The sequence below is a fragment of the Kitasatospora sp. NPDC001683 genome (genome assembly GCF_053596495.1).
The window spans coordinates 1-94664 of the sequence record NZ_JBSFGK010000027.1; the positions used below are offsets into that span (position 1 = coordinate 1).

General features: G+C 70.9%; 98 protein-coding genes. 83 read left to right on the plus strand and 15 right to left on the minus strand.

Annotation, left to right across the window (positions count from 1 at the left end; all coding sequences use genetic code 11):
* Window positions 1-225: 225 nt before the first annotated feature.
* The 12 genes from ACWCYO_RS16725 (at window position 226) to ACWCYO_RS16780 (ending at window position 17223) form a co-directional block, all read left to right on the plus strand.
* Entirely contained in the window at window positions 226-1008 is a 783-nt protein-coding gene (locus ACWCYO_RS16725; protein ID WP_449784629.1) for a hypothetical protein, read from the plus strand.
* Window positions 1009-1111: 103 nt separating this feature from the next.
* A complete protein-coding gene (locus ACWCYO_RS16730) occupies window positions 1112-1954 on the plus strand; it encodes a hypothetical protein (RefSeq protein WP_449784630.1) in 843 nt (280 codons plus the stop codon).
* 73 nt (window positions 1955-2027) lie between these two features.
* Window positions 2028-2972 (plus strand): hypothetical protein, encoded by a 945-nt coding sequence (locus ACWCYO_RS16735; RefSeq protein WP_449784631.1) that lies wholly within the window; start codon window positions 2028-2030, stop codon window positions 2970-2972.
* A gap of 132 nt (window positions 2973-3104) precedes the next feature.
* Window positions 3105-3980 (plus strand): hypothetical protein, encoded by an 876-nt coding sequence (locus ACWCYO_RS16740; protein ID WP_270146442.1) that lies wholly within the window; start codon window positions 3105-3107, stop codon window positions 3978-3980.
* A gap of 383 nt (window positions 3981-4363) precedes the next feature.
* A complete protein-coding gene (gene rplJ / locus ACWCYO_RS16745; protein ID WP_030290437.1) occupies window positions 4364-4927 on the plus strand; it encodes a 50S ribosomal protein L10 in 564 nt (187 codons plus the stop codon).
* A gap of 90 nt (window positions 4928-5017) precedes the next feature.
* On the plus strand, window positions 5018-5404 hold the full coding sequence (rplL, locus tag ACWCYO_RS16750) for a 50S ribosomal protein L7/L12 (RefSeq protein ID WP_270146443.1): 387 nt from the start codon (window positions 5018-5020) through the stop codon (window positions 5402-5404).
* Window positions 5405-6078: 674 nt separating this feature from the next.
* Window positions 6079-9555 carry a DNA-directed RNA polymerase subunit beta gene (rpoB, locus tag ACWCYO_RS16755; protein ID WP_270146444.1) on the plus strand — a complete coding sequence of 1159 codons (3477 nt, stop codon included), beginning with the start codon at window positions 6079-6081 and terminating at the stop codon, window positions 9553-9555.
* Between the two features lie 98 nt (window positions 9556-9653).
* Window positions 9654-13547, plus strand: coding sequence for a DNA-directed RNA polymerase subunit beta' (locus ACWCYO_RS16760; protein WP_270146445.1), 3894 nt, complete (start codon window positions 9654-9656; stop codon window positions 13545-13547).
* A 324-nt stretch (window positions 13548-13871) separates the two neighbouring features.
* Window positions 13872-14546: a DUF4097 family beta strand repeat-containing protein gene (locus tag ACWCYO_RS16765; RefSeq protein ID WP_270146447.1), complete on the plus strand. Its 675-nt coding sequence runs from the start codon at window positions 13872-13874 to the stop codon at window positions 14544-14546.
* A gap of 82 nt (window positions 14547-14628) precedes the next feature.
* Complete coding sequence (locus ACWCYO_RS16770; protein ID WP_270146448.1) at window positions 14629-15816, plus strand: sensor histidine kinase; 1188 nt, start codon at window positions 14629-14631, stop codon at window positions 15814-15816.
* Entirely contained in the window at window positions 15813-16493 is a 681-nt protein-coding gene (locus ACWCYO_RS16775) for a response regulator (RefSeq protein WP_270146449.1), read from the plus strand. Before ACWCYO_RS16770 ends, ACWCYO_RS16775 begins: the two co-directional genes overlap by 4 nt.
* A gap of 115 nt (window positions 16494-16608) precedes the next feature.
* Complete coding sequence (locus tag ACWCYO_RS16780; RefSeq protein ID WP_449784632.1) at window positions 16609-17223, plus strand: hypothetical protein; 615 nt, start codon at window positions 16609-16611, stop codon at window positions 17221-17223.
* A 142-nt stretch (window positions 17224-17365) separates the two neighbouring features.
* Here the strand turns inward: ACWCYO_RS16780 and ACWCYO_RS16785 are convergent, their stop codons facing one another.
* The gene (locus tag ACWCYO_RS16785) at window positions 17366-19174 is read right to left on the minus strand and encodes a vWA domain-containing protein (protein ID WP_449784633.1); all 1809 of its coding nucleotides are present in this window, start codon (window positions 19172-19174) and stop codon (window positions 17366-17368) included.
* Window positions 19171-20235, minus strand: a complete 1065-nt coding sequence (locus ACWCYO_RS16790) for an ATP-binding protein (protein ID WP_270146452.1) — start codon at window positions 20233-20235, stop codon at window positions 19171-19173. The genes ACWCYO_RS16785 and ACWCYO_RS16790 overlap by 4 nt, the downstream gene beginning before the upstream one ends.
* 112 nt (window positions 20236-20347) lie before the next feature.
* Here ACWCYO_RS16790 and ACWCYO_RS16795 point away from each other — a divergent pair, with 112 nt between their 5' ends.
* The 4 genes from ACWCYO_RS16795 (at window position 20348) to ACWCYO_RS16810 (ending at window position 24758) form a co-directional block, all read left to right on the plus strand.
* Window positions 20348-21088, plus strand: a complete 741-nt coding sequence (locus tag ACWCYO_RS16795; protein ID WP_270146453.1) for an SIR2 family NAD-dependent protein deacylase — start codon at window positions 20348-20350, stop codon at window positions 21086-21088.
* 74 nt (window positions 21089-21162) lie between these two features.
* Entirely contained in the window at window positions 21163-22377 is a 1215-nt protein-coding gene (locus tag ACWCYO_RS16800) for a cytochrome P450 (protein ID WP_270146454.1), read from the plus strand.
* Window positions 22378-22398: 21 nt separating this feature from the next.
* Window positions 22399-23397, plus strand: coding sequence for an ADP-ribosylglycohydrolase family protein (locus tag ACWCYO_RS16805; RefSeq protein WP_449784634.1), 999 nt, complete (start codon window positions 22399-22401; stop codon window positions 23395-23397).
* A 35-nt stretch (window positions 23398-23432) separates the two neighbouring features.
* Window positions 23433-24758: a serpin family protein gene (locus ACWCYO_RS16810; RefSeq protein ID WP_270146456.1), complete on the plus strand. Its 1326-nt coding sequence runs from the start codon at window positions 23433-23435 to the stop codon at window positions 24756-24758.
* A gap of 13 nt (window positions 24759-24771) precedes the next feature.
* Here ACWCYO_RS16810 and ACWCYO_RS16815 read toward each other — a convergent pair whose 3' ends face one another.
* Both ACWCYO_RS16815 and ACWCYO_RS16820 read right to left on the minus strand, forming a co-directional pair.
* A complete protein-coding gene (locus ACWCYO_RS16815; RefSeq protein WP_270146457.1) occupies window positions 24772-25884 on the minus strand; it encodes an ADP-ribosylglycohydrolase family protein in 1113 nt (370 codons plus the stop codon).
* Window positions 25885-25932: 48 nt separating this feature from the next.
* A complete protein-coding gene (locus ACWCYO_RS16820) occupies window positions 25933-27210 on the minus strand; it encodes a DUF2786 domain-containing protein (protein WP_270146458.1) in 1278 nt (425 codons plus the stop codon).
* A gap of 197 nt (window positions 27211-27407) precedes the next feature.
* Between ACWCYO_RS16820 and ACWCYO_RS16825 the strand changes: the two genes are divergently transcribed.
* From ACWCYO_RS16825 to ACWCYO_RS16870, 10 genes are all read left to right on the plus strand, one after another.
* A complete protein-coding gene (locus ACWCYO_RS16825; protein ID WP_270146459.1) occupies window positions 27408-27947 on the plus strand; it encodes a DUF1707 and DUF4190 domain-containing protein in 540 nt (179 codons plus the stop codon).
* A 420-nt stretch (window positions 27948-28367) separates the two neighbouring features.
* Window positions 28368-28739: a 30S ribosomal protein S12 gene (gene rpsL, locus ACWCYO_RS16830; RefSeq protein WP_014144289.1), complete on the plus strand. Its 372-nt coding sequence runs from the start codon at window positions 28368-28370 to the stop codon at window positions 28737-28739.
* 2 nt (window positions 28740-28741) lie between these two features.
* Entirely contained in the window at window positions 28742-29212 is a 471-nt protein-coding gene (rpsG, locus tag ACWCYO_RS16835) for a 30S ribosomal protein S7 (protein ID WP_030055803.1), read from the plus strand.
* Window positions 29213-29251: 39 nt separating this feature from the next.
* On the plus strand, window positions 29252-31357 hold the full coding sequence (fusA, locus tag ACWCYO_RS16840) for an elongation factor G (RefSeq protein ID WP_270146460.1): 2106 nt from the start codon (window positions 29252-29254) through the stop codon (window positions 31355-31357).
* A 220-nt stretch (window positions 31358-31577) separates the two neighbouring features.
* Window positions 31578-32771 (plus strand): elongation factor Tu, encoded by a 1194-nt coding sequence (tuf, locus tag ACWCYO_RS16845; protein WP_030280743.1) that lies wholly within the window; start codon window positions 31578-31580, stop codon window positions 32769-32771.
* A 190-nt stretch (window positions 32772-32961) separates the two neighbouring features.
* A complete protein-coding gene (locus ACWCYO_RS16850) occupies window positions 32962-33921 on the plus strand; it encodes a glycosyltransferase family 2 protein (RefSeq protein WP_270146461.1) in 960 nt (319 codons plus the stop codon).
* Entirely contained in the window at window positions 33918-34364 is a 447-nt protein-coding gene (locus ACWCYO_RS16855) for a GtrA family protein (protein WP_270146462.1), read from the plus strand. Before ACWCYO_RS16850 ends, ACWCYO_RS16855 begins: the two co-directional genes overlap by 4 nt.
* A gap of 681 nt (window positions 34365-35045) precedes the next feature.
* Window positions 35046-36368, plus strand: coding sequence for a hypothetical protein (locus tag ACWCYO_RS16860; RefSeq protein WP_270146463.1), 1323 nt, complete (start codon window positions 35046-35048; stop codon window positions 36366-36368).
* Window positions 36369-36464: 96 nt separating this feature from the next.
* A complete protein-coding gene (locus tag ACWCYO_RS16865; RefSeq protein ID WP_270146464.1) occupies window positions 36465-37154 on the plus strand; it encodes a glycosyltransferase family 2 protein in 690 nt (229 codons plus the stop codon).
* The gene (locus tag ACWCYO_RS16870; RefSeq protein WP_270146465.1) at window positions 37151-37528 is read left to right on the plus strand and encodes a DUF2304 domain-containing protein; all 378 of its coding nucleotides are present in this window, start codon (window positions 37151-37153) and stop codon (window positions 37526-37528) included. Before ACWCYO_RS16865 ends, ACWCYO_RS16870 begins: the two co-directional genes overlap by 4 nt.
* Window positions 37529-37613: 85 nt before the next feature.
* Here the strand turns inward: ACWCYO_RS16870 and ACWCYO_RS16875 are convergent, their stop codons facing one another.
* From ACWCYO_RS16875 to ACWCYO_RS16885, 3 genes are read right to left on the minus strand one after another with little or no spacing between them, the layout of a single operon-like run.
* Window positions 37614-38048, minus strand: coding sequence for a GtrA family protein (locus tag ACWCYO_RS16875; RefSeq protein WP_270146466.1), 435 nt, complete (start codon window positions 38046-38048; stop codon window positions 37614-37616).
* A gap of 1 nt (window position 38049) precedes the next feature.
* Window positions 38050-39066, minus strand: a complete 1017-nt coding sequence (locus tag ACWCYO_RS16880; RefSeq protein WP_449784635.1) for a decaprenyl-phosphate phosphoribosyltransferase — start codon at window positions 39064-39066, stop codon at window positions 38050-38052.
* Window positions 39059-39595: a phosphatase PAP2 family protein gene (locus ACWCYO_RS16885; RefSeq protein ID WP_270146468.1), complete on the minus strand. Its 537-nt coding sequence runs from the start codon at window positions 39593-39595 to the stop codon at window positions 39059-39061. Before ACWCYO_RS16885 ends, ACWCYO_RS16880 begins: the two co-directional genes overlap by 8 nt.
* A gap of 449 nt (window positions 39596-40044) precedes the next feature.
* Here ACWCYO_RS16885 and ACWCYO_RS16890 point away from each other — a divergent pair, with 449 nt between their 5' ends.
* The gene (locus ACWCYO_RS16890) at window positions 40045-41934 is read left to right on the plus strand and encodes a hypothetical protein (RefSeq protein ID WP_449784636.1); all 1890 of its coding nucleotides are present in this window, start codon (window positions 40045-40047) and stop codon (window positions 41932-41934) included.
* Between the two features lie 89 nt (window positions 41935-42023).
* On the opposite strand, the gene ACWCYO_RS16895 is transcribed toward ACWCYO_RS16890, so the two are convergent.
* The gene (locus ACWCYO_RS16895; RefSeq protein WP_449784637.1) at window positions 42024-43856 is read right to left on the minus strand and encodes a hypothetical protein; all 1833 of its coding nucleotides are present in this window, start codon (window positions 43854-43856) and stop codon (window positions 42024-42026) included.
* A 365-nt stretch (window positions 43857-44221) separates the two neighbouring features.
* Here ACWCYO_RS16895 and ACWCYO_RS16900 point away from each other — a divergent pair, with 365 nt between their 5' ends.
* From ACWCYO_RS16900 to glmM, 38 genes are all read left to right on the plus strand, one after another.
* Complete coding sequence (locus ACWCYO_RS16900) at window positions 44222-45115, plus strand: glycosyltransferase family 2 protein (protein WP_270146471.1); 894 nt, start codon at window positions 44222-44224, stop codon at window positions 45113-45115.
* 182 nt (window positions 45116-45297) lie between these two features.
* Complete coding sequence (locus ACWCYO_RS16905; protein WP_270146472.1) at window positions 45298-47193, plus strand: hypothetical protein; 1896 nt, start codon at window positions 45298-45300, stop codon at window positions 47191-47193.
* Between the two features lie 394 nt (window positions 47194-47587).
* Window positions 47588-47896 carry a 30S ribosomal protein S10 gene (rpsJ, locus tag ACWCYO_RS16910; RefSeq protein WP_012785157.1) on the plus strand — a complete coding sequence of 103 codons (309 nt, stop codon included), beginning with the start codon at window positions 47588-47590 and terminating at the stop codon, window positions 47894-47896.
* A gap of 14 nt (window positions 47897-47910) precedes the next feature.
* On the plus strand, window positions 47911-48558 hold the full coding sequence (rplC, locus tag ACWCYO_RS16915) for a 50S ribosomal protein L3 (protein WP_270146473.1): 648 nt from the start codon (window positions 47911-47913) through the stop codon (window positions 48556-48558).
* A gap of 4 nt (window positions 48559-48562) precedes the next feature.
* A complete protein-coding gene (gene rplD / locus ACWCYO_RS16920; RefSeq protein ID WP_270146474.1) occupies window positions 48563-49240 on the plus strand; it encodes a 50S ribosomal protein L4 in 678 nt (225 codons plus the stop codon).
* On the plus strand, window positions 49240-49557 hold the full coding sequence (gene rplW / locus ACWCYO_RS16925) for a 50S ribosomal protein L23 (protein WP_030280768.1): 318 nt from the start codon (window positions 49240-49242) through the stop codon (window positions 49555-49557). Before rplD ends, rplW begins: the two co-directional genes overlap by 1 nt.
* A gap of 46 nt (window positions 49558-49603) precedes the next feature.
* Window positions 49604-50440, plus strand: a complete 837-nt coding sequence (rplB, locus tag ACWCYO_RS16930; RefSeq protein ID WP_207810337.1) for a 50S ribosomal protein L2 — start codon at window positions 49604-49606, stop codon at window positions 50438-50440.
* Window positions 50441-50451: 11 nt separating this feature from the next.
* Window positions 50452-50733, plus strand: a complete 282-nt coding sequence (gene rpsS, locus ACWCYO_RS16935; protein WP_030280772.1) for a 30S ribosomal protein S19 — start codon at window positions 50452-50454, stop codon at window positions 50731-50733.
* Window positions 50734-50815: 82 nt separating this feature from the next.
* Complete coding sequence (rplV, locus tag ACWCYO_RS16940) at window positions 50816-51163, plus strand: 50S ribosomal protein L22 (RefSeq protein WP_030280773.1); 348 nt, start codon at window positions 50816-50818, stop codon at window positions 51161-51163.
* Window positions 51163-51987 (plus strand): 30S ribosomal protein S3, encoded by an 825-nt coding sequence (rpsC, locus tag ACWCYO_RS16945; RefSeq protein ID WP_270146475.1) that lies wholly within the window; start codon window positions 51163-51165, stop codon window positions 51985-51987. Before rplV ends, rpsC begins: the two co-directional genes overlap by 1 nt.
* 5 nt (window positions 51988-51992) lie before the next feature.
* Window positions 51993-52412: a 50S ribosomal protein L16 gene (rplP, locus tag ACWCYO_RS16950; RefSeq protein WP_030300385.1), complete on the plus strand. Its 420-nt coding sequence runs from the start codon at window positions 51993-51995 to the stop codon at window positions 52410-52412.
* Window positions 52412-52636, plus strand: a complete 225-nt coding sequence (rpmC, locus tag ACWCYO_RS16955; protein ID WP_030232478.1) for a 50S ribosomal protein L29 — start codon at window positions 52412-52414, stop codon at window positions 52634-52636. The genes rplP and rpmC overlap by 1 nt, the downstream gene beginning before the upstream one ends.
* On the plus strand, window positions 52636-52908 hold the full coding sequence (gene rpsQ / locus ACWCYO_RS16960; RefSeq protein ID WP_030280777.1) for a 30S ribosomal protein S17: 273 nt from the start codon (window positions 52636-52638) through the stop codon (window positions 52906-52908). Before rpmC ends, rpsQ begins: the two co-directional genes overlap by 1 nt.
* 99 nt (window positions 52909-53007) lie before the next feature.
* Window positions 53008-53379, plus strand: coding sequence for a 50S ribosomal protein L14 (rplN, locus tag ACWCYO_RS16965; protein WP_030232481.1), 372 nt, complete (start codon window positions 53008-53010; stop codon window positions 53377-53379).
* Between the two features lie 15 nt (window positions 53380-53394).
* Window positions 53395-53706 (plus strand): 50S ribosomal protein L24, encoded by a 312-nt coding sequence (rplX, locus tag ACWCYO_RS16970; RefSeq protein ID WP_270151185.1) that lies wholly within the window; start codon window positions 53395-53397, stop codon window positions 53704-53706.
* Window positions 53706-54275 carry a 50S ribosomal protein L5 gene (gene rplE, locus ACWCYO_RS16975; RefSeq protein WP_030280779.1) on the plus strand — a complete coding sequence of 190 codons (570 nt, stop codon included), beginning with the start codon at window positions 53706-53708 and terminating at the stop codon, window positions 54273-54275. Before rplX ends, rplE begins: the two co-directional genes overlap by 1 nt.
* Before the next feature lie 4 nt (window positions 54276-54279).
* Window positions 54280-54465, plus strand: a complete 186-nt coding sequence (locus tag ACWCYO_RS16980; RefSeq protein ID WP_030055830.1) for a type Z 30S ribosomal protein S14 — start codon at window positions 54280-54282, stop codon at window positions 54463-54465.
* Window positions 54466-54735: 270 nt separating this feature from the next.
* A complete protein-coding gene (rpsH, locus tag ACWCYO_RS16985) occupies window positions 54736-55143 on the plus strand; it encodes a 30S ribosomal protein S8 (protein ID WP_207810340.1) in 408 nt (135 codons plus the stop codon).
* 22 nt (window positions 55144-55165) lie between these two features.
* The gene (gene rplF / locus ACWCYO_RS16990; protein ID WP_270146476.1) at window positions 55166-55705 is read left to right on the plus strand and encodes a 50S ribosomal protein L6; all 540 of its coding nucleotides are present in this window, start codon (window positions 55166-55168) and stop codon (window positions 55703-55705) included.
* A 3-nt stretch (window positions 55706-55708) separates the two neighbouring features.
* The gene (gene rplR, locus ACWCYO_RS16995) at window positions 55709-56092 is read left to right on the plus strand and encodes a 50S ribosomal protein L18 (RefSeq protein ID WP_031063032.1); all 384 of its coding nucleotides are present in this window, start codon (window positions 55709-55711) and stop codon (window positions 56090-56092) included.
* 48 nt (window positions 56093-56140) lie between these two features.
* Window positions 56141-56761: a 30S ribosomal protein S5 gene (gene rpsE, locus ACWCYO_RS17000; protein WP_207810342.1), complete on the plus strand. Its 621-nt coding sequence runs from the start codon at window positions 56141-56143 to the stop codon at window positions 56759-56761.
* Window positions 56761-56943, plus strand: a complete 183-nt coding sequence (gene rpmD, locus ACWCYO_RS17005) for a 50S ribosomal protein L30 (RefSeq protein WP_109451325.1) — start codon at window positions 56761-56763, stop codon at window positions 56941-56943. The genes rpsE and rpmD overlap by 1 nt, the downstream gene beginning before the upstream one ends.
* Before the next feature lie 2 nt (window positions 56944-56945).
* Window positions 56946-57398 carry a 50S ribosomal protein L15 gene (gene rplO, locus ACWCYO_RS17010; protein WP_030280790.1) on the plus strand — a complete coding sequence of 151 codons (453 nt, stop codon included), beginning with the start codon at window positions 56946-56948 and terminating at the stop codon, window positions 57396-57398.
* 338 nt (window positions 57399-57736) lie between these two features.
* Window positions 57737-59047, plus strand: coding sequence for a preprotein translocase subunit SecY (gene secY, locus ACWCYO_RS17015; RefSeq protein ID WP_270146477.1), 1311 nt, complete (start codon window positions 57737-57739; stop codon window positions 59045-59047).
* Window positions 59047-59700 carry an adenylate kinase gene (locus ACWCYO_RS17020; protein ID WP_270146478.1) on the plus strand — a complete coding sequence of 218 codons (654 nt, stop codon included), beginning with the start codon at window positions 59047-59049 and terminating at the stop codon, window positions 59698-59700. Before secY ends, ACWCYO_RS17020 begins: the two co-directional genes overlap by 1 nt.
* A 116-nt stretch (window positions 59701-59816) precedes the next feature.
* Window positions 59817-60656, plus strand: coding sequence for a type I methionyl aminopeptidase (gene map, locus ACWCYO_RS17025; protein WP_270151187.1), 840 nt, complete (start codon window positions 59817-59819; stop codon window positions 60654-60656).
* Window positions 60657-60790: 134 nt separating this feature from the next.
* Window positions 60791-61216, plus strand: coding sequence for a large conductance mechanosensitive channel protein MscL (gene mscL, locus ACWCYO_RS17030; RefSeq protein ID WP_270146479.1), 426 nt, complete (start codon window positions 60791-60793; stop codon window positions 61214-61216).
* A gap of 194 nt (window positions 61217-61410) precedes the next feature.
* Window positions 61411-61632 carry a translation initiation factor IF-1 gene (gene infA, locus ACWCYO_RS17035; RefSeq protein WP_003956442.1) on the plus strand — a complete coding sequence of 74 codons (222 nt, stop codon included), beginning with the start codon at window positions 61411-61413 and terminating at the stop codon, window positions 61630-61632.
* Window positions 61633-61665: 33 nt separating this feature from the next.
* Window positions 61666-61779 (plus strand): 50S ribosomal protein L36, encoded by a 114-nt coding sequence (gene rpmJ / locus ACWCYO_RS17040; RefSeq protein WP_003956441.1) that lies wholly within the window; start codon window positions 61666-61668, stop codon window positions 61777-61779.
* Window positions 61780-61956: 177 nt separating this feature from the next.
* Entirely contained in the window at window positions 61957-62337 is a 381-nt protein-coding gene (rpsM, locus tag ACWCYO_RS17045) for a 30S ribosomal protein S13 (protein ID WP_097237495.1), read from the plus strand.
* Between the two features lie 72 nt (window positions 62338-62409).
* Window positions 62410-62817, plus strand: coding sequence for a 30S ribosomal protein S11 (gene rpsK / locus ACWCYO_RS17050; protein ID WP_014136257.1), 408 nt, complete (start codon window positions 62410-62412; stop codon window positions 62815-62817).
* Window positions 62818-62969: 152 nt separating this feature from the next.
* Entirely contained in the window at window positions 62970-63992 is a 1023-nt protein-coding gene (locus tag ACWCYO_RS17055) for a DNA-directed RNA polymerase subunit alpha (protein WP_030055844.1), read from the plus strand.
* Between the two features lie 127 nt (window positions 63993-64119).
* Window positions 64120-64602 (plus strand): 50S ribosomal protein L17, encoded by a 483-nt coding sequence (gene rplQ, locus ACWCYO_RS17060; protein WP_270146480.1) that lies wholly within the window; start codon window positions 64120-64122, stop codon window positions 64600-64602.
* Window positions 64603-64691: 89 nt separating this feature from the next.
* The gene (gene truA / locus ACWCYO_RS17065) at window positions 64692-65603 is read left to right on the plus strand and encodes a tRNA pseudouridine(38-40) synthase TruA (protein WP_051746692.1); all 912 of its coding nucleotides are present in this window, start codon (window positions 64692-64694) and stop codon (window positions 65601-65603) included.
* A gap of 41 nt (window positions 65604-65644) precedes the next feature.
* Window positions 65645-67303, plus strand: a complete 1659-nt coding sequence (locus tag ACWCYO_RS17070) for an ABC-F family ATP-binding cassette domain-containing protein (protein WP_449784638.1) — start codon at window positions 65645-65647, stop codon at window positions 67301-67303.
* Window positions 67304-67535: 232 nt separating this feature from the next.
* The gene (rplM, locus tag ACWCYO_RS17075; protein WP_035848207.1) at window positions 67536-67979 is read left to right on the plus strand and encodes a 50S ribosomal protein L13; all 444 of its coding nucleotides are present in this window, start codon (window positions 67536-67538) and stop codon (window positions 67977-67979) included.
* Between the two features lie 46 nt (window positions 67980-68025).
* Complete coding sequence (gene rpsI / locus ACWCYO_RS17080; RefSeq protein WP_270146482.1) at window positions 68026-68526, plus strand: 30S ribosomal protein S9; 501 nt, start codon at window positions 68026-68028, stop codon at window positions 68524-68526.
* A gap of 162 nt (window positions 68527-68688) precedes the next feature.
* The gene (glmM, locus tag ACWCYO_RS17085; RefSeq protein WP_270146483.1) at window positions 68689-70053 is read left to right on the plus strand and encodes a phosphoglucosamine mutase; all 1365 of its coding nucleotides are present in this window, start codon (window positions 68689-68691) and stop codon (window positions 70051-70053) included.
* 61 nt (window positions 70054-70114) lie between these two features.
* On the opposite strand, the gene coaA is transcribed toward glmM, so the two are convergent.
* Complete coding sequence (gene coaA / locus ACWCYO_RS17090; RefSeq protein ID WP_270146484.1) at window positions 70115-71110, minus strand: type I pantothenate kinase; 996 nt, start codon at window positions 71108-71110, stop codon at window positions 70115-70117.
* Window positions 71111-71209: 99 nt separating this feature from the next.
* Here coaA and glmS point away from each other — a divergent pair, with 99 nt between their 5' ends.
* Entirely contained in the window at window positions 71210-73066 is a 1857-nt protein-coding gene (gene glmS / locus ACWCYO_RS17095) for a glutamine--fructose-6-phosphate transaminase (isomerizing) (RefSeq protein ID WP_270146485.1), read from the plus strand.
* 33 nt (window positions 73067-73099) lie between these two features.
* On the opposite strand, the gene ACWCYO_RS17100 is transcribed toward glmS, so the two are convergent.
* Window positions 73100-73657 carry a Uma2 family endonuclease gene (locus ACWCYO_RS17100; protein WP_333493489.1) on the minus strand — a complete coding sequence of 186 codons (558 nt, stop codon included), beginning with the start codon at window positions 73655-73657 and terminating at the stop codon, window positions 73100-73102.
* A 172-nt stretch (window positions 73658-73829) separates the two neighbouring features.
* Here ACWCYO_RS17100 and ACWCYO_RS17105 point away from each other — a divergent pair, with 172 nt between their 5' ends.
* The 5 genes from ACWCYO_RS17105 to ACWCYO_RS17125 all read left to right on the plus strand — a co-directional run bounded on the left by ACWCYO_RS17105 (window position 73830) and on the right by ACWCYO_RS17125 (window position 79408).
* Window positions 73830-75305: an NAD(P)H-hydrate dehydratase gene (locus tag ACWCYO_RS17105; RefSeq protein WP_449784639.1), complete on the plus strand. Its 1476-nt coding sequence runs from the start codon at window positions 73830-73832 to the stop codon at window positions 75303-75305.
* Between the two features lie 582 nt (window positions 75306-75887).
* Window positions 75888-77087, plus strand: coding sequence for an alanine racemase (gene alr, locus ACWCYO_RS17110; protein WP_270146487.1), 1200 nt, complete (start codon window positions 75888-75890; stop codon window positions 77085-77087).
* A complete protein-coding gene (locus ACWCYO_RS17115; RefSeq protein ID WP_449784640.1) occupies window positions 77084-78490 on the plus strand; it encodes an alpha/beta fold hydrolase in 1407 nt (468 codons plus the stop codon). Before alr ends, ACWCYO_RS17115 begins: the two co-directional genes overlap by 4 nt.
* A 98-nt stretch (window positions 78491-78588) precedes the next feature.
* Entirely contained in the window at window positions 78589-79083 is a 495-nt protein-coding gene (gene tsaE, locus ACWCYO_RS17120) for a tRNA (adenosine(37)-N6)-threonylcarbamoyltransferase complex ATPase subunit type 1 TsaE (RefSeq protein WP_270146489.1), read from the plus strand.
* Between the two features lie 130 nt (window positions 79084-79213).
* On the plus strand, window positions 79214-79408 hold the full coding sequence (locus ACWCYO_RS17125; protein ID WP_270146490.1) for a hypothetical protein: 195 nt from the start codon (window positions 79214-79216) through the stop codon (window positions 79406-79408).
* Between the two features lie 40 nt (window positions 79409-79448).
* Here the strand turns inward: ACWCYO_RS17125 and ACWCYO_RS17130 are convergent, their stop codons facing one another.
* A complete protein-coding gene (locus ACWCYO_RS17130; protein ID WP_270151190.1) occupies window positions 79449-80015 on the minus strand; it encodes a hypothetical protein in 567 nt (188 codons plus the stop codon).
* A 157-nt stretch (window positions 80016-80172) separates the two neighbouring features.
* On the opposite strand from ACWCYO_RS17130, the gene tsaB reads away from it, so the two are divergent.
* The 5 genes from tsaB to ACWCYO_RS17155 all read left to right on the plus strand — a co-directional run bounded on the left by tsaB (window position 80173) and on the right by ACWCYO_RS17155 (window position 83718).
* Window positions 80173-80847 carry a tRNA (adenosine(37)-N6)-threonylcarbamoyltransferase complex dimerization subunit type 1 TsaB gene (gene tsaB / locus ACWCYO_RS17135; protein WP_449784641.1) on the plus strand — a complete coding sequence of 225 codons (675 nt, stop codon included), beginning with the start codon at window positions 80173-80175 and terminating at the stop codon, window positions 80845-80847.
* A 23-nt stretch (window positions 80848-80870) separates the two neighbouring features.
* A complete protein-coding gene (gene rimI / locus ACWCYO_RS17140) occupies window positions 80871-81359 on the plus strand; it encodes a ribosomal protein S18-alanine N-acetyltransferase (RefSeq protein ID WP_270151192.1) in 489 nt (162 codons plus the stop codon).
* Window positions 81352-82458, plus strand: a complete 1107-nt coding sequence (gene tsaD, locus ACWCYO_RS17145) for a tRNA (adenosine(37)-N6)-threonylcarbamoyltransferase complex transferase subunit TsaD (protein ID WP_270146492.1) — start codon at window positions 81352-81354, stop codon at window positions 82456-82458. The genes rimI and tsaD overlap by 8 nt, the downstream gene beginning before the upstream one ends.
* A complete protein-coding gene (locus tag ACWCYO_RS17150; RefSeq protein WP_270146493.1) occupies window positions 82455-82733 on the plus strand; it encodes a hypothetical protein in 279 nt (92 codons plus the stop codon). The genes tsaD and ACWCYO_RS17150 overlap by 4 nt, the downstream gene beginning before the upstream one ends.
* Before the next feature lie 79 nt (window positions 82734-82812).
* A complete protein-coding gene (locus ACWCYO_RS17155; RefSeq protein WP_270146494.1) occupies window positions 82813-83718 on the plus strand; it encodes a polysaccharide deacetylase family protein in 906 nt (301 codons plus the stop codon).
* On the opposite strand, the gene ACWCYO_RS17160 is transcribed toward ACWCYO_RS17155, so the two are convergent.
* Entirely contained in the window at window positions 83715-84890 is a 1176-nt protein-coding gene (locus ACWCYO_RS17160) for a THUMP-like domain-containing protein (protein ID WP_449784642.1), read from the minus strand. The genes ACWCYO_RS17155 and ACWCYO_RS17160 overlap by 4 nt on opposite strands.
* A gap of 64 nt (window positions 84891-84954) precedes the next feature.
* A complete protein-coding gene (locus ACWCYO_RS17165; RefSeq protein ID WP_270146496.1) occupies window positions 84955-85287 on the minus strand; it encodes a hypothetical protein in 333 nt (110 codons plus the stop codon).
* A gap of 248 nt (window positions 85288-85535) precedes the next feature.
* On the opposite strand from ACWCYO_RS17165, the gene groES reads away from it, so the two are divergent.
* The 3 genes from groES to ACWCYO_RS17180 all read left to right on the plus strand — a co-directional run bounded on the left by groES (window position 85536) and on the right by ACWCYO_RS17180 (window position 88817).
* Complete coding sequence (groES, locus tag ACWCYO_RS17170) at window positions 85536-85841, plus strand: co-chaperone GroES (RefSeq protein ID WP_014136232.1); 306 nt, start codon at window positions 85536-85538, stop codon at window positions 85839-85841.
* A gap of 134 nt (window positions 85842-85975) precedes the next feature.
* Complete coding sequence (gene groL, locus ACWCYO_RS17175) at window positions 85976-87604, plus strand: chaperonin GroEL (RefSeq protein ID WP_270146497.1); 1629 nt, start codon at window positions 85976-85978, stop codon at window positions 87602-87604.
* A gap of 214 nt (window positions 87605-87818) precedes the next feature.
* Complete coding sequence (locus tag ACWCYO_RS17180) at window positions 87819-88817, plus strand: LysR family transcriptional regulator (RefSeq protein ID WP_270146498.1); 999 nt, start codon at window positions 87819-87821, stop codon at window positions 88815-88817.
* A gap of 97 nt (window positions 88818-88914) precedes the next feature.
* Here the strand turns inward: ACWCYO_RS17180 and ACWCYO_RS17185 are convergent, their stop codons facing one another.
* Window positions 88915-89241, minus strand: a complete 327-nt coding sequence (locus tag ACWCYO_RS17185) for a WhiB family transcriptional regulator (RefSeq protein WP_270146499.1) — start codon at window positions 89239-89241, stop codon at window positions 88915-88917.
* Between the two features lie 561 nt (window positions 89242-89802).
* Here ACWCYO_RS17185 and ACWCYO_RS17190 point away from each other — a divergent pair.
* The 4 genes from ACWCYO_RS17190 to ACWCYO_RS17205 all read left to right on the plus strand — a co-directional run bounded on the left by ACWCYO_RS17190 (window position 89803) and on the right by ACWCYO_RS17205 (window position 94490).
* Complete coding sequence (locus ACWCYO_RS17190) at window positions 89803-90414, plus strand: response regulator transcription factor (RefSeq protein WP_014136228.1); 612 nt, start codon at window positions 89803-89805, stop codon at window positions 90412-90414.
* Between the two features lie 308 nt (window positions 90415-90722).
* Window positions 90723-91439, plus strand: coding sequence for an RNA polymerase sigma factor ShbA (gene shbA / locus ACWCYO_RS17195; RefSeq protein ID WP_333493490.1), 717 nt, complete (start codon window positions 90723-90725; stop codon window positions 91437-91439).
* Window positions 91440-91698: 259 nt separating this feature from the next.
* Window positions 91699-93201, plus strand: a complete 1503-nt coding sequence (gene guaB, locus ACWCYO_RS17200; RefSeq protein WP_270146501.1) for an IMP dehydrogenase — start codon at window positions 91699-91701, stop codon at window positions 93199-93201.
* Window positions 93202-93362: 161 nt separating this feature from the next.
* On the plus strand, window positions 93363-94490 hold the full coding sequence (locus tag ACWCYO_RS17205) for a GuaB3 family IMP dehydrogenase-related protein (protein WP_270146502.1): 1128 nt from the start codon (window positions 93363-93365) through the stop codon (window positions 94488-94490).
* On the opposite strand, the gene ACWCYO_RS17210 is transcribed toward ACWCYO_RS17205, so the two are convergent.
* Window positions 94481-94663: a (2Fe-2S)-binding protein gene (locus ACWCYO_RS17210; protein WP_449784643.1), complete on the minus strand. Its 183-nt coding sequence runs from the start codon at window positions 94661-94663 to the stop codon at window positions 94481-94483. The genes ACWCYO_RS17205 and ACWCYO_RS17210 overlap by 10 nt on opposite strands.
* Window position 94664 lies beyond the last annotated feature (1 nt).

Here is a 94664-nt window from a genome sequence, read left to right on the forward strand (position 1 = left end):
CACACATAGAGTTAGGTAGTTTACGCCGCGGTCTTCCCCCCCCCCCCGCCCCCCCGCCCCCCCCCCGCCCCGCCCCCCCCCCCCCCGCCGGGGGGGGGGGGGGGCCCCGCCGTCGTCGCGTTTCCGGGGACCCCGGGGACGAGGGCGGATGGGAACGGGTGACCGAGCCGTCGTACGCTCTGCCGGTCAGATCATGTGGAGAACCCGTGACCGCCGGAGTGTGCCGTGCCGCCCGCCCCTCGCCCCGCCGCGCTCGCGGCGGCCCTGCTGCTGCTCGGCGCCACCACCGGGTGCAGCGTGCTGGCCGCCCCCGACGCCCGCGTCCCCGGTGACCCGGCGCCGGTGCCGCCCAAGCAGGTGGTGCTCACCGCCGCCCAGGGGCTGGACGACACCGGCGGCGCCCGGATCGACGTGGTGCGGGAGGGCCCGGACGGCCGGCGCACCGCGAGCGGCACGCTGGTCTGGGGGGACCGGGACGAGGCCGCGCTGACCGTCACCGACGAACTGGGCACCGGGCAGCTGACCCTCCACGACGGCGCGATCGACCTCGCCTACCAGGGCGGCGCGGCCAAGCACGCGGACCGCACCACCGCGGAGTCGCTCGACCCGGAGGCCGGGCCCGACCCGGCCGGCTACGCGGGCGGCTGGATGACCACGCTGGTCACCGACCCGGGCAGCCGGGCGTACGCGATGGCCCAGGCGAACCGGCTCGGCTCGCTCGGCGGCGAGCAGCTGGCCGGGGCGACCGTCGCGCACTACCAGGGCGCCGCCCCGGTGGCCGACTACTTCGGCGCGGACGGGGAGTTGAGCCCCCAGCGGCTCGCCGTGGTGGTCGACTGGTACCGGCAGCGCGGGGTCGCGCAGATCGGCTACGACGTCTGGGTCGGGCCCGGGCGGCAGCTGTTGAGGCTGCGTGAGACCGCCCGGGGGAGCGCCGGAACCACGGTGACCACGACGGACGTCTCCTCGGCCGGGCCGGGCGACGCGTCACCCACCGCGGCCGGATGACGGGAGGGGATATCCGGTGCGGATCGGTCCTGCCGATCCGTTAGAGTCCGCGTGAGAAGAAGCTGAGCATCGGCTCTTCCGATGAACCTACGGGGGTACTTCCATGCGTGCCGTGCGTCTCGCCGCCACCGTCGTGACCGCCACCGTCCTGCTGGCCGGCGCCACCGCCTGCGGCAGCAAGGGGGGCGGCGACAGCAAGGCGGCCGCTGACACCAAGGACGCCGGGTCGGGCCCGGCCGGGCTGACCGCGGACCCCAAGGCCGCGCTCACCGCCGCCGCCCTGGTGATGCAGAAGGCCGGGAGCGGCAAGGTCGCCATGATCTCCCCGGACCCCACCAGCCCGGGCGGCAGCGGCACCGTCGACTGGAAGGACCCGGGCAAGGTCTCCCTGGACGTCTCCAGCGACATGGAAGGCAAGAAGCTCAAGATCCGGGTGATCGGGACGGACGCCTACGTCGGCGGCGACGACACCACGGCCACGGCGGCCCTGCAGGGGAAGCACTGGGTGAAGGTGCCCGCCTCGGAGGAGATGGGCGGTGCGTTCGTGGTGATGGGTCAGATGACGAACCCGGTCGCCCAGCTCACCATCGCGGCCGCGAGCGGCAAGCTGAGCAAGGTCGGCCAGGAGAGCGTGGACGGCGTCCAGACCACCCACCTGCGGGCGGTCGAGGAGACCGCCACCCTGGTGGCCGGGATGACCGCGCTCACGCCGGAGCAGCGCCAGTCCGTCCAGAAGACGCTGGAGGAGGACGGGAAGACCCTCACCATCGACTTCTGGCTGAACGACAAGCAGGAGCTCGTCAAGTACCAGGAGTACGGCGACACCAACGGCGAGTCGAAGGCCGTCACCGTCAAGTACTCCGACCTCGGCCAGGGCGGCAAGGTCGAGGCGCCCGCCGCCGGCGACCTCGGCTCCCAGGCCGACCTGCTCAAGCTGTTCGGCTGATCCGACCCGCACCACCACCGGCTACCGCCCCCGGGCGCACCGCGCGCCCGGGGGTTCTCAAGGGGGGAACACCATGGCTGGAACCCGCAAGGCCGCCGTCGCCGTCGTCCTCGCCGCCCTGGCGCTGACCGCGACCGCCTGCAACGACAACAGTGCCTCCGACGGCAAGAACGCCGCCCCGGCCGCGCCGACCACCGCCGCTGCCGCCACGACCGCCCCGGCGAACCCGCCGGTCAAGGTGAGCCCGGCGGTCTTCCTGGAGCAGGTCACCAAGAAGACCGACGCGGCCAAGTCGGCCAAGGTCACCGAGTCGATCACGATGGGCAGCGTCACCATGAAGGCCGACGGTGCCATGGCCTGGGGCGGCGGTCTCCAGGGCGACATGACGATGGACATGTCCGGCACGCCGGGTGCCGAGAAGATGACCGACGCCATCGGCGGCACGGCCTTCGTGTACCGGTTCACCCCGGACGGCATGTACATGAAGCTCGGCGGCCAGGCCCTGCAGGCGTCCGACGGGCGGCACTGGGTGCACATCGGCTACGGCGACGTGGCCAAGCTGCAGGGCGGCGCCGGAGCCGGTGGTGCGAGCAGCGCCGACCAGTTCAAGAAGGCCGACCCCGTGGAGGGGGTGCGGACCCTGATCGCCTCCGGCACCGTGACCGAGGTCGGGAAGGAGACGGTGAACGGCAAGCCGGCCACCCACTACACCGGCGTGCTGAACGTGGCCGGCATGGCGAAGGCCAACGGTGGCCTGACCCCCGAGCAGTTCGACCGGATGAAGCAGTCGCTGGCCACCCTGGGCATCTCCAGCGAGACCATCGACGTCTGGGTGGACGCCGACCAGCTCGTGGTGAAGCGGACCGAGCAGGCCGACACCAAGGCCGGCGCGATGAAGGTCACCGTCACCTACTCGGACTACGGCACCCCGGTCAACACGACCGCGCCGGACCAGGGCGACACGATCGAGATCACCGAGCTGGCGAAGCTCGGCAAGAGCGCCGCGTCCGACAGCTGACCCCGCTCCCCGCTCCGGGCCCGACTCGTCCGACCGGTGGACGGACCGGGGCCGGCTCGGCCCGACCAGGGGGCCGCCACCGGCGGATCCGGGTCCGGGTGGCAAGGTGGCCCGGTGAGAGAGGAACGGACGATGGCGGGACGGCAGCGGCTGGCGGCACTGGCCGTCGTCGCCGCGCTCGCGAGCGGCCTGACCGGCTGCGGCGGGGGCGACGCGCCCGCCGCGCCCTCCGCCGGGGCGAGCGCGAGCAGTGCCTCCCCGACCAGCGCCACCCCGACCGGGCCGGCCAAGCCGACCGACCGGTCGCCGCACGGGGTGCTGCTCTCCGCCGAGCTGGCCATGCAGACCGCCCGCCGGGCCAAGGTCAGTTACCGGCTGGGGTCGGACGCCGGGTCCGGTCCGCTGTTCTGGGCGCCCAAGACGGCGCTGCAGATCAAGCGCTCCACCCCGGGGGACGCCGAGCAGCTGATCGTCGTGGACACCGTCGCCTACCAGGGCGGCGACGCCGCCACCGCGTCCGGGCACGGCGGCAAGCACTGGGAGCGGTTCACCGTCCCGCCCGGCCCGGACGGCCACAAGGAGATCCCGTACGCGGGGTTGATCGACCTGCTGAACCCGGTCGAGGCGCTGACCGCGGCCACCGCCGACGGCGCGGACGCGAGCTTCGTCGGCGAGGAGAAGTACGAGGACTCGACCGTCGAGCACTACCGGGTGACCACCACCGCCGAGAAGTACGCGGCCGCCCAGACCGGGCTGACCCAGGCCCGCCGGGACGGCCTGCGGGCGGCGCTGGCCCCCGGCGGCTCGCTCTCGCTCACCCTGGACCTCTGGCTGAACGACAAGGACCAGCTGGTCCGGCTCCAGCGCACCGGCAACGGGGACGGCGGCCGGGCGGACGACACGGTGCTCTACTCCGACCTCGCCGGCCCGCTGCTCTCGGCCCAGGCCCCGGCCGAGACGGACACCGTGGACACCGGCGTCCGGACCGTCTCCCCACTGGCCCGCTGAGCCGCTGGCCCGCTGGCCCGCCGAGCCGCTCCGGGCCCGCCCCGGTTCACCCGTCCGAGGGCGATTTGCCTCGTGCGGTCGGGTCCGGTTACTGTTGCCGAAGCCAAAGACCGCTGGTTGTCGCCTCGCGCCCGTCAGGGAGCGGGTGGCCGAAGGATCTGCGCTCCGTCGCAGGCAGCCCGCGCAGGTGTGTCTGGAGCTTCGACTTCCGGGTTCCGCGTCCGCGCGGCCGCCCGTCGAGGTCGTTCCGAGCCCCGTGCGCCTGCGCACCGGGGCTCATTGCATTTCGCAAGGGCTTTCCTTCCGTCCGGTCGGTTCGAGGCGTGAATGGTCGACTTTCGCGGTCGGCCGGACTTCGACATCACGGAAGGAGGCGTAAGCCTATGGCCAGGCCCGACAAGGCTGCTGCCGTCGCCGAGATCACGGACAAGTTCCGTGGCTCCTCCGCGGCGCTGCTCACCGAGTACCGCGGTCTCTCGGTGAAGCAGGTCAAGACCCTGCGTCGCTCGCTCGGCGACAACGCCGAGTACGCCGTGGTGAAGAACACGCTGACCAAGATCGCGGCCAATGAGGCCGGGATCTCCGAGCTCGACGACCTGTTCAACGGTCCGACGGCTGTCGCCTTCGTCACCGGTGACCCGGTGGAGTCGGCGAAGGCTCTGCGTGACTTCGCCAAGGAGAACCCCGCTCTCATCATCAAGGGCGGTGTCCTTGACGGCAAGGCGCTGTCCGCCGATGAGATCAAGAAGCTCGCGGACCTCGAGTCCCGCGAGGTGCTGCTCGCCAAGCTGGCGGGTGCCCTGAAGGCCAAGCAGTCCCAGGCTGCCGCGCTCTTCCAGGCCCTGCCGTCGAAGCTCGTCCGCACCGTGGACGCGCTGCGCGACAAGGTCGAGCAGGGCGGTGCCGGTACGCCGGCTCCCGCCGCCGAGGACGAGGCCGCGGAGTAATTCCGCAGGCTCACGCCTCGCTGCGGGCCCGTACGCCCGCCAACCCGTACATCCGGCACCACCTGCCGATTTAGTGGAAGGACGCCAATCATGGCGAAGCTGTCCCAGGACGAGCTGCTCGCGCAGTTCGAGGAGCTCACCCTCATCGAGCTCGCTGCCTTCGTGAAGGCCTTCGAGGAGAAGTTCGACGTCACCGCCGCCGCCCCGGTCGCCGTTGCCGCCGTTGGTGGCGCCACCGGTGGCACCGAGGCCGCTGTCGAGGAGCAGGACGAGTTCGACGTCATCCTCGAGTCGGCCGGCGACAAGAAGATCCAGGTCATCAAGGAGGTGCGCACCCTGACCTCCCTCGGCCTGAAGGAGGCCAAGGACCTCGTTGACACCGCTGGTGCCAAGGTCCTGGAGAAGGTTGCCAAGGACGTTGCCGAGAAGGCCAAGGCTGCCCTCGAGGGCGCCGGCGCCAAGGTCACCGTCAAGTGACTTCTCGCCCCCTCTGAGGGGGCCTGAGGCCGGGCCGATCACCCTTACGGGTGGTCGGCCCGGTCTTTTTGCGTTCCCGGCGGGAGGCCGGCCGAGCGTCCGAGAACCACCGGTGTGGCCGATCGCGCACTCGGCACTGTCGGCGACGAGGAGTATGGTGATCACCATCGTCGACGGTGGCCCCGACCACGGCTTCTGTAACGCCGGAGGGGTTCGGGCCGATAGACGGGTCGAGGTCCGCGCCGCCGGCGGGCCCTTGACGAACCTGGCGAGGCGCGCGATTCTCAAGGCGCGAGTCCGCCCGGTTGGTTCGCCGCTGGATGCATAACCAGTGGCTCCGGCGGGAAATGACTCCACGTGAGTTAGAGCAGTACCCGGTGGGCGCCCGCGCCCCCGGCTACCGGGAGGAGTCTCCGATTCGGTCTCCGAATCAGAGCTGGACAGCAGTGTGGCCTTTGGCTACACTGTCCCTTTGCGCTGCCTGTTAGCTGCTCCGTGACTCGTCGCCCGGAGTTTGCGTTGCCCTGATGGGGCCTGGCACTGCCTCCGCAAAGCGGCTCTGACCTGGGATTTCGACCCCGGCAGAGGCCAGTGGCGAGGGAGGCGGCACCAGCCCGACCAGGCCCGGCTGGTACGCGCGTAGTGAGCTCCGAGCCCTCGGAAGGACCCCCCTCTTGGCCGCGCCGCGCAACGCCTCGAACAATTCCGCCGCATCCACCGCCCCGCTCCGCGTCTCCTTCGCGAAGATCAAGGAGCCCCTCGAGGTCCCGAACCTCCTGGCCCTGCAGACCGAGAGCTTTGACTGGCTGCTCGGCAACGCGGCCTGGAAGTCCCGGGTCGAGCAGGCGCTGGAGTCCGGTCAGGACGTCCCCACCAAGTCCGGTCTGGAGGAGATCTTCGAGGAGATCTCGCCGATCGAGGACTTCAGCGGGTCGATGTCCCTGACCTTCCGCGACCACCGTTTCGAGCCGCCGAAGAACTCCATTGACGAGTGCAAGGACCGCGACTTCACGTACGCGGCTCCGCTCTTCGTCACGGCCGAGTTCACCAACAACGAGACCGGTGAGATCAAGTCTCAGACGGTCTTCATGGGCGACTTCCCGCTCATGACCCACAAGGGCACGTTCGTGATCAACGGCACCGAGCGTGTCGTCGTGTCGCAGCTGGTCCGCTCCCCGGGTGTGTACTTCGACTCCACCCTGGACAAGGTGTCCGACAAGGACATCTACTCCTGCAAGGTCATCCCCTCGCGTGGTGCCTGGCTGGAGATGGAGATCGACAAGCGCGACATGGTCGGCGTCCGCATCGACCGCAAGCGCAAGCAGTCCGTCACCGTGCTGCTGAAGGCTCTCGGCTGGACCAACGAGATGATTCTCGAGGAGTTCGGCGAGTACGAGTCGATGCGCAACACCCTGGAGAAGGACCACACCCAGGGCCAGGACGACGCGCTGCTGGACATCTACCGCAAGCTGCGTCCGGGCGAGCCGCCGACGCGCGAGGCCGCGCAGACGCTGCTGGAGAACCTGTACTTCAACCCGAAGCGCTACGACCTGGCCAAGGTCGGTCGCTACAAGCTCAACCGCAAGCTGGGCAACGCCGAGTCGCTGGACTCCGGCGTGCTCACCGAGCCCGACATCATCGGTGCGATCAAGTACCTGGTGAAGCTGCACGCCGGTGAGACCGAGTGGCGCGACGAGACCGGCCGCGACATCGTGGTCGAGGTCGACGACATCGACCACTTCGGCAACCGCCGCCTGCGCAACGTCGGCGAGCTCATCCAGAACCAGGTCCGTACGGGTCTCGCCCGCATGGAGCGCGTCGTGCGCGAGCGCATGACCACCCAGGACGTCGAGGCGATCACGCCGCAGACCCTGATCAACATCCGGCCGGTCGTCGCCTCCATCAAGGAGTTCTTCGGCACCAGCCAGCTGTCGCAGTTCATGGACCAGACGAACCCGCTGTCGGGCCTGACCCACAAGCGCCGTCTGTCCGCCCTCGGCCCCGGCGGTCTCTCCCGTGAGCGCGCCGGCTTCGAGGTCCGTGACGTGCACCCCTCGCACTACGGCCGCATGTGTCCGATCGAGACCCCGGAAGGCCCGAACATCGGTCTGATCGGGTCGCTGGCCTCGTACGGCCGGGTCAACGCCTTCGGCTTCATCGAGACCCCGTACCGCAAGGTCGTCGACGGTGTCGTCACCGAGAAGGTGGACTACCTCACCGCCGACGAGGAGGACCGCTACGTCATCGCCCAGGCGAACGCCCCGCTGACCGCGGACCTGCACTTCGCCGAGCCGCGCGTCCTGGTCCGCCGCCGTGGTGGCGAGATCGACTACATCCCCGGCACCGAGATCGACTACATGGACGTCTCGCCGCGCCAGATGGTGTCGGTCGCGACCGCCATGATCCCGTTCCTCGAGCACGACGACGCCAACCGCGCGCTCATGGGCTCGAACATGATGCGCCAGGCGGTGCCGCTGCTGAAGAGCGAGGCCCCGCTGGTCGGCACCGGCATGGAGTACCGCTGCGCCGTCGACGCCGCCGACGTCATCACCGCCGAGAAGGCCGGTGTGGTGCAGGAGGTCTCGGCCGACTACGTCACCGTGGCCAACGACGACGGCACGTACACCACGTACCGCGCCGCCAAGTTCACCCGCTCCAACCAGGGCACCGCCTTCAACCAGAAGGTGCTCGTGGACGAGGGCGCCCGGGTCGAGGTCAACCAGGTGCTGGCCGACGGTCCGTGCACCGACGAGGGCGAGATGGCCCTCGGCAAGAACCTGCTCGTGGCGTTCATGTCGTGGGAGGGTCACAACTACGAGGACGCGATCATCCTGTCGCAGCGCCTCGTGCAGGACGACGTCCTCTCCTCGATCCACATCGAGGAGCACGAGGTCGACGCCCGTGACACCAAGCTCGGCCCCGAGGAGATCACCCGGGACATCCCGAACGTCTCCGAGGAGGTCCTCGCCGACCTCGACGAGCGCGGCATCATCCGGATCGGCGCCGACGTCGTCACCGGTGACATCCTCGTCGGCAAGGTCACCCCGAAGGGCGAGACCGAGCTGACCCCCGAGGAGCGCCTGCTCCGCGCGATCTTCGGTGAGAAGGCCCGTGAGGTCCGTGACACCTCGCTGAAGGTCCCGCACGGTGAGTCCGGCAAGGTCATCGGCGTCCGCGTGTTCGACCGCGAGGAGGGCGACGAGCTTCCCCCGGGTGTGAACCAGCTGGTCCGCGTCTACGTGGCCCAGAAGCGCAAGATCACCAACGGTGACAAGCTCGCCGGCCGCCACGGCAACAAGGGTGTCATCTCCAAGATCCTCCCGGTCGAGGACATGCCCTTCCTCGAGGACGGCACCCCGGTCGACATCATCCTCAACCCGCTGGGTGTCCCGTCCCGAATGAACCCGGGACAGGTCCTGGAGATCCACCTCGGGTGGCTCGCCAAGCAGGGCTGGGACGTCTCCGGTCTCGCCGACGAGTGGGCCCAGCGCCTGCAGGCGATCGGCGCCGACCAGGTCGCCGGTGGCACCAACCTCGCCACCCCGGTCTTCGACGGCGCCCGCGAGGACGAGATCACCGGCCTGCTGGACAACACCACCCTCACCCGTGACGGTGAGCGCCTGGTGAACTCCACCGGCAAGGCCCGCCTGTTCGACGGCCGCTCCGGCGAGCCGTTCCCGATGCCGGTCTCGGTCGGCTACATGTACATCCTCAAGCTGCACCACCTGGTCGACGACAAGCTGCACGCCCGTTCGACCGGTCCGTACTCGATGATCACCCAGCAGCCGCTCGGTGGTAAGGCGCAGTTCGGTGGTCAGCGCTTCGGTGAGATGGAGGTGTGGGCCCTCGAGGCGTACGGCGCCGCGTACGCCCTGCAGGAGCTGCTCACCATCAAGTCCGACGACGTGCTCGGCCGCGTGAAGGTCTACGAGGCCATCGTCAAGGGCGAGAACATCCCCGAGCCCGGCATTCCCGAGTCCTTCAAGGTTCTCATCAAGGAAATGCAGTCGCTCTGCCTCAACGTGGAGGTGCTGTCCTCGGACGGCCAGTCCATCGAGATGCGGGACTCCGACGAGGACGTCTTCCGCGCCGCCGAGGAGCTCGGCATCGACCTGTCCCGGCGCGAGCCGAGCAGCGTCGAAGAGGTCTGACGGAGGCCGGGCCGGCTGCCCGCGCAGCCGGCCCCGCCCCCAGGCCCCCCTCAGACCACAGACAAACTCTCGAATCACGAAAGAGGGCTTGACGACCAGTGCTTGACGTCAACTTCTTCGACGAGCTCCGCATCGGCCTGGCCACCGCCGACGACATCCGCCAGTGGTCGCACGGCGAGGTCAAGAAGCCGGAGACCATCAACTACCGCACCCTGAAGCCCGAAAAGGACGGCCTCTTCTGCGAGAAGATCTTCGGCCCGACCCGGGACTGGGAGTGCTACTGCGGTAAGTACAAGCGCGTCCGCTTCAAGGGCATCATCTGCGAGCGCTGCGGCGTCGAGGTGACCCGCGCCAAGGTGCGCCGTGAGCGGATGGGCCACATCGAGCTGGCCGCCCCGGTCACCCACATCTGGTACTTCAAGGGTGTGCCGTCCCGCCTCGGCTACCTGCTCGACCTGGCGCCGAAGGACCTCGAGAAGGTCATCTACTTCGCCGCCTACATGATCACCTGGGTCGACGACGAGCGCCGCCAGCGCGACCTGCCCTCCCTGGAGGCGCACGTCTCGGTCGAGCGCCAGCAGATCGAGAACCGCCGCGACGCCGACCTCGAGGCCCGCGCCAAGAAGGCCGAGACCGACCTGGCCGAGCTGGAGGCCGAGGGCGCCAAGGCCGACGTGCGCCGCAAGGTGCGCGAGGGCGCCGAGCGCGAGATGAAGCAGCTGCGCGACCGCGCGCAGCGCGAGCTCGACCGCCTCGACGAGGTGTGGGCCCGCTTCAAGAACCTCAAGGTCCAGGACCTCGAGGGCGACGAGCTGCTCTACCGCGAGCTGCGCGACCGCTTCGGCACCTACTTCTCCGGCTCGATGGGCGCGGCGGCCCTCAAGGACCGCCTCGAGACCTTCGACCTGGCGGAGGAGGCCGAGCGCCTCCGCGAGATCATCCGCACCGGCAAGGGCCAGAAGAAGACCCGTGCGCTGAAGCGCCTCAAGGTCGTCTCCGCGTTCCTGCAGACCAGCAACAAGCCGAACGGCATGGTCCTGGACTGCGTCCCGGTCATCCCGCCGGACCTGCGTCCGATGGTGCAGCTGGACGGTGGCCGCTTCGCGACCTCCGACCTGAACGACCTGTACCGCCGCGTCATCAACCGCAACAACCGCCTGAAGCGCCTGCTCGACCTCGGTGCCCCCGAGATCATCGTGAACAACGAGAAGCGCATGCTCCAGGAGGCCGTCGACGCGCTGTTCGACAACGGCCGCCGCGGTCGTCCGGTCACCGGTCCGGGCAACCGGCCGCTGAAGTCCCTCAGCGACATGCTGAAGGGCAAGCAGGGTCGTTTCCGCCAGAACCTGCTCGGCAAGCGAGTCGACTACTCGGCCCGTTCGGTCATCGTCGTCGGCCCGCAGCTCAAGCTGCACCAGTGCGGTCTGCCGAAGGCCATGGCGCTCGAGCTGTTCAAGCCGTTCGTGATGAAGCGCCTGGTCGACCTGAACCACGCGCAGAACATCAAGTCGGCCAAGCGCATGGTCGAGCGTGCCCGCCCGGTCGTGTGGGACGTGCTCGAAGAGGTCATCGCCGAGCACCCGGTCCTGCTGAACCGTGCGCCCACCCTGCACCGCCTCGGCATCCAGGCCTTCGAGCCGCAGCTGGTCGAGGGCAAGGCCATCCAGATCCACCCGCTCGTCTGCACCGCGTTCAACGCGGACTTCGACGGTGACCAGATGGCCGTCCACCTGCCGCTCTCCGCGGAGGCGCAGGCCGAGGCCCGCATCCTGATGCTGTCCTCGAACAACATCCTGAAGCCGGCCGACGGTCGCCCCGTCACCATGCCGACCCAGGACATGGTGCTCGGTCTGTTCTTCCTGACCTCGGACCGCGAGAACGTGAAGGGCGCCGGCCGCACCTTCTCGTCGACCGCCGAGGCGATCATGGCCTTCGACGCCCGCGAGCTGGACGTCCAGGCCCCGATCGAGCTGCGCCTCGGCGCCGGCACCGTCCCGCCGCGCGGCTGGACCCCGCCGGTGGACGAGGACGGCCAGACCAGCTGGTTCGACGGCGAGCCCTTCCGCCTGACCACCACCCTGGGCCGCGCGCTCTTCAACGAGCTGCTGCCCGAGGACTACCCGTTCGTCGACTACGAGGTGGGCAAGAAGCAGCTCTCCGCGATCGTCAACGACCTGGCGGAGCGCTACCCCAAGGTCACCGTGGCGGCGACCTTGGACAACCTGAAGGCGGCCGGCTTCCACTGGTCGACCCGTTCCGGTGTCACCGTCTCGATCTCGGACGTCATCGTCCCGCCGAGCAAGCCCCAGATCCTGGAGGGCTTCGAGGCGAAGGCGGAGAAGGTCCAGAAGCAGTACGAGCGCGGTCTGATCACCAACGACGAGCGCAAGCAGGAGCTCGTCGGCATCTGGACCCAGGCGACCAACGAGGTCGCGGACGCCATGGCCGCGAACTTCCCGAAGACGAACCCCATCTTCATGATGGTCGACTCGGGTGCTCGTGGAAACATGATGCAGATGCGTCAGATCGCCGGTATGCGTGGTCTGGTGTCGAACGCCAAGAACGAGACCATCCCGCGACCCATCAAGGCGTCGTTCCGTGAGGGTCTGTCCGTGCTGGAGTACTTCATCTCCACCCACGGTGCCCGTAAGGGTCTGGCCGACACCGCCCTCCGTACCGCCGACTCCGGTTACCTCACCCGTCGTCTGGTCGACGTCTCCCAGGACGTCATCATTCGCGAGGAGGACTGCGGCACCGAGCGCGGCCTGAAGCTCGCGATCGGCTCCGTGGGCGCCGACGGCGTGCTGCGCAAGGCCGACGACGTCGAGACCAGCGTGTACGCCCGCATGCTCGCCGAGGACATCACCGTCGACGGCAAGCTGCTGGCCACCGCCAACACCGACCTCGGTGACGTGCTGATCGACGAGCTGATCCGCCACGGCGTCAGCGAGGTCAAGACCCGCTCGATCCTGACCTGTGAGTCGGCCGTCGGCACCTGCGCCATGTGCTACGGGCGCTCGCTGGCCACCGGCAAGCTGGTCGACATCGGTGAGGCGGTCGGCATCATCGCCGCCCAGTCCATCGGTGAGCCCGGTACCCAGCTGACCATGCGTACCTTCCACACCGGTGGTGTGGCCGGTGACGACATCACCCAGGGTCTGCCGCGTGTCGTCGAGCTCTTCGAGGCCCGTACCCCCAAGGGCGTGGCCCCGATCTCGGAGGCCGCCGGTCGCGTCCGCATCGAGGACACCGAGAAGACCCGCAAGCTGGTCGTCACGCCGGACGACGGCAGCGACGAGATCGCCTACCCGGTCTCGAAGCGCGTCAAGCTGCTGGTCAGCGAGGGCGAGGCGGTCGAGGTCGGCCAGAAGCTGACCATGGGTGCCACCAACCCGCACGACGTGCTGCGGATCATGGGCCAGCGTGCCGTCCAGGTCCACCTGGTCGCCGAGGTCCAGAAGGTCTACAACTCGCAGGGTGTGTCGATCCACGACAAGCACATCGAGATCATCATCCGGCAGATGCTCCGCCGCGTGACGATCATCGAGTCGGGCGACGCCGAGCTGCTCCCGGGCGAGCTCGTCGAGCGCGGCCGCTTCGAGCAGGAGAACCGTCGTGTGGTCGCCGAGGGCGGTCACCCCGCCTCCGGCCGTCCGCAGCTGATGGGTATCACCAAGGCCTCGCTGGCCACCGAGTCCTGGCTGTCGGCCGCCTCCTTCCAGGAGACGACCCGGGTCCTCACCGACGCGGCGATCCACGCCAAGTCGGACCCGCTGCTGGGCCTCAAGGAGAACGTCATCCTCGGTAAGCTCATCCCGGCCGGTACGGGTCTGCCCCGCTACCGCAACATCCGGGTCGAGCCGACCGAGGAGGCCAAGGCCGCGATGTACTCGGCCGTCGGCTACGACGACTACGACCTGTCGCCCTTCGGCGCCGGCTCCGGCCAGGCGGTTCCGCTGGACGACTACGACTACGGCCCGTACACCGGCTGAGTCGCGCGTCACTGATCGCAGGGCGGTCACCCCTCACGGGGTGGCCGCCCTGCGGCGTTTGCGGCCGTGCCTACCGGGCGGCCGCCGCCGCGCGCCGGTCCTCCAGGCGGCGGATCCGGGTGTGGGTGTCCGGGTGGCTGGAGAGCAGGCGCTGGCCCAGGCCCGGGCGGACGGCCCGGCCGCCGTTCTCCCGCGCGGTGAATTGCCCGCCATCCCCCTCGCGGGGGAGCCGTGGGAACCGCTCCGGGGAGGGAGGTGCGACGTGGGGTGGGCGCGGGAGGGTTCTCGGTGTCGGGATGACGGGGCTTGCGAAGGGGGCCGGACATGAAGCGGGTGCTGGGCGCGGTGGCGATCACGGCGGGGGTGCTGGTCGGGATGTCGGGCTGTCTGCCGATCGGGGACGACCAGGAGCACCGGACGGTCGGCTACGGCGTGGCCGAGCAGGTCAAGGAACTGGTGGTCGAGGGGCAGAACGGCGGTGTGGTGGTGATCGGCGGCGGCGACGGTGTGCACGTGGTCGAGGACCAGAACTACAAGGGGGATCCGCCGAAGAGCACCCACGAGGTGAAGGACGGCGTGCTCCGGCTGACGTACGACTGCGACTCCTGCGGGATCGGGTACACCGTCAACGTGCCGGCCGGGACCAAGGTGCGGGTCAAGGAGACGAACGGCGGCATCAAGCTGTCCGGGCTGGCCGCCGACGCCGAGGCCGACGTGGAGAACGGCGGGGTCGAGGCCAGTGGGCTGACCTCCCCGCAGGTGCGGCTGACCGCCGTGAACGGGGGTGTGCAGGCCGACTTCGCCGGCGCGCCGTCGAAGCTGGAGGCGACGACCTCGAACGGTGGGGTGAGGCTGAAGGTGCCGTCCGGGGAGGCGTACACGGTGGACGCGCAGGCCACGACGGGCGGGACCGACGTGAGCATCCCCTCGCAGCCGGGCGCGGCGCACAGCATCACCGCGCGGGCGAAGACCGGCGGTGTGACGGTCAGCGGTGCCTGACCGGGCGGTGCCGGAGGTTCTGCCGGTAGGGCATGATCTTCTCCGCGGGGGCGGGGCCCCCGGGTACGGGGGAGGTACGGCGGTGGAGCGCGTCGCGCGCTGGCGGACATGGACGACCGAGCTGAGCCCGTATGTGCTGGACTCGTTCCTGGCGCTGGTGTCGGCAGGGATCGCGGTGTGGGCGGTCTACAACGACGACACCCGTTGGCCGACGTGGGTCTACCTGTTGGCGGTGGCCACCGCGGTGCCGCTGCCCTGGCGGCGCAGGGCACCACTGACCGTGCTGGCGCTGTACAGCGCCGCCGAGATCACGCTGTCCGTGCTGGCGCACTCGGCGAACGCCCAGGTGCCGCTGGCCGGTGTCCTCGGCCTGTACACGGTGGCGGAGCGGTGTTCGGACCGGGCGCGTTGGTCGGTGCTGGCCGTCACGGTCGTCGGCAACGTGGTCGGCACCCATTCGCCGAACGGCGCGCTGTTCAGCGTGCTCACCTCGGGCGGCTCGTTCGTCTTCGGCGCCCTGGTGCGCACCCAGCGGCAGTTGGTCCGGGTGGAGGCGGAGCGGGCTCGGGAGGCCGGGGTGCGGGCGGCCAGTGAGGCGGGCCGGGCGGTCGCCGAGGAGCGGGCCCGGATCGCCCGGGAGATGCACGACATCCTGGCGCACGCCGTGTCGTTGATGGTGATCCAGGCCGAGGCCGGGCCGCTGGTGGTGCGGGGCGACCCGGACCGGGCGATCCGCACCTTCGACACCATCGCCGACGCGGGGCGCGACGCGATGGTCCAACTGCGGCGCGTGCTCGGTGTGTTGAAGGACCCGGAGGCCGGGCGGGAGCTGGCGCCGCAGCCCCGGCTGACCGAACTCGCCGACGTGGCCGAACGGGTGCGCCAGGCCGGTCTGGACGTGGAGTTCGAACTCGCCGACGGGCTCGGGGCGTTGCCCGCCGACGTGGAGGCGGCGGCGTTCCGGATCGTGCAGGAGGCGCTGACCAACACCGTCAAGCACTCCGGGGCCGACCGGGCCGCGATCCGGGTGCGGCGCTCCGGTGAGGTGCTGGAGGTGGTGGTCTCCGACAACGGCCGCGGGGTGCCGCTGACCGCCGACCGTACGGTGGCGGGCTGGTCCGGCGGGCGCGGGCTGGTCGGCATCCGCGAGCGGGCGGCGGCCTGCGGCGGACGGGCCGAGGCCGGTCCGGGGCCGGAGGGCAGGGGTTTCCTGGTGAGTGTCCGGCTGCCGCTGGGGCCGGCGGGCGTGGTGGAGAGGGTGGGCGGATGACGCCGATACGGGTGGTGGTCGCGGACGACCAGGAGCTGGTGCGGGCCGGGTTCGGGATGATCCTGGACGCCCAGCCGGACATCGAGGTGGTGGCCGAGGCCTGTGACGGCGCCGAGGCGGTCGAGGCGGTGCGCGCGCACAACCCGGACGTGCTGCTGCTGGACGTCCGGATGCCGGTGATGGACGGCCTGGAGGCGGCCCGTCGGGTGTGCGGGGAGTTCCCGGCCACCAAGGTCATCATGCTGACCACCTTCGACATCGACGACTACGTCTTCGACGCGCTGTATGCGGGCGCCAGCGGCTTCCTGCTGAAGGACGTCCGGCGGGACGACCTGGCGCACGGGGTGCGGATGGTCGCCTCGGGGGAGGCGCTGCTCGCGCCCTCGGTGACCAGGCGGCTGATCGGCGAGTTCGCCGCCCGCCGGCCGGGCGGCCGGGAGCGGGCGGTGCGGCCGCCGTCCGGGCTGCTGGAGCAGCTGACCCTGCGCGAGCGGGAGACGCTGCGGCTGATCGCGCGCGGGCTGTCCAACGCGGAGATCGCGGCCGAGCTGGTGGTCAGCGAGCACACGGTGAAGACGCACGTCAGCAATGTGCTGAGCAAGCTCGGGCTGCGCGACCGGGTGCACGCGGTGGTGTTCGCCTACGAGGCCGGGGCGGTGGTGGTGGGGGAGTCCTGAGGTTCTCCCCCGCACGGGGGAGGCGGGGAGTTCGCCGGTGCGGGCGATCCGTGACGAGGGGTCCGGCGGACAGGCTCTGTGGTGTCGGAGCACGTCCACCGTTGGAGATCGTCAGATGAACGCCACTCGCACCGCCCGCCTCGCCAGGTACGCCGCCGTCGGCGCCCCCGCGCTGATGGCCCTCTACGGCGGCATCCGCCTGGTGCCCGGCTCCCGCCAGCCCGGTCCGGGCTGGACCGCCGGGCACACCGCGATGTTCCTCGGCCTGCTGCTGTTCGTCCCGGTGCTGCTCGCCCTGCGCGGACTGCTCGCCCCGCGCGGCACCACGGCCGGGCGGCTGGCCGCGAACGCCGCGCTGGGGACGGCGTTCGCGGGCCTGGCGGCTTCGCTGGCGCAGATCGGGATCGACCTGTACGTCGGTCTGGTCTCGGCGACCAAGGAGGAGCAGTCGCGGCTGTTCGGACGCATCCAGGACGTCCCCGGAGTGCTTCCGGCCGTGTACGAGGTCGGCCCGCTGCTGTTCTACGTCGGCCTGCTGGCGCTGCTGGTCGCCGCCTCGGTGGGCGCGGGCCGGACGCTGCGCTGGTGGAGCCCGGTGCTGATGCTGGTCGGCACCCTCGCCTCGGCGGCCGACCTGGCCTTCATCCCGCTCGCCGCCGCCTGCTACCTCGGCGCCCTCGCCCCGCTGACCCGCCCGGCCACCGCCCTGCGGCACCCGGTGCTGGTCTGAGTACCGACGGTCTGATCCGCCCCGAGCCGAAGGGGCGCGCCGGTGCCGAAAGGGAGAAGCGACAAGCGAGGTACGAGCGCCGGAGCGCCGACCGTCGGCACCGGGTCCGAGCGCCTCGGAGGCGAGTGGGCGAGTAGCAGCCTCAGCTCATCCGGAAGACCGGTCCGCGCGGGGTGAACGGCAGCCCCGCGCCGCGCGGGACGAGGAAGGCGTGCTCGCGGCGCACCCGCAGCACGTCGCACTCGCCGTCGGTGATCACCAGCACCGGCGCCCCGGGCGGGAAGTCCTCGGCCCGCTCCAGCAGGTCGACCCCCGGCTGGAGGACGGTGCCGCCGCGCCCGTGCACCCGCAGCCGCCCGGCGATCTCCTCGACCGGGAGGTACCCGGCGTCGTGCGGGGCGGCGTCGCAGTGCACCACCCGGGCCGCCGGGACGTCCCGCGCGGCGGCGTACGAGGCGATCGCGCCGAGCGCCTTGCCGAGCAGCGTCCGGTCCATCGAGCCCGAGGTGTCCAGGACGACCCCGAAGGTGCAGCGCGGCACCTCCTCCTCGGGGTGGTAGCGGCCGGCCCGGGGGATGTCCGGGGTGGCGGACTGCCGACGGGCCGGGCGGGAGTAGCTGCGCACCGGCTCCGGGCGCGGCACGAACTCGTCGAACCAGCGGGCAAGTCGGGCGTCCCACGGGAGCGGGGGGTGGGCGAGCGCGCGGATCTCCTCGACCAGCCCGGCCGGGAGCAGCCCGCGCCCGCGCTGGTGCAGCTCGAAGCCCTGCTGGAGGCCGCGCCGGTAGAAGTCGTCCAGGTCCACGTAGTCCCGGGGCGGGCCGAGCGGTTCGCCGAGGACGTCCGGGCGGTTCTTCCCGGCCAGGGTGGCGAGGCGGCGGATCCGGCGCTGGTCGCGGGCGATCCGGTCGTACACCTCCTCGGCCGACAGGCCCTTCAACTGCGGGTCGTGCAGCAGCCCGTCGGGCATCTCGCCGACGCCCATCTCCAGCAGCCAGCCGTTGATGACGTAGTCGGCGGCGACGTTGAACAGGAACGGGTCCCGCCCGCCGCGGCGCTCGCCGTGCCGCAGGGCGGCGTGCAGGATCTCGTGGCCGAGGATGAACCGCCACTCCTCGTCGGAGTGGTGGCGCAGCGGGTTGACGTAGATCTCGGCGGCCTCGGCGTTGACGGCGGCGACGGCGATGTCGTGCGCCCGGGCGAGTTCGGCGTCCGCCACCACGGTGAGGCCGGCCGCGATGCCGCCGAGCAGCGGGTACGAGGAGACGAACCAGTTGAGTGCCCTGGTCCAGGGCCGCTCGGGCAGGCGCTCGCCGGTCTCGGCGTCGATCCGGCCGCCGGCCCGGTCCATCGCGGCGGACATGGTGCGGGTGAGCGCGGCCGCGAAGGCGGCCGGCCAGTCCTCCCGGGCCTGGCCGTGGCCGCGCCACTCGACCAGCAGCTGGTCGCGGTCGGCGGTGCCGGCCGTGCCGTGCGTCCCGGCGGCGCCGGCCGGCGGCAGGCCGTCGCGGCGCCAGCGGGCGGCCAGCTCCTCCTCGTCGCCGCCCGGGTACTCCTGGGGGAGGACGACCGGGGCGCGGCCGACCGGGAAGGTGGCGAGGAACCGGTTGACCACGGCGCAGCGGGCGGCGGCCTCGTGCGGGTCGGGCTGGACCCGGGTGCCGCGGGCGCCCGGGAGGTGGCCGAAGCCGAGGTGCAGCAGGCAGTGCGCCAGCACCCAGGCCCACTCCTCGGGCTCGGCCCGGCGGCGCGGGTTGACGTGCACGGTGCCGTTGGAGTCGACCACCGCCCAGCCGTCCCGCGGTGCGGTGGTGCAGTCCTCGGTGCGGCAGACGTCGGCGCGCAGGGCGGCGAACGCCGGGTTGCGGCGCAGCAGTCGGACGCCCTCGGCGAAGACCTCGGCGCCCGGGTCCGGCTTCTTCGCGGCGGCGGCCTTGGCGGCGGGCTTCACCGGCGGGCCTCGACCAGCCGGGGCATGTCCCGGGCGGCCTCGATCAGGAACCAGGAGGGCAGCACCGGGTTGCCGTCCGCGCCGTCGGCGATCACCGTCTGGGCGACCTCCACCGAGATCTCGGCCAGCTGCACCAGCAGCGACTTGGCCCGGAAGGCGGTCTGCCGCTGCGCCCCGGAGGCGTGCTCCTTGCGGGCGGGCAGCTCCTTGACCAGGCGGCCGCGGAAGGCGTCGGCCAGGTAGTAGAGCAGGTCGCGGTCCTCCAGCCGGTGCGGCCAGCGGGCGTCGCCCTTGAGGATCGCCTCCAGGCCGTAGGAGTTGCGGACGATCTTCGCGTAGCCGCAGAAGGCGACCGCGTGCTGCGCGGTGAGCAGGCCGTGCGCGACCACCTTGAGGGTTTCCTCGTCCAGGGTGGGGCCGAAGGAGTGCAGCGCGTCGGAGAGCATGTGCCAGGCGCGCGGGGTGGAGAACGGCTCCTCGGTCTTGGGCGGGGCGGACCACAGGTGGTCGGGCCGGTCGGTGAGGTGGTCGACGATCCAGGGGTGGATGCCGGCGCCCGCCGCCCAGTGCAGCCAGTCCTCGGCGCTGGCCCGCAGGTGGACGTGGACCATGCGGTTGACCAGCGCGGACGCCATCGGGCGGGCGAGTGCGCCGTCGGTGGCGCGGTTCCCGGCGCCGATCACGATCGAACCGGGCGGCAGCTCGTACGAGCCGATCCGGCGGTCCAGGATCAGCGAGTAGAACGCCTTCTGGACGTCCGGCGAGGCCGCGTTGAGCTCGTCCAGGAAGAGGCAGTACGGCTCGTCGCGGGCGATCTGCTCGGGCGGGCAGAACCGGGAGCGGCCCTCCGGGGTGAGCTGGGGGACGCCGATCAGGTCCTCCGGGGCGAGCTGGGTGCCGACCAGGCTCACGCACTCCAGGCCCAGCGACTCGGCGAACGCCCTGACCAGGGAGGACTTCCCGATCCCGGGAGCGCCCCAGAGGAACACGGGGCGGACGGTGGCCAGGCCGAGCAACAGCTCGGGGACCTGCGAGGGCGAGACGCTGACTGCTCCCTGCACGGGGCTCCTTCACGGAAACGGTGGGTGACCGGCCCAGTGTGCGGGGGGAGTTGACACGGCGCACCGGATTTTCGGTGGCCGCGGGCGGGGCGGCGGCCGTACCGTCCCGCATATGAACGCGAAGCGCCCCCTGATCGCCGTGCTCACCGGTGCGGGCATCTCGACTGACTCCGGCATCCCCGACTACCGTGGCCCGCAGGGGCTTTGGCGCAAGGACCCGTCGGCCGAGGAACTGGTCACCATCGGCCCGTACCGGAACGACCCCGGGGTGCGCGAGCGGGCCTGGCGGATGCGGCTGGAGACGGCCGCGCTGGCCGCCGAGCCGAACGCGGGGCACCGGGCGCTGGTCGACCTGGAGCGTTCCGGGCTGCCGCTGCGGGTGCTCACCCAGAACATCGACGGGCTGCACCAGAAGGCCGGGCTGACCGCCCGCAAGGTGCTCGAACTCCACGGCAGCGTCCGGGAGACCCAGTGCCTGGACTGTGCGGCCACCGGGCCGATGGCACAGGCGCTGGCGCGGGTCGAGGCGGGGGAGCCGGATCCGGCGTGCCGCGAGTGCGGGGGGATCCTGAAGCCGCGGATCGTGATGTTCGGCGAGAACCTGGACCAGGAGGTGCTCGGCCAGGCCGACACGATCGCCCGAGCCTGCGACCTGTTCATCGCGATCGGCACCAGCCTGCAGGTGTTCCCGGTGGCCGGGCTGCCGTACAACGCGGTGAAGTCCGGGGCGGAGCTGATCATCCTGAACGCCGAGGAGACGCCGTACGACGTGGCCGCGACCGAGGTGATCCGCGAGCCGATCTCGGTGGCGCTGCCGAAGCTGGTGCGCAGGCTGGTCATGGAACGGGCGTGAGGACCCTTTACGGCCGCACCGCATGCATACGATGATCTTCCCGGCTCCCCCTCACGGCCTGGAGTGATCGAGCGATGACGACGACGGCGAAGTTCGACCCCTGGTCGGCGGCGTTCGTGGCCCACCCGTACGACGCGTACGCCGAACTGCGCGAGCACGCGCCGGTGACGTACTTCGAGCCGACGAACCAGTGGCTGGTCTCGCGCCACGAGGACGTCAGCGCGCTGCTGCGCGACCGGCGCCTCGGCCGCACCTACACCCACCGGTTCAGCCACCAGGACTTCGGCCGCCCCGAGCCCGATCCGGCGCACGAGCCCTTCCACACCCTCAACGACTACGGGCTGCTCGACCTGGAGGCGCCCGACCACACCCGGATCCGCCGCCTGGTCTCCAAGGCCTTCACCCCGCGCATGGTCGAGGGGCTGCGGCCCACCGTCCGGCGCCTCGCGGGCGAACTGGTCGATGGGCTGCTCGCGGCCGGCGGCGGGGACCTGATCGCCGCCGTCGCCGAGCCGCTGCCGGTCGCCGTGATCGCCGAGATGCTCGGCGTCCCGGAGGGCGACCGGCACCTGCTGCGGCCCTGGTCCGCCGACATCACCGGGATGTTCGAGCTCAACCCGAGCGAGGCGACCGCCCGCCGGGCCGTCACGGCGAGCATCGAGTTCTCCGACTACCTGCGCGCCCTGATCCGCGAGCGCCGGGTGAATCCGGGCGCGGACCTGATCAGCGCGCTGATCCAGGCCCAGGAGGGCTCCGACGCGCTCAGCGAGCAGGAGATGGTCTCCACCTGCGTGCTGCTGCTCAACGCCGGCCACGAGGCGACCGTCAACACCACCGGCAACGGCTGGTGGGCGCTGTTCCGCCACCCGGAGGAGCTTGCCCGGCTGCACGGCTCGGTGGACGAGCTGCTGCCCACCGCCGTCGAGGAACTGATGCGCTGGGACACCCCGCTGCAGATGTTCGAGCGCTGGGTGCTGGAGGACATCGAGGTCCGCGGCGTCACCATCCCGCGCGGCGCCGAGATCGCGCTCCTCTTCGGCTCCGCCAACCGCGACCCCGAGCGCTTCGCCGACCCCGACCGGCTCGACCTCGGCCGCACCGACAACCCGCACATCACCTTCGGCGCCGGAATCCACTTCTGCCTCGGCGCACCGCTTGCCAGACTGGAGCTCACCGAGTCCTACGGCACGCTGCTGCGCCGGGCCCCGGGCCTGCGGCTGGTCCGCGAGCCCGAGTGGAACCCGGGCTACGTGATCCGCGGGCTCAAGGAACTGCTGGTCGAGGTCTGACCACGAAGAGGGGGGACTGCCGTGGGCAAGGCGACAGGGGCGCTGCTGGGGCTGGCGATCGGCGACGCGATCGGCCGGGTGACCGAGTTCAAGAGCGTCGAGGAGATCGCCGCCGTCGAGCCAGACTGGCGGCGACTCCCGCTGCCGACGAAGGCGTTGGTCACCGACGACACCCAGATGACGCTCGCCCTCGCCCGCGGCCTGCGCACCGCCCTGGCCCGTGGGCCGCTGACCCCGCTGCGGCTGGAGCGGCCGGTCCGCGAGGAGTTCGTCGACTGGTGGCGCTCCCCGCAGAACAACCGCGCCCCCGGCATGACCTGCCTGCGCGCCTGCGAGCGGCTCAGCCACGAGAAGTACCGCTGGCAGCAGGCCAGCGACGTCGGCTCCAAGGGCTGCGGCGCCAACATGCGGGTCGCCCCGGTCGGACTGATCCGCGAGCTGGACGCCCGGCAGCTCTCCGGCGCCGCCCAGCTGCAGTCCGCGCTCACCCACGGCCACCCGACCGCCCTCGCCGCCAGCGACCTCACCGCGTACGCCGTGCGCAAGCTCGCCGAGGGCGTCCCGCCCGCCGGACTGCCCGCGGTGCTGCGGGCGTACGCGCTGGCGAGCCGCGAGCGCTACGACGAGTTCTGGCTCGGCGACCTCGCCGACCGCTGGTACGGCGCCTCGCCGCAGGCCGTGCTCGCCCGCGGCTGGGACGACTGCCTCAAGGTCCTCGACCAGCTGCAGTCCGCGCTCGCCGCGCCCGACCTGGAGGCCGACCCCTGCCTGGCCACCGGCGAGGGCTGGGTCGCCGAGGAGGCCTTCGGCACCGGCCTGCTCTGCTTCCTGCTGCTGCCGGACGACCCGGTGGCCGCGGTCCGCCGGGCCGCGTACAGCTCCGGCGACTCCGACTCGCTCGCCTGCCTGACCGGCGCCTTCGCCGGCGCCCACCACGGCGAGGCGGCCTGGCCGCAGGAGTGGGTCGAGCGGATCGAGCACCGGGACGAGCTGCTGGAGCTCGGGGCGCTCTGGGACTGAGGGAACCCGAAGGCGGGGTGCCGCGTCGAAGGGCCATGACGAACAGCAGCACCGGAACCCGTCGTCGCACGCCCCGCCGCCCGGCGGCGCTGCTCCTCGCCGCCGCCCTCGCCGCGCCGCTGGTCGCGGGCTGCGGCAGCACCGGGGCCGCGACCGGTACGGAGCTGAAGGCCTCCGCCCCGGCGAGCCGGCCCGCCGTGGACCCGGCCCAGGTGGCCGCCACCGCGCAGGGCACCGACGCCTTCGGGCTGGACCTCCTGCACACCCTCACCGCGACGCCGGACGGCGCCGGGCGCAACACGGTGATCTCGCCCGTCGGGCTGGCCACCGCGCTCGGGATGCTGCTGCCCGGGGCGCGCGGCGCGACCGAACAGGAGCTGGCCAAGGCCCTGCACACCGAGCTCGACCCGAAGCAGTACGCCCTCGCCGTCGGCGCGCTCGACCAGCGGACGAAGAACGGCGACCAGGTCACCCTGCACCAGGCCGACGAGGTCTGGACGCAGCAGGGCTTCCCGGTGGAGTCCGACTACCTGGCGACGCTCGCCGCCGCCTTCGACGCCGGAATGCACACCACCGACTTCAAGAAGGATCCGGAGGGCAGCCGCAAGGCCGTCAACGCGGCCGTGGAGAAGGCCACCGAGGGCCGGATCAAGGACCTCTTCGCCCCGAAGGCGATCAACCCGGACACCCGGCTGGTCCTCACCGACGCCCTCTACCTCAAGGCGAAGTGGGCCTCCGAGTTCAAGCCCGGGCACACCGAGGACCGCCCGTTCCACAAGCTCGACGGCACCACCCCGAACGTCTCCACGATGAGCCAGACCGGCGAGTTCAAGTACGCCGACGGCTCCGGCGGGATCGTCGGCGAGCCCTGGCAGGCCGTCGAACTCCCGTACGCGGACGGCAACTTGGCGATGGACCTGATCGTCCCCGCACAGGGCGGCTTCGCAGCCTTCAGCAAGGGGCTGGACCAGCCCCAGCTGGACCGGATCCTCGGCGCCCTCAGTGCGCAGCCCGTCGACCTGCAGCTGCCGCGCTTCCACTTCGACACGTCCAACGAGCTCACCGCCGCGCTGCGCTCGCTCGGCGTCCACGCGGCCTTCGACAACGCCGACCTCACCGGCATCGCCAAGGAGCCGCCGCTCGCCGTCAGCACGGTGGTGCAGAAGGCCACCGTCCAGGTCGACGAGGAGGGCACGGTCGCGGCGGCCGGCAGCGGCGTCGGGATCGGCTCCGCGGCGGCGCCGGCTCCGCGCCAGGCCGCCCAGCTGCACATCGACCGGCCGTTCCTGTTCCTGATCCGGGACACCTCCACCGGCCGGCCGCTGTTCCTCGGCCAGGTCACCGACCCGCAGGCGAAGTAGCTACCAGGCCGTTTCACCAGGCCGGGTAGCGCCCGCCGAGCGCCGGGTGGGCCGGGTCGCGGCTGCCGAACAGCACCAGCAGGTCGTCCGCGACCGTCAGCAGTTCGGCCCGCCCCTCGACCGCCCGGACCCACTCACCGGGCAGCGCCGAGGCGCCGTACGCGGCCCCGACCAGGTTGCCGCAGACCGCACCGGTGGAGTCGCTGTCCCCGGAGTGGTTCACCGACAGCAGCAGCGCGGTGCGCACCGGCTCGGGGTCGAGGGTGGCCGCCAGCAGCGAGTACACCGCGATGGCCAGGCACTCCTCGGCGACCCAGCCGAGCCCGACCCGCTCCACCGTCTCCGCCACGGGCTCGGCCTCCTGGGCCAGCCGCACCGCCCGGGCCAGCGCCTGGACGGTCTCCTTGGAGCTCGGCAGCTCGCGGATCTGCTCCACCGTCTCGCCGACCGCCGCCCACGGCTCCGTCCCGGCGGCCAGCCGCTCGACCAGCGCCGCGAAGGCGCCCGCCGCGAGGTAGCCGGTCGGGTGCCCGTGGGTGAGCTGGGCGCACTGCACGGCGAGCCCGAAGGACTGCTCGACACCGAGCCGGGCCAGCCCGAACGGCGCCGAGCGCATCACCGTGCCGCAGCCCTTGGAGCCGGGGTTGATCGGCCCCGGCCGCCCGATCGCGGACGGCGCCTCGAACTGCGGGTGCTCGGACACCCCGCTCAGGCAGGCGTTGCCCGGCGCCCGCCGCACGTACAGGAACGGCTGCCCCAGCAGCCAGCCGTCGTACGGGCGGGGCTGCGGCTCGGTGTCCGGCTCGGACTGGTACTGGGTCCGCAGCCAGCGCCGGTAGGCACCGTGCACCGCCTCCGGCACCGAGCCTCCGCCGCCCGTCCAGCCGCGGACGAAGCCGCGGATCAGGCCCTCGGCGGTGAACAGCGTCATCTGGGTGTCGTCGGTGACCTCGGCCGGGCCGTTCCCGGCCGGCAGCGCGGTCACGCCCCGCGGTCCGAACCTGTCCTGGATCTGGTGCAGTTGCTGGAACTCGACCGGCCAGCCCAGTGCGTCGCCGATCGCGCCGCCGAGCAGCGCGCCGCGCACCCGGTCCCGGTATCCCGACTCCGCCGCCGACTCCGTCACGTCGAATCCCCCTTCGTTCGTGGCGGGTCGTTTCTATCAGGCGGGCCGTCAGTCGTGGATCTCGCCCCGCCCGTGCAGCGCGGCGCGGTCGGCCGCGGCCCGCCCGGCGGCCCAGCCCTCGCCGTCGCTGACCCGGACCCGCTGCGAGACCAGCTTGGGGAACAGCCGGCCGACCTCCTCGTCCACCGCCGCCGAGCGGGCGGCCAGCGCGGGCAGCAGCCGCTCGTCCGGCAGCAGCTGCTCCTCGGTGCCGTCCTCGCGCAGGTGGCGGCCGGCCGCGGCGGCGCTGGTGGTCCGCTCGGTGGCGGCGGTCAGCCGCTCGCGGATCCGCGCCGCGTACGCGACCAGGAAGGACTGCCGGAACGCCTTGCTGCGCGACCCCTTGCCGGAGCCCGCCTTGTTGAGCGCGTGGGTGGCCTGCACCAGCAGCGAGGTGTAGAGCAGCTCGACGCCGTCCAGGTCCCCGTCGAAGCCGATCACGGTGCAGAAGCCGAACTCCTTCGCCCACACCACCCGGCACCGGTTCGCCGCCGCGACCGCGTCCAGCAGCATCGTCTTGGGGCCCTCGTACGGGTTGTCCACGCCGATCCGCAGCGCCGCCGGGGTGTCCCGGTCGGCCGCGGCGGCGGCCAGCAGCGCCTCGTCGATGCTGTGCTGGGCCATCAGCTGCTGGGCCTTGGCGGTCAGCGCCTCGGCCTCCTCCGGGTACTCGGTGGACTCGGCCTTGGCCAGCAGCGCCCGGATCCGGGCCAGCATCCGCGGCTCGCCGGCCGCCGGCCCGGTGGAGTGCCGGGTCGGTGCGGACCGGCCGGGCGCCGGGCCGACCGGGGCGATCGGGGGCAGCCGGCCCCAGCTGCGCAGCAGCTCCAGGACGGCGGTGGCGAGGGCGAAGCGGTCCAGCCGGTGCCGCTGGGCGAAGGCCCCGAGGTACTGCTCGTCGGCGGGCCACCAGACCTCGGTCTCGAGCTCGCGCAGCTGCTCCTGCCAGCGCCGGTCCAGGCCCGCGGCGGGGTGGCGGCGGCCCTCGGCGGCGATCAGGTCCACCGCGAGCGCCAGGTGGACGGGCTTCAGCCCGCGCCGCACCACCCGCACCAGGTCCGCCGGGCGCCACCCGGCCGACCAGCAGCGGCCGACCGCGGTGTCCGCGTACCCCAGCAGCGCCCGGCTGACCGCCGGCCACTGCCCGACCGAGGCGGCCAGCAGCGAGGCCCCGGTGTCCAGCGCGAGGTCCAGCCCCTCCTCGGGGGCGGTGAGCACCGACCGCACCGCCTGCTCCAGCAGCGGTCCGGCGTTCCCGTCGCCCTGCTGCTGCGCGCGCTTGCCCACGGTGTGTCCCTGCTCTCCTCGACGGCCCGGTCCCTCCGGCCCATGATGCCGGAGGGACCGAGGAGGCGATCCCCACCGCTCGACGGCCCGGGCCGGGCGGTCGGTGGTCCGATCCGGCAACTACTCGGTCCCCTTGTTCGTCCTGCACTATGAGCAGCAGTGAGCGCGCGGGGTGCCGCGCTGCCGGGAGGTGGCGGATGTCCGTTCAACCGTGGGGCGAGCCCGGTCCCGCCCATCGGCCTGCGGCGGCCGGCTGGCAGCCCGTGCCGTCACCGCAGGCGGCGATGCGGGCGAGCCACGCGGACCGCGACCGGGCGGTGGACGTGCTGAAGGCTGGGTTCGCCGAGGGGCGGCTGTCCGCTCAGGAGTACGAGCAGCGCCACGAGGCGGCGTCCCGGGCGCTGACCTACGGCGAGCTGGCCGCGCTGGTGGCCGACCTGCCGGCCGGGCCGATGGCTGCGCCGCTGCAGGCCGCGCAGCCGGTCCCGGCGACCTTCCTGGTGCCGCCCCCGCCGAAGCCCCGGCCCACCAGCGTGCTGGCGGTGGTCTCCATGGTGTGCGGACTGACCGGCTTCCTGGCGCTGCCGGTGGTGCCCGCGGTGATCACCGGCCACATCGCCCGGTCCCAGATCCGCGAGCGCGACATGGACGGCGACTGGGCGGCCGTCCTCGGCCTGGTCCTCGGCTACCTGGGCGCCGCGTTCTGGACCTTGATCATCCTGCTCGGCGCCCTGTAGCGCCCCGCCACCCCGCCCGGCGCTCCGGGTGGCGGGTGCCCGCCGACTGTGGTAGAGCGGGTGGAGGGCGGCCCGACACCGGCCGGTCGCGTACGGGACACCGGGGCGACATCCGGTCGAAGGTCGCGACCTGCGGCGTTGCATTTGTTTTGACCGCGCCCCATGCGCTAGGTACGCTCTGACCTTGTGCCTGGGGTGTCCCCGGGTCCTTGTGCGTGCATGCACACCGGTCGCCGCGCCGAGCCGGAGCGCCCTCCAGCGCACCGCGCGTAGAGCGCCGTCGCTGTACATCAGCTCATGGGATTCCGTGTCGGAATAGCCCAACACACCCGACCGCGTGGGTCGACCACGGGGTCGTGTGCGAGGGAGACACCGCAGGTTAGTTCCACCAAGCCTTGGCACACAGAAAACGGAGAAACGGTGCCTACGATCCAGCAGCTGGTCCGAAAGGGCCGGCAGGACAAGGTCGAGAAGAACAAGACTCCCGCGCTGAAGGGCTCCCCGCAGCGCCGTGGGGTCTGCACGCGTGTGTACACGACCACCCCGAAGAAGCCGAACTCGGCTCTCCGCAAGGTCGCCCGTGTGCGCCTCACCAGCGGGATCGAGGTCACCGCTTACATCCCGGGCGAGGGCCACAACCTGCAGGAGCACTCCATCGTGCTGGTTCGCGGTGGTCGTGTGAAGGACCTTCCTGGTGTCCGCTACAAGATCATCCGCGGTTCGCTCGACACCCAGGGTGTCAAGAACCGCAAGCAGGCCCGCAGCCGCTACGGCGCCAAGAAGGAGAAGTAAGAATGCCTCGTAAGGGCCCCGCCCCGAAGCGCCCGGTCATCATCGACCCGGTCTACGGCTCCCCGGTCGTCACCCAGCTGGTCAACAAGATCCTGCTGCACGGCAAGCGCTCCACCGCCGAGCGGATCGTGTACGGCGCCCTCGAGGGCGTCCGCGAGAAGACCGGCTCGGACCCGGTCGTCACGCTGAAGCGCGCGCTGGAGAACGTCAAGCCGGCCCTCGAGGTCAAGTCCCGCCGTGTCGGTGGCGCGACCTACCAGGTTCCGGTCGAGGTCCGTCCGGGCCGTGCCAGCACCCTGGCGCTGCGCTGGATGGTCGGTTACTCCCGCGCCCGTCGCGAGAAGACCATGACCGAGCGCCTGATGAACGAGATCCTCGACGCCAGCAACGGCCTGGGCGCTTCCGTGAAGCGTCGCGAGGACACCCACAAGATGGCCGAGTCCAACAAGGCCTTCGCGCACTACCGCTGGTAGTCCGTACCCCGTCACTAGACAGAGAGAGAACGAGCCACCATGGCTGCAACCTCCCTTGACCTCGCCAAGGTCCGCAACATCGGGATCATGGCGCACATCGACGCGGGCAAGACCACCACCACCGAGCGGATCCTGTTCTACACCGGTGTCTCGTACAAGATCGGTGAGGTCCACGATGGCGCTGCCACCATGGACTGGATGGAGCAGGAGCAGGAGCGCGGCATCACGATCACGTCGGCCGCGACGACCTGTCACTGGACGGTCGACGGCGTCGACAACACCATCAACATCATCGACACCCCGGGTCACGTCGACTTCACCGTCGAGGTGGAGCGTTCGCTGCGCGTCCTCGACGGTGCCGTGACGGTGTTCGACGGTGTCGCCGGTGTCGAGCCCCAGTCCGAGACCGTGTGGCGGCAGGCTGACCGCTACGGCGTCCCGCGCATCTGCTTCATCAACAAGCTGGACCGCACGGGCGCGAACTTCTTCTTCTGCGTCGACACCATCGTGGAGCGCCTCGGCGCCACCCCGCTGGTGATGCAGCTGCCGATCGGTGCCGAGGCGGACTTCAAGGGCGTTGTCGACCTTGTCCGCATGAAGGCTCTGGTCTGGTCCGCCGAGGCCGCCAAGGGCGAGATGTACGACGTCGTCGACATCCCGGCCGACCTCCAGGAGCAGGCCGCGGAGTACCGCGAGCAGCTGATCGACACCGTCTCGAACGTCAGCGACGAGATCATGGAGCTCGCCCTCGAGGGCGAGGAGATCCCGGTCGAGCTGCTGCAGGACGCGATCCGCAAGGGCACCCTGAACTCGGACTTCACCCCGATCTTCTGCGGTACCGCCTTCAAGAACAAGGGCGTTCAGCCCCTGCTCGACGCGGTCGTCAAGTACCTGCCGTCGCCGCTGGACATCACGTCCATCGAGGGCACCAAGCCCAACGACCCGGACACCAAGATCTCCCGCAAGGCCTCGGACGACGAGCCGCTGGCCGCGCTGGCGTTCAAGATCATGTCCGACCCGCACCTGGGCAAGCTCACCTTCGTCCGGATCTACTCCGGTCGCCTGGAGTCCGGCACCTCCGTGCTGAACGCCGTGAAGGGCAAGAAGGAGCGCATCGGCAAGATCTACCGCATGCACGCGAACAAGCGTGAGGAGATCGAGTCGGTGGGCGCCGGCGACATCGTCGCCGTCATGGGCCTGAAGCAGACCACCACCGGTGAGACGCTGGCCGACGAGAAGAGCCCGGTCATCCTGGAGTCCATGGACTTCCCGGCCCCGGTCATCCGCGTCGCCATCGAGCCCAAGTCCAAGGGTGACCAGGAGAAGCTGGGTGTCGCCATCCAGCGTCTCGCCGAGGAGGACCCGTCCTTCCAGGTCAACACGGACGAGGAGACCGGCCAGACCATCATCGCGGGCATGGGCGAGCTGCACCTCGAGGTGCTGGTCGACCGCATGCGTCGTGAGTTCAAGGTCGAGGCCAACGTCGGCAAGCCGCAGGTCGCGTACCGCGAGACGATCCGTCAGGCCGTCGAGCGCATCGACTACACCCACAAGAAGCAGACCGGTGGTTCCGGTCAGTTCGCCAAGGTGCAGATCGCGATCGAGCCGCTCGAGCAGGCCGAGGGCTACGAGTTCGTCAACCTGGTCACCGGTGGCCGCGTGCCGCGGGAGTACATCCCGTCGGTCGACGCCGGTTGCCAGGAGGCCATGGAGTTCGGTGTTCTCGCCGGCTACCCGCTGCAGGGTGTCCGCGTGAAGCTGCTCGACGGCCAGTCGCACGACGTCGACTCCTCCGAGCTCGCGTTCAAGATCGCCGGTTCGATGGCCTTCAAGGAAGGCGCGAAGAAGGCCAAGCCGGTCCTTCTCGAGCCGATGATGGCCGTCGAGGTCACCACGCCCGAGGACTACATGGGCGATGTGATCGGCGACATCAACTCTCGCCGTGGCCAGATCCGGTCCATGGACGAGCGTCACGGTGCCCGCGTCGTCACGGCGCTGGTGCCCCTCTCCGAGATGTTCGGCTACGTCGGTGACCTGCGCAGCAAGACCTCTGGTCGCGCGAGCTACTCGATGCAGTTCGACTCGTACGCCGAGGTCCCCAAGGCCGTGGCTGAGGAGATCATCGCCAAGTCCAAGGGCGAGTGAGGTCCGGCTCTGCCGGCATCAGAATCAGTCCGACATTCGGGATGATTCACACCCCTTAGGCTGTTTAGGAGGCGACCCGGGAGGATCCGGACGGATCCTCCCGGGGCCTCCGGCCCCCACCCGCGGGACGGTGCGAGGTGCTTCCGGCACCCGGGCCGGTCCCGATCAAAGACCAACTGACGTCAGCACGGCGTACAGGAACTGTCCTCAGGAGGACTCAGTGGCCAAGGCGAAGTTCGAGCGGACGAAGCCCCACGTCAACATCGGCACCATCGGTCACATCGACCACGGCAAGACCACGCTGACCGCGGCCATCACCAAGGTGCTGCACGACGCGTACCCGGAGATCAACCCCTTCACGCCGTTCGACCAGATCGACAAGGCCCCGGAGGAGCGTCAGCGCGGTATCACCATCTCGATCGCGCACGTCGAGTACCAGACCGAGGCGCGTCACTACGCCCACGTCGACTGCCCGGGTCACGCTGACTACATCAAGAACATGATCACCGGTGCCGCCCAGATGGACGGCGCCATCCTGGTGGTCGCCGCCACCGACGGCCCGATGCCGCAGACCAAGGAGCACGTCCTCCTGGCCCGCCAGGTCGGCGTCCCCTACATCGTCGTCGCCCTGAACAAGGCCGACATGGTGGACGACGAGGAGATCCTGGAGCTCGTCGAGCTCGAGGTCCGTGAGCTCCTCTCCGAGTACGAGTTCCCGGGCGACGACCTGCCGGTCGTCCGCGTCTCCGCCCTGAAGGCCCTCGAGGGCGACAAGGAGTGGGGCGAGAAGCTCCTCGGCCTCATGCACGCGGTCGACGAGAACATCCCCACCCCGGCCCGCGCCGTGGACCAGCCGTTCCTGATGCCGATCGAGGACGTCTTCACGATCACCGGTCGTGGCACCGTCGTCACCGGTCGCATCGAGCGCGGCATCCTCAAGGTCAACGAGACCGTCGACATCATCGGCATCAAGACCGAGAAGACCACCACCACGGTCACCGGCATCGAGATGTTCCGCAAGCTGCTCGACGAGGGCCAGGCCGGTGAGAACGTCGGTCTGCTGCTCCGTGGCATCAAGCGCGAGGACGTCGAGCGCGGCCAGGTCATCATCAAGCCGGGTTCGGTTACCCCGCACACCGACTTCGAGGCCCAGGCCTACATCCTGTCGAAGGACGAGGGTGGCCGCCACACCCCGTTCTTCAACAACTACCGCCCGCAGTTCTACTTCCGTACCACGGACGTGACCGGCGTCGTGACCCTCCCCGAGGGCACCGAGATGGTCATGCCGGGCGACAACACCGCCATGACCGTCGCGCTGATCCAGCCGGTCGCCATGGAGGAGGGCCTGAAGTTCGCCATCCGTGAGGGTGGCCGCACCGTCGGCGCCGGCCAGGTCACCAAGATCGTCAAGTAATTGACGCTCTGACCTGCCTGCCTCGTACAGGCCAGTCCGAAGGGCCCCACGCACCCCGCGGTGCGTGGGGCCCTTCGGCGTCCAGCCCGGCGCTCATCCGGGCGTACTTCCTCTCACGGACAGCTCATGGCCGACTGTTATGGTCGGCTCACCATCCAGCCCCCGCCGTCGCGGAAAGTGGGACCAACGCATGTCTACGGCACCGCTGTTGTCGGTCGTGATGCCGATCTACAACGAGCAGGAGGCGCTCCCGCTGACCGTCGAGCGGCTGCGTCCGATCCTGGACGGGCTGGGCGTCGACTACGAGGTCGTCGGGGTCGACGACGGCAGCCGGGACGCCACGCCCGTGCTCATGCAGAAGATCCGGCAGGACTGGCCGCAGTTCCGCATCGTCCGCTTCGCCCGCAACTCCGGGCACCAGGCCGCGCTCACCGCGGGCATCCACCGGGCGCTCGGCGACTACGTGGTGAGCATCGACGCCGACCTGCAGGACCCGCCGGAGAAGATCCCGGAGATGCTCGACCTGGCCCGCGAGCAGAGCCTCGACGTGGTCTACGGCGTGCGCGGGGACCGCGGCACCGACACCGCCTTCAAGCGCCGGTCGGCCGGCGCCTACTACTGGCTGATGCGCAAGCTGGTCGGCAAGCGGATGCCCAACCAGGCCGGCGACTTCCGGCTGCTCAGCCGCAACGCCGTGGACGCCCTCAAGCAGCTGCCCGAGCACCAGCCGGTCTACCGGCTGCTGGTGCCGTGGCTCGGCTTCCCCAGCGGCGAGGTGGTGTACGTCCGCGAGGAGCGGGTGGCCGGCGGCACCCACTATCCGCTGTCCAAGATGGTGCGGCTCGCGCTGGACAGCATCACCAACTTCTCCGCAGCCCCGCTGCGGCTGGCCACCTACCTGGGCCTGGTCAGCTTCGTGGTCTGCATCGGGCTCGCGATCCACGCCACCGTCGCGTACGCGCTCGGATCGACGGTGCCCGGCTGGTCCTCGCTGTTCATCGGGATGCTGTTCCTCGGCGGCGTGCAGCTGATCTGCGTCGGGCTGCTGGGGGAGTACGTCGGCCGGATCTACTCGGCGGTGCAGGCGCGCCCGACCTACTTCGTCGGCTACGACTCGGCCGAGGACGACGAGCGGGGCCGGGGCCGGTGACGCTGACCGGGGAACCCGCCGGTCCCACCCCGGGGGCCCGCCGCCAGCTGCCGTCCTTCCTGGTCATCGGCGTCCTCAGCACCGTCTTCTACCTGGGCCTGTTCGTCGTCGCGCGGTGGTTCACCGACCCGCAGGCGGCGAACCTGATCGCGCTGGCGGTCAGCGCGGTGGCCAACACGGCGGCCAACCGCCGCTTCACCTTCGGGGTGGTCGGCTCGCAGGGCATGGTCCGCCACCAGCTGCAGGGCGCGGTGGCCTTCCTGATCGGGCTCGGCCTCAGCTCGGGGGTGCTCGCCCTGCTGGACCGGGTGGTGCCGCACGCCTCCCGGCCGGTGGAGGTCGGCGGGCTGGTCGTCGCCAACGGGCTGGCCACGGTCGCCCGGTTCGTCCTGCTGAAGGTCTGGGTCTTCCGCGGCGGCTCCGCCGGACCGTCCGGCTCCTGAGCCTCCGCCCGCCCGCCGGTCCGACACCTCCCCGGTCCGACCGTTCCGCGCCCGGCCCAGGCGCACCCCCGGGCCGCTTCGGGCGGTCGCGACCTCGGTATGCTGGGCCCCCGTAGCCTGCCCGCAGACCCGGACCCGATGGGGGAGACGGGCGGCAGGCACCGAACCGGAGGGGCGCGGCCCGGTGCCGACCGTACACAGCTCGCCCGACGCGGGGCCCGGCGCCCGACCGCGCCGCCGCGGCCGCTGCCCGGGCCGCCCGCCGGTCCGCGCGGAACCGGCGCGGCGAGTGCGCTCGTCTCCGACGACGACGACCAGTGGTCCGCCGGCCGGTTCCGGGCCGTCGACGTGCTCCCGGCCCCGCATCCGCCGATGACCGTCCCGACCGCGGGCCGCGCGGTGAGCGGAGGACCGAGCCGGACCCGGCGGAGCAGGGGGTGAAGCTCACCGTGTCGAGTGACTTGCGGACGCTCCGGAGCCGCACCTTCCCGGGGCTCGACAAGGGGCCTGACATGGGGCCTGACATGCGGTCCGAGGTGGGGCCGGGCAAGGCGTCCGGCGGGGGCGCGGGCGCACTGGGCATTCACGGCCACCCGCTACTATTCACAGCAATCGCACGGCCTGGCCGGCCTCGTGCGGAAACGTATGGTAAGGCCGGCCGGTGAATTCGGTGGTCATGTGATGAAGAACCCGATCGCCAAGCTACTGGGGGTGCTTCCCCCGGGGGCGCGGCTCGTGGTCGGTGGCACGGTCGTGCTCGGAGCCTCGGCGTACGTCTACATGGCGCTCGTGGGCTACAGCCTGAGCACCGTCGGCGCGGCCAGGGTGACGATGCTCTGGACCATCGTGATGTCCGTGGGGTGGGGACTCTTCCAGCCCGTCGAGCTCGAACTGACCCGGCTGGTGGCCGCCCGCAAGGTCGCCGGGCACGGGGCGCTGCCCGCCGTGCGGCGGATGCTGCTGCTCGCCATGGCGATCCTGGTCGCGGTCTGCGCGGTGCTGGCGGTCGCCGCCCGCCCGATCGCCGACCAGCTGTTCAGCGGCGACCGGACCCTGGTGGTCGCGCTGGCCGGCGGCCTGGCGGGCCTCGCGGTGAGCTCGGTCGCCCGCGGCGCGCTGGCCGGCCTCGGGCTGTTCGGCCCGTACGGCACCCAGCTGGCGGTCGACGGCGGGCTGCGGATAGGGCTGGCCGCGCTGGCGGCGGTGGTCGGTCTGCACTCGGCACTGGCCTTCGGCCTGATCCTGTTCGTCTCCCCGCTGGCCGCCTCGCTGATCGGCCTGCGCGACACCCTGGCCGACCGCACCCCGGGGCCGGAGGTGTCCTGGAAGCAGCTGACCAGCGGCCTCGGCCTGCTGATCGCCTCGGTGATGCTCAGCCAGCTGGTGGTCAACGCGACCGTGGTCTGCGTGCGCCTGCTGTCGCCGAAGCACTCCGAGGCCTCCGACGCGCTGGTCTTCGCGATCGGCCAGGCGGTGGTGATGGCCCGGGCGCCGCTGTTCGCCTACAGCGCCCTGCAGGCCTCGATGGTCTCCGCGCTCTCCGGCGCCGCCGCGGCCGGGGACCACGCCGAGTTCCGCAAGGTGCTGACCCGCACCACCGCGATCGTCGCCGCGATGTGCATCGGCGGCGGCCTGCCGGTGATCGTGCTCGGCTCCAAGCTCAACCCGCTGCTCTTCAACGCCAAGGACGTGCTCGGACCGCTGGACTTCACCTGGCTGGTGTTCGGGACGCTCTGCTACGTCCTCGCGACGGTCTTCGGCCAGGCGCTGATGTCGAGCGCGCAGCACCGGCGTCAGCTGGTGGGGTGGACCGCCGGTTCCGTAGCATTGGTGGCTGTCGCGCTCGCTCCGGGTGCCGTCGGCCTCCGCGCGGAGTTCGCGTACCTGGCGGGCTCACTGGTCAGTGCCGCACTGATGCTGTGGTCGCTGTACCGCGCGTTCCCCTCCCGTCCCGCGGCGGCGCCCGCCGACCGGACCGCGGCCGAGCCGCTGCGGACCTCCTGAGGCGGGGGACCGGACCGTGATCGGCCGTCGCCCATGACCATCACCGACAGACCCGAGGCACGCGGAGCCGTGCCGTTCGCCAAGCATGGAGCCCCTGTGTCCGAGTATGACAACGTCTGGCTGGTGATCCCGGCCTACAACGAAGGCCAGGTGATCGCCGAGGTCGTGGAGGGCGCGCGCAAGACCTTCCCGAACATCGTGGTGATCGACGACGGCTGCACCGACGACACGGCCGAGCACGTCATGACGACCGGCGCGCACCTGGTGCGCCACCCGGTCAACCTCGGGCAGGGGGCCGCGCTCCAGACCGGTCTGAAGTACGCGCTGGCCCAGGAGGGCGCCGAGTACTTCGCGACCTTCGACGCGGACGGTCAGCACCAGACCGCGGACGTCGAGAAGATGGTGGCGCTGCTGCGCGAGGGCGAGGCCGACATCGTGCTCGGCTCCCGCTTCATCGAGCAGACCGGCCAGGTGCCGTGGATCAAGCGGGTGGTGCTCCGCACCGCCGCCGCGGTCAGCCCGACGGCCCGCAAGCTCAAGCTCACCGACGCGCACAACGGTCTGCGGGTGATGAACCGCGAGGCCGCCAGCCGGATCAAGATCACCATGAACGGCATGGCGCACGCTTCGGAGATCGTTTCCTTCCTCGCCGGCTCGGACCTGCGGGTCGCCGAACTCCCGGTGGACATCCTGTACACCGACTACTCGCGCGCCAAGGGCCAGTCCCTGATCAACGGCGTGAACATCCTCTTCGACATCTCGCTGCGGGAGCGTAACCGCCGATGAATCACCTCTGGATCCAGCTGATCCTGGTCGCGGCCGCGGTGGCCATGGCCCTCCTGTTCGTCCGGCGCTGGGACGCCGCGAACACCCGGGCGTGGAAGCGCATCGCCTTCGCGCTGTTCGTGATCGCCAACGTCGTCGCCATCCTGTGGCCGAGCGGCGTGACCAAGCTCGCCACCGCGCTCGGCGTCGGCCGCGGCACCGACCTGGTGCTCTACCTGATGGTGATCGCGATGGGCTTCCTCACCCTCAACACCTACCTGCGCTTCCGCTCGCTGGAGAAGAAGATCACCGACCTGGCCCGCACCGTGGCCATCACCGAGGGCATCCGCCACAACAACGACCGCCTCGACGCCCCGGTCAGCTCCGACCGCTGACCGGGCGACTCCCGCACGGCGAGGGAACGAGTACGAGGAAGGGCCGCACCCACCGGGTGCGGCCCTTACTCGTCGGTCGGGTGGCTCAGGCGCGGGCCTCGCGGAACACCAGCGTCCTGGTGCCCCAGAACCGCAGGGCGGTCGCGAGGGCCATGCCGATCACGCTGCTGGAGACCAGGTCCGCGGTCGGGCTGGTCAGGCCGAGCAGGTAGTGCGAGAAGCCGAGGCAGCCGAGCTGGACCAGCGCACCCACCAGGTTGACCGCGAGGAACAGCGCGGTCTCCCGGCCGGTCTCGCCGGTCGGTCCGCCGGCCCGGCGCTCCCGGAACGTCCAGTACTTGTTCCCGACGAAGGCGACCACGGTCGAGGCGCCCAGCGAGATCACCTTGGCGAGGACCGGGCCGAGCGAGTCGCGCAGCAGGACGAACAGGACGACGTCGGTGGCGTAGCCGAGCCCACCGATGACCCCGAACTTCAGCAGCTCCGGCAGTGCGGAACGGAGCTGTTCACGGCTCGCCATCTCAGACGGCACCCAGGACGGAGAAACCGTACAGGCAGGCCCAGATCGCACCGAGCAGCAGCAGCGGGCGGTCCTTCAGCACCACGTTCTCCGGGGCCTCGGCGGCGCCGCGGTCGGCGAAGACCGCGTACCGCAGGATGGCGAAGACGAAGGGGAGGACGGTGATCTGGCGCAGCGCGGTGTCCGCGCCGGTGCTGTGGTCCGAGGACCAGAGGCAGTAGCTGAGCACGGTGACGGCGGCGGAGGCCTGCCAGACGAAGCGGAGGTAGCTGTCGCTGTACTCGCCGAGCAGCTTGCGCGAGCTGGCGGCCTTGTCGCCCATGCTGACCAGCTCGGAGTAGCGCTTCGCCCCGACCATGAAGAGCGCGGCGAACCCGGTGGTGATGAGGAACCACTGGGACAGCTGGATCTGGGCGGCGAGACCGCCGATCATCGCGCGGATCAGGAAGCCGGAGGTGACGAAGGCGAGGTCGACCACCAGGACGTGCTTGAGGCCGGTGCAGTACAGGAACTGCATCACCAGGTAGCAGCCCAGCGCGATCGCGGTCGGGGTGTTGCAGAGCAGCAGGGCGCCGGTGATGGCGCCGCCGGCGAGCAGGGCCGCGCACAGGTAGGCGACCGGCAGCGGCACCACGCCGGAGGCGATCGGGCGGTGGCGCTTCGTCGGATGGGCGCGGTCCGCCTCGACGTCCATGGCGTCGTTGAGGAAGTAGATCGCGGACGCCGCTGCGCAGAAGAGCACGAAGACGATGCCGACCTGACGGAGCACCGCGGTATGGGTGAGCATCCCGGCCGCGCCGGGGGCGGCGAGGACGAGCACGTTCTTGACCCACTGGCGGGGCCGGGCGTTGCGGATCAGGCCGCCGGGCAGCGCCTTGAGCCGGAACGGGCGGACGGCTGACGCGGTGTCGACCTCGACCGCGGCGCGGACCTCGGTCGCGGCGGTTATCTCGGGAGCGGTCGCGGTCGCGGTCGCGGTCGCGGTCGCGGTTCCGGACTCCAGGGTCGCCTCAGCCATCGGCCCGCTGACCCTTGGTGATCCAGGAGCGGCCGGCCGCGGCGACGGCGGCGCCGAGCGCGGCGCCCCCGACCACGTCGGACATGTAGTGGACACCGACGACCAGGCGGGAGAAGCACACCGCGCCGGCGACCGGGGCGATGGTCGCGGCCGGCAGCAGCGGCGCGAAGGCGACGACCGCGGCCGCGGAGGAGGTGGCGTGCGAGCTCGGGAAGCTGTGCTTCCCGGCGGTCTTCACGAGCGGCTCCATGCCCGGGCCGTTCGGGCGGGGGCGGCGGACGACGCGCTTGATGGCCATGCTGGCGACGTGGGCGCCGGCGACGGCGGCGGTGGCCCGGAGCCAGTTGCCGCGGCGGTCGGAGTCGACGATCGCACCGGCGACACCGAGCGCGAGCCAGCCTGCGGCGTGCTCGCCGGTCCAGGACAGGGCCTTGCTGACGTCAACCGAACGCTTGTCGCCGAACCGCTCGCGGACCGATCGGTGGACCTGGTCGTCCACTCGTTGCAACGCCCGGAGAATCTGGGCCATTCTGGTTGTCCTCTGACGAAGAAGCGGGGAAGCGCGCCTTCTGAAGCGGGGGACCGGACGTCACCTCGGTACCACAGAACCCTGGATAGCCCTGGGTGCCCCCCGGCGACACGCGTGCACGGCAAGGATACAGACCGGCTCGAACGGCCTTCGAGCACCCCCGCCCACCTCTTATGCCGGGCCCTGTGTAAGCGGACGAGCAGTGACCATTCGGACAATTTACCTGCAGTTGGGTAATCAATTAATCGGTTGGTCGCCTCTGGTACCGTCGCCCGGATCACTGTCAAGTGCCGTATGAGGCCGAGTCGTGGATGGGTTGAGGTTCTCTCGTGGGCGTACTGGGGCTGTTGGCGGCTCTGTTGGCGACAGCCGTCGGCACGGCGCATGTGATCGGAGCGCTGGGGCCGTGGCGCGCCGCTGAGGCCCTGTCGGGCTGGATCCTGGCGGGGGTGGCCCAGTTGATCGGGCTGGCCCTGCTGGTCGGCGTCCCGGTCCACGGCCTGAAGCCGGTCCCGATGCTCGCCGTGGCCGTCCTGGCCGGCGCCGCCGAGGTGGTCGTGGTGCGCACTCGGCCCGACCTGCTGGTGCGTCACCGCGAGACGGTCTCCGGCGTCCTGCGGGCGGTCCGCCGCTGCGGGTCGGTCTGGCGCAACCCGGCCGTGGTCGTCCTCGCGCTGCTGGTGCTGGCCGGGTACGGCTGGCGGATCGCGCTCGGCTCGTTCGTCCTGCCCAGCGAGTGGGACGGCATGTGGTACCACCTGGTCGGCCCGGCCCAGTGGATCCAGGACGGCCACATCGGGCACACCCCGGCCGCGTTCTGGTCGGACGTCTACCCGCAGGGCCAGGAGGTCCTCGGGGCCTGGGCCGGTGTCTTCACCCACACCCTGCGCTGGTCGTGGGCCGCGGGCCTGCCGTTCTTCCTGCTCGGGTTCACCTCCGCGGTGGGCCTGGCGGTGCGGTTCGGCGCGCGCCGCGACCACGCGCTGCTCGGCGCGCTCGGCTTCCTGCTGATCCCCGCCGTCATCGCCCAGTCCTCGACCTCCTACGTCGACGTGGGCGCGGCGACCACCGCGACGGCCGCGTTCCAGTTCGTGCTGGCCCTGCCGAACGGCCGCGGCGCCGTCGAGGGGCGGCTGAACCACCTGTGGCTGGCCGGTGTGGCGCTCGCCCTCGGCACCAGCGTGAAGGCCTCCAACCTGCTGACCATGGCCTGCGTCGTCGCCGTGGGCGTCGGCCAGGTCGTCCTGACGATCGTCGCGGACCGCCGGGCGGCCGCCGCCGGCTCGACGGATCGCGGCCCGGCCGGGCCGCTGCGGCACGGGGTGGGCCGACTGGTGGTGTTGGGGACGGCCATGGTGCTGCCGTCGGTGCTGCTGTCCTCGTACTGGTACGTCCGGACCTGGATCAAGTACGACAACCCCTTTTACCCGTTCACGATGTTCGGGTTCATCGGCAAGGGGACCGTGCAGGACCTGATCATGGTCAACAACACCCCGGGCGTGATCAAGGCCGCCGGCGGCGTCCCGGGCCAGCTCTGGGAGTCGTGGACCACGCCGGTCGCCGTTCCCTTCTCGTACGACCAGCGGCTGGGCGGTCTCGGCACCGGGTGGCTCTGGGTGCTGTTCCCGGCCGTGATCGTGGGCGTGGTCGTCTTCGTCCGCCGCCGCCAGTGGGCGCCGCTGCTCGGCCTGCTGCTGCCGATGATGGTGATGGTCGCGGCCAGCCCGGGGCCGTGGTGGGCGCGCTACACCGTCTACCTGCCGATCCTGGGCGGGGTCTTCCTCGCGGTCTTCCTGACCTGGATCACCGGGACCGCCGAGCGGCCCGTCGGCGGGCTCGGGTACGCCCGGTGGGCGCTCGCGGTGGCCATCGGGTTCGCCCTGGTGGGCACCGCCGGGAACGCGGGGTGGAAGGCGAGCCAGCCCTCCTGGGTGGCGCCGTCGCCGGGCTGGCTGCCGACCTTCGACGCGTTCCGCGGGACGGTCGACCTGATGCAGCACCGCCGCACCCAGCAGGACAAGGTCTGGCCGTGGAGCGACTTCCCCAGCGCGCGGAAGCTGCCCAAGGGCTCGGTCATCGCGATCTCGGACCAGGGGCCGGACATCCGGCTGCCGCTGGTGGGCATGAAGATGGAGCGCAGGCTCGTCCAGGTGACCACCAACGACGACCTCAGGACCTTCGAGGCCGGCGTGCGCCGCAGCGGTGCCCAGTACCTCGCCCTCGACCCGTCCGGGTGGCGGGACAAGCAGATGATCAAGCTGGTCGAGTCCGACCCGACCCGGTTCCGGCTGGTCAGCGGGAACGACCCGGTCCACATCTACGCCTTCGACGGCCGCTGATCCGACCGGTCGACACCACGAAGCCCTTCCCGCGGACCTCTGCGGGAAGGGCTTCGTCGTACGGTCGTGCTGTCGTACTGGACCGGCGGTCAGCCGCTGACCAGCGCGGCCATCACCGCAGAGAGCCGCCCGGAGGCGGCGCCGGGCGCGCTCGCCTTCGGGTACGGGTTGCGGTCCGAGCAGGGCGACTTCAGCGGGTCCTGCTGCTGCAGCTGCTTCGCCTGCTCGGCGGCCCGCTGCTCCAGGAAGGTCGCGGCCTCCTCCGACGTCGCCGGCGTCCGGCACAGGTTCGCCGCCACGTACGGCGAGCAGCTGCCGTCGGGCGACCGCAGGGTCTGCGCCTCCCAGGCGAAATTGCCGTAGCCGGCCCGCACCGACGGGTCCTCCGGCATGTACTTGCCGGCGGTGGAGGAAGCGGCCATGCCGAACAGCAGCCCGAGGGCGCAGAACGCGCCGACCACGGCCCCGCGCGGCGTGCGGACGGCGGCCGGCGGTCCGGACGCGGCGGGCGCGGTCTTCAGCCGCCGGGTCCGGTAGCGGTCCGCGCCGAGGTGGAACGCGAACCCGGTGAGCGCGATGAAGCAGTACAGCAGCTGCCCGTTGGTGCGCGGGTACAGCATGATCGCCTGGTTCTGGAACATGTGGGCGGCGTACCAGTAGCGCATCAGGAAGGCGCTCGCCGCCGCCGCGGCCAGCGCCAGCACGACGGAGTTGCGCGGCCCGAGCGCGAGCGCCGCAGCGGCCCCGGCGAGCAGCAGCAGCACGAACAGGCCGACCCCGCCGATCTCGCCCGGCACCGGCCAGGTGGTGTACGCCAGCGAGCCGGGCACGTCGCTGCCCCACATCGCGAAGTAGCTGGGCTCGGTGTAGACGTCGAAGTAGCAGTACCGGTCGACGGCCGCACCGGCCGAGGTGAGCAGCTGGTACAGGTAGGCGCCGGAGACCAGCAGGAACGTCACGAAGGTGGCGCCCAGCAGCAGCAGGGCGACGCCCAGGGCGCGGAAGCCGTGCAGCCGCTGGAGCCGCACCAGGAGGATCAGCCCGAGCAGGGCGAGCCCCGCGGCGGACCAGACGAACCAGCCGGAGTACAGCAGGAACAGCACCCCGAGGGTCCCGCCGACGGCCGCGCCGAGCAGGACCGCCTCGCGTCGGCCGAGCAGCTGCGCGCGCTGGACCAGCTGCAGCAGCTTGGCCAGGACGGGGAGCAGGCCGACCAGGACCATCGAGGTGTACGGCTTGTACGGGTCCATCAGCGGCAGCGCCGAGGTGACGCCGATCCCGAGCGCCCACAGCGGGGGCAGCAGCAGCCGCCACGCGAGGTAGGCGGTGGGGCCCAGCAGCGCGGTGAACGCCAGGTCGAGCAGCTTGAGCGCGTGGCCCGGGTCCCCGTCGGTGAACAGGCGCGTGGACCAGCTCAGGAGGTGCGGGAACAGCGGGGGGTAGGTCGGATCCACCGATCCGCCGTGGAGCAGTTGGTACGCCCAGTTCTGCAGGGTCAGCGAGTCGCCGGCCTGACCGTTCAGCGGCCAGCTGGTGCCCTTCAGCGCGACCGAGATGCCCGCCGCGGTAATTCCGGTGGCGAGGCCGGAGATTACCGCCGCGCCGAGTTGCACCGGAAGCAGTTTCCGGTGGCGCATTGCCGGAATGACCGCGGCGAGCGTCGCCCCGAGCAGCAGCAGCAGAAAGAGCTGGAGCCAGGCGAGTCCGCTCACCTGGCCCATCCGCACCATGGGATTCACGTCCGCGTAACGCGCCAGCCACGTGGTGAACAGCGCGACGACGACTCCCGTGGCGCCCTCGGCGATCAGCCACCACCGCGATTCGGGGCGGCCGGTGGCCGGGCGCGGGGAGGGGTAGGGATCCGGCGGGGTGGCGCGCGGCCGGCCTGTCTCTTCGAGGCCGTCGAGTGCGCTGATGGTCATTCGGGAACCCTTCGAAACCCGGTGGGGGCGCGGTGCCCCGAAGGGGACTGTAACAGTAGCCTGATATTGCCATCGGTGGCGCACGGAATACCCGGAATGGGCTGACATGGCGGACAACCGGCACGCGGATCGGACATTCCGGGTGCGGCGCGGAAATCCGCATTTCCGGACGGCGCCTTGAACCGGGAGATCCGCCGGGGCCGTTCTCCCCGGGTGCCGGCCGGTCGCTCACGGCGGCCGGTGCGACGGTCCGGAGCGGCACCGCTCGGCGATCACCGGTCGGAAGCTGGTTGACTTGGCTCGCCCGGCGGCCGCGGCCGGACGGCACCGAAGCACGACCCAGGACCAGGAGGTGCGGCGCCGCCATGAGCGTCGATTTCGTCATCCCGTACTACGGCGACCCGGAGTACCTGTTCGCCACCATCGACAGCATCCGGGCGCAGCACCAGCAGGACTGGCGGCTGACCGTGGTGGACGACCAGTACCCGGGCAACCGGGCGCTGGAGTACATCGAGGGCCTGGCCGACGAGCGGATCCGCTACGTCCGCAACGAGGAGCGGCTCGGCCCCAACGGCAACACCTACAAGGCCTCCACCCTGGCCGAGCGCGAGTTCGTCTCGATGATGGGTGCCGACGACCTGCTGGAGCCGAACTACCTGGACGTCGTCCTGGAGCGGATGAAGGCCGACCCGAACGCGATCGCGGTCCAGCCGGGCGTGAAGGTGATGGACAGCGACGGGGTCCTGGTGCCGTCGCTCGGCATCGGTGACAAGGTCAAGCGCCGGATCGCCGCTCCGGCCCGCAAGGCGGGCCTGATCAGCGGCGAGGACGCGGTGAAGAGCCTGCTGTCCGGGAACTGGCTGTACACCCCGTCGCTGCTCTACCGGCAGTCCGCGCTGTCGAAGATCCCGTACCGCCCGGACATCGACGCCGTCCACGACCTGGCGTTCATGGTCGACATGCTGATGGAGGGCGGCAACCTGCTGGTCGACGAGCGCGAGGTGTTCCGCTACCGCCGCCACCAGGCCAGCGACTCCTCGACCCGGGTCAAGGACGGCAAGCGCTTCGACGAGGAGCTGCGCTACTACGGGCTGATCGCCAAGGAACTGCGCGCCAAGGGCTGGAACGCGGCGGCCCGCTCGGCCGACCTGCACCTGTCGTCCCGGCTGCACGCCCTGATGGTCGCCGCCGGACGCCTCGGCGCGGGCGACTTCGCCCATGCCGGAGCCATGGTCGGCCGCGCCGTCCGCAGCAGCTGACCCGGCCCGGGAGCGGCCTGCGGCGGGGCCTCGTCCGCCGAATGATCACACTGGCTCCACATCAGGCCGCATGGCAGACTTCCCGAGCGATCCAAGGAGTGGGGGTGCGTGCAGGTGACTCGCGGCGCACCTGCAAGTAGGACATGACAAGTGCTGGTTCCAACAACGAGGGAAGTGCCCCGGTGCAGCCGTTGATCGATTCTGCCCAGGAGCCCGGCGGGCGGAGATTGCGGGAGGACGGCGACGGGAACGCGACCGCGGCCGCCGCCGAGCAGTCGACGCCCTCGGCGCTGCTGGTCCGGCTGCGGGCCCTCGCCGCCCACCGCTGGTTCTGGCCGGTGGCCCTGGTGCTCGGCTACCTCGGGCAGACGGCGTTCCGGCTGGCGCTGTCGATCCACAACTACTACCCCTCGGTGCACGCGGACGAGGACGGCTACCTCGCGATCGCGCGGGTGCTGGCCGGCCACCCGGCCAGCGAGATGCCCACCGGCGTGATCATCCCCGGCGGCTACCCGCTGCTGATCTCGCCGGCGCTGCGGCTCGCCGACAACCCGGCCACCGCGTACCACCTGATCATGGTCATCAACGCGGTGCTCAACGCGTTGGTCTTCCCCCTGGTCTTCGTGGCGGCCCGCCGGCTGGGCCTGTCCCGTCCGCACGCCTTCCTGGCCGGCACCGCCGTCGCGCTGGTGCCGCCGGTGATCTTCTACTCCCAGTTCGTGATGACGGACGCCGTCCTTCCGGTGCTCCTGCTCATCTGGCTGATCGGGATGCACGGCTGGCTCTCGCCCGGGTCGATGCGCCGGCGCTCGCTGTACGCGGCGGCGATGAGCCTGGCCGCCGGTTACTCGATGGCCACCCACGACCGCGGCGGCGTGGTCGTGGCGCTGACCGCCCTGGTCCTGCTGGTGGTGCTGGCCCTCGGCTGGGCCCCGCGCCTCTCGGCGGTGGCCGGTGTGGCCGCGCTCGCGGTGGCCTACGCCGGCGTGAAGCTGCTGTCCGCCTACGTCACCGGCCAGTTCAAGGACGTGCCCGACGCCGGGGTGGGCAACAAGGTCTTCGACAACCTCGAGAACGGCAAGCTCACCACCACGATCATCGTCCGCACGTTCGGCGAGCTGTGGTACTTCACCACCTCGACCTACGGCCTCGGGGCGATCGCCTTCGTGCTGTGCGTGGTGGCCGTGTTCCACCGCCGCTTCCCGGTGGCCCAGCGGGTGGTGGCCTTCTGCATGGTCGCCCTGCTGTGCGGCACCGCACTGGCCTCCGCGGCCGGTCTCGCGGACGACAACCGGGTCGACAACTGGGTGTACGCCCGCTACTGCGCCGTGCTGGTGCCGGTGTTCATGCTGGTCGGCCTGGCCGTGCTGTTCCGGTCCGGGACGCGTTCGCTGCTGCGGCTGGCCGCGGTCGGCGTGGTGGTCATCGGGATCGCCATGCTGTCGGTCACCGAGTACGCGGGTTCCAAGCTCAACGTGTGGATCATCCCGTGGGCCGTGCCGGACGCGCAGTTCCTCTCCTCGGCCTGGGACGGCCTGCACATGGTCCGGACCACCCTGGGCGCGCTCGCCGTGCTGGCCGTCTGCCTGCTGCTGCGGGTGGCCGGCGGCCGCCGGATCGTCGCGGCCCTGGTCGGCTGCCTGACGATCTTCGCCGCCTACGCCACGGTCGCCGTCACCGACAACGTGGCCAAGCCGCACGCCAAGTTCCGCAAGTACGAGTCCGTCGGCCTGGCCAAGGAGGCCGGCATCCGCAAGGACGACAGCGTGATCCTGGACTGGGACCTGCCCTGGGGCACCCGGATGTCGCTGACCTTCGAGGTCTACCAGGGCCGGGTCTGGACCAGCAACGTCAAGCACGGCAACACCCCGCCGGAGCAGGCCACCGCCATGCTGCTGACCTACCCCAAGCCCAAGGACGACGCCGCCAAGGATGCGAAGGACGCGAAGGGCGCGAAGGACGCCAAGGGCAAGGAGCCCGAGGTGAAGCCGGAGGACAGCTGGGACAAGCCGCTCCCGGGCTGGCACGTCGCGAAGTCCAGCAAGGACCACGACTGGGTGCTCTGGCGCAAGGACTGAGCAGCGGGACCACCCCGTCGGGGCCGGTGAGGTACGCCTCACCGGCCCCGATTGGCATCCCGGCTGCTCCATGTGGCAGTATGTCCAAGTTGCTCGGTTGAGTGCCGATGCTGCGCGCCTCCCGCCGGGAGGACTGGAAGCGAGTCCCATGTACTCGTCGTTCCCGTGATGGCCGTCAAGCGTGAGTTCTACGCCACGGCAGCTGCGGGGCGAAAGTACGGGAATCTTCCGGGAAGCGTGAGCGGGGCCTCGACCCGGCTGCCCCCCCACCCCGAAAGTTCGAAACCGACGAAGTACTTCGCCGGTTTTTTGCAAGCGCGAGTGCGACACGCCCGAGCGCGGGGGTCGGAGGGGGGTCGTGAAGTGACTAAGGACAAAGGACTACTGAGTAGCCATGGCGGGACAGAAGATCCGCATCCGGCTCAAGGCCTACGACCACGAGGTCATCGACTCCTCGGCGAAGAAGATCGTCGAGACGGTGATCCGTACTGGTGCGCAGGTCGCGGGCCCGGTGCCGCTGCCCACTGAGAAGAACGTGTACTGCGTCATCCGCTCGCCGCACAAGTACAAGGACTCGCGCGAGCACTTCGAGATGCGTACTCACAAGCGTCTGATCGACATCCTCGACCCCACGCCGAAGACGGTTGACTCGCTGATGCGTCTCGACCTGCCGGCCGGCGTCGACATCGAGATCAAGCTCTGAGAGGCGCACCGAAGATGGCTAAGCAGATTAAGGGCATCCTGGGCGAGAAGCTCGGCATGACCCAGGTCTGGGACGAGAACAACCGGGTCGTCCCGGTGACCGTCGTCAAGGCCGGGCCGAATGTCGTGACCCAGGTCCACACCGCCGACAGCCCGGCCGGCTACAGCGCCGTCCAGCTCGGCTTCGGCGAGATCGACCCCCGCAAGGTGAACAAGCCCCTCGCGGGCCACTTCGCCAAGGCCGGTGTCACCCCGCGCCGCCACCTGGTCGAGATCCGTACCTCGGACGCGTCCGAGTACACCCTGGGCCAGGAGATCACCGCCGAGCTGTTCGAGGCGGGTGTCAAGGTCGACGTGACCGGCACCTCCAAGGGCAAGGGCTTCGCCGGTGTCATGAAGCGCCACAACTTCCGTGGTCTCGGCGCCGGTCACGGCACCCAGCGCAAGCACCGCTCGCCCGGTTCCATCGGTGGCTGCGCCACCCCGGGCCGTGTGTTCAAGGGCCTGCGCATGGCTGGTCGGATGGGCCACGAGCGTGTGACCACCCAGAACCTGACCGTGCACGCGGTCGACGCGGAGAAGGGTCTGCTGCTCATCAAGGGCGCCGTCCCGGGCCCGAACGGCGGCCTCGTCCTCGTCCGCACCGCGGCGAAGGGGCTGTGAGGAAATGAGCACCATTGACATCCTGTCGCCGGCTGGCGACAAGACCGGCAGCATCGAGCTGCCGGCCGAGATCTTCGACGCGAAGGTCAGCGTTCCGCTGATGCACCAGGTCGTCGTGGCGCAGCTCGCTGCGGCCCGTCAGGGCACCCACAAGACCAAGACTCGCGGCGAGGTCCGCGGTGGCGGCAAGAAGCCGTACCGCCAGAAGGGCACCGGCCGCGCCCGTCAGGGCTCGACCCGTGCGCCGCAGTTCGCCGGCGGTGGCGTCGTGCACGGTCCCGTGCCGCGCGACTACTCGCAGCGGACCCCGAAGAAGATGATCGCCGCCGCCCTGCGCGGTGCGCTCACCGACCGGGCCCGCCACAACCGCATTCACGTCGTCACCGGCGTGACCGCGACCGAGGCGCCGTCGACCAAGGCCGCCAAGGGCCTGTTCGGCAAGATCACCGACCGCAAGAACGTCCTCCTGGTCGTCGAGCGTTCGGACGAGCTGGGCCTCAAGTCCGCTCGCAACCTGCCGAACGTCCACATCCTGGACGCCGGTCAGCTGAACACCTACGACGTGCTCGTCTCCGACGATGTGGTCTTCACCCAGGCCGCCTTCGAGCGTTTCGTGGCCGGTCCGGCCGCGTCCGCCAAGGCCGTTGCCGCTGAGGGCGAGCTCGAAGGGAGCGCCGCCTGATGAGCGACGTTACGAGCAAGACGTTCACGGACCCCCGTGACGTCCTGGTGAAGCCGGTCATCTCGGAGAAGAGCTACTCGCTCCTCGACGAGAACAAGTACACGTTCATCGTGTCGCCGGGCGCCAACAAGACCCAGATCAAGCAGGCTGTCGAGGCGGTCTTCTCGGTCAAGGTCGAGGCTGTCAACACGATCAACCGTCAGGGCAAGCGCAAGCGCTCCAAGACGGGCTTTGGCAAGCGCAAGGACACCAAGCGCGCCATCGTGACGCTGGCCGAGGGCAACCGCATCGACATCTTCGGTGGTCCGGTCTCCTGAACCAGGAGATCGTGATCGTCGATTAGGACGAGGACGAGAGAGCCAAATGGGCATCCGCAAGTACAAGCCGACCACGCCGGGCCGTCGCGGCTCCAGCGTGGCCGACTTCGTAGAAATCACGCGGTCCACCCCGGAGAAGTCGCTGGTTCGCCCCCTGCACAGCAAGGGCGGCCGCAACAACGCCGGTCGTGTCACCGCTCGCCACCAGGGTGGCGGTCACAAGCGCGCCTACCGCGTGATCGACTTCCGTCGTCACGACAAGGACGGCGTGCCGGCCAAGGTCGCGCACATCGAGTACGACCCGAACCGCACCGCGCGCATCGCGCTCCTGCACTACGCGGACGGCGAGAAGCGCTACATCATCGCTCCGCGCGGCATCACGCAGGGTGACCGGATCGAGAACGGCGCTGGCGCCGACATCAAGCCGGGCAACAACCTGCCGCTGCGCAACATCCCGGTCGGTACCACCATCCACGCGGTGGAGCTGCGTCCCGGTGGCGGTGCCAAGCTGGCCCGCTCCGCCGGTTCCGGCATCCAGCTGCTGGCGCGTGAGGGCAAGATGGCGCACCTGCGCATGCCCTCCGGTGAGATCCGCCTGGTCGACGCGCGCTGCCGCGCCACCGTCGGCGAGGTCGGCAACGCCGAGCAGTCGAACATCAACTGGGGCAAGGCCGGCCGCATGCGCTGGAAGGGCGTCCGCCCGACCGTGCGTGGTGTCGCCATGAACCCGATCGACCACCCGCACGGTGGTGGTGAGGGTAAGACCTCCGGTGGTCGCCACCCGGTCTCGCCGTGGGGTAAGCCCGAGGGCCGTACCCGTCGCCCGAACAAGGCGTCGGACAAGCTCATCGTGCGCCGCCGCAAGACCAACAAGAAGCGCTAGGAGCAGGTCAGATGCCGCGCAGTCTCAAGAAGGGCCCCTTCATCGACGGCCACCTCATCAAGAAGGTGGACGCTCAGAACGAGGCGGGTACCCAGAACGTCATCAAGACCTGGTCCCGTCGTTCCGTGATCTCGCCGAGCATGCTCGGTCACACGATCGCGGTCCACGATGGCCGCAAGCACGTCCCGGTGTTCGTCACCGAGTCGATGGTCGGCCACAAGCTCGGCGAGTTCGCTCCGACCCGCACCTTCCGTGGTCACGTGAAGGAAGACCGGAAGTCGAAGCGCCGCTAACTAGCCCGTCTGTGGCCCCGGCCACAGGGCTGAGCTTCAGCGCCAGAACGACTCAATGACTTACTCCATTAAGGGGACAACCATGGAAGCCAGGGCTCAGGCGCGGTACATCCGCGTGACGCCCATGAAGGCCCGCCGCGTGGTGGACCTCATCCGTGGCATGAATGCCACGGAGGCCCAGGCCGTCCTGCGTTTCGCTCCGCAGGCCGCCACCGTGCCGGTCGGCAAGGTGCTCGACAGCGCCATCGCCAACGCCGCGCACAACTACAACCACTCCAACGTGGACGACCTCTACATCTCCGAGGCGTACGTTGACGAGGGTCCGACCCTGAAGCGGTTCCGTCCGCGTGCCCAGGGCCGTGCCTACCGGATCCGCAAGCGGACCAGCCACATCACCGTGGTCGTCAGCAGCAAGGAAGGGACCCGGTAATGGGCCAGAAGGTTAACCCGCACGGGTTCCGCCTCGGCATCAGCACGGACTTCAAGTCCCGCTGGTACGCCGACAAGCTGTACAAGGACTACGTCAAGGAAGACGTCGCCATTCGTCGCATGATGACGAAGGGCATGGAGCGCGCCGGCATCTCCAAGGTCGAGATCGAGCGCACCCGCGACCGCGTCCGCGTCGACATCCACACCGCCCGCCCCGGCATCGTCATCGGTCGCCGTGGCACCGAGGCCGACCGCATCCGCGGCGACCTCGAGAAGCTGACCGGCAAGCAGGTCCAGCTGAACATCCTCGAGGTCAAGAACCCCGAGCTGGACGCCCAGCTCGTGGCTCAGGGCGTCGCGGAGCAGCTGTCCTCCCGCGTCTCCTTCCGTCGTGCCATGCGCAAGTCGATGCAGGGCACCATGAAGTCCGGCGCCAAGGGCATCAAGGTCCAGTGCTCCGGTCGTCTCGGCGGCGCCGAGATGAGCCGTTCGGAGTTCTACCGCGAGGGTCGCGTGCCGCTGCACACCCTGCGTGCGAACGTCGACTACGGCTTCTTCGAGGCCAAGACCACCTTCGGCCGCATCGGCGTGAAGGTCTGGATCTACAAGGGCGACGTCAAGAACATCGCCGAGGTCCGCGCTGAGAACGCCGCTGCCCGCTCGGGCAACCGCCCGGCCCGTCCCGAGGGTGGTCGTCCCGCCCGCGGTGGCGAGCGCCGTGGTGGCGAGCGCGGTGGCCGTGGCCGTCGTCCCGCCGCTGCCGAGGCCCCCGCGGCCCAGGCCGTCGAGGCTCCGGCTGCTGAGAACACCGGAACGGAGGCCTGACCCCAATGCTGATCCCCCGTCGGGTCAAGCACCGCAAGCAGCACCACCCGAAGCGTCGCGGCGCTTCCAAGGGTGGCACCGAGCTGGCGTTCGGCCAGTTCGGCATCCAGGCCGTGACCCCGGCCTACGTGACGAACCGTCAGATCGAGTCCGCTCGTATCGCGATCACCCGTCACATCCGTCGTGGCGGCAAGGTCTGGATCAACATCTACCCGGACCGCCCGCTCACCAAGAAGCCGGCCGAGACCCGCATGGGTTCCGGTAAGGGTTCGCCGGAGTGGTGGATCGCGAACGTGCACCCGGGTCGGGTCATGTTCGAGCTGTCGTACCCGAACGAGAAGGTTGCTCGCGAGGCGCTCACCCGCGCCGCGCACAAGCTGCCGATGAAGTGCCGGATCGTCCGGCGCGAGGACGGTGAGAGCTGATGTCGGCCGCTACCAAGGCTGCTGAGCTTCGCTCGCTGGACAACGAGGGTCTCGTTGCCAAGCTGCGCGAGGCCAAGGAGGAGCTGTTCAACCTCCGCTTCCAGGCGGCGACCGGGCAGCTCGACAACCACGGACGGCTCAAGCTCGTCCGCAAGGACATCGCGCGGATCTACACCCTGATGCGCGAGCGCGAGCTGGGCATCGAGACGGTGGAGAACGCCTGATGACTGAGAACACCAACGAGACGCGCGGTTTCCGCAAGACCCGTGAGGGTCTCGTCGTCAGCGACAAGATGGACAAGACCGTCGTCGTCGCCGTCGAGGACCGCGTCAAGCACGCTCTGTACGGCAAGGTCATCCGCCGTACGAACAAGCTGAAGGCGCACGACGAGCAGAACGCGTGCGGCGTGGGCGACCGGGTCCTCCTCGCGGAGACCCGCCCGCTGTCCGCGACGAAGCGCTGGCGCGTCGTCGAGATCCTCGAGAAGGCCAAGTAACGAAGCCGATGAGGTACGGCCGTATGTGCACCGGGTCCCAGGACGCCGGTGTGAGCAGCGGCCGGCCCGTCGACTCTCGTTGACGATCAGGAGAAAGCTGTGATCCAGCAGGAGTCGCGACTGCGTGTTGCCGACAACACTGGTGCCAAGGAGATCCTTTGCATCCGTGTTCTCGGTGGCTCCGGTCGCCGCTACGCCGGAATCGGGGACGTCATCGTCGCGACCGTCAAGGACGCGATCCCCGGTGGTTCGGTGAAGAAGGGTGACGTCGTCAAGTGCGTCGTCGTCCGCACCGTCAAGGAGCGCCGTCGTCCGGATGGCTCGTACATCCGCTTCGACGAGAACGCCGCCGTCGTGCTGAAGAACACCGAGGGTGACCCCCGTGGCACCCGCATCTTCGGCCCGGTCGGCCGCGAGCTGCGCGACAAGAAGTTCATGAAGATCATCTCGCTGGCGCCGGAGGTGCTCTAACCCATGGCGAACAGCATGAAGATCAAGAAGGGTGACCTGGTCCAGGTCATCACCGGCAAGGACAAGGGCAAGCAGGGCAAGGTCATCCAGGCCCTGCCGGCCGAGAACAAGGTCCTGGTCGAGGGTGTCAACCGGGTCAAGAAGCACACCAAGCCGGGTCCGGGTACCCAGGGTGGCATCGTGACCGTCGAGGCCCCGGTGCACGTCTCCAACGTCCAGCTGGTCGTGGAGAAGGACGGCAAGAAGGTCGTCACCCGCGTCGGCTACCGCTTCGACGACCAGGGCAACAAGATCCGCGTTGCCAAGCGGACCGGTGAGGACATCTGATGTCTGAGACGACTGTTGAGAAGGTGGCCCCCCGCCTCAAGGAGCGTTACAACTCCGAGATCAAGGGCCAGCTGCAGGAGCAGTTCTCGTACGAGAACGTCATGCTGATCCCCGGCCTGGTCAAGGTCGTGGTCAACATGGGTGTCGGCGAGGCCGCCCGTGACAGCAAGCTGATCGAGGGCGCGATCCGCGACCTGACCGCGATCACCGGTCAGAAGCCGGCCGTGACCAAGGCTCGCAAGTCCATCGCGCAGTTCAAGCTGCGCGAGGGCCAGCCGATCGGCACCCACGTCACCCTCCGTGGTGACCGCATGTGGGAGTTCCTGGACCGTCTGGTTTCGCTGGCCCTGCCGCGAATCCGTGACTTCCGTGGTCTCTCCCCGAAGCAGTTCGACGGCCGTGGCAACTACACCTTCGGTCTGACCGAGCAGGTTATGTTCCACGAGATCGACCAGGACAAGGTCGACCGTCAGCGCGGTATGGACATCACCGTCGTGACCACCGCTCAGACCGACGACGAGGGCCGGGCGCTGCTGCGCGCTCTGGGCTTCCCGTTCAAGGAGGCGTGAGCCAATGGCGAAGAAGTCCCTCATCGCGAAGTCCGAGCGCAAGCCGAAGTTCGGCGTCCGGGCCTACACCCGGTGCCAGCGCTGCGGCCGTCCGCACTCGGTGTACCGCAAGTTCGGCCTCTGCCGTGTCTGCCTCCGTGAGATGGCGCACCGCGGCGAGCTGCCGGGCGTGACCAAGAGCTCCTGGTAATCCAAGAGCCCTAGGCACAGCTAGCGACGCAGAGGTGCCCGATCCCACACCGGCCCGTTTTGGGTCTGCCGTACGGATTCCCGTAAGGTAGTGGGGTCGGGCCCCCTGCCACGGCTTCCCCATGGACGTCCGTGGCCCTTCTTCGGGAGGGCTCGCACCCAGTCTTACTACGTCGCAGGTCCCCTGCGCTTGTGCCCCTGGCGAACTCGGAAGAGTGCGGCAGGGGGACCTGGCGCGGAGAAACCACGGCGAGAGAGGCCTGAGGCCATCATGACCATGACCGACCCCATCGCAGACATGCTCACGCGTCTGCGTAACGCGAACTCGGCGTACCACGACTCTGTCGCGATGCCGTCGAGCAAGATCAAGGCGCACGTCGCCGAGATCCTGCAGCAGGAGGGTTACATCTCCTCCTACAAGGTTGAGGAGCCCGCTGAGGGCGAGGTCGGCAAGAAGCTGACCATCGAGCTCAAGTTCGGTCCCAACCGTGAGCGCTCCATCGCCGGCATCAAGCGCATCAGCAAGCCGGGTCTGCGTGTTTACGCAAAGTCCACCAACCTGCCGAAGGTGCTCGGCGGCCTGGGCGTGGCGATCATCTCCACGTCGTCCGGCCTCCTGACCGACAAGCAGGCCGCCAAGAAGGGCGTAGGCGGAGAAGTTCTCGCCTACGTCTGGTAATTCGGGAAACGGAGGTACAGCAATGTCGCGTATTGGACGGCTGCCCATCCAGGTCCCCGCTGGCGTGGACGTCACCATCGATGGCCAGACGGTCTCGGTGAAGGGCCCCAAGGGTTCCCTCACCCACGTCGTCGCTGAGCCGATCGAGATCGGCAAGGGCGAGGACGGCACCGTGCTCGTCACCCGCCCGAACGACGAGCGTCGCTCGAAGGCCCTGCACGGCCTGACCCGCACGCTGGTGGCGAACATGATCACCGGCGTGACCGCGGGCTACCGCAAGTCGCTGGAGATCAGCGGTGTCGGCTACCGAGTCACGGCGAAGGGCTCCGACATGGAGTTCGCGCTGGGCTACAGCCACCCGATCCTGATCACCGCGCCGGAGGGCATCTCCTTCGTCGTCGAGTCGCCCACCAAGTTCCACGTGGACGGCATCGACAAGCAGAAGGTCGGCGAGATCGCCGCGAACATCCGCAAGCTGCGCAAGCCCGACCCGTACAAGGCCAAGGGCGTCAAGTACGCGGGCGAGGTCATCCGCCGCAAGGTCGGAAAGAGTGGTAAGTAAGCGATGAGCGTCTCTGTCAAGATCGGCAAGGGCAACGCCTACAAGAGCGCCGCTCGCAAGCGCCGCGCGATCCGCGTTCGCAAGCGCGTCGTCGGCACCGAGGTGCGTCCGCGTCTCGTCGTGACGCGCTCGAACCGTCACATGGTCGCCCAGGTCATCGACGACGCCAAGGGTCACACCCTGGCGTCGGCGTCCACCCTCGACGTGTCCATCAAGGGCACCGAGGGCGACAAGACCGAGCTGGCCAAGAAGGTCGGGAGCCTGGTCGCCGAGCGCGCCAAGGCCGCCGGCATCGAGTCGGTCGTCTTCGACCGCGCGGGCAACCGGTACGCCGGCCGCATCGCCGCCCTGGCGGACGCGGCCCGCGAGGCCGGGCTCGACTTCTAAGCCGCTCGTCGACTCTGTCGACGGACGTAAACGAGAGAGGTAATTCCAATGGCTGGACCCCAGCGCCGCGAAGGCGGCGCCGGTCGCGGCACGGGTGGCGAGCGGCGCGACCGTAAGCGTGACGGTCAGGGCAACGCCCAGGCCGTCGAGAAGACCGCTTACGTCGAGCGCGTCGTCGCGATCAACCGTGTCGCCAAGGTTGTCAAGGGTGGCCGTCGCTTCAGCTTCACCGCGCTCGTCGTGGTGGGCGATGGCGAGGGCACCGTGGGTGTCGGTTACGGCAAGGCGAAGGAGGTTCCGGCCGCCATCGCCAAGGGCGTTGAGGAGGCCAAGAAGAACTTCTTCCGCGTCCCCCGTATCCAGGGCACCATCCCGCACCCGGTTCAGGGTGAGAAGGCCGCCGGCGTCGTGCTGCTGAAGCCCGCCGCCCCCGGTACCGGTGTTATCGCCGGTGGTCCGGTGCGCGCCGTCCTGGAGTGCGCCGGCATCCACGACATCCTGTCGAAGTCGCTCGGCTCGGACAACGCGATCAACATCGTGCACGCCACCGTGGCCGCTCTGAAGGGCCTCGTCCGCCCCGAGGAGATCGCCGCCCGCCGTGGCCTGCCGCTGGAGGACGTGGCTCCCGCCGCCCTGCTGCGGGCTCGTGCTGCTGGGGTGAGCGCCTGATGGCTCGCCTGAAGATCACGCAGACCAAGTCGTACATCGGCAGCAAGCAGAACCACCGTGACACCCTGCGCTCGCTTGGTCTCAAGCGTCTGCACGACGTCGTGGTGAAGGAGGACCGTCCCGAGATCCGCGGGATGGCCCACACGGTCCGTCACCTGGTGACGGTTGAGGAGGTGGACTGATCATGGGCGACAACCCGATCAAGATCCACAACCTGCGTCCCGCCCCGGGTGCCAAGACCGACAAGATCCGCGTGGGTCGTGGTGAGGGCTCCAAGGGTAAGACCGCCGGTCGTGGTACCAAGGGCACCAAGGCCCGCTACCAGGTTCCGCAGCGCTTCGAGGGTGGCCAGATGCCGCTCCACATGCGTCTGCCGAAGCTGAAGGGCTTCAAGAACCCGTTCAAGATCACGTTCCAGGTCGTCAACCTCGACAAGCTGGCCGAGCTCTACCCGCAGGGTGGCGAGGTCACGGTCGAGGACCTGGTCGCCAAGGGCGCGGTTCGCAAGAACTCCCTCGTCAAGGTGCTCGGCACCGGCGAGGTCTCGGTTGCGCTGCAGGTGACGGTCGACGCCGTCTCCGGCTCGGCCGCCGAGAAGATCAAGGCCGCCGGCGGTACGGTCACCGAGCTCGTCTGAGCCCGCTGAACCCGCCGACAACCGGCTTCGAGCCCCGCACCTCCTCCGGGAGGTGCGGGGCTCGTGCTTTTACCGGCCCTTTCACTCCGGGGCCGAAATCGGGCGGCGCCGGCCCTCGTTCTTTTGTGTGGCAAAACCGGGCATCCCGTACCCCCGTGAGTGGGGGAGCGGCCGTACGCGCTTCTTTCGAGTGGCCGCGCACTGTTAGAGTCCGTGGAGTTCCCTTGTAGGCTGCGCGTAGGCTCGCCTGTGCCGTCTGTACGGGAGCCCGAACCGCAAACTCCCCATTCCAGGACCGACCCTCCCGCCGACGACGCGCGGGAGGCGCAGGAGGCACCGTGCTCAGTGCGTTCGCGCGGGCGTTCCAGACGCCCGACCTGCGCAAGAAGCTGCTGTTCACGCTGGGCATCATGGTGCTGTTCCGGCTGGGCTCGCACATTCCGATCCCGGGCGTGAGCTTCACGGCCGTGAACGAGTGCGTGAAGGAGACCAAGAACAACGGCCTCTTCGGACTCGTCAACCTGTTCAGCGGTGGCGCGCTCCTCCAGCTGACGATCTTCGCCCTCGGCATCATGCCGTACATCACGGCGAGCATCATCCTCCAGCTCCTCACCGTCGTGATCCCGCGACTGGAGGCGCTGAAGAAGGAGGGGCAGGCCGGCCAGGCGAAGATCACCCAGTACACCCGCTACCTGACCATCGCGCTCGCCGTGCTCCAGGGCACCGGCATCGTGGCGACGGCCTCCAGCGGTGCGCTGTTCTCGGGCTGCCCGCTGGCCAACCAGATCGTGCCGGACACCTCGGTGTTCCGGATCGCCACCATGGTCATCACGATGACGGCCGGCACCACGGTCATCATGTGGCTGGGCGAGCTGATCACCGACCGCGGCATCGGCAACGGCATGTCGCTGCTGATCTTCACCTCGATCGCCGCGCAGTTCCCGTCCTCGATGTGGGCCATCAAGCAGTCCGGCACCATCGGCGGCGGCTGGGTCGAGTTCCTGTCCGTGGTCGCGGTCGGCGTCATCGTTGTGATGCTGGTCATCTTCGTCGAGCAGGCCCAGCGCCGGATCCCGGTCCAGTACGCGAAGCGGATGATCGGCCGCCGGGCGTTCGGCGGCACCTCGACCTACATCCCGCTCAAGGTGAACCAGGCCGGTGTCATCCCGGTCATCTTCGCCTCGTCGCTGCTGTACATCCCGGCCCTGGTGGTTCAGCTGACCAACAGCCAGGCGGGCTGGGCGGTGTGGATCAAGCAGAACTTCGTCAAGGGTGACCACCCGATCTACATGGCCACCTACTTCCTGCTGATCGTCTTCTTCGCCTTCTTCTACGTCGCCATCTCCTTCAACCCCGAAGAAGTTGCCGACAACATGAAGAAGTATGGTGGCTTCATCCCGGGCATCCGGGCCGGTCGGCCGACGGCCGAGTACCTGAACTACGTGCTGACCCGAATCACGTGGCCGGGTTCGCTCTACCTGGGCCTGATCGCGTTGATCCCGATGATCGCCCTGGTCGCCTTCGGACAGCAGACAAACTTCCCGTTCGGCGGCACCAGCGTGCTCATCGTCGTCGGCGTCGGACTCGAAACTGTGAAGCAGATCGAGAGCCAGCTCCAGCAGCGCAATTACGAAGGGTTCCTCCGCTGATGCGTATCGTCCTCGTTGGTCCTCCCGGGGCCGGGAAGGGTACTCAGGCGCACCTGCTCGCCAAGACCCTGTCCATCCCCCACATCTCCACCGGCGACCTGTTCCGCGCCAACATCGGTCAGGGCACCCCGCTGGGGCTCGAGGCCAAGAGCTACATGGACGCGGGTCGCCTGGTGCCGGATGAGGTCACCATCGGGATGGCCAAGGACCGCATGCTCCAGGCCGATGCCGCCAACGGCTTCCTGCTCGACGGCTTCCCCCGCAACCTGGGTCAGGCCAAGGCGCTGGACGAGTTCCTCGCCGAGCAGGGCATCGAGCTGGACGGCGTCCTGGACCTCGAGGTCCCCGAGGACGAGGTCGTCCGCCGGATCGCCGGCCGCCGCCTGTGCCGCAACGACGGGGGCCACGTCTTCCACGTGGACTACAACCCGCCGAAGGTCGAGGGCGTCTGCGACGAGTGCGGCGGCGAGCTGTACCAGCGCTCGGACGACACCGAGGAGAAGGTGCGCACCCGCCTCGAGGTCTACCACACGGAGACCGAGCCGATCATCGACTACTACGCCCAGCAGGGCCTGGTGGAGACCATCCCGGCCCTGGGCAAGGTGGACGAGGTCACCCAGCGCGCGATCGAGGCGCTGAAGCAGAACGGCTGAGGTCCCTCAGCGAGGTACGCGTGAACGGCCGGGTCGCCCCTGAGCGGGCGGCCCGGCCGTTTCGGCGTCGTACGGTGGTAGGCAGTGGCAATCCGGACTTGGAAGGCGTGACCCTGATGGTGGAGATCAAGACCCCCGAGCAGATCGCGAAGATGCGAGCGGCCGGGCTGGTCGTCGCCGAGGCGCTGAAGGCCTGCCGCGAGGCGGTCGCTCCCGGGGTGACCACCCAGGAGCTCAACGACATCGCCGACAAGGTGATCACCGACCACGGCGCCACCTCGAACTTCCGGGCCCACCACGGCGGCCTGTGGTTCCCCGGGGTGATCTGCGCCTCGGTGAACAACGAGGTCGTGCACGGCATCCCCGGTGACCGGGTGCTGCAGGAGGGCGACCTGATCTCGATCGACTGCGGCGCCATCCTGGACGGCTGGCACGGCGACTCGGCGATCACCGTGGCGGTCGGCGAGGTCCGCCCGGAGGTCGAGATGCTGAGCCGGGTCACCGAGGGCTCGATGTGGGCCGGCATCGCGCAGATGAAGAAGAACAACCGCCTGGTGGACGTCTCCAAGGCGATCGAGGGCTACATCCGCCGCCAGCCGCTGCCGCCCAAGGGCAAGTGGGGCATCACCGAGGGCTACGGCGGCCACGGCATCGGCACCGCGATGCACATGGAGCCGCACGTGCTGAACTACGTCGAGCGCGGCCGCGGCAAGGGCCCGAAGCTCGTCCCCGGCACCGTGCTGGCGATCGAGCCGATGGTCTCGCTGGGCACCCCGCACACCACCGTGCTGGAGGACGACTGGACGGTCGTCACCAACGACGGCACCTGGGCCTCGCACTGGGAGCACTCGGTGGCCGTCACCGAGCAGGGCCCGCTGGTGCTGACCGCCTTCGACGGCGGCAAGGCCGAACTGGCCAAGCTGGGCATCACCGCGGCTCCGGACCCGCTGGCCTAGGCGCCACGGCGGCCGACTGCCGCTCCTGACAAGGGATCAGGGCCCTGGAGGTTTGGACCTCCAGGGCTTTTGTCCTATTTTTTTAACGGCTGGCAGTGGCAGCTACTGGCTTACGAGCGAGCAGGAGAGAGCACGTGCTCAAGGGATTCCGCGACTTCATGATGCGCGGCAACGTCGTCGACATGGCGGTCGGTGTGGTCATCGGCGCCGCGTTCACCGCGGTGGTGTCCGGCTTCGTGTCCGCCTTCCTCACCCCGCTGGTGGGCGTGGTGATCGGCGCGGCCGGCGACTTCAGCTCGTACAAGGCGACGATCGCCCACGTCACCTTCCCGTACGGCCAGTTCCTGAACGTGCTGATCGCGTTCTTCATGACCGCCGCGGTGCTCTACTTCTGCGTCGTGCTGCCTGTCACCAAGGCCACCGCCCGGTACCTGCCGAAGAAGCCGAAGGCCGCGAAGCGTCCCTGCCCCGAGTGCCTGACCGAGATCCCCGAGGCCGCCCGCCGCTGCTCGGCCTGCACCGCCCACGTCGAGCCGCTGACCGTCTCCACCGGGGCCTGAGGCCACGGGTGTGACGGCGGACTCCTTCGGGTGCCCCCGTTTTGGAGCGTGGGGCGCGCTGGCGTAGGATGGACCGTCGGCTCACTCGTAGCGTGCTTCAGCACGCCCTCTTCCCCTCGGGGCTGGGGTGAACCCAGGTTCGCACGAGCGTTCCGCATACGGTAGCCGGTCCCGGAAGGTGGATCTCGCAGTTCATGGCTAAGAAGCAAGGCGCCATTGAGATCGAGGGCACCGTGATCGAGTCTCTTCCGAACGCGATGTTCAAGGTCGAGCTGCAGAACGGTCACAAGGTCCTCGCGCACATCAGTGGCAAGATGCGCATGCACTACATCCGCATCCTGCCGGACGACCGGGTCGTCGTGGAGCTCAGCCCCTACGACCTCACGCGCGGCCGGATCGTCTACCGCTACAAGTAAGAACGTCAGATCTAGACCCGGAGAACCTGAAACATGAAGGTCAAGCCGAGCGTCAAGAAGATCTGCGACAAGTGCAAGGTGATCCGCCGCCACGGCCGGGTCATGGTGATCTGCGACAACCTGCGCCACAAGCAGCGCCAGGGCTGATCTCTCCCCAGCATTTCTCGTAGTACTTCGCGCGACGCGAAAACGTCATAAGCGGGTCACCCGATCCGTCCCGTCCGGGGCGGACTGCCGCCCCCGGCTCAGAGGCCGGGGCTCCCTCACCGTGAGGTGTCGGAGTAGGTGGCACGCCAGACCTCTGAAGAACCACAGGAGCCTTGAATGGCACGCCTCGCCGGCGTTGATCTCCCCCGTGAGAAGCGGATCGAGATCGCCCTCACCTACGTGTACGGCATCGGCCGTACCCGCGCCCAGCAGACCCTCGCCGAGACCGGCGTCAACCCGGATGTCCGCGTTCGCGACATCTCCGAGGAAGACCTGGTCAAGCTGAGCCAGTACATCGACGCCAACTACACGGTCGAGGGTGACCTCCGCCGTGAGGTGGCCGCCGACATCCGCCGCAAGGTCGAGATCGGCTGCTACGAGGGTCTGCGTCACCGCCGTGGCCTGCCGGTCCGCGGCCAGCGCACCCACACCAACGCGCGTACCCGCAAGGGCCCGCGTCGCGCGATCGCCGGTAAGAAGAAGCCGGGCAAGAAGTAGTCCGTCCCGTAACCGGACATCCCTCCGGCCCGCGGGTCAGCGGACCGACCACCTCAGTAGGAGAACAGACTTATGCCCCCCAAGGGTCGTCAGGCTGCCGGCGCGAAGAAGATCCGCCGCAAGGAAAAGAAGAACGTCGCTCACGGCCACGCGCACATCAAGAGCACGTTCAACAACACGATCGTTTCGATCACCGACCCGTCGGGCAACGTGATCTCCTGGGCCTCCGCCGGCCACGTCGGCTTCAAGGGCTCGCGCAAGTCCACCCCGTTCGCCGCGCAGATGGCCGCCGAGGCCGCTGCCCGTCGCGCGCAGGAGCACGGCATGCGCAAGGTTGACGTCTTCGTGAAGGGTCCGGGCTCCGGCCGCGAGACCGCGATCCGTTCGCTCCAGGCCACCGGCCTCGAGGTCGGCTCGATCCAGGACGTCACCCCCACCCCGCACAACGGCTGCCGTCCGCCGAAGCGCCGCCGCGTCTGACGCAGCGCCTTCGGGCACGCGGGTCCTGCTTTAAACCTCGTACGGGCTCCTGTTTTTTGCAGGAGCCCGTACGCTTGGCATGAGGCCACCGCCTCATGGCCATTCGTTCGGCGTCAAATAGTGGGCGCCGAAGACTGGAGGATCGAAACCCCATGCTTATCGCTCAGCGTCCCTCGCTGACCGAAGAGGTCGTCGACGAGTTCCGCTCCCGGTTCGTGATCGAGCCGCTGGAGCCGGGCTTCGGCTACACCCTCGGCAACTCCCTGCGCCGCACGCTCCTGTCGTCGATCCCGGGTGCCGCTGTCACCAGCATCCGCATCGACGGCGTCCTGCACGAGTTCACCACCGTGCCGGGCGTCAAGGAGGACGTGACCGACCTCATCCTCAACATCAAGCAGCTGGTCGTCTCCTCGGAGCACGACGAGCCGGTCGTGATGTACCTGCGCAAGCAGGGCCCGGGTGTCGTCACCGCCGCCGACATCGCCCCGCCGGCGGGTGTCGAGGTGCACAACCCCGAGCTGGTCCTCGCCACCCTCAACGGCAAGGGCAAGCTGGAGATGGAGCTGACCGTCGAGCGCGGTCGCGGCTACGTCTCCGCCGTCCAGAACAAGGCCTCCGGCCAGGAGATCGGCCGCATCCCGGTCGACTCGATCTACAGCCCCGTGCTGAAGGTCACCTACAAGGTCGAGGCCACCCGTGTCGAGCAGCGGACCGACTTCGACAAGCTGATCGTCGACGTCGAGACCAAGCCCGCCATGCGTCCGCGCGACGCCATGGCCTCGGCCGGCAAGACCCTGGTGGAGCTGTTCGGCCTCGCCCGCGAGCTGAACATCGACGCCGAGGGCATCGACATGGGCCCGTCCCCGACGGACGCCGCCCTGGCCGCCGACCTGGCGCTGCCGATCGAGGAGCTGGAGCTCACCGTCCGCTCCTACAACTGCCTCAAGCGCGAGGGCATCCACACCGTGGGTGAGCTCGTCGCCCGCTCCGAGGCCGACCTGCTCGACATCCGCAACTTCGGTGCGAAGTCGATCGATGAGGTCAAGGCGAAGCTGGCCGGCATGGGCCTGGCCCTCAAGGACAGCCCGCCCGGATTCGACCCGACCGCCGCCGCCGACGCCTTCGGCGCCGACGACCTGGACGACGCGGGTTACGCGGAGACCGAGCAGTACTGAGAGACTTGACCGCGGGGGCGGTTCCCCGGAACCGCCCCCGTCGTCATGAAAGCCGTACGGGCACAGTGCCCGTACGCCCGCTGCGGTACCTGGTACGGCCGCAGTCGGAGATTCGAGGAGTAATTCCATGCCGCGTCCCACCAAGGGTGCCCGTCTGGGCGGTGGCCCGCACCACGAGCCGCTGCTGCTCGCCGGTCTGGCCCGTGAGCTGTTCCAGTACGGCCGCATCACCACCACCGAGGCCAAGGCCCGCCGCCTGCGCCCGCTGGCGGAGAAGCTGATCACCAAGGCGAAGAAGGGCGACATCCACAACCGTCGCCTGGTGCGCAAGACCATCACCGACGTGTCGGTGCTGCACACCCTCTTCACCGAGATCGCGCCGCGCTACGAGAACCGCCCGGGTGGCTACACCCGCATCACCAAGATCGGTCCCCGTCGTGGCGACAACGCCCCGATGGCCGTGATCGAGCTGGTCGAGGCGCTGACCGTCGCGCAGACCGCCGTCGGCGAGGCCGAGGCCGCCACCAAGCGTGCCGTCAAGGAGGCCGACGAGGCCGCCGCCGCCGTCGAGACCAAGGCCGACGAGGCCGAGGCCGCCGAGCAGGCCTGACACCTCTAGGTGTGTTGCGGGCCCGCTCTCCCTTCACCGGGGGAGCGGGCCCGTTCCTTGTTTCCGAGGTCCCCGGGAGAAGAGAAGCAGTGGTCAACGATTGCGCCGAGCAGCCGCCGGTGAAGGACGGCCCGGCCGACGGGTACGTCCGGGTCCGGCTCGACCTCGCCTACCAGGGCGCCGAGTTCTCCGGCTGGGCCCGCCAGAAGGGCGGCCGCCGGACGGTCCAGGAGGAGATCGAGACCGCGCTGCAGATCGTCACCCGCAGCCCGGAGCTGTTCCCGCTGACCGTGGCCGGCCGCACCGACGCCGGGGTCCACGCCCGCGGCCAGGTCGCCCACGTCGACCTGCCGGCCGAGCTGTGGGAGGCGCACCGGGAGAAGCTGCTGCGCCGGCTGGCCGGGCGGCTGCCCGGGGACGTCCGGATCTACCGGGTCGGCGAGGCGCCGGCCGGGTTCGACGCCCGCTTCTCGGCGATCTGGCGCCGGTACGCGTACCGGGTCGCCGACCATCCCGGCGGGGTCGACCCGCTGCTGCGCGGGCACGTGCTCTGGCACGACCGGCCGCTGGACGTGGAGAAGATGAACGCGGCCGCGAAGCTGCTGCTGGGCGAGCACGACTTCGCCGCGTACTGCAAGAAGCGCGAGGGTGCCACCACCATCCGCACCCTGCTGGAGCTGCACTGGGACCGCGTCCCGGTGGACACCTACGCGAGCCAGGAGGGCAGCCTGGCGGTCGCCACCGTCCGGGCCGACGCCTTCTGCCACAACATGGTCCGGGCGCTGGTCGGCGCGATGCTGCTGGTCGGCGACGGGCACCGGCCGGTGGAGTTCCCCGGCGAGGTGCTGGCCGGCGGGGTCCGCAACTCCGCGGTCAACGTGATCCGGCCGTACGGACTGACCCTCGAGGAGGTCGGCTACCCGCCGGACGACCAGCTCGCCGAGCGCAACCGGCAGGCCCGGCGGATGCGCACCCTGCCCGGTCAGCCGGCGGCCTCGTAATCCGTTTTGGCCCGGGGCGTCCGCTTGGGACAATCCTTCCCATGGGACACGTCGAGATTTCGCACCTGGAGTACTACCTGCCGGACGGGCGGGTGCTGTTCGACGACGCGTCCTTCCGGGTCGGCGAGGGCGCCGCGGTCGCCCTGGTCGGCGCCAACGGGGCGGGGAAGACCACCCTGCTGCGCATGATCGCGGGGGACATCCAGCCGCACGGCGGCTCGGTGACGATCAGCGGCGGGCTCGGCGTGATGCGCCAGTTCGTCGGCACCACCGGCCGCGAGGACCAGTCCGCCACCCCCGGTGCGCTGCCGGCCGACGCCTCGGTGCGCGACCTGCTGGTCTCGGTCGCCCCCGAGCGGATCGCCAAGGCCGCCCGCGCGGTGGACGCCGCCGAGCTGGCGATGATCGCCCAGGACGACGAGAAGACGCAGATGGCCTACGCCCAGGCGCTCTCCGACTGGGCGGACGTCGGCGGCTACGACTACGAGACCGACTGGGACGTCTGCACCATGGCGGCCCTGGGCGTGCCCTTCGACAAGGCCCAGTGGCGCGGTCTGAACACCCTGTCCGGCGGCGAGCAGAAGCGGCTGGTGCTGGAGGCGCTGCTGCGCGGCCCCGAAGAGGTGCTGCTGCTCGACGAGCCGGACAACTACCTGGACGTCCCCGCCAAGCGCTGGCTGGAGGACGCCATCAAGGCGACCTCGAAGACCGTCCTGTTCATCTCGCACGACCGGGAACTGCTCTCCCGCACCGCTGACAAGATCATCAGCGTCGAGTCCGGCGCGGCCGGCAGCAGCGTCTGGGTGCACGGTGGCGGCTTCGACACCTTCCACGAGGCCCGCAAGGCCCGCTTCGAGCGCTTCGAGGAGCTGCGCCGCCGCTGGGACGAGGAGCACGCCAAGCTGAAGAAGCTGGTCGTCACCCTGCGCCAGGCCGCGGCCGTCAGCCACGAGATGGCCTCGCGCTACGCGGCCGCCCAGACCAGGCTGAAGAAGTTCGAGGACGCCGGCCCGCCGGAGGCGCCGCCGCGCGAGCAGAACATCACCATGCGGCTCAAGGGCGGGCGCACCGGCGTGCGCGCCTTCACCATGGAGCAGCTGGAGCTCACCGGCCTGATGCAGCCCTTCGACCTGGAGGTCTTCTACGGCGAGCGGGTCGCGGTGCTGGGTGCCAACGGCGCCGGCAAGTCGCACCTGCTGCGGCTGCTGGCCGGCGACACGACGGTCGAGCACACCGGGGGCTGGAAGCTCGGCGCCCGGGTCGTCCCCGGCCACTTCCGGCAGACCCACGCCCACCCGGAGCTGTTCGGCCGTACCGTCCGGTCGATCATCGAGGAGGAGCACGCGCTCAGCCGCGGCGCCGCGATGGGCGCGCTGCGCCGGTACGAGCTGGACCGCCAGGAGGAGCAGAAGTTCGAGTCGCTGTCCGGCGGGCAGCAGGCCCGGCTGATGATCCTCAAGCTCGAACTCGACGGTGTGACGGCCCTGTTGCTCGACGAGCCGACCGACAACCTGGACCTGGAGAGCGCCGAGGCGCTGCAGGCCGGGCTGGAGGCCTTCGACGGCACGGTACTGTGCGTCACCCACGACCGCTGGTTCGCCAGGACCTTCGACCGCTTCCTGGTGTTCGGCGCGGACGGCCGGGTCTTCGAATCGCCCGAGCCGGTCTGGGACGTCACCCGGGTCGAGCGCGAACGCTGAGTGATGCCGGAGTGGGCGGTCGGCGATTTTTGACCGCTTCCCGCCCGCCCGGTAACCTGGACGCTTGATGTGCGTATTGGCTCGCTCTATCTCACGTGAGAGGTCGGTACGCCGGAGACATCAGGTCGACGACCAGCGGTCCCCCTTGAATTGCGTCCAAGGTTGGCCAGGCTGCTCTTCCGTCCGGGTGCTCCTGTCAGGACTCACTCACTGAAAAGCGAAGGCTACGACCGTGCGTACGTACAGCCCCAAGCCCGGCGACGTCCAGCGTCAGTGGCACGTCATCGACGCGACCGACGTCGTGCTCGGCCGCCTGGCTTCCCAGGCCGCCAACCTCCTCCGGGGCAAGCACAAGGCGATCTACGCGCCGCACGTTGACACTGGTGACTTCGTCATCATCATCAACGCCGACAAGGTGCACCTGTCCGGTAACAAGAAGACCCAGAAGCTGGCCTACCGCCACTCGGGCTTCCCGGGCGGTCTCCGCTCGGTGCGCTACGACGACCTCCTGGACAAGAACCCGGAGAAGGCCGTCGAGAAGGCCATCAAGGGCATGATCCCCAAGAACAGCCTGGGCCGTCAGATGCTCTCGAAGCTGAAGGTCTACTCGGGCGACCAGCACCCGCACGCTGCCCAGCAGCCGGTGCCGTTCGAGATCACCCAGGTCGCGCAGTAATTCCGGCCACCAAGCCCCCCATCACTGAAAAGAGCTGAGGAACACCGTGGCCGAGACCACTGAAACCCTTGAGGTCGACTTCGACGAGGCCGTCGAGGGCGAGTACACCTCCGAGGAGAGCTACACCTCCGAGTCCCTGGCCGGCCGCTTCGGCGAGGCCACCCCGGGCGCCGGCCTCGGCCGTCGCAAGGAGGCGATCGCCCGCGTGCGCATCGTCCCCGGCACCGGCCAGTGGAAGATCAACGGTCGCACCCTCGAGGACTACTTCCCGAACAAGGTGCACCAGCAGACCGTGAACGAGCCCTTCAAGCTCCTCGAGCTGGACGGCCGTTACGACATCGTCGCCCGCATCAGCGGCGGCGGCGTCTCCGGTCAGGCCTACGCGCTGCGCCTCGGCGTGGCCCGTGCCCTGAACGAGGCCGACGTGGACAACAACCGCGGCGCCCTCAAGAAGGCCGGCTTCCTGACCCGTGACGCCCGCGCCGTCGAGCGCAAGAAGGCCGGTCTCAAGAAGGCCCGCAAGGCGCCGCAGTACAGCAAGCGCTAATCGCGTCCCCGGGGGTGCGGTCCGCCCTGGCGGCGCACCCCCTGGTTGCGCAAACCGTCGCCCCGGAGTACCTCGTGTACTCCGGGGCGACGTGTTCCCCGGCTAACGTGCGGCGGCCGGGATCATCGGTGGGTTCCGAGCATGGTGATGGAGGACGGGACAGTGGGACGACTCTTCGGTACGGACGGCGTACGCGGTGTGGCCAACGAGGGCCTGACGGCGGAGCTGGCGCTCGGCCTGTCGGTGGCGGCCTCCCACGTGCTCGGCGAGGCCGGCGCCTTCGACGGGCACCGGCCGGTCGCGGTGGTCGGCCGTGACCCCCGTGCCTCGGGCGAGTTCCTGGAGGCCGCGGTCATCGCCGGGCTGGCCAGCTCCGGCGTCGACGTCCTGCGGGTCGGCGTCCTGCCCACCCCGGCCGTCGCCTACCTCACCGGCGCGCTCGGCGCCGACTTCGGCGTGATGCTGTCCGCCAGCCACAACGCCATGCCGGACAACGGCATCAAGTTCCTCGCCCGCGGCGGTCACAAGCTGGACGACCGGATCGAGGACGCCATCGAGGCGCACTACCGCAAGCACACCGTCGGCGGCGAGGACTGGAACCGCCCGACCGGCGCGGCCGTCGGGCGGGTGCGCGAGTACACCGAGGGCTTCGACAAGTACGTCGCCCACCTGATCGGCGTCCTGCCCAACCGCCTGGACGGGATCAAGGTCGTCATCGACGGTGCCCACGGCGCGGCCGCCTACGTCGCCCCCGAGGCCTTCGCCCGGGCCGGCGCCGAGGTCGTCCACACCCTGGGGGCCGAGCCCACCGGCCTCAACATCAACGACGGCGTCGGCTCCACCCACCTCGACCGGCTGCGCGCCGCGATGAAGGAGCACCAGGCCGACTTCGGCATCGCCCTGGACGGCGACGCCGACCGCTGCCTGGCCGCCGACGCCGAGGGCAACGAGGTGGACGGCGACCAGATCATCGCCATCCTCGCCGTCGCCATGAAGGAGGCCGGCACCCTGCGCCGCAACACCGCGGTGGCCACCGTGATGTCCAACCTCGGCTTCAAGCTGGCGATGGAGCGCGAGGGCATCGACCTGGTGGAGACGGCCGTCGGCGACCGCTACGTGCTGGAGGCGATGAAGGAGCAGGGCTTCGCGCTGGGCGGCGAGCAGTCCGGCCACGTCATCCTGCTGGACCACGCCACCACCGGCGACGGCACCCTGACCGGTCTGATGCTGGGCGCCCGACTGGCCGCCACCAAGCAGCCGCTGGCCGACCTGGCCGCCGTGATGACCCGTCTGCCGCAGGTGCTGATCAACGTCAAGGGCGTCGACAAGAGCCGGGTGAAGACCAGCACCGAGCTGGCCGCCGCCGTCGCCGCCGCCGAGACCGAGCTGGGCTCCACCGGCCGGGTGCTGCTGCGCCCCTCCGGCACCGAGCCGCTGGTCCGGGTCATGGTCGAGGCCGCCGACCCGGCGCAGGCCGAGACCGTCGCGCACCAGCTGGCCGAGGCGGTGCGCACCCACCTGGGCTGAGCGCCCTTCACGCCGAAGGCCCCCGCGCGCGGGGGCCTTCGTGTCGTGTCCTGGTGGTGTCTCAGAGCTTGCGCAGCAGCGCCCGACGGACCTTGTGGTCCGGGCCCTTCTGCAGGATCAGGGTGGCCCGGCCGCGGGTCGGCAGCACGTTCTCCAGCAGGTTGGGCTTGTTGATGGTGCGCCAGACCTGTCGGCCGTACTCCATCGCCTCCTCCTCCGGCACCTCGGTGAAGCGGCGGAAGTAGGAGTTCGGGTCCTGGAAGGCGGTCTGCCTCAACTTGCGGAAGCGGTCCAGGTACCAGTGCTCGATGTCGTCGGTGCGGGCGTCGACGTAGATCGAGAAGTCGAAGTAGTCGGCCACCGCGAGCCGGGTGCGGCCGTCGGTGCCCGGCAGGGCCGGCTGGAGCACGTTCAGGCCCTCGACGATCAGGATGTCCGGGCGCTCCACGGTCAGCCGCTCGTCGGGCACGATGTCGTACACCAGGTGCGAGTACACCGGCGCGGTGACCCGCTCCTTGCCCGCCTTCACGTCCGCGACGAAGCGCATCAGCGCCCGGCGGTCGTACGACTCCGGGAAGCCCTTGCGGGCCATCAGGCCGCGGCGGCGCAGCTCGGCGTTGGGCAGCAGGAAGCCGTCGGTGGTGACCAGTTCGACCCGGGGGTGCTCGGGCCAGCGGGCCAACAGGGCCTGCAGCAGGCGGGCGGTGGTGGACTTGCCGACGGCGACCGAGCCGGCCACGCCGATGATGAACGGGGTGCGGGTGCGCTCGGTGTCCGGGGTGTCCAGGAAGGTGCCCAGCGCGCCGCGCAGCTCGTGCGTGGCGTGGATGTACAGGTTCAGCAGCCGCGACAGGGGCAGGTAGACGTCACGGACCTCGTCCAGGTCGAGGGCTGTGCCGAGGCCGCGCAGCTGCTCCACCTCCTCGGCGGTCAGCGGCAGCGGCGTACGCTCGCGCAGCGCGCTCCACTCGGCCCGGCTGAGGTCCACGTAGGGGGACGGGGACGGGCCGGGCGTTGCGGCGCCCCGCGTACAGAGTTCGGTCAGCACATGCTCCATTGTGAGCCGTACCGGTGTTCACGGTGGTTGTGGTGTCGGTCACGCAGCGTTGGGGCGAGAAGGGTAAACGGCCACAGAACCGCCCTTATGCTGGCACGCATGTGCGGAATTGTTGGATACGTGGGCGCGCAGTCCGCCCTCGACGTAGTAATCGCGGGCCTGCAGCGACTGGAGTACCGGGGTTACGACTCGGCCGGTGTCGCGGTGCAGGCGCAGGACTCCCAGGGGCAGTGGAGTCTCGTCACGGACAAGCGGGCTGGCAAGCTCGCCAACCTGGAGAAGTCGCTCGCCGAGTCCCCCCTCCCCGGCGGCACCACCGGCATCGGTCACACCCGCTGGGCCACCCACGGCGGCCCGACGGACGCCAACGCCCATCCCCATCTGGACGACGACAACCGGGTGGCCGTCGTCCACAACGGCATCATCGAGAACTTCGCCCAGCTGCGCGCCGAGATCGCCGAGCGCGGCCACACCCTCCGGTCCGAGACCGACACCGAGGTCGTCGCCCACCTGCTGGGCGAGGCCTACCAGGGCGACCTGGCCGAGGCGATGCGGACGGTCTGCCGGCGGCTGGACGGAGCCTTCACCCTCGTCGCCGTCCACGCGGACGCGCCCGGCGTGGTGGTCGGCGCCCGCCGCAACTCGCCGCTGGTCGTCGGCCGCGGCGAGGGCGAGAACTTCCTCGCCTCCGACGTCGCCGCCTTCATCGCGCACACCCGCGAGGCGATCGAGCTGGGCCAGGACCAGGTCGTCGAGCTGCGCCGGGACGGCGTGACCGTCACCAACTTCGACGGCACCCCGGCCGAGGTGCGCGAGTACCACGTCGACTGGGACGCCTCCGCCGCCGAGAAGGGCGGCTACGACTACTTCATGCTCAAGGAGATCGCCGAGCAGCCGAAGGCCGTCGCAGACACCCTCCTCGGCCGGATCGGCGCCGACGGCCGGCTCACCCTCGACGAGCTGCGGATCTCCGACGCCGACCTGCGCTCGGTCGACAAGGTCGTCATCGTCGCCTGCGGCACCGCCTTCCACGCCGGCATGATCGCCAAGTACGCGATCGAGCACTGGACCCGCATCCCCTGCGAGGTCGAGGTCGCCTCGGAGTTCCGCTACCGCGACCCGATCATGGGCCCGGGCACGCTGGTCATCGCCATTTCGCAGTCCGGCGAGACCATGGACACCCTGATGGCCCTGCGGCACGCCCGCGAGCAGGGCGCCAAGGTGCTGGCGATCTGCAACACCAACGGCTCGACCATCCCGCGCGAGTCGGACGCGGTGCTGTACACCCACGCCGGGCCGGAGGTCGCGGTCGCGTCCACCAAGGCGTTCCTGACCCAGCTGGTCGCCTGCTACCTGGTCGCCCTCTACCTGGGCCAGGTGCGCGGCACCAAGTGGGGCGACGAGATCTTCACCATCATCCGCGAGCTCGGCGACGCGCCGAAGCAGGTCGAGCAGGTGCTGGAGACCATGGAGCCGGTGCGCGAGCTGGCCCGCTCGCTGGCCGACGCCCGCTCGGTGCTGTTCCTCGGCCGCCACGTCGGCTTCCCGGTGGCCCTGGAGGGCGCGCTCAAGCTCAAGGAGCTCGCCTACATGCACGCCGAGGGCTTCGCGGCGGGCGAGCTCAAGCACGGCCCGATCGCGCTGATCGAGGAGGGGCTGCCGGTCGTGGTGGTCGTGCCCTCGCCGCGCGGGCGGTCCATCCTGCACGACAAGATCGTCTCCAACATCCAGGAGATCCGGGCCCGCGGCGCCCGCACCATCGTGATCGCCGAGGAGGGCGACGAGGCGGTCGTGCCGTACGCGGACCACCTGATCCGCATCCCGGTCACCCCGACCCTGCTCCAGCCGCTGGTCTCCACCGTCCCGCTCCAGGTCTTCGCCTGCGAGCTGGCCACGGCCAAGGGCCACGAGGTCGACCAGCCGCGCAACCTGGCGAAGTCGGTCACCGTCGAGTAGTGACTCCCACGGCGTCCCTGCGGTGGCTGCGTCCTACCGCAGGGGCGCCGTGTCGAGCGTGAAGGAGAACGGGGCGGGAAGCTTGATGCGCCTGCCGAATTCGGTTTCGTGGAGGGTGGTGTAGTCGCCGTCCTTCGGATCCGTGAACAGCGTCACCGTGCCTTCACTGCGGTCGATGAGCAGGTAGCAGGGGATGCCGGCGGCGGCGTAGCCCAGGCGCTTGGACTCGCGGTCCTTGTGCGGGTTGATCGATGTCACTTCAAGGACCAGTTCGACTCCTACTGCGGATGACCACGAATCCTGAGCGCGGAAATGGCCGACGGGAGCGACCGTGGCGTCCGGAATGAAACGACCCTTGGGGGTGATCAGCCCCTTCCCGCCGCTGACGTACAGCTCCTCGGCCGCCTCACGCGCAACAGCGCGGGCGAACCGGGCAATGGCGTCCTCATGGTCGCCGTCCGGCGGTGGCGTCACGACGATCTCCCCTTCGATGAGCTCGGCCTTGAAACCGGGCGGCGTGTCCAGCTCCAGAAACGCCTGGAGGACGCTGTCCTGGTCCAGCGGGTGCTCGACTGCCGGCATGGCGACCATGGCCCTTCTCCCTCCTGCTGGTTCGTGTCGAGCCACAAGGTAGGTGCACGGACTCAAGCCGGTGGGGGATCGAAGTGGTTGACACTCGAAAGTGTGCCGCAGGCCCGGCTCCCGTGGGGCGGTGACGCGGGCTAGCGTCGGCGGTAGCCGCGCCTGCCGAAGGAGCTCCTCCATGCGTCATGCACACCCTGTGGAAACCGTCCGGGCCGCCGAGGCCGAGCTGATGGCCAGGCTGCCTGAGGGCACGCTGATGCAGCGGGCGGCCGCCGGGCTGGCGGCGACCTGCGCCAGGCTGCTGACGCGGCGTCGGGGGCGGGTGTACGGCAGCCGGGTGACGGTGCTGGTGGGCAGTGGGGACAACGGGGGTGACGCCCTGTACGCCGGGGCGGCGCTGGCCCGGCGCGGGGCGCGGGTGACGGCGGTGCTGCTGGCGCCGGAGAAGGCGCACCCGGGTGGGCTGGCCGCGCTGCGGGCGGCGGGCGGACGGGTGACGGCGGAGCAGGAAGTCGGCCTGGCCGACTTCTCGCGCGCGGACCTGGCGCTGGACGGGATCGTCGGCATCGGCGGCCGGGGCGGGCTGCGCCCGGAGGCCGTGCCGTACGCGCGGGCCGGGCGGAGCGGGATCGTGGTGGCGGTGGACCTGCCCAGCGGGGTGGACGCCGACACCGGCGAGGTGCCCGGCGAGGCGCTGCGGGCGGACGTCACGGTCTGCTTCGGCACGTACAAGCCGGGGCTGCTGATCGACCCGGGGGCCGCCTGCACGGGCGCCGTGCAGCTGGTGGACATCGGGCTGCAGCTGCCCGAGCCGGAGGTGACGGTCCTGCAGCACGCGGACGCGGCGGCGCTGCTGCCGCTGCCGGGCGCGGAGAGCGACAAGTACCGGCGCGGCGTGGTCGGGGTGGCGGCCGGGTCGGCGCGGTACCCGGGGGCGGCGCTGCTGGCGGTCGCCGGGGCGCTGCGGGGCGGCGCGGGCGCCGTGCGGTACGTCGGGACGGCGGCCGAGGAGGTGGTGCGGCGCTTCCCGGAGACGCTGGTCACCGAGGGCGGCCCGGCCGGAGCCGGACGGGTGCAGGCCTGGGTGGTCGGACCGGGCGGTGGCGAGGGGGCGCGGCAGGCGTTGACCGAGGCGCTGGCGAGCGACGTCCCGGTGCTGGTGGACGCGGACGGGCTGACCGAACTGGGCCGGCTCGGCCCGGACGCGCTGTCCGGCCGCACCGCACCCACCCTGCTCACCCCCCACACCGGCGAGGCCGCCCGACTGCTGGCCGGCGCCGAGGGCGGTGCGCCGCGCGCCGCCGACGACCTGGCCGCCGCCCGGCTGGCCACCGCCCGCCGCCTGGCGGCCGCCTACCGGGCCACCGTGCTGCTGAAGGGCTCCACCACCGTGGTCGCCGACCCGGGCGGGGCCGTCCGGGTGAACCCCACCGGCACTTCCTGGCTCGCCACCGCCGGCAGCGGCGACGTCCTGGCCGGCCTGGCCGGCTCCCTGCTGGCCACCGGCCTGCCCCCGCTGGACGCCGCCTCGCTGGCCGCCTACCTCCACGGCCTGGCCGGCCGGGAGGCAGCCGGCACCCCGGGCGCCCCGGTGACGGCCCTCGCGGTGGCCGAGGCCCTGCCGACGGCCTGGCGGACGGTGCGGGAGGCTTAGGGCTGTCTTCGAACCCCTCTGCGGACCGACGCTCCCCCCGGCCTTCGGCCGGGAGGTGCCCCCACCGTAGTGGCGCCCTCCTCCGCCTTGCGATGCGCGCACCCCAACGCCGCCCCGCCCGCGCTGCGGGCGGACGACGGGAGTTCGAAGGCAGGTCCTAGGCGAGGCCCGGTACGGCGGCGTGCTTCGGCGGGCCGTCGATGACGGCAGGCCGATGTGGGCGGGCCGCGTGGGCAATGGGCCCGCCCGAGTGCCTGCGAGGGTCGACGGCAGGTGGGCGCGGGCGGTTCGGGCGGGCGTCGGCCGCAGCTGCCCGTGACTCGCGCCGGGGACGCGAGCCCGTTCCGGCCAGGCCCGGGGGTAGCGGCTCGCGACCGCCGGTGCGGCGCGAGGGCGTGTCGCGGGCCCGCGCCGGCGCCGGGGAGTGGCCCCGGTCGGAACCGGGGGGTCCATTTGCCGCGTCCTCAGTTGGGTGGACGGGCCGTTCGCCGCAGGTCGGCGGGGTGCGGGGGGCGCGGTGCCGATCGCCGCGCCGACGGGCCGTTCGGCGAGGACTCCGGGACGTCTGGGAGACTGACCCTGATGACAACTGCGAACACGACCGGCACAGCCACCCTCACCGACGGCGTACGGGCCGAGGCGACCATCGATCTCGCCGCCCTGCGCGGCAACCTCGCCGCCCTGCAGGAGCGCGTCGGGAGCGCGGCGGTGATGCTCGCGGTCAAGGCGGACGCCTATGGCCACGGCGCGGTCGAGTGCGCCCGCGAGGCGGTCGCGAACGGGGTCGGCTGGCTCGGCTGCGCGACGCCCGACGAGGCGTTGGCGCTGCGGGCCGCGGGCATCCGCCCGGAGCAGGCCCGCATCCTGTGCTGGCTGTGGACGCCCGGTGGGCCGTGGCGCGAGGCGCTGCGCGCGGACCTGGACATCTCGGTCAGCGGCCAGTGGGCGCTGGCGGAACTGCTGACGGCCGTTCGGGAGACCGGCATCCCGGCGCGCGTGCACCTGAAGGCCGACACCGGCCTCGGCCGCAACGGCTGTCAGCCGCACGACTGGCCGCAGCTGGTGGCGGACACCCGGCGGGCCGAGGCCGAGGGGCTGCTGAGGGTGGTCGGCCTCTGGTCGCACTTCGCCGCCGCCGACGAGCCCGGCCACCCGTCGATCCAGGCCCAGCTGGACTCCTTCCGCGCCGCGCTGGCGCACGCCGAGGCCGCCGGGCTGCGCCCCGAGGTCCGGCACCTCGCGAACTCCCCGGCCACCCTGCTGCTGCCCGAGGCGCACTTCGACCTGGTCCGCACCGGGCTCGCCGCGTACGGGCTGTCGCCGGTGCCGGAGGTGGGCTCGCCGGCCGACTTCGGGCTGCGCCCGGTGATGGCGCTGACCGCCCGGCTGGCGCTGGTCAAGCACGTTCCCGGCGGGCACGGGGTCAGCTACGGCCACCACTACGTGACGCCCGGCCCGACCACCCTCGGCCTGGTCCCGGTCGGCTACGGCGACGGCGTCCCGCGGCACGCCAGCGGCACCGGACCGGTCCAGATCGGCGGCAAGTGGCGCACGGTGGCCGGCCGGGTGGCGATGGACCAGTTCGTGGTGGACCTGGGCGGCGACACTCCCGAGGTCGGCGACGAGGTGCTGCTGTTCGGCAGCGGCGAGCGCGGTGAGCCGACCGCCGAGGACTGGGCCCGCGCCTGCGGCTCCATCTCGTACGAGATCATCACCCGGATCGGTGCCCGGGTGCCCCGCCGCTACCTGGGCGGCAGCCACCACGGGGGCGGCACGGCATGACCGGGACGCCGGACGGGAGCAGCCCGGTGGCGGCGGTGGCCAAGGCGGCCGGCGCGGCCTCCGGGGTGAGCCGGGCCGGCGTGATCGGGATCTCGGTCGGCGTGCTGGCGGCCGGCGCGGCCGCGGGCGTGGCGATAGAGCGGCTGACGGTCGGCCGGGCGATGCGCCGCCGGGCCCGGGCCGAGCTGGAGGCGACCGCCCCGTACGGCTCGCTGCGCGGACGCCCGCTGACGGTGGCCGCGCCGGACGGCACCGAGCTGTACGTCGAGCTGGACGGCACCGGCTGGGCCGCGCCGGACGGCGACCGCCCCGAGCCGAAGGGGCGCGCCGGTGCCGAGAGGGAGGAGCGAGGGGGCCGGAACGAGGGCGTCGGAGCGACGAGCGTCGGCGCCGGGTCCGAGCGCCTCGGAGGCGAGTGGGCGAGTCACCGCCCCGAGCCGCTGACCGTGGTGTTCAGCCACGGCTACTGCCTGAACCAGGACAGCTGGCACTTCCAGCGGGCGGCGCTGCGCGAGGGCCTGCGGCTGGTCTTCTGGGACCAGCGCAGCCACGGCCGTTCGGAGCGCTCCCGCTCGTACCTGGCGGGCGAGCCGGCCGGCATCGACCAGCTGGGCGGCGACCTCAAGGCGGTGATCGACGCCGTCGCGCCGACCGGCCCGCTGGTGCTGGTGGGCCATTCGATGGGCGGCATGACGGTGATGGCGCTGGCCGACCAGCATCCGGAGCTGTTCCGGGAGCGGGTCGCCGGGGTCGCGATGGTCGGCACCCTCGCGGGGGACTGGAACGAGGTGAGCCTCGGTCTGCCGAAGGCCGGGGCCAAGCTGTTCAAGAAGGTCGCGCCCGGGGTGGTGAAGCTGCTGGGCCGTCAGGTAGAGCTGGTGGAGGCGAGCCGGCGGTTCGGCTCGGACGTCGCCGCCGTCTTCTACCGGCGGTTCTCCTTCGGCGGCCGGGACGTCGATCCCGGCGTGGTGCGCTTCGCCGAGCAGCTGCTGGACGCCACCCCGATCGACGTGGTCGCCGAGTTCTACCCGGTGTTCGGCGCGCACGAGAAGTACGAGGCACTGGCCGCCCTGCGCGGCCTGCCGGCCCTGGTGCTGGCCGGGACGAAGGACCTGCTGACGCCGTCGGCGCACAGCGAGGTGATGGCCGAGCGGCTGCCCGGTGCCGAGCTGGTCCTGGTGGAGGGGGCCGGGCACCTGGTGCTGCTGGAGCGTCCGGAGCTGGTCGACCGCGAGCTGGCGCTGCTGCTGCGCCGGGCCGCCGAGTTCGCCGGTGCCGCGCCGCTGCCGCCAGCCGTCCTCGAACTCGCCGAGGAACCGCCCGGGGACGGTCGGCTCGGGGACGCGACGGCCCCGGATCCGGCCGTCGATCCCACCGTCGGTCCGGCCGTCGACTCCGCCTGAGCCCCCCGCCCGCCGCGGCGGGGTGCGCGGGTGTGGCACGGTAGCGGTGGCGGCCGGTGGTCGGCGCGCCGCTACGGACCGAAGGGCAAGACACGCGCATGGGCTCGCACGCCACTCTCACCGTCCCCACTCCGGAGCGGATGGGCCGGCTCGGCCGGGAGCTGGCCGCGCTGCTGCGGCCGGGTGACCTGGTGCTGCTCTCCGGCGAGCTGGGGGCGGGGAAGACCACGCTGACCAGGGGCCTGGGGGAGGGACTGCAGGTCCGCGGGGCGGTGACCTCGCCGACCTTCGTGATCGCCCGGGTGCACCCCTCGCTGGTCGGCGGCCCGGCGCTGGTGCACGTGGACGCGTACCGGCTGGGCGGGGACCTGGACGAGATGGAGGACCTCGACCTGGACGTCTCGCTGCCGGAGTCGGTGGTGGTGGTCGAGTGGGGCGAGGGCAAGGTCGAGCGGCTGTCCGAGGACCGGCTGGAGGTGCGGATCGAGCGGGCGATCGGCGACACCGCCGGGGAGGACCACGACCCGCGCCGGGTGGAGCTGACCGGCGTCGGGGAGCGCTGGACGGGCGTGGAGCTGGCGAAGCTCGCCTGAGCCGGGCCGGGGCGGCGGTCGATCGGGTTCCACCGTTTTGCCGACAGGCTGTCGGCAAGGTGTTGCGGGCGGGGTGCCGGGCGTGGTGGGATGGGTGCTGCGGTTAGGTCTGCCTAACTAGGGAGGCGCCATGTCGAGCACCACCCCCGCCCCGGAGCGCACCGCGCGCACCGCCGGGGCCGGAGAGTCCGCCCACCGCGCTCCGGGGGAACCGATGCGGGCGCTGCTGGCCGCCTGCGCGGCCGCCGAGGCGGTGTCCACCCCGCCCGAACCGCGGCCCCGGCAGGCCGAGGAGCCCGAGGCGGAGACGCCCCGGGCCGCGTAGTGACCGTCCTGGTGGTAGCCGTCCGCGAGCCGCGCGCGGCTCAGGCGACCACGACCACCTTGGTGCCGTTCGACGCGAAGTCCCAGAGCAGCTGACCCTCGGCGCGGCCGCTGCGGATGCCGCCGGTCTTGGTCTTCGGCTCGGCGGTCGGGGTCGTGTCGTCCAGCGCCGCGCCGAAGCCGAACACCACGCCGTTCTGCTGCGCGAAGCGCACCACGTGCTCGATCTTCCGGCCGTCCGTACCGGTGCCGGACGTTGTGCGGCTGTACACCGAGTAGCTGCCCGGGGTGGGCTCGACCGTGCCCGGGGTGACCGGGAAGGCGGCCGTGACCTGCGGGTTCTTCTTCGGGTCGACCAGCCAGACGAAGTGGCTGCCGGCGGAGTAGACCACCCGGGTGCCGCTGCCCGAGGAGGTCGGCAGCGGCGGGACGGTCGGGGTGGCGGAGGCGCTCGGCGTCGCGGAGGCGGCCGGGCCGGTGGACGTCGAGGCGACGGTCGGCCGGGCCGAGCCCGCGCGGTCCTGGGCGCCGTTGGCCTGGAAGGCCAACAGGCTCACCACCGCCAGGGCCCCCAGGGTCAGCCCCGTGACCACCACTCCAGGACCCATCTTCGCCACGTGCCCGCTCCCGCCGCCGTCCGCTGTTCGTACCGCCCTAATCGTGCCAGGTCCCCCCGGCCGGTCGGCAGCGCCCTGCACGTGTGTTCCGGATGGGGACACCAGCTCGATCGGCCGGTCGGCCCAACGTCGGTCTAACCTTGACCCCGTGCTGCTGCTCGCGTTCGACACCGCTACCCCCGCCGTCACCGCCGCCGTCCACGACGGCACGGCCGTCCTCGCCGAGACCCACCAGGTCGACGCCAGGCGCCACGGCGAACTGCTGCTGCCCGCGATCGACCGGGTCCTGCGGGCCGCCGGGGTGGACAAGCACCAGCTCACCGGCATCGCGGTCGGCGTCGGCCCGGGCCCGTACACCGGCCTGCGGGTCGGTCTGGTGACGGCCGCCGCGCTCGGCCACGCGCTCGGGCTGCCCGTGCACGGTGTCTGCACCCTGGACGCGATCGCCTTCCAGGCCCGCGCCGAGGGCCTGGCCGGGCAGCCGTTCACCGTCGCCACCGACGCGCGCCGCAAGGAGGTCTACTGGGCCTCGTACGACGCCGACGGCAGCCGCACCGAGGGCCCCTGCGTGGACCGCCCGGCCGAGCTGACGCCCGCGGCCCGCTCGGTCGGCGCCGGCGCGGTGCTCTACCCCGACGCCTTCCCGGGCGCCCACGGCCCCGAGCACGTCTCGGCCGGCGCCCTGGCCGGCTTCGCCGCCACCGAGCTGGCCGCCGGGCGGGAGCTGCTGCCGAACGTGCCGCTGTACCTGCGCCGCCCGGACGCCCAGGTCCCGGCTGCCTACAAGACCGTTCTGGGGGGCAAGGCGGTGCTCCCGGCGTGAACCACGGCACCGCCCTGCGCCCGATGCGCTGGTGGGACATCGAGCCGGTGATGGACCTGGAGCTCAGGCTGTTCCCCGAGGACGCCTGGTCCCGCGGGATGTTCTGGTCCGAGCTCGCCGAGGCCCACCCCGGCGGCACCCGCCACTACTCGGTCGCCACCGCCGCGGACGGCACGATCGTCGGCTACGCGGGTCTGATGGCCGTCGCCGGCGAGGGCGACGTCCAGACCATCGCCGTCGACGAGCGCCACCAGGGCGCCGGCCTCGGCACGGCGCTGCTCACCGACCTGATCCACGAGGCCGCCCGGCGCGGCTGCGCCGACCTGCTGCTGGAGGTGCGGGTGGACAACCAGCGCGCCCAGCGGCTGTACGAGCGCCACGGCTTCGAACCGGTGGGCATCCGGCGCGGCTACTACCAGCCCGCCAACATCGACGCGCTGGTGATGCGCCTCGACCACCCCAGCACCGACAGCACCGACCCGAAGGACATTGAGGACACCCGCCATGGCTGACGAACCGCTCGTCCTCGGCATCGAGACCTCCTGCGACGAGACCGGCGTCGGCATCGTGCGCGGCACCACGCTGCTGGCCGACGCGGTCGCCTCCAGCGTCAACGACCACGCCCGCTTCGGCGGCGTCGTCCCGGAGATCGCCAGCCGCGCCCACCTGGAGGCGATGGTCCCGACCATCCAACGCGCCCTGGACACCGCCGGGATCAAGGCCAGCGACCTGGACGGCATCGCCGTCACCGCCGGCCCCGGCCTGGCTGGCGCGCTGCTGGTCGGCGTCAGCGCGGCGAAGGCGTACGCCTGGGCGCTGGACAAGCCGCTGTACGGGGTCAACCACCTCGCCTCGCACATCTGCGTCGACCAGCTGGAGCACGGCCGACTGCCCTCGCCGACGATGGCCCTGCTGGTCTCCGGCGGGCACTCCTCGCTGCTGCTCAGCGAGGACATCACCACGGACGTCCGCCCGCTCGGCGCGACCATCGACGACGCGGCCGGCGAGGCCTTCGACAAGGTCGCCCGGGTGCTCGGCCTGGGCTTCCCGGGCGGCCCGATCGTCGACCGGACGGCCCGCGAGGGCGACCCCAAGGCGATCCAGTTCCCGCGCGGCCTGAGCGGGAGGAACGACCCCGAGTACGACTTCTCCTTCTCCGGTCTGAAGACCGCCGTCGCCCGCTGGGTGGAGGCCAAGCGCCGGGCCGGCGAGGAGGTGCCGATCGCCGACGTCGCGGCCTCCTTCCAGGAGGCGGTCACCGACGTGCTCACCCGCAAGGCCGTCAAGGCGTGCAAGGACAACGGCGTCGACCACCTGATGATCGGCGGCGGCGTCGCGGCCAACTCCCGGCTGCGCGAGATGGCCCAGCAGCGCTGCGACCGGGCCGGCATCCGGCTGCGGGTGCCCCGGCCGGGCCTGTGCACCGACAACGGCGCGATGGTGGCGGCGCTGGGCTCCGAGATGGTGTGGCGCGACCGCGCCCCCTCCGCCTTCGACCTGTCGGCGGACTCCTCGCTGCCCGTCACCGACGTCCACGTGCCGGCCGCGGTGATCGAACACGGCGACGTCCACGGCCAGGCCTACCACGCCCTCGGCGGTGGCGCCGCGTGACCGTCGCCGCGATGTGGGAGGCCCGGGCGGCGGACGGCCGCGGGGCCGAACTCGCCGCCTGGATACGGGAGTTCGCGCTGCCCGCGGTGCGCGGCGCGGCCGGGCTGGTGCGGACCGAGCTGTTCTCCGCGCCCGGTGAGCGGGTGCTGCTGATCACCTGGTGGAGCGGCGAGCCCCCCCGATCCGAAATGTTCGCAGTGATCGCCGACCCGCCGGCCGAGCTGCTCGGCCGCCCGGTGCACCGCTGGTCCTTCACCAGCGAACACGTCGAGTAGACGGTGGTCGGGAACCGCCGCCGCGACCGCTACCGTGCATAGCTGAGAGAAAGCTGGACGGGACCGGGAGCGCGGTGCGGTGAACAGGGACGGGCGGAACAGGACCAGGACGTACACGGCGGGGGCGCTGGCCCTGCTGGCCTTCGCCACCGCGTGCGGCGACGGCGGCGGTGCCGCACCGGCCGCGACCACGACCGCGGCGGCGGAGCCCCGGCCCGCCGCCGTCGGCGGCGCGCCGACCGCCGCGGCCACCACGCCCGATGCGGCCCCGGCCGAGGGCGACGCCGCGGCCTGGGCGAAGTGGAACCTCAAGCCGCTGGCCCCGGCCCCCGCGCCGCCCGCCGACAAGCCCATCAAGCTCGAACGCACCGGCACCGTACCGGTGTTCAGCGACGTGAAGACCACCGACAAGGTCGTCTTCATCACCATCGACGACGGCGCCGAGAAGGACCCGAAGTTCGTCGAGATGCTGACCGACCTCAAGGTGCCGATCACGATGTTCCTGACCAAGGACATCGTCAAGAACGACTACGGCTACTTCAAGCCGCTCCAGGCGCTCGGCAACCACATCCAGAACCACACCGTCACCCACCCGGTGATGAGCAAGCTCCCGCCGGACAAGCAGAAGTCCGAGATCTGCGACGACCAGGCCGCGCTCACCCAGCAGTACGGCACCGCCCCGCTGCTGTTCCGCCCGCCGTTCGGCGACGGCGCCAACACCCCGACGCTCAACAACTCGGTGCAGCAGTGCGGCCCGCGCGCGATCGTGCTCTGGCGCGAGTCGATGCAGATCCACGACATGCAGTACCAGACCGGGGACAAGAAGCTGAAGCCCGGCGACATCATCCTGGCGCACTTCCGCGGCCCCAAGGAGCTCAAGGGCGCCACGATGACCCAGATGTTCGGGGACCTGCTGGCCCGGATCCAGGAGCAGGGCTTCGCGGTGGCCCGGCTGGACGACTACATCCAGCCGCCGGCTTCCTAGACGGCCTGGACGGGTCGGCCCAGCATCATCAGCGGCCCGTGGTCGGTGCGGCTGAGGATCACCGTGACGGTGTTCGGCCCGGAGGGCTTGAGCTGACGGCGCAGCTCCTCCGGGGTGATCGCCATCCCGCGCTTCTTGATCACCACCGTGCCGACCCCGCGCTCGCGCAGCAGCGCCTTCAGCTTCTTGATGTGGAAGGGCAGCACGTCGGTGAGCTCAAAGGCGTGCGCGTACGGGGTGGCCACCAGCCGGTCCGAGGTCAGGTAGGCGATCTTCGGGTCGATCAGCCGGCCGCCGACCTGCTCGGCCACCTCGGCCACCAGGTGCGCCCGGATCACCGCGCCGTCCGGCTCGTACAGGTACCGCCCGACCGGGCCGGCCGGCGGGTCGGGCAGGTCGCCGCCGGTCAGGCTGGCGGCCTGCGGCAGCAGGGTGGCGCGGTGCGGGCGGGCGGCCCCGGTGCCGAACCAGAGCACCGCCTCCTTGACGTCCCTGTGGTCGGAGACCCACTCGGCCTCGGCGTCCGCCGGGACGGCCTCGTGCGGGATGCCCGGGGCGACCTTCAGGGCGCCGATCGGGGTCCGCCGCCCGGCCTCGATCGCCCAGGAGAGCGGCGGCGCGTACGCCTCCGGATCGAACACCCGGCCGCGCGAGGTGCGCCGGGCCGGGTCGGTGAACACCGCGTCGTAGCCGGTCACGTCCACCTCGGCGACGTCCGCGCAGACCACCTCGACCAGCTCGGCCAGGCCCAGCGCGGCGGCGTTCGCCGCGGTGGCGGCGCAGGCCGCCGGGTCCTTGTCGACGGCCAGCACCTGGATCCCGGCCCGGGCCAGCGCCAGCACGTCCCCGCCGATGCCGCAGCACAGGTCCGCCAGCCGCCGTACGCCCAACTCGGCGAAGCGGCGCGCCCGCCACTCGGCCACGCTGCGCCGGGTGGACTGCTCGACGCCGTTGGGCGTGAAGTACATCAGGTCGGCGTCCGCCCCGAACTTCGCCCGCGCCCGCTGCCGCAGCCGCGCCTGCCCGAACGCCGCCGACACCAGCTCCGCCGGGTGCTCCCGCCGCAGCCGGGTGGCCAGCGCCAGCTCCTCCTCGGGGGCGAACTCGCGCAGCTCGGTGAGCAGGGCCTGACCCTCGGGGGTCAGCAGGGGCTGGAGGTTCTCGGTGTCCACGAGGTCATTCTGACCGCTCAGCGGATGTGGCGGCGGCCGGCCGACCGGAACCCCGGCGGCCGGTTCACCGCCACAGGACACCCGAGGCGAGGACCGCGGGCCCGAACGGCGAGATCGCGGCGGCGACCGTCAGGAACCGGTAGCCGGACCGCCAGCTGCGCACGACCACGACGATGCTCGCCACGAGGGCGGCCACCGGGCCGGCGATCATCCCGATGCCCAGGAAGGCCCAGATGCGCCCGTCCCCGTCGTCCCCGGCGCCGGGACCGCTGCCGAGGCAGAGGGTGAAGTAGAAGACGGCGAACGGCAGCACGACGCCGAGCAGGGGCAGCGCCAGCAGGGCGAGGGACGCGTCCTTGAGCCGGGACGGGCCGACGCGCATCGGAATCGATGTCATGTCAGGAGTCTTGCCCCGGGCCGCCGAGTCGCACATGAGTACGGCTACTCATCCCCGACCCGAGTCCGCCGGGCGCGCCGTTGGCACTCTGGTTGACTGAGTGCTAACCGCGGCCTATGGTCGTCCTTGGCACTCCCCACTGGGGGAGTGCTAACGCGAAGACGTGTGTCTGACCCCCGCGACGGCAGGCCCGCAGGTTCGCCCCTACCCGTTAGAAAACCCCGTAATCTCCGAAGGGGAGCTCGGACGTGACCACCAGCAGCAAGGTTGCCATCAAGCCGCTCGAGGACCGCATCGTGGTCCAGCCGCTCGACGCCGAGACCACCACGGCCTCCGGCCTGGTTATCCCGGACACCGCCAAGGAGAAGCCCCAGGAGGGCGTCGTCCTGGCCGTCGGCCCGGGCCGCTTCGAGGACGGCCAGCGTCTGCCGCTCGACGTCGCCGTGGGTGACATCGTCCTGTACTCGAAGTACGGCGGCACCGAGGTGAAGTACCAGGGCGAGGAGTACCTCGTCCTCTCGGCCCGCGACGTTCTCGCCATCATCGAGAAGTAACGCGGCATCGAGAAGTCAGTCGTTCCGACCCGCCCCGGATCCGTGTCCCAAGTGACAGGGGCCCGGGGCGTGGTTGTTGGTTCACGTAGTTCGGCGGCCGGTGGTCCGGCCGCAGCCCCGAGGGAATAGGGAACATGGCGAAGATCCTGCAGTTCGACGAGGACGCCCGCCGCTCGCTGGAGCGCGGTGTCAACAAGCTGGCCGACACCGTCAAGGTGACCATCGGCCCCAAGGGCCGCAACGTCGTCATCGACAAGAAGTTCGGCGCCCCGACCATCACCAACGACGGCGTCACCATCGCCCGTGAGGTCGAGCTGGACGACCCGTACGAGAACCTTGGCGCGCAGCTCGTCAAGGAGGTCGCCACCAAGACCAACGACGTCGCGGGTGACGGCACCACCACCGCCACCGTGCTGGCCCAGGCCCTGGTCAACGAGGGTCTGCGCAACGTCGCCGCCGGCGCCGGTCCCGCCGCCCTGAAGAAGGGCATCGACAAGGCCGTCGCCGCCGTCTCCGAGCACCTGCTGTCCGTCGCCCGCGAGATCGAGGGCAAGGACGACGTCGCCGCCGTCGCGTCCCTCTCCGCGCAGGACACCCAGGTCGGCGAGCTGATCGCCGAGGCGATCGACAAGGTCGGCAAGGACGGTGTCATCACCGTCGAGGAGTCGAACACCTTCGGCGTGGAGCTGGACTTCACCGAGGGCATGCAGTTCGACAAGGGCTACCTGTCGCCGTACTTCGTCACCGACGCGGAGCGCCAGGAGGCGGTCCTCGAGGACCCGTACATCCTGATCAACCAGGGCAAGATCTCCTCCATCCAGGAGCTGCTGCCGCTGCTGGAGAAGATCCTGCAGAGCGGTGCCTCCAAGCCGCTGCTGATCATCGCCGAGGACGTCGACGGCGAGGCGCTGTCGACCCTGGTCGTGAACAAGATCCGCGGCACCTTCAACGCCGTCGCCGTCAAGGCCCCGGGCTTCGGCGACCGCCGCAAGGCGATCCTCGGCGACCTGGCCGTCCTGACCGGCGGCACGGTCATCTCCGAGGAGGTCGGCCTCAAGCTCGACCAGGCCGGTCTGGACGTGCTGGGCACCGCCCGCCGCGTGACCATCACCAAGGACGACACCACCATCGTCGACGGTGCCGGTGACACCGAGGCCGTGGCCGGCCGCGTCGCCCAGATCAAGGGCGAGATCGCCGCGACCGACTCCGACTGGGACCGCGAGAAGCTGCAGGAGCGCCTGGCCAAGCTGGCCGGCGGCGTCTGCGTCATCAAGGTCGGCGCCGCCACCGAGGTGGAGCTGAAGGAGCGCAAGCACCGCCTGGAGGACGCCATCTCGGCGACCCGCGCCGCGGTCGAGGAGGGCATCGTCGCCGGCGGTGGCGCCTCCCTGGTCCACGCCGCCAAGGTGCTGAACGACGGCCTGGGCCTGTCGGGCGACGAGGCCACCGGTGTCGCGGTGGTCCGCAAGGCGCTGCACGAGCCGCTGCGCTGGATCGCCCAGAACGCCGGCCTGGAGGGCTACGTCATCACCTCCAAGGTCTCCGAGCTGGAGATCGGCCAGGGCTACAACGCCGCCACCGGCGAGTACGGCGACCTGGTGAAGGCCGGCGTCATCGACCCGGTCAAGGTCACCCGCTCCGCCCTGGAGAACGCCGCCTCGATCGCCTCCCTGCTGCTCACCACCGAGACCCTCGTGGTGGAGAAGAAGGAGGAGGAGGCCGAGGCCGGCCACTCGCACGGCGGCCACGGCCACTCGCACTGAGGCCACAGCACCTGACCGGAGGCCCGGTCCGCTCCCGCAGGGAGTCGGGCCGGGCCTCCGGTTGTTACTCGCCCGCTCGCCTCCGGGGCGCTTCGGGCCCGGCGCGCCCCTTCGGCTCGGGGCGGGTGCGGGCCGGCGGGCCGCTTGAGCCCGCTTGAGGCTTCAACTATCAGTAGAATTTTGCAGAATCCAAAGATTGCCTTATAACTAAGGCATGATCGAGGCCCGCCATCTGCGCGTCCTGCGTGCCGTCGCCCGCACCGGCTCCTTCTCCGCCGCCGCCCGCGAGCTGGGGTGTACGCAGCCTGCCATCAGCCAGCAGATGAAGGCCCTGGAGAAGTCGGTGGACACCCCGCTGGTGGTCCGCTCGGGCCGCGGGATGCAGCTCAGTGAGGCCGGGCGGGTCCTGCTCAAGCATGCCACCGGAATCCTGGCCGGGCTCTCCGCCGCCGAGGAGGAGGTCGCCGCGATCGCCGGGCTGCGGGCCGGGCGGGTGCGGCTGGTCTCCTTCCCGACCGCGAGTTCCACCCTGGTGCCGCCCGCGGTCGCCCGCCTGCGGGACAGCCATCCGGGGGTGCGCGTGTCGCTGGTCGAGGCCGAACCGCCGGAGTCGCTGGCGATGCTGCGCGGCGGCGAGTGCGAGATCGCGCTGGCCTTCCGCTACCCGCAGTCCGACGGCGCGACTTCGGTGCCGGCGCCCGCGCACGGCTCGCCGCGCGAGGCGCGGGCCGAGGCGAACCTGGAGGCGCAGCAGCTGTCGGCCGGCACCGACTGGTCCGACCTGGTGGTCACCCCGCTGCTGGACGACCCGCTGGTGGGCCTGCTGCCCGCAGGTCACCCGCTGGCCGGGCGGGGCGGTCCGGTGGGGCTGGCCGAGCTGGCGGGGGAGCAGTGGATCGCCGGCTGCCCGCAGTGCCGGGGGCACCTGGTGGAGCTGTGCGCGGGGGCGGGCTTCGAGCCCCGGATCGACTTCGCGACCGACGACTACCCGGCGGTGGTCGGCCTGGTGGCGGCCGGGCTCGGGGTGGCGGTGCTGCCCCGGCTGGCCCTGCAGTCGGTGCGTCCTGACGGCGTGTCGACGGTACCGGTGCGGACGGCCTCCGGGGTGCCGGCGGTGCGCCAGGTGGTGGCGCTGACCCTGCCGGACCTGGCCGAGGTGCCGGCCGTCGCGCTGATGCAGGAGCGGCTGGCGGGTGCGGCGGCCGACCGCTGACGGTCGGCGACGGGGGCCCTTGTGCCCCCGGAGGGGGTAGTGGCGGCCTGAAGCGCCGCGAAGAAACGTTTCTCCACGGCGCGCCGCGAGGGCGGGTCTAACGGTGCGCGATCGCCGGCGGGGCCAGCGGGACCTCCACCAGGCGGTGCCGCGAGCGGCCCAGCATCTCCTCGCGCTCGTCCTCCGTCATCCCGCCCCAGACGCCGTACGGCTCACGGACCGCCAGGGCGTGCGCGGCGCACTCGGCGATCACCGGACAGCGCATGCACACCTCCTTGGCGCTGGCCTCGCGCGAACTGCGCGCCGCCCCGCGCTCGCCCTCGGGGTGGAAGAAGAGCGAGCTGTCCACGCCGCGGCAGGCTGCCGAGAGCTGCCAGTCCCAGAGGTCCGCGTTGGGACCGGGGAGACGGGAGAAATCTGCCATGGCTCATTCCCTTCAGAGGCGGTCGGCGGCGTCCGGGCGTGTCGGCGGGCTGCTGCCGAGCGGTGCCCGGCGGGGCGTCCCGCACTGGTATGGACACCTGGAAATATGACTTAAGGCAACTCCATGGACAAGTCACCCACACACCGGCACAACAGTCAATGACCATAGAAAGCTATAAAAACGGGCAAAGTGGGCAAGGGTTTTCGTTGGGCCCGGGCGTGGCAATCGGGTGGCCGAGGGGCGCGCGACACGCCGCACCGGTGTGCGGGTGGTACGCCGACCGCGCGCGAGCTGCGCAAAAGTGCGGCGTGTGCACCGCGCTGCGGCTGATCGGTAATGGGTTGGCCACGTACAGTGGTGGGGATGGCCTGAAGGCCGTAACTCATTCGAGTGACGGTCGTTGGAAGTGCGGAGGCGGTTAGCGGGCGCCGGACGTCGGGAACGATCGCGGGCAAGTCGGGGCGATCAGTGCGAAGTCCGTCGCCGATCGGCCGTGTCGGAGAGGTTCGTACCAGCCAGGAGGCTCAACGTGACGCGGATCAGCTGCGGAGGACGACGGTCATGACTTCCGTTCTCGTTTGCGACGATTCCCCGCTCGCCCGCGAGGCGCTTCGCCGCGCGGTCGCGACCGTACCCGGTGTGGACCGGGTCACCACCGCGACGAACGGGGAGGAGGTCCTCCGCCGCTGGGTGGCCGACCGCTCCGATCTCGTCCTGATGGACGTCCGGATGCCCGGCCTCGGCGGGGTCGAGACGGTGCGGCGGCTGCTGTCCGCCGACCCGGGCGCCCGGATCATCATGCTCACCGTCGCCGAGGACCTCGACGGCGTCGCCCTCGCGGTGGCCGCCGGTGCCCGCGGGTACCTGCACAAGGACGCCTCGCGCGCCGAGCTGCGGGCCACCGTCACCCAGGCCCTCGCCGACCCGACCTGGCGGCTCGCCCCGCGCCGGCTGCGCAGCCCCGACATGGGCGCCGCGCCGACCCTGACGGCGCGTGAGATCCAGGTGCTGGAGGGCATGAGCCACGGACGCAGCAACGCCGAGATCGGGCGCGAGCTGTTCCTGTCCGAGGACACCGTGAAGACCCACGCCCGACGGCTGTTCAAGAAGCTCGGGGCCTCCGACCGTGCGCACGCGGTGGCGCTGGGTTTCCGCTGGGGCCTGGTCCGCTGACCAGCGGCGGCGGCGCCGGTCCGGGCGCGCCGCCGTCGAATTCCGGAGCGGGCGCCGCACGGGCGTGTGACGTTACGGTCCCGAGGTTGCACCATGGAGGAGTGGAGCACCTCGGGGACCAGCGGACAGGCACTGCGGCGAACCACGCAGCCGCAGGACACTCGGCGGACGGCGGGGCGGGAGGCGGCACGGTGCAGGAGGGGCCGGTGGTGCGCGGCACGCCGCACGGTGCCGCAGCGCATAACGTTCCGGTGCACAACTCCGGACGCGGTGCCGCGTTTTCCTGGTCGACCAGGCACCATGGACCGATGCGCGACGACGTCGCCGGTGTGGCCGGCCAGGCGGACCCGGGGGAGGCCGAGCCCTCCGACCCGGGCCACGACCCGTCGTACGCGGATTCCGGCGCCCCCGGCGCCGAGGCCGCTCCGGGCCGCCCGCCGGTGCTCGGTACGGGCGGCTCGCCCCTGGTCGGCGAACTGGTCGCGGCCGCCGTGCGCGGCGAGGGCCCGGCCATCGACGCCCTGCTCGCCTACGTCCACCCGCTCGCGCTGCGGTACTGCCGCGCCAAGCTGGTCCGGCTGCCCGGCGGGGCCCGGCACCACGTGGACGACGTGGCCCAGGAGGTCTGCGTCGCGGTGCTGTGCGCGCTGCCCCGGTACAAGGACCAGGGGCGGCCGTTCGAGGCCTTCGTCTACGGCATCGCCGCGCACAAGATCGCCGATCTGCAGCGGGCCGCGATGCGCGGGCCCGGCTCGACCGTGGTGCCGCAGGACGACCTGCCGGAGGTGCCGGACGAGGCGCTCGGCCCGGAGGAGCGGGCGCTGCTCAGCAGCGACGCGGCCTGGGCCAAGGAACTGCTCTCCAACCTGCCGGCCCGTCAGCGCGAACTGGTGCTGCTACGGGTGGCCGCCGGGCTGTCGGCGGAGGAGACCGGCGAGGTGCTCGGGATGTCGCCGGGGGCCGTCCGGGTGGCCCAGCACCGGGCGCTCAGCCGGCTGCGGGCGCTCGCCGAGGAGTCGTCCTGAGCCCTTGAGCTGCTCGACCGGGCGGAATGAGCCGCGGTGGGGGGTTGTTGTCAAGGGCACACGAGGGCACATTCGCGGTGCCAGTACCATGGGGTATCGGCGCCTGGGCAGGTTGCCAAAGTTTTGCGGGTGCGCACGGGGTTCCCTTGGAGGTTCCTCCAACCCACCCGGCTTTCGGCGGTCTGCGCGAGTGAGCGATCAACGCGCCCTTCCCTCAGGGCGCGAGCGGATTAGGCCGGCCACGGAAGGTACTCCCCACATGTCTTACAACGCCGCAGGCGTACCCGAGAAGTTCGCCATGCTCGGGCTCACGTTCGATGACGTCCTGCTGCTGCCCGGGGCTTCCGAGGTGCTGCCGAACCAGGTCGACACCTCCTCCCGGGTCTCCCGGAACGTCCGCGTCAACATCCCGCTGCTGTCCGCGGCGATGGACAAGGTCACCGAGGCGCGGATGGCCATCGCGATGGCCCGTCAGGGCGGCGTCGGCGTGCTGCACCGCAACCTGTCGGTCGAGGACCAGGCCAACCAGGTCGACCTGGTGAAGCGCTCCGAGTCCGGCATGGTCACCGACCCGATCACGGTCGGCCCGGACACCACGCTGGCCGAGGCCGACGCGCTGTGCGCCAAGTTCCGCATCTCCGGCGTGCCGATCGCCGACGAGGCCGGCAAGCTGCTCGGCATCGTCACCAACCGTGACATGGCCTTCGAGTCGGACCGCAGCCGCCAGGTCCGCGAGATCATGACCCCGATGCCGCTGATCACCGGCAAGGTCGGCATCTCCGGCGAGGACGCGATGGCGCTGCTGCGCCGCCACAAGATCGAGAAGCTCCCGCTGGTCGACGACGAGGGCCGGATCAAGGGCCTGATCACCGTCAAGGACTTCGTCAAGGCCGAGCAGTACCCGAACGCGGCCAAGGACGCCGAGGGCCGCCTGCTGGTCGGCGCCGCGGTCGGCGCCAGCGCCGAGGCCTTCGACCGGGCCCAGGCCCTGGTCGAGGCGGGCGTGGACTTCCTGGTCGTCGACACCTCGCACGGCCACAGCCACAACGCGCTGGCCTGGATCGAGAAGATCAAGTCGGCCGTCCGGGTCGACGTGGTCGGCGGCAACGTCGCAACCCGGGACGGCGCCCAGGCGCTGATCGACGCCGGCGTGGACGGCGTCAAGGTCGGCGTCGGCCCCGGCTCCATCTGCACCACCCGCGTCGTCGCCGGCATCGGCGTCCCGCAGATCACCGCCATCTACGAGGCCGCCCAGGCCTGCCAGGCGGCCGGCATCCCGGTCATCGGCGACGGCGGCCTGCAGTACTCGGGCGACATCGGCAAGGCGCTGGCCGCCGGTGCCGACACCGTGATGCTGGGCTCGCTGCTGGCCGGCTGCGAGGAGTCCCCGGGCGAGCTGCTGTTCATCAACGGCAAGCAGTTCAAGTCCTACCGCGGCATGGGCTCGCTGGGCGCCATGCAGTCCCGCGGCCAGGGCCGTTCCTACTCCAAGGACCGCTACTTCCAGGCCGAGGTCGCCTCGGACGACAAGCTCGTCCCCGAGGGCATCGAGGGCCAGGTGCAGTACCGCGGCCCGCTGGCGGCCGTGCTGCACCAGCTGGTCGGCGGCCTGCGCCAGACCATGGGCTACGTCGGCGCCGGCACCATCGCCGAGATGGAGAGCAAGGGCCGCTTCGTCCGGATCACCGCGGCGGGCCTCAAAGAGAGCCACCCGCACGACATCCAGATGACCGTCGAAGCGCCGAACTACTCGGCCCGCTGAACGGACCGATCGGCCGAGGGGCCCGCCGCTGCGCCGCAGCGGCGGGCCCCTCCGCGCGTCCGGGGCGCGGGCCGTCGGGGCGCCACCGGTGGTAGTACGGGATACTGGGGGCGGCCGGGGTGACCCGGCGGGCATGGAGCAACAAACCAGAAGGGCTCGAAGTGACTGAGATCGAGATCGGGCGAGGCAAGCGCGGCCGCCGGGCGTACGCCTTCGACGACATCGCCGTCGTCCCCAGCCGCCGTACGCGTGACCCGAAGGAGGTCTCGATCGCCTGGCAGATCGACGCCTACCGCTTCGAGCTGCCGTTCCTGGCCGCCCCGATGGACAGCGTGGTCTCGCCGCAGCAGGCCATCGCCATCGGCCGCCTCGGCGGTCTGGGCGTGCTCAACCTCGAGGGCCTGTGGACCCGCTACGAGGACCCGCAGCCGCTGCTCGACGAGATCGCCGCGATCACCGACGAGGCCGCCGCGACCCGCCGTCTGCAGGAGATCTACGCCGCGCCGATCCGCGCCGAGCTGATCAAGCAGCGGATCCAGGAGGTCCGCGACTCCGGTGTGGTCACCGCCGCCGCGCTCTCGCCGCAGCGCACCGCCGAGTTCTCCAAGGCCGTCGTCGACGCCGGGGTCGACGTCTTCGTCATCCGCGGCACCACCGTCTCGGCCGAGCACGTCTCCAGCGCCGCCGAGCCGCTCAACCTCAAGCAGTTCATCTACGAGCTGGACGTTCCGGTGATCGTCGGCGGCTGCGCCACCTACACCGCCGCGCTGCACCTGATGCGGACCGGCGCGGCCGGTGTGCTGGTCGGCTTCGGCGGCGGCGCCGCCCACACCACCCGCAACGTGCTGGGCATCCAGGTGCCGATGGCCACCGCGGTCGCGGACGTGGCGGCGGCGCGTCGTGACTACATGGACGAGTCCGGCGGGCGCTACGTGCACGTGATCGCGGACGGGGGCGTCGGCTACAGCGGCGACATCCCCAAGGCGGTCGCCTGCGGCGCCGACGCGGTGATGATCGGTGCGGCGCTTGCCCGGGCCACCGACGCCCCGGGCAAGGGCTTCCACTGGGGCATGGAGGCCGTCCACGAGGAGCTGCCGCGGGGCAAGCGGGTGAACCTCGGCACGGTCGGCACCACCGAGGAGATCCTGACCGGGCCGTCGCACACCCCCGACGGCACCATGAACCTGTTCGGTGCGCTGCGGCGGGCGATGGCCACCACGGGGTACACCGAGCTGAAGGAGTTCCAGCGGGTCGAGGTGACGGTGAACCCGGCGCTCGATCATCGCTGAGGAGTTCGCTGAAGCGGGGACGGAGGCCTCTGCCGGATTGCCGGTGGGGGCCTCTGGGCGTTTGTGGGGGTGGGGGGGTTCGCGCCCGGCCCGATCCGGTAGTAGAGGCAACAGCTCGTCCGTCGGAACGCCGCCCCGCGCGAGCCGGTGAGCAGCGTGCCGGAGCCCGTCAAC

Coding starts and splice junctions, on each gene's coding strand:
- ACWCYO_RS16730 (WP_449784630.1), top strand. CDS start 1,112: ATGCGTGCCGTGCGTCTCGCCGCCACCGTCGTGACCGCCACCGTCCTG.
- ACWCYO_RS16735 (WP_449784631.1), top strand. CDS start 2,028: ATGGCTGGAACCCGCAAGGCCGCCGTCGCCGTCGTCCTCGCCGCCCTG.
- ACWCYO_RS16740 (WP_270146442.1), top strand. CDS start 3,105: ATGGCGGGACGGCAGCGGCTGGCGGCACTGGCCGTCGTCGCCGCGCTC.
- rplJ (WP_030290437.1), top strand. CDS start 4,364: ATGGCCAGGCCCGACAAGGCTGCTGCCGTCGCCGAGATCACGGACAAG.
- rplL (WP_270146443.1), top strand. CDS start 5,018: ATGGCGAAGCTGTCCCAGGACGAGCTGCTCGCGCAGTTCGAGGAGCTC.
- ACWCYO_RS16765 (WP_270146447.1), top strand. CDS start 13,872: ATGAAGCGGGTGCTGGGCGCGGTGGCGATCACGGCGGGGGTGCTGGTC.
- ACWCYO_RS16775 (WP_270146449.1), top strand. CDS start 15,813: ATGACGCCGATACGGGTGGTGGTCGCGGACGACCAGGAGCTGGTGCGG.
- ACWCYO_RS16780 (WP_449784632.1), top strand. CDS start 16,609: ATGAACGCCACTCGCACCGCCCGCCTCGCCAGGTACGCCGCCGTCGGC.
- ACWCYO_RS16795 (WP_270146453.1), top strand. CDS start 20,348: ATGAACGCGAAGCGCCCCCTGATCGCCGTGCTCACCGGTGCGGGCATC.
- ACWCYO_RS16800 (WP_270146454.1), top strand. CDS start 21,163: ATGACGACGACGGCGAAGTTCGACCCCTGGTCGGCGGCGTTCGTGGCC.
- ACWCYO_RS16810 (WP_270146456.1), top strand. CDS start 23,433: ATGACGAACAGCAGCACCGGAACCCGTCGTCGCACGCCCCGCCGCCCG.
- ACWCYO_RS16825 (WP_270146459.1), top strand. CDS start 27,408: ATGTCCGTTCAACCGTGGGGCGAGCCCGGTCCCGCCCATCGGCCTGCG.
- rpsG (WP_030055803.1), top strand. CDS start 28,742: ATGCCTCGTAAGGGCCCCGCCCCGAAGCGCCCGGTCATCATCGACCCG.
- fusA (WP_270146460.1), top strand. CDS start 29,252: ATGGCTGCAACCTCCCTTGACCTCGCCAAGGTCCGCAACATCGGGATC.
- ACWCYO_RS16850 (WP_270146461.1), top strand. CDS start 32,962: ATGTCTACGGCACCGCTGTTGTCGGTCGTGATGCCGATCTACAACGAG.
- ACWCYO_RS16860 (WP_270146463.1), top strand. CDS start 35,046: ATGAAGAACCCGATCGCCAAGCTACTGGGGGTGCTTCCCCCGGGGGCG.
- ACWCYO_RS16870 (WP_270146465.1), top strand. CDS start 37,151: ATGAATCACCTCTGGATCCAGCTGATCCTGGTCGCGGCCGCGGTGGCC.
- ACWCYO_RS16875 (WP_270146466.1), bottom strand. CDS start 38,048: ATGGCGAGCCGTGAACAGCTCCGTTCCGCACTGCCGGAGCTGCTGAAG.
- ACWCYO_RS16880 (WP_449784635.1), bottom strand. CDS start 39,066: ATGGCTGAGGCGACCCTGGAGTCCGGAACCGCGACCGCGACCGCGACC.
- ACWCYO_RS16885 (WP_270146468.1), bottom strand. CDS start 39,595: ATGGCCCAGATTCTCCGGGCGTTGCAACGAGTGGACGACCAGGTCCAC.
- ACWCYO_RS16895 (WP_449784637.1), bottom strand. CDS start 43,856: ATGACCATCAGCGCACTCGACGGCCTCGAAGAGACAGGCCGGCCGCGC.
- ACWCYO_RS16900 (WP_270146471.1), top strand. CDS start 44,222: ATGAGCGTCGATTTCGTCATCCCGTACTACGGCGACCCGGAGTACCTG.
- rpsJ (WP_012785157.1), top strand. CDS start 47,588: ATGGCGGGACAGAAGATCCGCATCCGGCTCAAGGCCTACGACCACGAG.
- rplC (WP_270146473.1), top strand. CDS start 47,911: ATGGCTAAGCAGATTAAGGGCATCCTGGGCGAGAAGCTCGGCATGACC.
- rplD (WP_270146474.1), top strand. CDS start 48,563: ATGAGCACCATTGACATCCTGTCGCCGGCTGGCGACAAGACCGGCAGC.
- rplW (WP_030280768.1), top strand. CDS start 49,240: ATGAGCGACGTTACGAGCAAGACGTTCACGGACCCCCGTGACGTCCTG.
- rplB (WP_207810337.1), top strand. CDS start 49,604: ATGGGCATCCGCAAGTACAAGCCGACCACGCCGGGCCGTCGCGGCTCC.
- rpsS (WP_030280772.1), top strand. CDS start 50,452: ATGCCGCGCAGTCTCAAGAAGGGCCCCTTCATCGACGGCCACCTCATC.
- rplV (WP_030280773.1), top strand. CDS start 50,816: ATGGAAGCCAGGGCTCAGGCGCGGTACATCCGCGTGACGCCCATGAAG.
- rpsC (WP_270146475.1), top strand. CDS start 51,163: ATGGGCCAGAAGGTTAACCCGCACGGGTTCCGCCTCGGCATCAGCACG.
- rplP (WP_030300385.1), top strand. CDS start 51,993: ATGCTGATCCCCCGTCGGGTCAAGCACCGCAAGCAGCACCACCCGAAG.
- rpmC (WP_030232478.1), top strand. CDS start 52,412: ATGTCGGCCGCTACCAAGGCTGCTGAGCTTCGCTCGCTGGACAACGAG.
- rpsQ (WP_030280777.1), top strand. CDS start 52,636: ATGACTGAGAACACCAACGAGACGCGCGGTTTCCGCAAGACCCGTGAG.
- rplX (WP_270151185.1), top strand. CDS start 53,395: ATGAAGATCAAGAAGGGTGACCTGGTCCAGGTCATCACCGGCAAGGAC.
- rplE (WP_030280779.1), top strand. CDS start 53,706: ATGTCTGAGACGACTGTTGAGAAGGTGGCCCCCCGCCTCAAGGAGCGT.
- ACWCYO_RS16980 (WP_030055830.1), top strand. CDS start 54,280: ATGGCGAAGAAGTCCCTCATCGCGAAGTCCGAGCGCAAGCCGAAGTTC.
- rpsH (WP_207810340.1), top strand. CDS start 54,736: ATGACCATGACCGACCCCATCGCAGACATGCTCACGCGTCTGCGTAAC.
- rplF (WP_270146476.1), top strand. CDS start 55,166: ATGTCGCGTATTGGACGGCTGCCCATCCAGGTCCCCGCTGGCGTGGAC.
- rplR (WP_031063032.1), top strand. CDS start 55,709: ATGAGCGTCTCTGTCAAGATCGGCAAGGGCAACGCCTACAAGAGCGCC.
- rpsE (WP_207810342.1), top strand. CDS start 56,141: ATGGCTGGACCCCAGCGCCGCGAAGGCGGCGCCGGTCGCGGCACGGGT.
- rpmD (WP_109451325.1), top strand. CDS start 56,761: ATGGCTCGCCTGAAGATCACGCAGACCAAGTCGTACATCGGCAGCAAG.
- rplO (WP_030280790.1), top strand. CDS start 56,946: ATGGGCGACAACCCGATCAAGATCCACAACCTGCGTCCCGCCCCGGGT.
- ACWCYO_RS17020 (WP_270146478.1), top strand. CDS start 59,047: ATGCGTATCGTCCTCGTTGGTCCTCCCGGGGCCGGGAAGGGTACTCAG.
- map (WP_270151187.1), top strand. CDS start 59,817: ATGGTGGAGATCAAGACCCCCGAGCAGATCGCGAAGATGCGAGCGGCC.
- infA (WP_003956442.1), top strand. CDS start 61,411: ATGGCTAAGAAGCAAGGCGCCATTGAGATCGAGGGCACCGTGATCGAG.
- rpmJ (WP_003956441.1), top strand. CDS start 61,666: ATGAAGGTCAAGCCGAGCGTCAAGAAGATCTGCGACAAGTGCAAGGTG.
- rpsM (WP_097237495.1), top strand. CDS start 61,957: ATGGCACGCCTCGCCGGCGTTGATCTCCCCCGTGAGAAGCGGATCGAG.
- rpsK (WP_014136257.1), top strand. CDS start 62,410: ATGCCCCCCAAGGGTCGTCAGGCTGCCGGCGCGAAGAAGATCCGCCGC.
- ACWCYO_RS17055 (WP_030055844.1), top strand. CDS start 62,970: ATGCTTATCGCTCAGCGTCCCTCGCTGACCGAAGAGGTCGTCGACGAG.
- rplQ (WP_270146480.1), top strand. CDS start 64,120: ATGCCGCGTCCCACCAAGGGTGCCCGTCTGGGCGGTGGCCCGCACCAC.
- ACWCYO_RS17070 (WP_449784638.1), top strand. CDS start 65,645: ATGGGACACGTCGAGATTTCGCACCTGGAGTACTACCTGCCGGACGGG.
- coaA (WP_270146484.1), bottom strand. CDS start 71,110: ATGGAGCATGTGCTGACCGAACTCTGTACGCGGGGCGCCGCAACGCCC.
- glmS (WP_270146485.1), top strand. CDS start 71,210: ATGTGCGGAATTGTTGGATACGTGGGCGCGCAGTCCGCCCTCGACGTA.
- ACWCYO_RS17100 (WP_333493489.1), bottom strand. CDS start 73,657: ATGGTCGCCATGCCGGCAGTCGAGCACCCGCTGGACCAGGACAGCGTC.
- ACWCYO_RS17105 (WP_449784639.1), top strand. CDS start 73,830: ATGCGTCATGCACACCCTGTGGAAACCGTCCGGGCCGCCGAGGCCGAG.
- alr (WP_270146487.1), top strand. CDS start 75,888: ATGACAACTGCGAACACGACCGGCACAGCCACCCTCACCGACGGCGTA.
- ACWCYO_RS17115 (WP_449784640.1), top strand. CDS start 77,084: ATGACCGGGACGCCGGACGGGAGCAGCCCGGTGGCGGCGGTGGCCAAG.
- tsaE (WP_270146489.1), top strand. CDS start 78,589: ATGGGCTCGCACGCCACTCTCACCGTCCCCACTCCGGAGCGGATGGGC.
- ACWCYO_RS17125 (WP_270146490.1), top strand. CDS start 79,214: ATGTCGAGCACCACCCCCGCCCCGGAGCGCACCGCGCGCACCGCCGGG.
- ACWCYO_RS17130 (WP_270151190.1), bottom strand. CDS start 80,015: ATGGGTCCTGGAGTGGTGGTCACGGGGCTGACCCTGGGGGCCCTGGCG.
- rimI (WP_270151192.1), top strand. CDS start 80,871: ATGCGCTGGTGGGACATCGAGCCGGTGATGGACCTGGAGCTCAGGCTG.
- tsaD (WP_270146492.1), top strand. CDS start 81,352: ATGGCTGACGAACCGCTCGTCCTCGGCATCGAGACCTCCTGCGACGAG.
- ACWCYO_RS17165 (WP_270146496.1), bottom strand. CDS start 85,287: ATGACATCGATTCCGATGCGCGTCGGCCCGTCCCGGCTCAAGGACGCG.
- groL (WP_270146497.1), top strand. CDS start 85,976: ATGGCGAAGATCCTGCAGTTCGACGAGGACGCCCGCCGCTCGCTGGAG.
- ACWCYO_RS17180 (WP_270146498.1), top strand. CDS start 87,819: ATGATCGAGGCCCGCCATCTGCGCGTCCTGCGTGCCGTCGCCCGCACC.
- ACWCYO_RS17185 (WP_270146499.1), bottom strand. CDS start 89,241: ATGGCAGATTTCTCCCGTCTCCCCGGTCCCAACGCGGACCTCTGGGAC.
- ACWCYO_RS17190 (WP_014136228.1), top strand. CDS start 89,803: ATGACTTCCGTTCTCGTTTGCGACGATTCCCCGCTCGCCCGCGAGGCG.
- shbA (WP_333493490.1), top strand. CDS start 90,723: ATGCGCGACGACGTCGCCGGTGTGGCCGGCCAGGCGGACCCGGGGGAG.
- guaB (WP_270146501.1), top strand. CDS start 91,699: ATGTCTTACAACGCCGCAGGCGTACCCGAGAAGTTCGCCATGCTCGGG.